This window comes from Kocuria sp. CPCC 205231, assembly GCF_040980965.1.
Classification (GTDB): domain Bacteria; phylum Actinomycetota; class Actinomycetes; order Actinomycetales; family Micrococcaceae; genus Kocuria; species Kocuria rosea.
This window is the reverse complement of the sequence record NZ_JAVKPP010000002.1, coordinates 112,578-227,386: the sequence shown is the minus strand read 5'-3', so window position 1 is coordinate 227,386 and position 114,809 is coordinate 112,578. Positions and strand designations below refer to the sequence as shown.

At 73.4% G+C, this 114,809-nt stretch carries 100 protein-coding genes and 1 tRNA gene (2 of these 101 cut by a window edge); 61 read left to right on the top strand and 40 right to left on the bottom strand.

The window, feature by feature from the left end:
* From RF640_RS02700 to RF640_RS02690, 3 genes are all read left to right on the top strand, one after another.
* A protein-coding gene (locus RF640_RS02700; protein ID WP_035923584.1) for an SDR family NAD(P)-dependent oxidoreductase crosses the window boundary here: on the top strand, nt 1-187 show its 3' end. Its footprint begins 566 nt before the window's first position; the window shows 187 of its 753 coding nt (coding positions 567-753); its start codon lies beyond the left edge, outside the window; its stop codon occupies nt 185-187.
* Nucleotides 188-249: 62 nt separating this feature from the next.
* A complete protein-coding gene (locus RF640_RS02695) occupies nt 250-570 on the top strand; it encodes a hypothetical protein (protein ID WP_035923581.1) in 321 nt (106 codons plus the stop codon).
* A gap of 59 nt (nt 571-629) precedes the next feature.
* On the top strand, nt 630-1,730 hold the full coding sequence (locus tag RF640_RS02690) for an NADH:flavin oxidoreductase (RefSeq protein ID WP_095650180.1): 1,101 nt from the start codon (nt 630-632) through the stop codon (nt 1,728-1,730).
* Nucleotides 1,731-1,796: 66 nt separating this feature from the next.
* Here RF640_RS02690 and RF640_RS02685 read toward each other — a convergent pair whose 3' ends face one another.
* From RF640_RS02685 to RF640_RS02665, 5 genes are all read right to left on the bottom strand, one after another.
* Nucleotides 1,797-2,762 (bottom strand): biotin-dependent carboxyltransferase family protein, encoded by a 966-nt coding sequence (locus RF640_RS02685; RefSeq protein ID WP_035923576.1) that lies wholly within the window; start codon nt 2,760-2,762, stop codon nt 1,797-1,799.
* Nucleotides 2,746-3,654: an allophanate hydrolase subunit 1 gene (locus RF640_RS02680; RefSeq protein WP_368826438.1), complete on the bottom strand. Its 909-nt coding sequence runs from the start codon at nt 3,652-3,654 to the stop codon at nt 2,746-2,748. The genes RF640_RS02685 and RF640_RS02680 overlap by 17 nt, the downstream gene beginning before the upstream one ends.
* Nucleotides 3,651-5,075, bottom strand: a complete 1,425-nt coding sequence (locus RF640_RS02675) for an acetyl/propionyl/methylcrotonyl-CoA carboxylase subunit alpha (RefSeq protein ID WP_368826436.1) — start codon at nt 5,073-5,075, stop codon at nt 3,651-3,653. The genes RF640_RS02680 and RF640_RS02675 overlap by 4 nt, the downstream gene beginning before the upstream one ends.
* Before the next feature lie 3 nt (nt 5,076-5,078).
* Nucleotides 5,079-5,318: an acetyl-CoA carboxylase gene (locus RF640_RS02670; RefSeq protein ID WP_017834473.1), complete on the bottom strand. Its 240-nt coding sequence runs from the start codon at nt 5,316-5,318 to the stop codon at nt 5,079-5,081.
* A gap of 105 nt (nt 5,319-5,423) precedes the next feature.
* The gene (locus tag RF640_RS02665; protein ID WP_368826434.1) at nt 5,424-6,179 is read right to left on the bottom strand and encodes a 5-oxoprolinase subunit PxpA; all 756 of its coding nucleotides are present in this window, start codon (nt 6,177-6,179) and stop codon (nt 5,424-5,426) included.
* Between the two features lie 280 nt (nt 6,180-6,459).
* On the opposite strand from RF640_RS02665, the gene RF640_RS02660 reads away from it, so the two are divergent.
* From RF640_RS02660 to RF640_RS02635, 6 genes are all read left to right on the top strand, one after another.
* Nucleotides 6,460-6,666: a cold-shock protein gene (locus RF640_RS02660; RefSeq protein ID WP_035923571.1), complete on the top strand. Its 207-nt coding sequence runs from the start codon at nt 6,460-6,462 to the stop codon at nt 6,664-6,666.
* A 187-nt stretch (nt 6,667-6,853) separates the two neighbouring features.
* Nucleotides 6,854-7,765 carry a phosphotransferase gene (locus RF640_RS02655; protein WP_052132678.1) on the top strand — a complete coding sequence of 304 codons (912 nt, stop codon included), beginning with the start codon at nt 6,854-6,856 and terminating at the stop codon, nt 7,763-7,765.
* Nucleotides 7,766-7,833: 68 nt separating this feature from the next.
* Entirely contained in the window at nt 7,834-8,634 is an 801-nt protein-coding gene (nagB, locus tag RF640_RS02650) for a glucosamine-6-phosphate deaminase (RefSeq protein WP_052132706.1), read from the top strand.
* 176 nt (nt 8,635-8,810) lie between these two features.
* On the top strand, nt 8,811-9,335 hold the full coding sequence (locus RF640_RS02645) for an excalibur calcium-binding domain-containing protein (protein ID WP_147284819.1): 525 nt from the start codon (nt 8,811-8,813) through the stop codon (nt 9,333-9,335).
* A gap of 28 nt (nt 9,336-9,363) precedes the next feature.
* Nucleotides 9,364-10,050, top strand: coding sequence for a class F sortase (locus RF640_RS02640; RefSeq protein ID WP_115163395.1), 687 nt, complete (start codon nt 9,364-9,366; stop codon nt 10,048-10,050).
* 203 nt (nt 10,051-10,253) lie between these two features.
* Complete coding sequence (locus RF640_RS02635) at nt 10,254-10,823, top strand: hypothetical protein (RefSeq protein WP_052132676.1); 570 nt, start codon at nt 10,254-10,256, stop codon at nt 10,821-10,823.
* Between the two features lie 100 nt (nt 10,824-10,923).
* Here the strand turns inward: RF640_RS02635 and RF640_RS02630 are convergent, their stop codons facing one another.
* Both RF640_RS02630 and RF640_RS02625 read right to left on the bottom strand, forming a co-directional pair.
* Nucleotides 10,924-12,129: an MFS transporter gene (locus RF640_RS02630; RefSeq protein ID WP_368826430.1), complete on the bottom strand. Its 1,206-nt coding sequence runs from the start codon at nt 12,127-12,129 to the stop codon at nt 10,924-10,926.
* 131 nt (nt 12,130-12,260) lie between these two features.
* Nucleotides 12,261-13,763, bottom strand: a complete 1,503-nt coding sequence (locus tag RF640_RS02625; protein ID WP_035923564.1) for a GntP family permease — start codon at nt 13,761-13,763, stop codon at nt 12,261-12,263.
* Between the two features lie 188 nt (nt 13,764-13,951).
* Between RF640_RS02625 and RF640_RS02620 the strand changes: the two genes are divergently transcribed.
* Together RF640_RS02620 and RF640_RS02615 are read left to right on the top strand one after the other, a co-directional pair.
* Nucleotides 13,952-14,713 (top strand): FadR/GntR family transcriptional regulator, encoded by a 762-nt coding sequence (locus tag RF640_RS02620; protein WP_035923562.1) that lies wholly within the window; start codon nt 13,952-13,954, stop codon nt 14,711-14,713.
* A 1-nt stretch (nt 14,714) separates the two neighbouring features.
* Nucleotides 14,715-15,491, top strand: coding sequence for an SDR family NAD(P)-dependent oxidoreductase (locus RF640_RS02615; RefSeq protein ID WP_035923560.1), 777 nt, complete (start codon nt 14,715-14,717; stop codon nt 15,489-15,491).
* A 68-nt stretch (nt 15,492-15,559) separates the two neighbouring features.
* On the opposite strand, the gene RF640_RS02610 is transcribed toward RF640_RS02615, so the two are convergent.
* The 3 genes from RF640_RS02610 to RF640_RS02600 form a co-directional block, all read right to left on the bottom strand.
* The gene (locus RF640_RS02610) at nt 15,560-16,975 is read right to left on the bottom strand and encodes a S9 family peptidase (RefSeq protein WP_035923558.1); all 1,416 of its coding nucleotides are present in this window, start codon (nt 16,973-16,975) and stop codon (nt 15,560-15,562) included.
* Nucleotides 16,976-17,088: 113 nt separating this feature from the next.
* Nucleotides 17,089-17,565, bottom strand: coding sequence for a MarR family winged helix-turn-helix transcriptional regulator (locus RF640_RS02605; RefSeq protein ID WP_035923555.1), 477 nt, complete (start codon nt 17,563-17,565; stop codon nt 17,089-17,091).
* 112 nt (nt 17,566-17,677) lie between these two features.
* Entirely contained in the window at nt 17,678-18,661 is a 984-nt protein-coding gene (locus RF640_RS02600) for an aldo/keto reductase (RefSeq protein ID WP_095650194.1), read from the bottom strand.
* Between the two features lie 190 nt (nt 18,662-18,851).
* On the opposite strand from RF640_RS02600, the gene RF640_RS02595 reads away from it, so the two are divergent.
* From RF640_RS02595 to RF640_RS02560, 8 genes are all read left to right on the top strand, one after another.
* Entirely contained in the window at nt 18,852-19,892 is a 1,041-nt protein-coding gene (locus tag RF640_RS02595) for a LacI family DNA-binding transcriptional regulator (RefSeq protein ID WP_109221456.1), read from the top strand.
* Between the two features lie 171 nt (nt 19,893-20,063).
* Nucleotides 20,064-21,752, top strand: coding sequence for a ribulokinase (gene araB, locus RF640_RS02590; RefSeq protein WP_109221455.1), 1,689 nt, complete (start codon nt 20,064-20,066; stop codon nt 21,750-21,752).
* Nucleotides 21,749-22,501 carry an L-ribulose-5-phosphate 4-epimerase gene (locus tag RF640_RS02585; protein WP_109221454.1) on the top strand — a complete coding sequence of 251 codons (753 nt, stop codon included), beginning with the start codon at nt 21,749-21,751 and terminating at the stop codon, nt 22,499-22,501. Before araB ends, RF640_RS02585 begins: the two co-directional genes overlap by 4 nt.
* A complete protein-coding gene (araA, locus tag RF640_RS02580) occupies nt 22,476-23,990 on the top strand; it encodes an L-arabinose isomerase (protein WP_109221453.1) in 1,515 nt (504 codons plus the stop codon). The genes RF640_RS02585 and araA overlap by 26 nt, the downstream gene beginning before the upstream one ends.
* Before the next feature lie 137 nt (nt 23,991-24,127).
* On the top strand, nt 24,128-25,246 hold the full coding sequence (gene chvE, locus RF640_RS02575; RefSeq protein ID WP_017833605.1) for a multiple monosaccharide ABC transporter substrate-binding protein: 1,119 nt from the start codon (nt 24,128-24,130) through the stop codon (nt 25,244-25,246).
* Nucleotides 25,247-25,328: 82 nt separating this feature from the next.
* Nucleotides 25,329-26,858: a multiple monosaccharide ABC transporter ATP-binding protein gene (mmsA, locus tag RF640_RS02570; protein WP_017833604.1), complete on the top strand. Its 1,530-nt coding sequence runs from the start codon at nt 25,329-25,331 to the stop codon at nt 26,856-26,858.
* 93 nt (nt 26,859-26,951) lie between these two features.
* Nucleotides 26,952-28,115, top strand: coding sequence for a multiple monosaccharide ABC transporter permease (gene mmsB / locus RF640_RS02565; RefSeq protein ID WP_095650319.1), 1,164 nt, complete (start codon nt 26,952-26,954; stop codon nt 28,113-28,115).
* Nucleotides 28,112-29,158 carry an aldose epimerase family protein gene (locus tag RF640_RS02560; protein ID WP_368826424.1) on the top strand — a complete coding sequence of 349 codons (1,047 nt, stop codon included), beginning with the start codon at nt 28,112-28,114 and terminating at the stop codon, nt 29,156-29,158. The genes mmsB and RF640_RS02560 overlap by 4 nt, the downstream gene beginning before the upstream one ends.
* Nucleotides 29,159-29,430: 272 nt before the next feature.
* Here RF640_RS02560 and RF640_RS02555 read toward each other — a convergent pair whose 3' ends face one another.
* The gene (locus RF640_RS02555; protein WP_052132675.1) at nt 29,431-30,018 is read right to left on the bottom strand and encodes a formate/nitrite transporter family protein; all 588 of its coding nucleotides are present in this window, start codon (nt 30,016-30,018) and stop codon (nt 29,431-29,433) included.
* Nucleotides 30,019-30,394: 376 nt separating this feature from the next.
* Between RF640_RS02555 and RF640_RS02550 the strand changes: the two genes are divergently transcribed.
* The gene (locus RF640_RS02550; protein ID WP_035923536.1) at nt 30,395-30,907 is read left to right on the top strand and encodes a hypothetical protein; all 513 of its coding nucleotides are present in this window, start codon (nt 30,395-30,397) and stop codon (nt 30,905-30,907) included.
* 68 nt (nt 30,908-30,975) lie between these two features.
* Here the strand turns inward: RF640_RS02550 and RF640_RS02545 are convergent, their stop codons facing one another.
* Entirely contained in the window at nt 30,976-31,842 is an 867-nt protein-coding gene (locus RF640_RS02545; RefSeq protein WP_095650201.1) for an alpha/beta fold hydrolase, read from the bottom strand.
* 134 nt (nt 31,843-31,976) lie between these two features.
* Here RF640_RS02545 and rocD point away from each other — a divergent pair, with 134 nt between their 5' ends.
* Nucleotides 31,977-33,242: an ornithine--oxo-acid transaminase gene (gene rocD / locus RF640_RS02540; protein WP_172604314.1), complete on the top strand. Its 1,266-nt coding sequence runs from the start codon at nt 31,977-31,979 to the stop codon at nt 33,240-33,242.
* 6 nt (nt 33,243-33,248) lie between these two features.
* Here rocD and RF640_RS02535 read toward each other — a convergent pair whose 3' ends face one another.
* Both RF640_RS02535 and RF640_RS02530 read right to left on the bottom strand, forming a co-directional pair.
* Complete coding sequence (locus tag RF640_RS02535; RefSeq protein ID WP_109221451.1) at nt 33,249-33,770, bottom strand: glutathione peroxidase; 522 nt, start codon at nt 33,768-33,770, stop codon at nt 33,249-33,251.
* Between the two features lie 93 nt (nt 33,771-33,863).
* A complete protein-coding gene (locus RF640_RS02530) occupies nt 33,864-34,586 on the bottom strand; it encodes a GntR family transcriptional regulator (protein ID WP_035923531.1) in 723 nt (240 codons plus the stop codon).
* A gap of 148 nt (nt 34,587-34,734) precedes the next feature.
* On the opposite strand from RF640_RS02530, the gene RF640_RS02525 reads away from it, so the two are divergent.
* The 11 genes from RF640_RS02525 (at nt 34,735) to RF640_RS02475 (ending at nt 46,700) form a co-directional block, all read left to right on the top strand.
* Nucleotides 34,735-36,072 carry an ABC transporter substrate-binding protein gene (locus RF640_RS02525; RefSeq protein ID WP_165440219.1) on the top strand — a complete coding sequence of 446 codons (1,338 nt, stop codon included), beginning with the start codon at nt 34,735-34,737 and terminating at the stop codon, nt 36,070-36,072.
* 54 nt (nt 36,073-36,126) lie between these two features.
* On the top strand, nt 36,127-37,104 hold the full coding sequence (locus RF640_RS02520; RefSeq protein ID WP_109221449.1) for a carbohydrate ABC transporter permease: 978 nt from the start codon (nt 36,127-36,129) through the stop codon (nt 37,102-37,104).
* A 1-nt stretch (nt 37,105) separates the two neighbouring features.
* Entirely contained in the window at nt 37,106-37,963 is an 858-nt protein-coding gene (locus RF640_RS02515; RefSeq protein WP_109221448.1) for a carbohydrate ABC transporter permease, read from the top strand.
* A gap of 52 nt (nt 37,964-38,015) precedes the next feature.
* Nucleotides 38,016-38,804, top strand: a complete 789-nt coding sequence (nagB, locus tag RF640_RS02510) for a glucosamine-6-phosphate deaminase (protein ID WP_109221447.1) — start codon at nt 38,016-38,018, stop codon at nt 38,802-38,804.
* Nucleotides 38,801-39,787: a family 43 glycosylhydrolase gene (locus RF640_RS02505; protein WP_109221446.1), complete on the top strand. Its 987-nt coding sequence runs from the start codon at nt 38,801-38,803 to the stop codon at nt 39,785-39,787. The genes nagB (RF640_RS02510) and RF640_RS02505 overlap by 4 nt, the downstream gene beginning before the upstream one ends.
* A gap of 5 nt (nt 39,788-39,792) precedes the next feature.
* On the top strand, nt 39,793-41,022 hold the full coding sequence (nagA, locus tag RF640_RS02500; protein ID WP_109221445.1) for an N-acetylglucosamine-6-phosphate deacetylase: 1,230 nt from the start codon (nt 39,793-39,795) through the stop codon (nt 41,020-41,022).
* Between the two features lie 179 nt (nt 41,023-41,201).
* Entirely contained in the window at nt 41,202-41,987 is a 786-nt protein-coding gene (locus tag RF640_RS02495) for a VOC family protein (protein WP_109221444.1), read from the top strand.
* A 134-nt stretch (nt 41,988-42,121) separates the two neighbouring features.
* Nucleotides 42,122-43,828 carry a carbon starvation protein A gene (locus tag RF640_RS02490; protein ID WP_017833570.1) on the top strand — a complete coding sequence of 569 codons (1,707 nt, stop codon included), beginning with the start codon at nt 42,122-42,124 and terminating at the stop codon, nt 43,826-43,828.
* Between the two features lie 4 nt (nt 43,829-43,832).
* A complete protein-coding gene (locus RF640_RS02485) occupies nt 43,833-44,108 on the top strand; it encodes a cory-CC-star protein (protein ID WP_017833569.1) in 276 nt (91 codons plus the stop codon).
* A complete protein-coding gene (locus tag RF640_RS02480; protein ID WP_109221443.1) occupies nt 44,099-45,124 on the top strand; it encodes an ArsA family ATPase in 1,026 nt (341 codons plus the stop codon). Before RF640_RS02485 ends, RF640_RS02480 begins: the two co-directional genes overlap by 10 nt.
* 13 nt (nt 45,125-45,137) lie before the next feature.
* Nucleotides 45,138-46,700: a molybdopterin-dependent oxidoreductase gene (locus RF640_RS02475; RefSeq protein WP_109221442.1), complete on the top strand. Its 1,563-nt coding sequence runs from the start codon at nt 45,138-45,140 to the stop codon at nt 46,698-46,700.
* A 38-nt stretch (nt 46,701-46,738) separates the two neighbouring features.
* Here the strand turns inward: RF640_RS02475 and RF640_RS02470 are convergent, their stop codons facing one another.
* Together RF640_RS02470 and RF640_RS02465 are read right to left on the bottom strand one after the other, a co-directional pair.
* The gene (locus tag RF640_RS02470; RefSeq protein ID WP_242630415.1) at nt 46,739-47,803 is read right to left on the bottom strand and encodes a LacI family DNA-binding transcriptional regulator; all 1,065 of its coding nucleotides are present in this window, start codon (nt 47,801-47,803) and stop codon (nt 46,739-46,741) included.
* On the bottom strand, nt 47,764-49,491 hold the full coding sequence (locus tag RF640_RS02465; protein ID WP_109221440.1) for a glycoside hydrolase family 13 protein: 1,728 nt from the start codon (nt 49,489-49,491) through the stop codon (nt 47,764-47,766). The genes RF640_RS02470 and RF640_RS02465 overlap by 40 nt, the downstream gene beginning before the upstream one ends.
* 234 nt (nt 49,492-49,725) lie before the next feature.
* Here RF640_RS02465 and RF640_RS02460 point away from each other — a divergent pair, with 234 nt between their 5' ends.
* The 4 genes from RF640_RS02460 (at nt 49,726) to RF640_RS02445 (ending at nt 54,731) form a co-directional block, all read left to right on the top strand.
* Nucleotides 49,726-50,955 (top strand): maltose ABC transporter substrate-binding protein, encoded by a 1,230-nt coding sequence (locus RF640_RS02460; protein WP_109221439.1) that lies wholly within the window; start codon nt 49,726-49,728, stop codon nt 50,953-50,955.
* On the top strand, nt 50,955-52,586 hold the full coding sequence (locus tag RF640_RS02455; RefSeq protein WP_017833563.1) for an ABC transporter permease subunit: 1,632 nt from the start codon (nt 50,955-50,957) through the stop codon (nt 52,584-52,586). Before RF640_RS02460 ends, RF640_RS02455 begins: the two co-directional genes overlap by 1 nt.
* Nucleotide 52,587: 1 nt before the next feature.
* Complete coding sequence (locus RF640_RS02450; protein ID WP_251355583.1) at nt 52,588-53,610, top strand: sugar ABC transporter permease; 1,023 nt, start codon at nt 52,588-52,590, stop codon at nt 53,608-53,610.
* 104 nt (nt 53,611-53,714) lie between these two features.
* Complete coding sequence (locus RF640_RS02445; protein WP_017833561.1) at nt 53,715-54,731, top strand: magnesium and cobalt transport protein CorA; 1,017 nt, start codon at nt 53,715-53,717, stop codon at nt 54,729-54,731.
* Between the two features lie 67 nt (nt 54,732-54,798).
* Here RF640_RS02445 and RF640_RS02440 read toward each other — a convergent pair whose 3' ends face one another.
* Together RF640_RS02440 and RF640_RS02435 are read right to left on the bottom strand one after the other, a co-directional pair.
* A complete protein-coding gene (locus tag RF640_RS02440; RefSeq protein WP_126346655.1) occupies nt 54,799-55,608 on the bottom strand; it encodes an ABC transporter permease in 810 nt (269 codons plus the stop codon).
* Nucleotides 55,605-56,654: an ABC transporter ATP-binding protein gene (locus tag RF640_RS02435; RefSeq protein ID WP_197723053.1), complete on the bottom strand. Its 1,050-nt coding sequence runs from the start codon at nt 56,652-56,654 to the stop codon at nt 55,605-55,607. Before RF640_RS02435 ends, RF640_RS02440 begins: the two co-directional genes overlap by 4 nt.
* A 62-nt stretch (nt 56,655-56,716) precedes the next feature.
* On the opposite strand from RF640_RS02435, the gene RF640_RS02430 reads away from it, so the two are divergent.
* The 3 genes from RF640_RS02430 (at nt 56,717) to RF640_RS02420 (ending at nt 61,053) form a co-directional block, all read left to right on the top strand.
* Entirely contained in the window at nt 56,717-57,733 is a 1,017-nt protein-coding gene (locus tag RF640_RS02430) for a YafY family protein (protein ID WP_181821144.1), read from the top strand.
* A 10-nt stretch (nt 57,734-57,743) separates the two neighbouring features.
* Complete coding sequence (locus RF640_RS02425) at nt 57,744-59,057, top strand: MFS transporter (protein ID WP_368826416.1); 1,314 nt, start codon at nt 57,744-57,746, stop codon at nt 59,055-59,057.
* Between the two features lie 361 nt (nt 59,058-59,418).
* Nucleotides 59,419-61,053 carry an ATP-binding cassette domain-containing protein gene (locus tag RF640_RS02420; RefSeq protein ID WP_109221437.1) on the top strand — a complete coding sequence of 545 codons (1,635 nt, stop codon included), beginning with the start codon at nt 59,419-59,421 and terminating at the stop codon, nt 61,051-61,053.
* A gap of 139 nt (nt 61,054-61,192) precedes the next feature.
* On the opposite strand, the gene RF640_RS02415 is transcribed toward RF640_RS02420, so the two are convergent.
* Nucleotides 61,193-61,441, bottom strand: coding sequence for a hypothetical protein (locus RF640_RS02415; RefSeq protein WP_126346653.1), 249 nt, complete (start codon nt 61,439-61,441; stop codon nt 61,193-61,195).
* A gap of 64 nt (nt 61,442-61,505) precedes the next feature.
* On the opposite strand from RF640_RS02415, the gene RF640_RS02410 reads away from it, so the two are divergent.
* Both RF640_RS02410 and RF640_RS02405 read left to right on the top strand, forming a co-directional pair.
* Nucleotides 61,506-61,976, top strand: a complete 471-nt coding sequence (locus RF640_RS02410; protein ID WP_249033708.1) for a hypothetical protein — start codon at nt 61,506-61,508, stop codon at nt 61,974-61,976.
* A 197-nt stretch (nt 61,977-62,173) separates the two neighbouring features.
* The gene (locus RF640_RS02405) at nt 62,174-63,289 is read left to right on the top strand and encodes an NAD(P)-dependent alcohol dehydrogenase (protein ID WP_017833554.1); all 1,116 of its coding nucleotides are present in this window, start codon (nt 62,174-62,176) and stop codon (nt 63,287-63,289) included.
* 49 nt (nt 63,290-63,338) lie between these two features.
* Here the strand turns inward: RF640_RS02405 and RF640_RS02400 are convergent, their stop codons facing one another.
* A complete protein-coding gene (locus RF640_RS02400; RefSeq protein WP_035923498.1) occupies nt 63,339-64,013 on the bottom strand; it encodes an SDR family oxidoreductase in 675 nt (224 codons plus the stop codon).
* Between the two features lie 220 nt (nt 64,014-64,233).
* Between RF640_RS02400 and RF640_RS02395 the strand changes: the two genes are divergently transcribed.
* Nucleotides 64,234-65,094 carry a hypothetical protein gene (locus tag RF640_RS02395; RefSeq protein ID WP_136340976.1) on the top strand — a complete coding sequence of 287 codons (861 nt, stop codon included), beginning with the start codon at nt 64,234-64,236 and terminating at the stop codon, nt 65,092-65,094.
* 64 nt (nt 65,095-65,158) lie between these two features.
* Here the strand turns inward: RF640_RS02395 and RF640_RS02390 are convergent, their stop codons facing one another.
* The 4 genes from RF640_RS02390 to RF640_RS02375 form a co-directional block, all read right to left on the bottom strand.
* A complete protein-coding gene (locus RF640_RS02390) occupies nt 65,159-66,004 on the bottom strand; it encodes an IclR family transcriptional regulator (RefSeq protein WP_136340977.1) in 846 nt (281 codons plus the stop codon).
* Nucleotides 66,005-66,140: 136 nt separating this feature from the next.
* Nucleotides 66,141-68,090, bottom strand: a complete 1,950-nt coding sequence (locus RF640_RS02385; RefSeq protein ID WP_109221433.1) for a BCCT family transporter — start codon at nt 68,088-68,090, stop codon at nt 66,141-66,143.
* Nucleotides 68,080-69,279 carry an aromatic ring-hydroxylating dioxygenase subunit alpha gene (locus RF640_RS02380; RefSeq protein ID WP_035923494.1) on the bottom strand — a complete coding sequence of 400 codons (1,200 nt, stop codon included), beginning with the start codon at nt 69,277-69,279 and terminating at the stop codon, nt 68,080-68,082. Before RF640_RS02380 ends, RF640_RS02385 begins: the two co-directional genes overlap by 11 nt.
* 77 nt (nt 69,280-69,356) lie before the next feature.
* Nucleotides 69,357-70,547, bottom strand: coding sequence for an NAD(P)/FAD-dependent oxidoreductase (locus tag RF640_RS02375; RefSeq protein ID WP_095650218.1), 1,191 nt, complete (start codon nt 70,545-70,547; stop codon nt 69,357-69,359).
* A gap of 351 nt (nt 70,548-70,898) precedes the next feature.
* Here RF640_RS02375 and RF640_RS02370 point away from each other — a divergent pair, with 351 nt between their 5' ends.
* From RF640_RS02370 to RF640_RS02355, 4 genes are all read left to right on the top strand, one after another.
* A complete protein-coding gene (locus RF640_RS02370; RefSeq protein ID WP_035923488.1) occupies nt 70,899-71,261 on the top strand; it encodes a bifunctional 3-phenylpropionate/cinnamic acid dioxygenase ferredoxin subunit in 363 nt (120 codons plus the stop codon).
* Nucleotides 71,262-71,309: 48 nt separating this feature from the next.
* Complete coding sequence (locus RF640_RS02365) at nt 71,310-73,778, top strand: FAD-dependent oxidoreductase (RefSeq protein WP_368826411.1); 2,469 nt, start codon at nt 71,310-71,312, stop codon at nt 73,776-73,778.
* Nucleotides 73,779-73,910: 132 nt separating this feature from the next.
* Complete coding sequence (locus RF640_RS02360) at nt 73,911-75,092, top strand: S-(hydroxymethyl)mycothiol dehydrogenase (protein ID WP_109221430.1); 1,182 nt, start codon at nt 73,911-73,913, stop codon at nt 75,090-75,092.
* Nucleotides 75,089-75,769, top strand: coding sequence for an MBL fold metallo-hydrolase (locus RF640_RS02355; RefSeq protein WP_109221429.1), 681 nt, complete (start codon nt 75,089-75,091; stop codon nt 75,767-75,769). The genes RF640_RS02360 and RF640_RS02355 overlap by 4 nt, the downstream gene beginning before the upstream one ends.
* A 112-nt stretch (nt 75,770-75,881) precedes the next feature.
* Here RF640_RS02355 and purU read toward each other — a convergent pair whose 3' ends face one another.
* Genes purU through glyA form a run of 7 tightly spaced genes read right to left on the bottom strand, consistent with a single transcriptional unit; the run spans nt 75,882 to nt 84,588 of the window.
* Nucleotides 75,882-76,769 (bottom strand): formyltetrahydrofolate deformylase, encoded by an 888-nt coding sequence (gene purU, locus RF640_RS02350; RefSeq protein WP_109221642.1) that lies wholly within the window; start codon nt 76,767-76,769, stop codon nt 75,882-75,884.
* Nucleotides 76,770-76,776: 7 nt separating this feature from the next.
* Complete coding sequence (locus tag RF640_RS02345) at nt 76,777-78,177, bottom strand: L-serine ammonia-lyase (RefSeq protein WP_368826409.1); 1,401 nt, start codon at nt 78,175-78,177, stop codon at nt 76,777-76,779.
* Nucleotides 78,177-78,857, bottom strand: coding sequence for a sarcosine oxidase subunit gamma (locus RF640_RS02340; RefSeq protein ID WP_368826407.1), 681 nt, complete (start codon nt 78,855-78,857; stop codon nt 78,177-78,179). Before RF640_RS02340 ends, RF640_RS02345 begins: the two co-directional genes overlap by 1 nt.
* The gene (locus RF640_RS02335) at nt 78,847-81,762 is read right to left on the bottom strand and encodes a sarcosine oxidase subunit alpha family protein (protein WP_368826405.1); all 2,916 of its coding nucleotides are present in this window, start codon (nt 81,760-81,762) and stop codon (nt 78,847-78,849) included. The genes RF640_RS02340 and RF640_RS02335 overlap by 11 nt, the downstream gene beginning before the upstream one ends.
* Nucleotides 81,759-82,046, bottom strand: coding sequence for a sarcosine oxidase subunit delta (locus RF640_RS02330; protein ID WP_017833539.1), 288 nt, complete (start codon nt 82,044-82,046; stop codon nt 81,759-81,761). Before RF640_RS02330 ends, RF640_RS02335 begins: the two co-directional genes overlap by 4 nt.
* Nucleotides 82,047-82,060: 14 nt before the next feature.
* The gene (locus RF640_RS02325) at nt 82,061-83,278 is read right to left on the bottom strand and encodes a sarcosine oxidase subunit beta family protein (RefSeq protein ID WP_109221426.1); all 1,218 of its coding nucleotides are present in this window, start codon (nt 83,276-83,278) and stop codon (nt 82,061-82,063) included.
* Complete coding sequence (gene glyA / locus RF640_RS02320; RefSeq protein ID WP_368826403.1) at nt 83,278-84,588, bottom strand: serine hydroxymethyltransferase; 1,311 nt, start codon at nt 84,586-84,588, stop codon at nt 83,278-83,280. The genes RF640_RS02325 and glyA overlap by 1 nt, the downstream gene beginning before the upstream one ends.
* A gap of 151 nt (nt 84,589-84,739) precedes the next feature.
* On the opposite strand from glyA, the gene RF640_RS02315 reads away from it, so the two are divergent.
* From RF640_RS02315 to RF640_RS02295, 5 genes are all read left to right on the top strand, one after another.
* Nucleotides 84,740-85,399 carry a GntR family transcriptional regulator gene (locus RF640_RS02315; protein ID WP_109268379.1) on the top strand — a complete coding sequence of 220 codons (660 nt, stop codon included), beginning with the start codon at nt 84,740-84,742 and terminating at the stop codon, nt 85,397-85,399.
* A 272-nt stretch (nt 85,400-85,671) separates the two neighbouring features.
* Nucleotides 85,672-86,931, top strand: a complete 1,260-nt coding sequence (locus RF640_RS02310) for a M24 family metallopeptidase (protein WP_109221423.1) — start codon at nt 85,672-85,674, stop codon at nt 86,929-86,931.
* Nucleotides 86,932-87,047: 116 nt separating this feature from the next.
* Complete coding sequence (locus RF640_RS02305; protein WP_109221422.1) at nt 87,048-87,824, top strand: creatininase; 777 nt, start codon at nt 87,048-87,050, stop codon at nt 87,822-87,824.
* Nucleotides 87,825-87,831: 7 nt separating this feature from the next.
* On the top strand, nt 87,832-89,577 hold the full coding sequence (locus tag RF640_RS02300) for a BCCT family transporter (protein WP_109221421.1): 1,746 nt from the start codon (nt 87,832-87,834) through the stop codon (nt 89,575-89,577).
* A 166-nt stretch (nt 89,578-89,743) separates the two neighbouring features.
* Nucleotides 89,744-90,574 carry an IclR family transcriptional regulator gene (locus RF640_RS02295; RefSeq protein ID WP_109221420.1) on the top strand — a complete coding sequence of 277 codons (831 nt, stop codon included), beginning with the start codon at nt 89,744-89,746 and terminating at the stop codon, nt 90,572-90,574.
* Nucleotides 90,575-90,586: 12 nt separating this feature from the next.
* Here RF640_RS02295 and RF640_RS02290 read toward each other — a convergent pair whose 3' ends face one another.
* Nucleotides 90,587-91,780: an acyl-CoA dehydrogenase family protein gene (locus RF640_RS02290; RefSeq protein WP_109221419.1), complete on the bottom strand. Its 1,194-nt coding sequence runs from the start codon at nt 91,778-91,780 to the stop codon at nt 90,587-90,589.
* Complete coding sequence (locus RF640_RS02285) at nt 91,777-92,451, bottom strand: TetR/AcrR family transcriptional regulator (RefSeq protein ID WP_109221418.1); 675 nt, start codon at nt 92,449-92,451, stop codon at nt 91,777-91,779. The genes RF640_RS02290 and RF640_RS02285 overlap by 4 nt, the downstream gene beginning before the upstream one ends.
* 124 nt (nt 92,452-92,575) lie before the next feature.
* Between RF640_RS02285 and RF640_RS02280 the strand changes: the two genes are divergently transcribed.
* From RF640_RS02280 to RF640_RS02250, 7 genes are all read left to right on the top strand, one after another.
* A complete protein-coding gene (locus RF640_RS02280) occupies nt 92,576-94,183 on the top strand; it encodes a carboxyl transferase domain-containing protein (RefSeq protein ID WP_136341671.1) in 1,608 nt (535 codons plus the stop codon).
* Nucleotides 94,180-96,333 (top strand): biotin carboxylase N-terminal domain-containing protein, encoded by a 2,154-nt coding sequence (locus tag RF640_RS02275; RefSeq protein WP_109221416.1) that lies wholly within the window; start codon nt 94,180-94,182, stop codon nt 96,331-96,333. Before RF640_RS02280 ends, RF640_RS02275 begins: the two co-directional genes overlap by 4 nt.
* Complete coding sequence (locus tag RF640_RS02270) at nt 96,330-97,490, top strand: acyl-CoA dehydrogenase family protein (RefSeq protein ID WP_035923460.1); 1,161 nt, start codon at nt 96,330-96,332, stop codon at nt 97,488-97,490. Before RF640_RS02275 ends, RF640_RS02270 begins: the two co-directional genes overlap by 4 nt.
* Nucleotides 97,491-97,500: 10 nt before the next feature.
* Complete coding sequence (locus RF640_RS02265) at nt 97,501-97,989, top strand: MaoC family dehydratase (protein WP_031282867.1); 489 nt, start codon at nt 97,501-97,503, stop codon at nt 97,987-97,989.
* A 59-nt stretch (nt 97,990-98,048) separates the two neighbouring features.
* Nucleotides 98,049-98,870: a CoA ester lyase gene (locus tag RF640_RS02260; protein ID WP_109221415.1), complete on the top strand. Its 822-nt coding sequence runs from the start codon at nt 98,049-98,051 to the stop codon at nt 98,868-98,870.
* Between the two features lie 83 nt (nt 98,871-98,953).
* Nucleotides 98,954-99,778 (top strand): electron transfer flavoprotein subunit beta, encoded by an 825-nt coding sequence (locus tag RF640_RS02255; RefSeq protein WP_368826397.1) that lies wholly within the window; start codon nt 98,954-98,956, stop codon nt 99,776-99,778.
* Nucleotides 99,779-99,845: 67 nt separating this feature from the next.
* Nucleotides 99,846-100,841, top strand: coding sequence for an electron transfer flavoprotein subunit alpha/FixB family protein (locus RF640_RS02250; protein WP_109221414.1), 996 nt, complete (start codon nt 99,846-99,848; stop codon nt 100,839-100,841).
* Between the two features lie 36 nt (nt 100,842-100,877).
* Here the strand turns inward: RF640_RS02250 and selB are convergent, their stop codons facing one another.
* The 3 genes from selB to RF640_RS02235 form a co-directional block, all read right to left on the bottom strand.
* Nucleotides 100,878-102,668 carry a selenocysteine-specific translation elongation factor gene (selB, locus tag RF640_RS02245; protein WP_211309898.1) on the bottom strand — a complete coding sequence of 597 codons (1,791 nt, stop codon included), beginning with the start codon at nt 102,666-102,668 and terminating at the stop codon, nt 100,878-100,880.
* Between the two features lie 2 nt (nt 102,669-102,670).
* A complete protein-coding gene (selA, locus tag RF640_RS02240) occupies nt 102,671-104,008 on the bottom strand; it encodes an L-seryl-tRNA(Sec) selenium transferase (protein ID WP_109221412.1) in 1,338 nt (445 codons plus the stop codon).
* Nucleotides 104,009-104,073: 65 nt separating this feature from the next.
* Nucleotides 104,074-104,168, bottom strand: a tRNA-Sec gene (locus RF640_RS02235).
* A gap of 41 nt (nt 104,169-104,209) precedes the next feature.
* On the opposite strand from RF640_RS02235, the gene selD reads away from it, so the two are divergent.
* A complete protein-coding gene (gene selD / locus RF640_RS02230) occupies nt 104,210-105,229 on the top strand; it encodes a selenide, water dikinase SelD (RefSeq protein ID WP_109221411.1) in 1,020 nt (339 codons plus the stop codon).
* A 27-nt stretch (nt 105,230-105,256) separates the two neighbouring features.
* On the opposite strand, the gene nrfD is transcribed toward selD, so the two are convergent.
* From nrfD to RF640_RS02210, 4 genes are all read right to left on the bottom strand, one after another.
* Nucleotides 105,257-106,348 carry an NrfD/PsrC family molybdoenzyme membrane anchor subunit gene (nrfD, locus tag RF640_RS02225; RefSeq protein ID WP_017833143.1) on the bottom strand — a complete coding sequence of 364 codons (1,092 nt, stop codon included), beginning with the start codon at nt 106,346-106,348 and terminating at the stop codon, nt 105,257-105,259.
* The gene (locus tag RF640_RS02220; protein ID WP_035923449.1) at nt 106,345-107,349 is read right to left on the bottom strand and encodes a 4Fe-4S dicluster domain-containing protein; all 1,005 of its coding nucleotides are present in this window, start codon (nt 107,347-107,349) and stop codon (nt 106,345-106,347) included. Before RF640_RS02220 ends, nrfD begins: the two co-directional genes overlap by 4 nt.
* Nucleotides 107,349-110,714: a formate dehydrogenase gene (gene fdh, locus RF640_RS02215; RefSeq protein ID WP_244296579.1), complete on the bottom strand. Its 3,366-nt coding sequence runs from the start codon at nt 110,712-110,714 to the stop codon at nt 107,349-107,351. The genes RF640_RS02220 and fdh overlap by 1 nt, the downstream gene beginning before the upstream one ends.
* 102 nt (nt 110,715-110,816) lie before the next feature.
* Nucleotides 110,817-112,058, bottom strand: coding sequence for a heparan-alpha-glucosaminide N-acetyltransferase domain-containing protein (locus RF640_RS02210; RefSeq protein WP_368826393.1), 1,242 nt, complete (start codon nt 112,056-112,058; stop codon nt 110,817-110,819).
* 429 nt (nt 112,059-112,487) lie between these two features.
* Between RF640_RS02210 and RF640_RS02205 the strand changes: the two genes are divergently transcribed.
* Together RF640_RS02205 and RF640_RS02200 are read left to right on the top strand one after the other, a co-directional pair.
* Nucleotides 112,488-112,946 carry a hypothetical protein gene (locus RF640_RS02205; protein ID WP_017833148.1) on the top strand — a complete coding sequence of 153 codons (459 nt, stop codon included), beginning with the start codon at nt 112,488-112,490 and terminating at the stop codon, nt 112,944-112,946.
* Between the two features lie 279 nt (nt 112,947-113,225).
* Nucleotides 113,226-114,809 carry the 5' portion of an ABC transporter substrate-binding protein gene (locus RF640_RS02200; RefSeq protein WP_043738875.1) on the top strand. Its footprint extends 48 nt past the window's final position, so only the first 1,584 of its 1,632 coding nucleotides appear in the window; the start codon lies at nt 113,226-113,228; its stop codon lies beyond the right edge, outside the window.

The window sequence follows — 114,809 nt, the reverse complement described above, 5'->3', positions numbered from 1 at the left end:
CGTGACACCGCTGATCGAGGGACTGTCCGAGGAGTGGAAGGCCGCCAAGCAGGCCGAGCTGCCCATCGGCCGCTTCGGCCAGGCCCACGAGGTGGCGCCCACCGCGCTGCTGCTGGCCTCCTCGCCCGGCGGCGACCTCTACACCGGCCAGACGCTGGGCCCCAACAGCGGCGACGTGATGCCGTAGCCGGCCCGGGAGGAGATGTCACGATGTGCGCAGGATGCCCCGGCGGGCGTGCGGTCTCGAAGGTGACCGCCTACATCAACCTCAACGGGATGAAGCAGGCCGTCCTCGCGGAGCTGCGGCGCAGCGTGGGGCGCCGCGCGAGGATAACCGTGCTCGGCGACCGGTGGGTGCTGGGCTCCCGGACGGGCGCCCAGCAGGTCTTCCCCGACGTCGAGACGCTGGCCGACGCCCTGGTCGACCAGCACCTGGTCGACCGGCGCGCCCTGCCGGACGACGGCGGCGCGGAGTTCGAGCGGATCCTCGCCGCCGGGACCCACAGCGCCCCGCCCATGGACGCGGGGCGGCTCGTGCGGGCGCTTCTCCTCAGCGCCGACACCGTGTGAGGCTGTCAGAGGCACCCACCGACCGAACAACCCCTGAACGACTGTCGAAGGAGATGCACATGCCGGATCTCGACCCCCTCTGGTCCCCCCTGCAGATCGGTCCCGCCGCACTGGAGAACCGCGTGGCGCTGGCTCCGATGACCCGGATCAGCGCCACGGAGGAGGGCCACGCCACCGAGCGCATGGTCTCCTACTACGAGGCCTTCGCCCGCGGCGGCTTCGGGCTGCTGATCACCGAGGGGATCTACCCCGACGCCGCCCACGGGCAGGGCTACCTGTACCAGCCCGGGATCGCCACCGACGACCAGGCCCGGGCGTGGGCCGAGGTGGTCGGCGCCGTCCACGCCGCCGGCGCGAAGATCTTCGCCCAGCTCATGCACGCGGGGTCCCAGGCCCAGGGCAACCGGTTCGTCGACTCCACGATCGGCCCCTCCGCGGTGGCCCCCAAGGGCGAGCAGCTGGGCTTCTACCGCGGTGAGGGCCCGTACCCCGTGCCCGCGGAGATCACGGCGGAGCAGATGGCGGAGGTCCGGCAGGCGTTCGTGGACGCCGCGCTGCGCGCCCGCGACGCCGGTTTCGACGGCGTCGAGATCCACGGCGCCAACGGGTACCTGCTCGACCAGTTCCTCACCGACTACCTCAACCTCCGGACCGACGAGTACGGCGGTTCGCCGGAGAACCGGGTGCGGTTCGCCGCCGAGGTCTGCCGGGCCGTGCGCGACGCCGTGGGGCCGGACCTGGCGGTGGGCATCCGCATCTCCCAGGCCAAGGTCAGCGACCACGACCACCGGTGGAGCGGCGGGCCCGACGAGGCGGAGGTGATCTTCTCGACCCTGGGCGCCACCGGGATCGACTTCGTCCACACCACCGAGTACCGGGCGACCGCCCCGGCGTTCGGCGACGAGGGGCCCTCGCTCGCGGCGCTGGCCAAGCAGCACTCGGGTCTGCCGGTGATCGCCAACGGGCACCTGGACGACCCGGAGACGGCCGTGTCCATGCTGGCGGACGGCACGGCCGACGTGGTCGCCCTGGGCAAGGCGGCGCTGGCCAACCGGGACTGGCCGCAGCGGGTGCGCGGGGGCCGGCCGCTCGCCGAGCTCGACGGCAGCCTGCTCGCGCCCCTGGCCGACGTCAAGGACTGGGAGCTGGAACTCTCCTGAGCGGACGCACCGCGGCGGGTGGTGCCGCACCGGCACCACCCGCCGCGGCCCGCGAGGCCCGGCTGCTCACAGCGCCCAGATCTCCTCCAGCCGCTCCGCCCGCTCGTGGCGCGCCTGCAGCGCCTCCTCCATGGACACCGCGCGGAACCGGGTGGCCGTGCCCGGGGCGGCACGGGCCAGCAGGTCCATGTCCGCGGAGATCACGGTGCCCACCATGGCGTAGCCCCCGCCCGAGACCGCGTCCCGGTGCAGCACGATCGGCTGGGTGCCGCCGGGGACCTGGATGGAGCCCACGGCGTAGCCGGCGTCCACGATGTTGGAGGGGTCCGAGCCCGCCCCGAACGGCTGCCGGCGCTGGATCCACTCCACGCCCGGGCCCTCGAAGCGCAGGCCCATCCGGTCCGCCACGGGAGTGAGCTTCCACTCCTCCTCGACCAGCCGGCGCCGGCCCTCGTCGGTGAGCAGGTGGTCGTAGAGGCCCCACATGATCCGCAGCTCCAGCGACCTCCCGAAGCCCGGTCGGAGGCGCTCCGGGATCTCCTCGACCTCGGGCAGCAGGCCGGTGGGCTCGCCCACCGGCACCACGTCCCCGGCCTCCAGCTTCCGGCCGTCCAGCCCGCCCAGCCGCCCGATCGCGTAGGTGGAGCGCGAGCCGAGCACCTCCGGCACGGAGATGCCGCCGCGGACGGCCAGGTAGAACCGGGCGCCGCCGCGGAGCACGCCGAACTTCACGGCGTCCCCCGCCGCCAGCTCGATCCGCCGCCACGACGGGCGCTCCTCGCCGTTGACCAGCACGGGCAGGTCCGCACCGGTCACAGCGATCGTCGTCGGGGCGTCCACGGTGAAGGCGGGGCCCGTGTAGGTGCACTCGAGCACGGCCTCCACGGCGGTGTTGCCGACCAGCTTGTTCGCCGCCTGCGCGGACTCCTGGTCCATGGCCCCGCCCTGCGGGATGCCCACGTGGTAGTACCCGATCCGTCCCTGGTCCTGGACGGTGGTCAGCAGTCCGGGCTGCTCAATCGTCAGCGCCATCGAGGGCCTCCAGAAGGGTGCGGTTGTAGCGGTCGGGATCGGCGAGCGCGGCTTCGACGTCGAGGGTCACGGGCGCCTGCTTGTACCGCCAGGTGCCGTCCTCGACCTGCTGCTGGATGGAGCGGTACTCGGCCTCGTCGACCGGCCGGAACTTCACGAGGTCCCCGGGCCGGAACAGGATGAGGAAGTCCCGGAAGTCGCGCAGGTGCTGCTCGGGGTCGTAGATGGGGGCGGCGGCGATGCCGAACATCTGGTAGCCGCCGGCGCCGCGCACCGAGTAGATGCACGCGAAGCACCCGCCGTGGCCCACGGTGAGCGGGGGAGTGTCGGTGCGGGGGCTGAGGTACTTGGGCACCTCGAGCTGCCGGTCCCTCGGCACGAGCTGGTACATGAACGGCAGCCCGGCCACGAAGCCCACCATGGACACCAGCCACGGGGACTCGTGGTGGCGGCGGATGAACTCGGCGGCGTCCGCGAGGCCGTTGACCTTCGCGGCGTAGTCGAGGTCGGTGCCGGAGGGGTCCTGATGGTAGCCCTCGCGGAAGCGGGCCACGACCTCGGCGGTGTAGGGGTCCTGGTACCAGACCGGGACCTCGATGATCCGGGTCTCGGCGGTGTACTGCGTGGACTCGCGGGCCTGCCCCTCGAGCTCCTGGGTGCGGCGCTTGAGGTCCTCGGCCCTGATGACGTCCGGGTCGAAGCGCACCAGCAGGGACGCGTTGGCGGGGCAGACGTCCACCACGCCGGGCAGGTCCAGGGCGGAGAGGCCGTGCGCCACGGTGGTGGCCAGGTAGTTGGCGGTGAGGTTCATGGCCTCGTCGAACTCCACGAACAGGAACTCGTCACCGCCCCACGTGTACCGGGCGGTGGGCAGGTACAGGGTCTCGGTCATGGTGCGCTCCCCTCACTGGGACTGTCGCCGGGCTTGTCGCCGGGCTCGTCGCTGGGTGTGCCGCCGGCCCGGCCGGTCAGCAGCTCGGTCTCGATCCAGGTGGTGTGGTGCGCCACGGCCGCGAACTCCGGGTCCAGCACGAGCCGCCGCAGCAGCGGCACCGTGGTCCTGATCCCCTCCACGTGCGTGGCGGCCAGGGCCGCGCCCATCCGCTGCACGGCCGTCTCCCGGTCCTCGGCGTGCACGACCAGCTTGGCCAGCAGCGAGTCGTAGTACGGGGCCACGGTGTCGCCGTTGCGCACGCCGGAGTCCACGCGGTACTCGGAGCCCTCCGGCCAGTCGAGGCGGCTGATCGTGCCCGGGCTCGGCATGAACCCCTTCTCCGGGTCCTCGGCGTTGATCCGGCACTCCACGGAGTGCCCGGCGAAGGAGATGTCCTCCTGCCGCAGCTCCGTGCGCCCGGTCGAGGCGATCGTGAGCTGCTCGGCGACCAGGTCCACGCCCGTGACGAACTCCGTGACCGGGTGCTCCACCTGCAGGCGGGTGTTCATCTCGATGAACGCCGCCTCGTGCCGGACGGGGTCGTAGAGGTACTCGACCGTGCCCACCCCGGTGTAGGAGCACAGCCGGGCCAGGTTCACGGCGGAGTCCCGGATGCGCTCGCGGACCTCGTCCGGCAGGTCCGGGGCGGGGGCCTCCTCCACGATCTTCTGGGAGCGGCGCTGCAGGGAGCAGTCGCGGTCGCCCAGGTGCAGGAAGGTCTGCCCGTCGCCGAGGACCTGGACCTCCACATGCCGGGCCCGCTCCACGAACCGCTCCAGGTACACCGTGGGGTCCCCGAAGCTCGCCCCGGCCTCGGACCGGGCGGTGTCGACGGTCCGCAGGAGGTCCTCCTCGGCGCGGACCAGGCGGATGCCGCGCCCGCCGCCACCGGCCGAGGCCTTGATGACGAGCGGGTAGCCGACCTCCCGGGCCAGCGCCAGGACGGCGTCGTCGTCGCCCTCCAGGGGCCCGTTGGACCCGGCGAGGACGGGCACCCCGGCCGCGATCGCGGCCTCCAGCGCCCGGGTCTTGTGGCCCATGAGGTCGATGACGTCGGGGGCGGGGCCCACCCACGTCAGCCCCGCTTCCTGGACGCGCCGGGCGAACGCGGCGTTCTCGGAGAGGAAGCCGTAGCCGGGGTGCACGGCGTCGCACCCGTGCTCCAGGGCCGCGGCCACGAGCGCCTCCGCGTTCAGGTAGGACTTCTGGGCCGGGGCGGGGCCCACCACGGCCACGGCGCCGGCGAGCTCCGCCGCCATGGAGTCCTGGTCCACCTCGCTCACGGCCAGCACGGTGCGCAGGCCCATCTGCTGCGCCGAGCGCAGGATCCGGACCGCGATCTCGCCCCGGTTGGCCACCAGGAGCGTGGAGATCGGCACGGCTCAGCTCTCCGCGACGACGGCGATGACGTCCCCCGGGTTGACCATGTCGCCGTCCTCCACCTCGAAGGCCTGGATCGTGCCGGCGGCGTCCGACTGGACCTCCGAGAACTGCTTCATCACCTCGATGAGACCGATGACCTGGCCGGCCTCGACCGGGTCGCCGTCCCGGACGAACGGGTCCTTGTCGGGGGAGGGGCGGCGGTAGAAGACACCGGGGAGCGGGGACTGGATCTCGGTCATGGTGCGGGTCCTTTCGGTCGGGTGGGGAGACGTGGGGTCGGCGGGCACCGGGTCGGGGAGCTCCGGGTCCGGGTCGGAAGGCCGGGACGACGGCGGCCGGGCGGGTCAGGTGCCCGTCGCCGCGTGGGCGTCGATCGCCGCGCGGACGGCGCGGGCCACCGCGGGCGCCCCCGGGGCGTCGGAGTGCACGCAGACCGACTCGAAGCGCATCGGCAGCTCCGTGCCGTCCTCGGCCCGCACGATCCCCTCGGCCAGGGCCTGCGCCACCCGGTCCGCGGCGGCGCGCGGGTCGGTGGTGTGGGGCGTGCGCTGGATGATCAGCCCGCCCTCGGCGTTGTAGTCGAGGTCCACGTAGAGCTCGGCCACGAACGGCACGCCGCGCTCGGCGCACACGGACTCGTGGGCGGTGCCGGCCATGCCGAGCACGGGCACGCGGTAGTCGGCGGCCACCGCCGCCACCGCCTCCATGAGCGCCGGGTCCTTGGCGACCATCCCGTAGAGCGAGCCGTGCGGCTTGAGGTGGTGCAGGTCCGCCCCGTGCTGGAGCAGGAAGCCGGTGAGGGCGCCCACCTGGTAGCGGACCAGGGACTCGACCTCCTCCGGGGTGAGCACCATGGCGCGGCGGCCGAAGCCCCACTGGTCGGGCAGGGAGGGGTGGGCGCCGATCGCGACGTCGTGGGCCACGGCGGCGGCCACGGTGGCGGACATGATGTCCGGGTCCCCGGCGTGGAAGCCACAGGCGACGTTGGCGAGGTCCACGACCTGCAGCAGCTCCGGGTCGTTGCCGAAGCGGTGCAGGCCGATCCCCTCGCCCATGTCCGAGTTGACGGTGGGCCGGGTGCGGGTCTCAGGTGTGGCCATGGTCACAGCCTATGGACGCGACGCGCCCGTGGGAACGGCCTCGGGGCGATCCCCCGGCGATCTCGGGGTGTCCGCGGGGGCAGTGGGGCCCGTCACTGTGCTTTTCCCCGAACACCTGTAGAGTCATCACCAGTTGTTGAAGTTTCGTTCTTGCAGTTCAAGCAGTTCGCCCGGACATCGGGCGCAGCAGTTTTTCTGAGAAGACGTTTTGGCAGGCATCGCAACGCCCGAGCACCCCGATCGCCGGGGACGCTCCGTTTCCCAGAAAGACAGGTTCCCCATGACTACTGGCACCGTGAAGTGGTTCAACGCCGACAAGGGCTTCGGCTTCATCACCCCCGAGGACGGCTCCAAGGACGTGTTCGCGCACTTCTCCGCGATCAACTCCGGCGGGTTCCGCTCCCTCGAGGAGAACCAGCGCGTCGAGTTCGAGACCCAGGACGGCCCCAAGGGCCCCCAGGCCGCGAACATCACCGTGCTTGCGTGATCACGCTCTGATCTCCTCGTGAGATCTCCGGCGCGGGGCTGAACGCCCCGGCGTCGACCTGACATCGCCACCCGGCTCCGGCCGGGTGGCGATGTCTTTCTCTGCCGGACCCCCGCACCGGGTCCCGGGTCCGGCAGCCCGGATCGGGGCGCGCCCGAGCCGACGCAGCCGGGAGGAGGGGCGGAGGATGCCCGAGGTCGAGGTGCAGCCGACGGCCGCCCAGGTGCGCCGCCTGCTGGAGGCGCAGCTGCCGCGGGAGCTCCGCGGACTCCTGGACCTGACGCCGACCCCGGTGGCGCAGGGCTGGGACAACGCACTGTTCCGGCTCGGCCCCGCCCACGCGGTGCGCCTGCCGGTGCGCCGCGCCGCCGTCCCGTGCCTCCTCCACGAGGTGCGGTGGACGGCCGTGGCCGGCGCACCGCTGGCCGCGCTGGGGATCGCCGTGCCCCGGCCGGTGTTCCGCGGCGGCCCCGGCGCCGGGTACCCGTGGCCCTGGGCGGTGGTCCGGTGGATCGAGGGCGAGGCCGTCGCGACCCTGCCGCTCGCCCGGCGCGGGCGGCTCGCGGAGGACCTGGCCCGGGCCCTGTCCTCGCTGCACCGGCCGGCACCCGGGGAGGCCCCGCGCAACCCCTACCGGGGCGTCCCGATCGACGCGCGGCTCCGCGCGGCGCCCCCGTCCTGGCCGGCCGCGGCCGCGCTGCTCGGGGCGCGGCGCACCGAGCGGCTCCGCGGCGTCGTCGACGACGGCCTGCGCGCCGCCCCGTGGTCACGGCCGGCGGTCTGGCTGCACGGGGACCCGCACCCCTGGAACCTCGTGCACCGGGACGGGCGGCTGGCCGGTCTCGTCGACTTCGGGGACGTCTGCGCCGGGGACCCCGCGTCCGACCTCGCCGGCGCGTGGCTGGCCTTCGACGCGGACCAGCGCTCCGGGTTCCGCGCCGTCGCGGACAGCACCGGCCGGTACGACGACGACGTGTGGCGCCGCGCCGCCGCCTGGGCCGCCCTGTACGTCGCGGCGCTGGCGGCGAGCCCCGGCGCCGGCCCGGACTTCGGTCCCGTGCTCCGGCACGCGGCCGCGCAGCTGGACCCCGGCTCCTGAACCCCGCTGGATCGCCTGCCACCGGTCCGAGGACAATGGGCCTCCCAGTGCACGAGGAGGGGCAGCTCATGGACATCGTCATCGTGCCGACCGCCGCGGACGTCGCCACGTACGCGGCCGACGTCGTCGCCGGCCGGATCGCCCAAGAGCCGGACACCGTGCTGGGGGTGGCCACCGGGTCGTCGCCGGTCGGGATCTACCGGGAGCTGGCCCGGCGCCGGGCCGAGGGATCGCTCGACCTCTCGCACCTCACGTGCTTCGCCCTCGACGAGTACGTCGGTCTCCCGCCGGAGCACCCGCGCAGCTACGCCGCGTACCTGGACCGGGAGGTCGTCCGGCCCTTCGGCCTGGCCCCGGAGCAGGTCCGGGTGCCCGACGCCTCCCGCGCCGATCTGGGCGGGGCCGCCGAGGAGTACGAGCGGGCGATCGCCGCGGCCGGCGGCATCGACCTCCAGGTCCTGGGGATCGGCACGAACGGCCACATCGGCTTCAACGAACCGATCTCGTCGCTGTCCTCCCGCACCCGCGTCGCGGCCCTGTCCGCGCAGACGCGCGCCGACAACGCCCGCTTCTTCGACCGGCCCGACGACGTCCCCACCCACTGCCTCACCCAGGGGCTGGGCACGATCCTCGAGGCACGCCAGGTGCTCCTGGTCGCGCAGGGGGAGCGGAAGGCGGCGGCCGTCGCCGCGGCCGTGGAGGGTCCGGTGGCCGCCCGGTGCCCGGCGTCGGTGCTGCAGTTCCACCCCCGGACCACGCTGGTCCTCGACGAAGCCGCCGCGAGCGGGCTGACGCTCGGGGACGGCCACAGCCCTGTCCCGGACCAGGGGGATGGGCGAGGATCGGACGGTTCCGCGCCCGCGTCATGAAACTCACAGAATGCACCGCGATGCAACCAGTCAGAGCGGAAATGGCAAATTTCCGCCGGAAACCGGGCCCGCCGCGCCGCGCGGACGCCGGCATCACTATCCGACCCGTGACGTTGCAGTGGTGAACCTCCTACGATGCGCTTGCACATCAGCACTCCCAGAAGCGAGGGAACACCATGAAGAACAGTGCAGCGGGCGTGGCGGCGGCGGCGATCGGGCTCGCGGTCCTGACGGCTGGACCGGCGACGGCCGCCCCGGGGGACGCGATGGTCTTCACCGACTGCGCCACGGCCGCCGGGTACGGCGTCCACAACATCCCGGTGGGCTCCGTCAGCTACAGCACGAGCCTCGTCGACGACGACGGCGACGGCGTCGTGTGCGAGAGCGCCGAGTGGCCCTACGACCCCACCCGCATCCCCGTGGAGAACGCATCGGGGGGCTGGAGCCACACCGTCATCGACTGGGTCCCCGGCGCCGGCCCCGGGCCGGACGCCCAGCCCGGCGAGGTGCCCGGGGAAGTGCCTGCCGAGGACCCGTACACCCAGGTGGACGAGGTGCCCGTGGGCGGCGCCGACACCGGTGCCGCCGTGGACGCCGGTTCCGGAGCCCCGGTCCTCGCCGGCGGTCTGGCCCTGGCGGCGGTGGCCTCGGCGGCGGCCGCCGCGGTGGCGGTGCGCCGGCGCGGTGCCGGCCGGGCCTAGGCCGGGCCGGGCGGAGGGACCGGTCCCCGTGCCGGATCCGACCGCCGACCGCCGCAGGGGCCGCCTGGTCCCTGCGGCGGTCGTCCTCCTGCTGCTCAGCGGCTGCGCGGGCGGGTCCCCCGCGCAGCCCGCCGCCCCGTCGTCGTCGGCGGTGTCCGCCGCGCCGGCGCGGACGCCGGCGCCGGGTGCGACGGCCGCGCCCACCACACCGGCTGCCGCACCGTCCGCCGCCCCGGCGCCCGAGGCGCTGCCGCCGGTGCTGCCGGAGTCCGCGCCCGTGGCGGTGCGGATCCCCGCGGTGGGGGCCTCGTCCGAGCTGCTGCACCTGGGCCTGCGCCCGGACGGGTCGCTGGAGGTGCCGCCGACCGGCCCCGGGGCCCCGGCCTCCTGGTACACGTCCTCGCCCACGCCGGGGGAGCGGGGGCCGGCCGTCCTGCTCGGCCACGTCAACGCGACCGACGGCGGGCCCGGTGTCTTCGCGGGGCTGCGCGGGCTGGCCCCCGGCGACACCGTGGAGATCACGCGGGCGGACGGCAGCACGGCGGTGTTCGTCGTCGACCGCGGGGAGCAGCACGCCAAGAACGCCTTTCCCACACGGGCCGTCTACGGCAACACGGCCGGGGCGGAGCTGCGCCTGATCACGTGCGACGGCTACGACCCCGCCACCGGCCTGTTCGACGACAACTACGTGGTCTACGCGACCCTCGCCACCTGACCCCTCCCTTCTCCCGCGAGATGGCAGCTGCCGGCGACCGGGGGCGCCGCCGTCGCCGACACCTGCGATCTCGCGGGCCCCAGGGCGCAGGGCCCGGGGCGGGGGACACGCCTCGTCCTGAAGACGGAGGTGCGATCGCACACCGCGGGGGAGGATGGGAGGGCGCATCCTGTGCCGTTGCCGTTCCACCGAAGGAGATCCTCATGAGCAACCCCTATCCCCAGCAGCCCGAGGGCGCCCGCGGCGGCCCGCCGCAGTACCAGGCCGGCGGCGACCAGTACGGAGCCCATCAGGGCGGGCACCCCGGCGCCGCGCCCCCCGAGGTCAAGCGGCTCCTGACCCTGACCCTCGTCTCCGCGGCCGTCTACCTCCTCAACGACATCGTGGGGATCATCGCCGCGACCACCGTGGACACCACCGAGATGTACCGGGAGATGGGCCTGTCCGCCGACCAGATCGCGGCGGCCGACCAGGCCTCGGGCATCGGGCAGATCACCGGCATCGTGATGCTGGTGATCGCCCTGGGCCTGTACGCCCTCGTCTACGTGTTCCTGAAGAAGGGCAAGAACTGGGCCCGCGTCCTGGGCATCGTCCTGTCCATCCTCAGCGTGGTCGGGACGCTGATCGGCCTCCTCGGCGCGATGGCCTACGGCGGGCTGGGGATCGTCCTGCTGGTCCTCGGGCTGGTGCTGGTCGTGGTGAACGTCCTGTGGCTGGTCACCGCGTTCAAGGCCCCGGTCAAGGAGTGGTTCGCCCCGCGCCGCATGGTCTGATCCGCTCCGGCGCCCCTCGGGCGCCCGGCAGTTCCCACCGGAACGCCGCCCGGCCGCCGCGGCCGGGCGGCGTTCCGCCGTGACGGGCGGCGCGGACCGCTCAGCGGCCCGGTCCGATGACGCGGTCCCGGCCGGCGAAGAGAGCCACGACGCACAGCACCGCCATGAGACCCGCCATGAGCAGCAGCGGCGGCTCCCACCGCCCTCCGGCGTCGTAGAGGGCGCCGAAGACGGCGGGGGCGATCGCGGCCAGCGCGTAGCCCACGGACTGGGCCATCCCGGACAGGGCCGCCGCCTGGCGGTGGTCGGTGGACCGGAGGCTGAACAGGGACAGCGCGACGACGATGAGACTGCCGCAGCCGATCGACCCGAGCACGATCCACAGCAGCGTCAGCTCCGGCGCGGCGGCCAGCCCCGCGAAGGTGACCAGGGCCAGGACGCTGCCCGCGAAGGCCACGGGCCGCTGGTCGCCCAGCCGGTGCATGAGCGCCCCGGTGCCCAGGCTGGCGCCCATCCCGATCAGCAGGAACAGCGCCATGTGCGTGCCCGCGGCGGTCGCCGAGACGCCGTGGCTGCGCTCGATGCTGGGCAGCCACGCCATGAGCACGTAGAACGCCACCGACTGCAGGCCCATGAACAGGGTGACCTGCCAGCCCAGCGCCGACCGCCAGGGGGACCGGTAGGGGCCCGGCTCCGCCGCGGGGACCGCAGGCCCGGAGCTCCCGGTCCGCAGCCCGGGCGAGAGCACCACCAGCGCCACGACGGCCGGCACCGCCCACACCGCCAGGGCCAGGCGCCAGCCCGCCGGCCCGGCGTGGGCGATCGGGACCACCAGCGCCGAGCCGGCCGCGGCCACCGCGCCCTGGATCGACGTGTACACGCCGGTCACCTGGCTCACGCGGAGCGGGAACTCCCGCTTCACCAGCGAAGGCAGCAGCACGTTGAGGAACGCGATGCCGATGCCGATCACCGCCGTGCCCACCCACACGGCGCCCTCCACCGGGGCGGAGCGGCCGGCGATCCCGGCCGCGAGCAGCAGCAGCGACAGCCACAGGGCCCGGTCCAGGCCCGTCCGGGCGGCCACCGCCGGGGCCACGGGGGAGAACAGGGCGAACATGGCCAGCGGCAGCCCGGTCAGCAGCCCGGCCTGGCCCGCCGAGATGCCGAGGTCGCGGCTGATCTCCTCGAGCAGCGGCCCCACGGTCACGAAGCCGACCCGCAGGTTGACCGCGATCAGCACCACGCCGAGGAAGCCGAAGCCGAGGCGGGCCCGCCGGCCCGTGGCCGATGACGCGTTGGTGAGCACGGCACACCCTTTCAGGACGCGGGAGGGAGGATCTCCGGACAGCGTAGACGGGGCGGCGTGCCCCGGCACGCCGCCCCGTCCCGACCGGTGCTGTCCGGTCCTGCCGGAGACCTGTCGTCGTCCTGCCGCGGTCAGCCCAGGATGAGGTTGAGGACGAACAGCAGCGGGATGGACCCGGCCCAGACGGCGGTGGTGATCCCGGACCAGCCCTTCAGCGCGTCCGTGCCCTCCAGCCCGGTGAAGCGGGTGACCACCCAGAAGTAAGAGTCGTTGAAGTAGCTGAACACCATGGAGCCCGCCGTGCAGGCCACGGCGGCGACGACGGGGTCGATGCCCAGGGTGGTCACCAGCGGCGCCGAGACGGAGGCCGCGGTGATCATGGCCACCGTGCCGGAGCCCTGGGCGATGCGCACGAGGGTGGCGATGAGGAACGGCACGAGGAACGCGGGCAGCGGGGTGGAGGCGATGGCCTCGGCCAGGGCGTCGCCCACGCCGGAGCTGCGGAGCACCTGGCCGAGCGCGCCGCCGGCGCCCGTGATGAGCAGGATCAGACCGGCCGAGGCCGCGGCCTCGGCGAACCAGCCGTGCGCCTTGTTCCGGGGCGTCCACCGGGGCAGGAGCACGTAGAGGGCCAGGACCATGCCGATGATCAGCGCGACCACCGGGTTGCCGATGAAGGCGAACGGGACCGCCCAGGCGGAGGGCTCGTACCCGTCGCCGCCCACGACCCCCTGGGCGTTCTGGTCGATCGCGCCGGTGACCGTGTTGAGGATGATCAGCAGCAGTGGGATGACCAGCGGCAGGGATCCGACGAACGCGCCGATCCGGTGCGGCTCGGCGCCGGCCGGCGGCTCGCCGAGGTCGTGGGACGGCTCCGCGGCGGGCGCCTGGGCCGCCTCGTCGTCGAGACCGTCCCGGGGGCCGTCCTCCAGGTCCGTGCTCCCGACACGGGAGCTGCCCCCGACGCCGGCCGTGGCAACGGTGCCGTAGACGGCCTCGCGCACGTGCTCCTCGATCTTGGGCTCGAGCTGGGGGCCGATCCACTTGGCGTAGAAGACCACGACGGGCAGCAGGAGCACGGTGAAGGCCAGGCCGACGAGGATGATCGCTCCGATGTCCGCGCCGAGGATGCCGGCCACGGCCAGGGGGCCCGGGGTGGGCGGCACGAGGTGGTGGGTGAGCGTCATGCCGCAGCCCAGCGCCAGGGCGAGGGTCACGTAGCCGGCGCGCTTCACCCGGGCGATGGACCGGGCGAGCGGGTTCATGATCACGTAGCCGGAGTCGCAGAACACGGGGATCGAGACCAGGGCGCCCACGCTGCCCATCGCCCATGGCTCGCGGCCGTGGCCGAAGACGCGGAGGAAGGCGAGGGCGAGCGCGTTGGCGGCCCCCGACACCTCGAGGATCTTGCCGATGCCCACGCCGAGGCCGATCACGATGCCGATCGAGGCCAGGGTGTTGCCGAAGCCGGTGGTGATGGCCGAGACGATGTCGAGCACCGGCTGGCCCGCGACCAGACCGGTGACGAGGGCGGCGATGAGCAGTGCCACGAACGCGTCCAGGCGCGTGCGCAGCACCAGGACGATGATGGTGGCGATGCCCAGCACGAGTGCCAGGAGTAGTTGCAGATCCACGGTGATCGGCTCCTCGGGGACGTGGGACGGCCGGGCTGCTGCCCGGGCGCGGGAATTGACGAGAGCGGCGCTCCATGTGAGGCTAGTCACACATATGACGTCTGACAAGAGGTAGGTACGCGCCGTGAACCCCGATCCCGACGTGCGCACCGCTCCCCCCGTAAGGGCCGCGGCGCGGCGGCGAGCCGATGGCTAGGAAGTCGCTGGTCGAGGCCGTCGCCGAGGACCTGCTCGAACGCATCCTCGAGGGCGAGGTGGGCGCGCACGAGGCTCTGCCCCCCGAGGCGGAGATCGCCCGGGAGTCCGACGTCAGCCGGCTCACCGTGCGCGAGGCCCTCAAGGCGCTCCAGGCGCAGAACATCGTCTACGTGCGGCGCGGCCTCGGGACCTACGTCAACCCCCCCGACGCGTGGACCGGCCTCGAGGCGATCCTGAAGGCCGCCTCCCGGGGGGCGACCTCCCACCAGGTGGCGCTGCGGCTGCTGGAGGTGCGGCGCATGGTGGAGACCGGCTCCGCGGAGCTGGCCGCCGTGCACGTCACCCCGGAGGACCTCGCCGCGATGGAGACCGCGGTCCGGGACCTCGAGCGCGCGCACGAGGCGCAGGACCTGGACGAGGTCACCCGCGCCGACATGGCCTTCCACGACGTGGTGCTCCGGGCCTCGGGCAATCCGTTCGTGCCCGTCCTGCTGGCCCAGCTCTCCCAGCTGCTCTACGCCGAGCGGCGGGCGACCTCCGCCTTCCCCGAGGTGCAGCGGCACGCCATCGAGCACCACCGGCTCGTCCTGGAGGCCATCGGCACCCGCGACCCCGAGACGGCGCGCAAGGCCATGGAGGCCCACATCGACCAGACCTACGCCGACTACGAGCACTACATCGGCGGCGGGACCGCACCCGGCGGTCCCGACCCGGCAACCGGACCCTTTTCCCACCGCACAGGAGACGACTGACATGACCGAGACCATCGCCTTCCCCGCCGAGCGCACCGCCGTGCTCACCGGCGCCGCCTCCCCGCGCGGCATCGGCCGCGCCACCGCCGACCTGCTCGCGAGCCAGGGCTGGAACGTCGCCGTCCTCGACATCGACGGCGAGGCCGCCGCGGAGGCCGCCCAGGACATCGCCGGACGGCACGGGGTGCAGGCCCTCGGGCTGCGCACGGACGTGTCCGACCAGGCCTCCGTGGACGAGTCCGTCGCACGGGTCGAGGCGGAGCTCCCGCCGATCGTGGCCCTCGTCAACCTCGCGGGCATCAGCTCGCCCACGGAGTTCATGCAGGAGACCCGGGAGGCGTGGGACCGGGTCTTCGCCATCAACATGACCGGCACGTTCATGATGACCCAGCGCGTGCTGGCCGGGATGATCGAGCGCAAGCTCGGCCGCGTGGTCAGCGTCTCCTCGATCTCCGCCCAGCGCGGCGGCGGGACCTACTCCAAGGTGGCCTACAGCGCGTCCAAGGCCGCGATCATCGGCTTCACCCGGGCCGTGGCGCGCGAGATGGGCGAGCACGGGATCACCGTGAACTGCATCGCCCCCGGTCCCGTGGACACCGACATCATGGGCGGCACGCTGAGCGACGAGCGCAAGGCGGACATGTCCAAGGACATCCTGGTGGGGCGTGTGGGCACCGTGCGGGACATGGCGGCCCTGCTCGCGTTCCTCGTGGGACAGGACGCCGGATTCATCACCGCGGCGACATACGACATCAACGGGGGGCTGCAGATCTCCTAGCCGCACCGCGGGAACCGGGCGGGAACCCCCTGGGGGTCCCGCCCGGTCCGCATCCTGCGGGGCCCGGCTCAGGGCGCGGCGTACCAGGTGCGGTCGCCGACGAACTCGTCCGGGCGGTGGTCGACGAAGGCGGCGCCGTCGAGGCCGAGGGACTCGGCGCTGCGCTGGAGCGAGGAGGTCCTGGCGAGGGATCCCCAGCGGCCCGTCTCCAGGCGCTCGTCCATGGCCTCGACGGCGGCGACGTTCTCGGCGACGGTGAAGGCGCAGTGCCCCTCCCGGTCCACGAAGGCCTGACGGAACAGGGACTGTCCGCCGGCCCGCCGGACCGTCTCGGCGTACTCCTCCTGGTACTCGACCGGGGCCAGCAGGTCGACCAGCGTGTGGGTGGCCAGCACCGGGACCTGCAGCTCGCCGGTGGGCGTCGACGTCTGCAGCATCCACTCCAGGCCGTCCTCGTCCGGGGCGATGTCGGCACTGCGGCTCAGCGTCCCGAGGTCCGTGGCCAGGTCGAGGCCGGCGAGCCGGTACAGGTGCCGGACCTGGTGGCGCTGGTCGGAGGAGCGCAGCAGCCGGGCGTAGTCGACCCCGGCGGTCCAGCCGCTGTCGCCGCCGGCGGCCTCGACGATGGTGTGGCGGCGCTCGATGACGGTCGGCAGGGTCTGCAGCACCAGTTCGGCCTGGGCGGCCGCCAGTGCCTCGGGGTCCTCGGCGTCCACGCCGTCCAGCTCCGTGGGGGTGTGCAGCAGGGCCGCCACCAGGGCGATGCGGGCCCGGCCCTCGGCGGAGCCGCGGGCCTCGTCCAGGGCCTCGCGCAGCGCGGCGATCGTCGCGTCGGACTGGCCCGGGGCGGTGAAGCCGGTCAGCTGCAGGTCCTCGCCGGGGAGCAGCAGCTCGGCCGCGGCGTGGGCGGCATCCAACTGGTAGTTGTTCAGGGCCACGCCGCCGCCCACCAGCCCGCAGGTGCTGACGGCGCCGTCGATGTCGGCCCCCGGCACCTCCGCCATCAGGCTCGTGACGAGCCCGCCCATGGAGCGGCCCATGGCGATGACCCGGTCGGCCTCGCCGAAGCGCTGCTCGAAGGCCGCGAGGGTGTCCAGCTGGTCCTGGACGGCCGTCTCCAGGGCCCATCCGGTCGCGGCGTAGGACGACGACGCGACGGCGTAGCCCCGGCGGATCAGTTCTTGCGCGGTCGGGTCGAACCCGGCGTCCCAGGCGGGGTTGGCGGGCCCGGGGCGGAAGCCGTGGGCGAACAGGACCACCTTCCCGTTCCAGTCCGCCGGCACCTCCGCCCGCCAGGCGGCACCGTTGTCCAGGGTTCCGGTGGCCACGGTCGGGGCCGCCGAGGCGGCCGTGCCGGGGGAGGCAACGACGGAGGCGTCCGGGGCGGCCACGGCGGGGAGGATGCCGGCGGTGGTGGCGAGAGCGGTGGCCAGGGCGGCGACCGGGACGAGCGCGGTGCGACGGAACCGGGGGGAGCGGACCACGAGATACCTCCAGAAGTGAACAGTTCAGTTAGTGAACTGATCCTGCGCCCGCCGGCCGGGTGTGTCAAGGGTCACAGTCCATGGGAGGTGCCCAGTGCGCGTCCCTCCGGGCGTCAGAAGGCGACCTGTCGCAGCAGACGCGCCAGGTCCTCCCGGTCCTGGGGCCGGAGGTCCCCGAGCGACCTCTCGGCGGCGAGGTCCACCGCCGCCTTGGCGCTGGCGTAGAGCTCCCGCCCCGCACCGGTGGGGGCCACGATCTTGGAGCGGCGATCCCGGGGGTCGGCCTGCCGCTCCACCAGACCGCGCTGCTCCAGCTCGTCGAGGAGGGCCACGGTCTGGCTGGGCTTCATCCGCAGCAGCTCGCCGAGCTCCCGCTGTGTCGGCCCCGTGCCGCTGCAGGCCGCCGCCAGGAGGGAGTAGCTGCGGACCTTCAGCCCGAGCGGGGCAAGCCCCTGGTTGGCCGTCGACGAGCCCAGCGCCGCCGCCCGGGCCATGAGGAAGATCGGCTCCGAGGCCAGGTCGATCTCCGTCAGTCGTGCGAGACCGTCAGGTGCAGGGCCGGGGTGGTCCGCGGCGGGGCTGGGGGACATCGGGGCGGCTCGCTTTCACGGGTGGATCCGGACCATCCTACGAGCTGGAGCCGCCCCGGGCGGCACCGCCCCGGCACCTCCCCGGGCTCTTCCGGGGAGGTGCCGGAGGGGCTCACCAGCGGGGGTGGATGTCCGCCCGGAAGTACGCGTCGTAGATCCTGCGGACCCCGGCGTCGATCTCCCGGCCCAGGTCCCCGGTGTCCGCCGCCGAGGCGTTGCCGCGGACCTGCTCCACGCTGCGCGCCCCGGGGATCACGGTGCTGACGCCGTCCTGGGCGATGATCCACGCGATCGCGGCCTGCGCCGTGGTCACCCCGTCCGGGAGCAGCCCGGCGAACTCGCGGACGGCCTCGAGGCCGCGCTGGAAGTCCACCCCGGAGAACGTCTCGCCGACGTCGAAGGCCTCGCCGCCGCGGTTGTAGTTCCGGTGGTCGTCGGCCGCGAACCGGGTGTCCGCCGTGTACTTCCCGGACAGCAGCCCCGAGGCCAGCGGCACCCGGGCGATGATCCCCACCCCGGCCTCCTTCGCCGCCGGCAGCACGGCGTCCAGCGGCTTGAGGCGGAAGGCGTTGAGGATGATCTGGACGGTGGCGGTGCTCCCGCGGGCGATGGCCGCCAGCGCCTCGTCGGTGCGCTCCACGCTGACGCCGTAGTGGCGGATCGCGCCCTCCTGGACCAGGGTGTCCAGGGCGTCGTAGACCTCCTGGTCGCTGTAGACCGGCGTGGGCGGGCAGTGCAGCTGGACCAGGTCGAGGGTGTCGGTGCCCAGGTTCCGGCGCGAGCGGTCCACCCACTGCCGGAAGTTCGCGAGGGTGTAGTTCTCCGGGACCTGGTCCGCGCGGCGGCCCATCTTCGTGGCCACGGTGATGTCCAGGTCGGGGCGCTCGCGCAGGAACGCGCCGATGGTCTGCTCGCTGCGGCCGTCGCCGTAGACGTCGGCGGTGTCGAAGAACGTGACCCCCGACTCCACGGCGGCCTCCAGGACGGCGGTGGCCTCGGCGGGGTCGACGTCCCCCCAGTCCGCGCCCAGCTGCCACGTGCCCAGGCCCACGGTGGAGACCTTCCGTCCGGTCCTGCCGAGTGTGCGTTGCTCCATGCGTAGAATCCCGTTCCGCGATCGGTGGAGGGTCTCCCGGGTGCCCGGGGGACGGCGGCCCGGGTTCCGGGGGCGCCGGGGACCACCATGCGGTGCGACGTGTCCGCCGCGCAAGCACCGGGGGGAGGGAGATCCCTTCCGGGGACCCCTCCACTGGGTCCGTCCGGTGCCGTGCAGTACCGTTCTGGCCATGACCGTCGAGGGTGGTGCGAACTCCGCACGGCCTCCGCGCGCCCCCAACATCCGGGACGTGGCCCGCGCGGCCGGGGTCTCCCACCAGACGGTCTCCCGGGTGATCAACGGGCACCCCGCGCTGCGCGACTCGACCCGGCAGCGGGTGCTGCAGGCCATGGAGGAGCTGCGCTTCCGGCCCAACCGGGCCGCCCGCGCCCTGGTCACGAGCGAGTCGAGGACCATCGGCGCCCTCGTCTCCTCGGGCGCCGAGTACGGCCCGTCGGCCAGCCTCCGGGCGGTCGAGACGGCGGCCGACGAGGCCGGCTACGTCGTGGACACCGCCCACATCGACCACGCGGACCGCGCCTCGATCGAGTCGGCCCTGGACCGGATGGTCGGCCACGCGGTGGAGGGGCTGGTGATCCTCGCACCGCAGTCGCGCACGCTGGAGGTGATCGAGCAGCTGTCCATCCGGATCCCGTTCGTCACCGTGCACTCCCTGCACAGCGAGGACCACCGGATGTCGGTCGACCAGCTGGCCGGCGCCCGGTTGGCCACCCGCCACCTGCTGGAGCTGGGGCACCACCGCGTGGTCCACGTCCCCGGCCCCGAGGGGTGGGTCGAGACGGACGCCCGCCGCCAGGGCTACCGCGAGGAGATGACCGCCTGGGGGTTCGAGCCCGTGGTGGTCCCCGCCGGGGCGTGGACCGCGGACTCCGGCTACCGCGCGGGGCTCGGACTGCGCGGGCGCCGGGGGTTCAGCGCGGTCTTCTGCGGCAACGACCACATCGCGCTCGGTCTCGTCCACGCGTTCGCCGAGGCCGGGCTGGACGTGCCCGGGGACGTCAGCGTGGTGGGCTTCGACGACGTCCCGGAGGCCGCGCACTTCCTGCCGCCGCTGACCACGGTGCGCCAGGACTTCCCCGAGCTGGGCCGGCGCTGCATGGCCGTGCTGCTCGCGGAGCTGCGGGGGGAGCAGCCGGTCCGGCCGGGGGACGTGGAGCCCGTGCTCGTGGTCCGCGAGTCCACGGCCGCGCCCGCCTCCGACCAGGGCTGATGGAACCCCGGCCACGCCGTTACCAAACTGTTATCAAGTGATGTGCGACACGTGCTTCCACGCTGCGGTAGGTTGGCCCGAACATCAGATGTGACCGTTCACATTCCGAGGTGGGCCGGCCGGCGGCCGCCCCTTGCGGAACGTGCGGCTCGAACGACAACGAGGTCCTCCGTGAGCCAGCCCAGCCCAGATCCCACGTACGTCATCGGCGTCGACTACGGCACCCTGTCGGGGCGGGCCGTCGTCGTGCGGGTGCACGACGGCGCCGAGATGGGCTCCGCGGTGCACGAGTACGAGCACGGCGTGATGGACACCGTGCTCGCCGCCACGGGGGAGGCCCTGCCGCCCGAGTGGGCGCTCCAGGTCCCCGCCGACTACGTGGACGTCCTGCGGCACGCGGTGCCCGCCGCCGTCCGTGCCGCCGGCGTGGACCCGAGCGCCGTGGTGGGCGTGGGCACCGACTTCACCGCGTGCACCATGGTCCCCGTCCGGGCCGACGGCACGCCCCTCAACGAGCTGCCCGGCCTGGCGGGCCGCCCGCACGCCTACGTGAAGCTGTGGCGCCACCACGCCGCGCAGGGCCAGGCGGACCGCATCAACGATCTCGCGGCCCGGCGCGGAGAGCGCTGGCTGGCCCGCTACGGCGGTCTCATCTCGAGCGAGTGGGAGTTCGCCAAGGGCCTGCAGCTGCTCGAGGAGGACCCCGAGCTGTACCACCTGATGGACCACTGGGTGGAGGCCGCCGACTGGATCGTCTGGCAGCTGACGGGCAGCTACGTGCGCAACGCGTGCTCCGCCGGGTACAAGGGCATCCTGCAGGACGGCGAGTACCCCGACCGCGAGTTCCTCGGCGCCCTGAACCCCGGGTTCGCCGGCTTCGCGCAGGACAAGGTCGACCACCCGATCGGGGCCCTCGGCACGGCCGCGGGCACTCTCAGCGCGCAGGCCGCGGAGTGGACGGGCCTGCCCGCCGGCATCGCCGTGGCGGTGGGCAACGTCGACGCGCACGTGAGCGCCCCCGCCGCCCGGGCCACCGCGCCGGGTCAGATGGTGGCGATCATGGGCACCTCCACCTGCCACGTCATGAGCTCCGACACCCTGCGCGAGGTCCCCGGGATGTGCGGCGTGGTGGACGGCGGGATCATCGACGGGCTCTACGGCTACGAGGCCGGGCAGTCCGGGGTGGGCGACATCTTCGGCTGGTTCACGGCCCACTTCGTGCCGGGGCGGCTCCAGGAGGAGGCCGCCGAGCGCGGGCTGAGCGTGCACGAGCTGCTCACCGAGCAGGCGAGCCGCGAACCGGTGGGCGCGCACGGGCTCCTGGCCCTGGACTGGCAGTCCGGCAACCGGTCCGTGCTCGTGGACCACGAGCTCTCCGGGCTGCTCGTCGGCCTCACCCTGGCCACCCGCCCGCACGAGGTCTACCGCGCCCTGCTGGAGGCCACCGCTTTCGGGACCCGCACGATCGTGGAGGCCTTCGCCGCCTCCGGGATCCCCGTCACCGAGTTCGTGGCGGCCGGCGGGCTGATCAAGAACGCGTTCCTCATGCAGATCTACGCCGACGTGCTCGGCATGCCGATCTCGGTGATCGGCAGCGACCAGGGCCCGGCCCTGGGCTCCGCCATCCACGCGGCCGTGGCCGCCGGCGCCTACCCGGACGTCCGGACGGCCGCCGCGGCGATGGGCCGGCTCGAGCGCAACGCCTACACCCCGAACCCCGCGCACACCGAGGCCTACTCCGTCCTCTACGAGGACTACACCGCGCTGCACGACCACTTCGGCCGCGGCGGCAGCGACGTCATGCGCCGGCTCAAGGCGCTCCGGCGCAACGCCCGTTCCACCCAGGAGGTCTCCGCGTGAACGCCCTGACGCCCGAGCTCGAGGAGCGGATCGCCCACGTGCGGCGCGAGGTCGCGGACCTGCACGCCGAACTGGTCCGCTACGGGCTGGTGGTCTGGACGGCGGGCAACGTGTCCGGGCGGGTCCCCGGCACGGACCTCTTCGTGATCAAGCCCAGCGGGGTGAGCTACGACGACCTCGGCCCGGAGAACCAGATCCTGTGCGACCTGGACGGCCGGCCGGTCCCCGGCACCCCCGGCGCGGAGCGCTCGCCGTCCAGCGACACCGCCGCCCACGCCTACGTCTACCGGCACATGCCGGAGGTCGGGGGAGTGGTCCACACCCACTCGCCCTACGCCACGGCCTGGGCGGCCTGCGGCGAGGCCATCCCCTGCGTCCTGACGGCCATGGCGGACGAGTTCGGCGGGGAGATCCCCGTGGGGCCCTTCGCGATCATCGGCGACGACTCGATCGGCCGCGGCATCGTGGAGACCCTCTCCGGCCACCGCTCCCGCGCGGTCCTCATGCTCAGCCACGGACCGTTCACCATCGGCAAGGACGCCCGGGACGCCGTCAAGGCCGCGGCCATGCTCGAGGACGTGGCCCGCACCGTGCACCTCTCCCGCCAGCTGGGCGAGCCGCTGCCCATCGACCCCGCGCACGTCGACTCCCTGTTCGACCGCTACCAGAACGTCTACGGCCAGCAGCCCGCGCCCGTCCCCACCACCCCAGGAGCGCTCACCCGTGAATCCTCTGCCCACCGCCCTTGACCACTACGAGGTCTGGTTCCTCACCGGCAGCCAGGACCTCTACGGCGAGGACACCCTGCGCCAGGTGGCCGAGCAGTCCCGCGAGATCGTCCGCGTGCTGGGCGAGGCCGGGCTGCCCGTCGAGGTGGTCTGGAAGCCCACGCTCAAGGACGCGGCCTCGATCCGCCGCACGGCCCTCGAGCTCAACGCCGCGGACGGCGTGATCGGGGCGATCGCCTGGATGCACACCTTCAGCCCCGCCAAGATGTGGATCACCGGCCTCGACGCCCTGCGCAAGCCGCTGCTCCACCTGCACACCCAGATCAACGTCGAGCTGCCGTGGGGCGAGATCGACTTCGACTTCATGAACCTCAACCAGGCCGCGCACGGCGACCGCGAGTTCGGCTACATCCAGACCCGGCTCGACGTCCCGCGCAAGACCGTGGTGGGCCACGTCTCGACCCCCGGCGTCACCGCGCAGATCGCCTCCTGGCAGCGCGCGTGCGCCGGCCGCGCGGCGGTCCAGGGGCTCAGGGTGGCTCGGTTCGGCGACAACATGCGCAACGTCGCCGTGACCGAGGGTGACAAGACGGAGGCCGAGCTGCAGTTCGGGGTCTCCGTGAACACCTGGGGCGTCAACGACCTCGTGGCCGTGGTGGACGCCCAGTCCGAGGGCCGCGTGGACGAGCTCGTCGCCGAGTACGAGGAGCTCTACGACGTGGCCCCCGAGCTGCGCCGCGGCGGGGAGCGCCACGAGTCCCTGCGCTACGGGGCCCGGCAGGAGCTCGGGATGCTCCAGTTCCTGGAGGAGGGCGGCTTCGGCGCCTTCACCACGAACTTCGAGGACCTCGGCGGGCTGCGCCAGCTGCCGGGCCTCGCCGTGCAGCGGCTCATGGCCCGCGGCTACGGGTTCGGGGCGGAGGGCGACTGGAAGACGGCCCTGCTGGTGCGGGCGGCCAAGGTCATGGGCGCCGGGCTGCCCGGGGGCGCGTCCCTCATGGAGGACTACACGTACCACCTGGTGCCGGGGGAGGAGAAGATCCTCGGCGCCCACATGCTGGAGGTCTGCCCGAGCCTCACCACGGCGCGCCCCTCCCTCGAGGTGCACCCGCTGGGCATCGGCGGACGGGAGGACCCCGTGCGCCTGGTCTTCGACACCGACGCCGGCCCCGGCGTGGTCGTGGCGATGTCCGACATGCGGGACCGGTTCCGGCTCACCGCCAACACCGTGGACGTCGTGCCCCCGGACGCCCCGCTCCCGAACCTGCCGGTGGCCCGGGCCGTCTGGCGGCCGCACCCCGACCTCGCGACCTCGGCCGCGGCCTGGCTCACCGCCGGCGCCGCCCACCACACGGTCCTCAGCACCGCGGTGGGCGCCGACGTGATCCGGGACTTCGCCGACATGACCCGGACCGAGCTGCTCGTCATCGACGACACCACCACCCTGCGGGAGTTCCAGCGCGAGGTGCGGTGGAACGCGGCCTACTACCGGCTCGCCCAGAAGCTCTGAGCGGGACGACCGGGACGACCGGGACGACCATGATGACCAGGACCCCTGACGACCACCACGAGATCTCACCAGCACCGACCTCGATCGAACACTCCCACCACCGGGCAGTGCGGCCCGGACCGACGAAAGGCACGACCATGACCCCGAAGATCGACCTGAAGAAGACCCTCACCGGGGTGACCGCCCTGACCCTCGCCCTGGGCCTCACGGCCTGCGGCGGCAACCGCGGCGGCGGCGCGGAGGCGGGCTCCAACGAGGGCGCCAAGATCGGCGTGGCGATGCCCACGCAGCAGTCCGAGCGCTGGATCGCCGACGGCGAGAACGTCAAGGCGCAGCTCGAGGAGCTCGGCTACGAGGTGGACCTCCAGTACGCCAACGACGACATCCCCACCCAGATCTCCCAGATCGAGAACATGATCAACGGCGGGGCCAAGGCCCTGGTGATCGCCTCGATCGACGGCACCACGCTGACCAGCGTGCTCGACACGGCCGAGACCCAGGAGATCCCCGTGATCGCCTACGACCGCCTCATCAACGAGTCGGACACCGTGGACTACTACACCACCTTCGACAACTACGAGGTGGGCGTGCAGCAGGGCACGTCGCTGCTCACGGGCCTCGGGGTCCTCGACGAGAACGGTGAGCCCACCGGCGAGAAGGGCCCCTTCAACGTGGAGCTCTTCGCCGGCAGCCCCGACGACAACAACGCGACCTTCTTCTGGGACGGCGCGATGGACACCCTCAAGCCCTACCTGGACGACGGCACGCTCAACGTTCCCAGCGGCCAGACGGAGTTCGAGCAGGCCGCCATCCTGCGCTGGCTGCCGGACACCGCCCAGGACCGGATGGAGGACCTCATCACGGTGGGCGGCGGCGACCAGCTCGACGGCGTGCTCTCCCCGTACGACGGCCTCTCGATCGGCATCATCTCCGCGCTGCGCTCCGGCGGCTACTCCCAGGACGAGCTGCCCGTGGTGACCGGCCAGGACGCCGAGGTCGGATCCGTGAAGTCCATCGTCAACGACGAGCAGTACTCCACGATCTTCAAGGACGTCCGCGAGCTCGGCGAGCGCGCGGTGCTCATGGTGGACTCCCTGATGCAGGGCGAGGAGCCCGAGGTCAACGACGAGGAGACCTACGACAACGGCGTGAAGGTGGTCCCCGCCTACCTGCTCGAGTCGCAGATCGTCACGAAGGACAACTACCAGGAGGTCCTCGTGGACAGCGGCTACTACGAGGCGTCCGAGCTCGAGTGATCGCGACCGGCCGGGCGGCCCTGCGCCGGCCGGCCGGTCCGTCCCGTCCACCCACCCACCAGCTCGAGACGAGGAGGCCCGCATGAGCGAGCACGTTCTGGAGATGCGCCGGATCAGCAAGTCCTTCCCCGGCGTCAAGGCGCTGCAGGACGTCACCCTGGCCGTCGCCCGCGGCGAGGTCCACGCGATCTGCGGGGAGAACGGCGCCGGCAAGTCCACCCTCATGAAGGTCCTGTCCGGCGTGTACCCGCACGGCACCTACGAGGGGGACATCGTCCTGGAGGGCGAGACCGTCTCCTTCCGGGACATCAAGGACAGCGAGCGCAGCGGGGTGGTCATCATCCACCAGGAGCTGGCCCTGTCCCCGTTCCTGTCCGTCGCGGAGAACATCTTCCTCGGCAACGAGCGCGCCACCCGCGGGTTCATCAACTGGAACGAGACCAACGCCAGGGCCGCCGACCTGCTCCGGCGCGTGGGCCTCGACGTGAACCCCAGCGTCCCGGCCGGGGACATCGGGGTGGGCAAGCAGCAGCTCGTGGAGATCGCGAAGGCGCTCTCCAAGGACGTGAAGCTGCTCATCCTCGACGAGCCCACGGCCGCCCTCAACGACGAGGACTCCGCGCACCTGCTGGGCCTGGTCCGCGGGCTGCGCGAGGACGGGATCACCTGCATCATCATCAGCCACAAGCTCAACGAGATCCGGGCGATCGCCGACTCCGTGACGATCCTGCGCGACGGGCAGACCATCGAGACCCTCAGCCTGCACGACGGGTCGGTCACCGAGGACCGGATCATCAAGGGCATGGTGGGCCGCGAGCTGACGAACCGGTACCCCGAGCGGGTTCCCGACATCGGCGCGGAGGTGCTCCGCGTCGAGGACTGGACCGTGCACCACCCCCGGGAGCACTCGCGGGTGGTGGTGGACAACGCGCACCTGTCCGTGCGGGCGGGCGAGATCGTGGGCATCGCCGGGCTGATGGGCGCCGGGCGCACGGAGCTGGCCATGAGCATCTTCGGGCGCAGCTACGGGTCCAACATCACCGGGCGGATGTACAAGAACGGCGAGGAGATCACGGCGCGGACGGTCAGCGAGGCGATCCGGCACGGCATCGCCTACGCCACGGAGGACCGCAAGCGCTACGGGCTCAACCTCATCGACGACATCAAGCGGAACATCTCCTCGGCGGCGCTGGGCAAGCTCACGTCCGCGGGCTGGGTCGACGGCGGGCGCGAGACGCTCGTGGCGCAGGACTACCGCACCAGCATGAACATCAAGGCGCCCTCGGTGTCCTCGATCACCGGCAAGCTCTCCGGCGGCAACCAGCAGAAGGTCGTCCTGTCCAAGTGGATGTTCGCCGACCCCGACGTGCTCATCCTCGACGAGCCCACCCGGGGCATCGACGTGGGGGCGAAGTACGAGATCTACACGATCATCAACAGGCTGGCCGCACAGGGGAAGGCGGTGCTGGTCATCTCCTCCGAACTGCCGGAGCTGCTGGGGATCTGCGACCGGATCTACACGCTCGCCGAGGGCCGGATCACCGCCGAGGTGCCCATCGCCGAGGCCACCCCCGAACGACTCATGCAGCACATGACCAAGGAAAAGGACTGACCCATGGCTTCCACCCTCGTCGACGAGGACCGGGCTCTCGACAGCCGGGGCCCGCAGAAGGCCTCCACCGTGGCCGGCGCCGGCCGGTTCCTCATGAGCCGGCTCCGCCAGATCGGCATCTTCCTGGCCCTGCTGGTGATCGTGACGCTGTTCCAGGCCCTGACCGGCGGCGCGCTGCTGCAGCCGGACAACGTCTACAACATCATCGTCCAGAACAGCTACATCCTGCTGCTGGCGATCGGCATGGTCATGATCATCGTGGCCGGGCACATCGACCTGTCGGTCGGCTCGGTGGCCGCGTTCGTGGGCGCCATGTCCGGGATCATGATCCGGGACTGGAGCCTGCCGTGGTGGGTGGCCCTCCTCGCCGCCCTCGCGGTCGGCGCGCTCGTGGGCGCCTGGCAGGGCTTCTGGGTGGCCTACATCGGGATCCCCGCCTTCATCGTGACCCTCGCCGGCATGCTGGTCTTCCGCGGGCTGACGCAGATCGTGCTCGAGAACCAGCGGATCACCGGCTTCCCGCCGGAGTACCGCCAGCTCGGCGGAGGCTCCCTCTTCCCGGGGCTGTTCCCGCCGGCGACCAACATCCTGGACTGGACCACGGTGGGCATCGGCCTGATCGCCACGGCCATGCTCGTGCTGAGCCAGCTCCGGGGCCGGGCCAACCGCGCGAAGCTCCACCTCGAGGACGAGCCGCGCGCCTGGTTCCTCACGCGGCTGGTCTTCGGCGTCGTCGTCATCCTCGCGCTCACCTTCCTGCTGGCCAGCTCGCGCGGCGGGACGCCGATCGTGCTCGTGGTCCTCGGCGTGCTGGTGGTCGCCTACAGCGCCGTCATGAACCGGACGGTGTTCGGCCGCCACGTGTACGCCCGCGGCGGCAACCTCCAGGCAGCCCAGCTGTCCGGTGTGAACACCAAGCGCGTCGACTTCCTGCTCTTCGTCAACATGGGCGTGCTGGCCGCGCTGGCCGGGCTGGTGTTCACCGGCCGGCTCAACTCCGCCGGGCCGGGCGCCGGAAACCTGTTCGAGCTGGACGCGATCGCCGCGGCCTTCATCGGCGGCGCCGCCGTGACCGGTGGCGTGGGCACCATCATCGGTGCCATCACCGGCGGTCTGATCATGGGCGTGCTCAACAACGGCATGTCCCTCATGGGCGTGGGCATCGACTACCAGCAGTTCATCAAGGGTCTGGTGCTCCTGCTGGCGGTCGGGTTCGACGTGTTCAACAAGCGCCGCGCCTCGAACGCGCTCAAATGACCGCGCCCGCCCCGCGGTTCTTCGGGACGCTGCCCGACGGTCGGGAGGTCACCGCGCACACCCTCGCTACCCCGGGCGGGCTGAGCCTGCGCGTGGTCGACCTCGGCGCCGCGGTCCAGGCCCTGCACCTGCCCGGCCCGGCCGGGGGCCCCGGCACCAACGTGGTGCTGGGCCACCCGGACGCCGCCGGCTGCGCGGCACCCCCGGAGGCCTTCCTGGGGGCGGTGGTCGGCCGCTGCGCCAACCGGATCGCCGGGGCCCGCTTCGACCTCGACGGGACCACCGTGGAACTGGCGGCCAACGAGGGCGGCAACACCCTGCACGGCGGCCCCGACGGATTCCACCGCCGCACCTGGCGGACGGTCTCCGCGAGCCGCGACGTCCTGGTGCTGGAGCTGGTCAGCCCGGACGGTGACCAGGGCTTTCCCGGCGAAGTGGTCCTCCGGGCCCGGTACGCCGTCACGGACGACGTCCTCGCTCTGGACCTGGAGGCCCGCACCGACGCCCCGACCGTGGTCGGGCCCGCGAGCCACGTCTACCTCAACCTCGCCGGGGAGGGGTCGGGGACGGTCGACGACCACACGCTCACCGTCGAGGCCGACCGGTACCTGCCGGTCGGCCGGGACGGGGTGCCGCTGGACGGCCTGGCCGCCGTGCGCGGGACGCCGCTGGACCTCACCGCCCCCGCCCGGCTCGGGGACCGGGTGCGGGCGGAGCACCCGCAGATCGCGGCCGTGGGCGGGATCGACCACTCCTTCCACCTGCGCGGCACCGGGATGCGCGCCGCCGCCCGGCTGGAGCACCCGGCGAGCGGGCGGTCCGTGGAGCTGTGGACCGACCAGCCGGCCCTGCAGGTGTACACGGGCAACGCCCTGGACGGCACCATCACCGGCACCGGCGGGCGCGCCTATCCGCGGGGAGCGGGGATCGCCCTGGAGCCCCAGTACCACCCGGACTCGCCGAACCGGCCGGAGCTCTCCGATCCGGTGCTGCGCCCGGGGCAGACCTACCGCTCCCGCACCGAGTGGCGCTTCCGGTACTAGCGGCCGCCGGCCTTGTTCTCGCGCCGCTTCGCCATGATGCGGCCGAAGACCGCGGTGCCGACCATGAACAGGATCCTTCGCATGCTGGTGCTCCTTCTTCTCGATGGGGTGCTGCTCGAATGACGTGCCCGGCCCACGCTACGCGGTCTCCCCGCAAAAGGTAAGTGAGCTGAAGAGTTTTCGGCCGAGAGCGAGCGCGCCGGGGATCCCGCGTCAGCGGGTGCGGGGGCGGTACCCGGCGTCGTCGTTGACGTACGCGTAGTAGAAGCCGATCAGGACCCCGCCGCCCAGGAAGTTGCCCAGGAGGGCGATCCCCACGTTGGCGCCCGCGGCCCCCACGTCGAGTCCGTCCACCCGGTGGCGCCGCTGGTGACGAACTCGAGCTTGTGCGCCACGGCGGCCTCCATCTCCGCGTGCGCGGGCCCGTCCGTGATGGTGCTGAAGCGCAGCACCACGGCCACGAGCAGCCTGCCCAGGAAGTTGCCCAAATAGCACAGCCCGAGCAGCCGCACCGCCTTGAACCACGAGGTGCGGCGGTAGTAGGCGCCGATGGAGACGATCATCATGTTGGACGTCAGGAGCTCGGACTTCGAGTAGTAGATGAAGACCAGCGCCCAGCCGAAGGTCACGGCGCCCAGCAGGCGCCCCAGGGGGCGCAGCGTCGCGTCCCCGGCGGGCACGGCGTCGAACGCGGCGAAGTTCGCGGCGAACAGGACACCGATGATCATTCCGGCCATCCCGGCGCGCTGCAGGTAGCGCCGCGCCAGCTCGCCGGACATGGTCGTCTTGGTCTCCAGCGCCGCGAGGACGGTGCTGATGAACTGCTCGCCCGGGAACAGCTGCTGCGGGTCGGAGGTCATGCTCGGCGCCCGTCTCCAGAGGTGGCCGTGGACCCCGGCGGCGTCCAGGAGCCGCCCGGTGGGACCATCCTGGGCACGGGCCCGTACCTCCTGTTCGGCGGGACCAGCACCCTCGGTGCTCTCCGACAACGCCCGGGTGCTGTGCATGGGGCGGCGGGTCAGCGGTCTCGAGCATGCCGGGGCCGGCCCGGCACCGTGGACGCCGGTGTCCCGGGCCGGTGTACTCCCGGGGGAGGAGGCCGGAAGTCCATCCCGGGGTGGACTCGGTGGACGGGACCGACTGCCACGCTGGATGCATGCCGGGTGCTCGACGGGACGGTCGGACCGCCTCGGGGCGAAGCGGCAGAGGCCACATCCTCAGAAGGAGGGAACCGTCATGTCCCACAGCACGATGCGATTCCGGAACGCTCGGCACGTCACCGCCGTCTCCCTGATCGCTGCAATCATGGCCGCCCTGGCCATCGTTTTCGTCGGCACCACGGTGAGTGCGGCACCGGCCCAGGCCCTGTGCGTCGGCCCTGACACCATCTCGGGCACCTGGCGCAACACCGACCCGAACACCAGGTCCGTCACCCGGGTGGACGTGAACTGGGGCTGCGCGGACCAGGTGCTGTGCCCCGTCGGCGGCAGCTGCGTCACTCCCGGCGGCTCCGTCAGGGTGTACGGCAAGTGCCACCCGACCGACTGCGACTGGGGGACGCGGACGATCTACGTGGAGAAGGACGGCTGGCGGAAGGCCACCTACCACCACAGCTGGGCGACCAAGCACGTGTGGCTCAGGCCCTACACGTTCTCCGGGCGCGAGTACCTGAGGGTATGGGTGTACACCGACTTCACCCAAGCCGACGGGAGGACGGACTACGCGAGCGACCAGTGGATGCAGAAGTAGGTCCCCGGCGCGGTGACCGGGAGGCGCGGCCGTGGCCGCGCCTCCCGATCACCGCGTCACGGCCGCGACTACGTCCGCGCAGCACGCAGGTGCGCCAGGACGTCCGCCGCCACCTCCTCCGGCCGCTCCTCGGCGAGGAAGTGGCCCGCGTCCAGGGCCCGGCCCGTGGCCCGCGGGAACTGCCGCCGCCACAGCGCGAGCGGGTCCTCCCGCGCCCCGACCCGCCCCCGCGCACCCCACAGGACGAGGGCGGGCAGGTCCCGCTGCTCGTGCTCGTCCGCCTCGTCGATCTCCCGGTCCGGGCCGGCGGCCGCGCGGTAGTCGCGGCACCAGGCGTCGACCACGGCGGGATCCCGCGCCGCGTCCTCGTAGGCGGCGAGCGCCGCCGGGTCGAACGGGACCTGCGTGCCGCTGAGCCCCTGGAGCGTCCGGCGCACGAAGTACACGGGGTCGTGGCCGATCAGGGTCTGCGGCAGGCCCTCGCCCTGGGCGAGGAAGGCCCAGTGGTAGTACTGCAGGGCCATCCACGCGTCCATCGACCGCCACACCTCCAGGGTGGGCAGGATGTCCAGCAGGGCCACGGACGCCACCGCGCCGGGGGCGTCGAGCGCCATCCGGTGGGCGGTCCGGGCGCCGCGGTCGTGCCCGACGACGGAGAACCGCTCGTGGCCCAGCGCCCGCATGAGCTGCACCTGGTCGGCGGCCATCGCCCGGAAGGTGTGGTCCTCGCTGCTCGTGCGCGAGCCGCCGTAGCCGCGCAGGTCGGCGGCGACCACGGTGAACTCCTCGGCCAGCACGGGGGCGAGGTGGTGCCACATGGCGTGGGTCTGCGGGAAGCCGTGCAGCAGGAGCACGGGCGGGCCGTCGCCGCGCGTGCGGGCGTGGATCGTGCCGTCGGCCACGGGGACGTCGTGGGCGGTGAAGTCGGGGAACACGGTTCCTCCTGCAGGTCGGGGACGGGCCGCGCGGCGCGGGGCCGGGACTGTAATGCGGGCCCGGCGGCGTTGTACGTGATGGGCTGGACCGCACACGCTCCAGACAACACCAGCGAGGAACCGGGAGAAACCCCATGAACCACGCCCCGACGCAGTTCGTCGACCCCGCGGCCGGCACCGCTCACGGCACGAGCACGCGGGAACTCGTGGAGACCGCCGAGCGGTACACCGCGCGCACGTACTCCCCGCTGGACGTGGTGGCGGCCCGGGCCCAGGGCACCACCGTCACGGACGTGGAGGGCCGGGAGTACCTCGACTTCCTCGCCGGCTACTCGGCGCTGAACTTCGGCCACGGCCACCCGGCGGTCCTCGAGGCGGCCCGGACCCAGCTGGAGCGCGTGACGCTGACCAGCCGGGCCGTCCACAACGACCAGCTCGGCCCCTTCGCCCGGGAGCTGTGCGAGCTGCTCGGCCAGGACATGATGCTGCCGATGAACACCGGCGCCGAGGCCGTGGAGTCGGCGATCAAGGTCGCCCGCAAGTGGGGCTACGAGCGCAAGGGGGTGGCCCCGGGCCGGGCGCAGATCGTGGTGGCGGCGGGGAACTTCCACGGCCGCACCACCACGGTCATCAGCTTCTCCGACGACGACGAGGCGCACCGCAACTACGGCCCCTACACGCCGGGCTTCGTGACCGTCCCGTTCGGGGACCTCGCAGCCCTCGAGGCGGCCGTCACCGAGGACACCGTCGCGGTGCTGCTGGAGCCCATCCAGGGCGAGGCCGGGGTGATCGTGCCGCCGCCGGGGTACCTGCAGGGCGTGCGGCGGTGCACGGCCGAGCGCGGCGTCCTGCTCGTCGCGGACGAGATCCAGTCCGGGCTGGGCCGCACCGGCCGGACGCTGGCGTGCGAGCACGAGGACGTGGAGGCGGACCTCTACCTGCTGGGCAAGGCCCTGGGCGGGGGAGTCCTGCCGGTGTCCGCGGTGGTGGGCCGGGCGGACGTGCTCTCGGTGCTGCGGCCCGGCCAGCACGGCAGCACGTTCGGCGGGAACCCGCTGGCCGGCGCCGTCGGCCGCGCCGTCGTCGCCCTCCTCGCCACCGGGGAGCCCCAGGAGCGGGCGCGGGTCATGGGGGAGAAGCTGCACGCCGGCCTGGCGGAGCTGGCGCCGCTGGGCCTGACCGAGGTGCGCGGGCGCGGGCTGTGGGCCGGGATCGACATCGATCCGCGGCTCGGCACCGGCCGGGAGTGCTGCGAGCGGCTGGTGGCCCACGGGATCCTCGCCAAGGACACCCACGGCTCCACCATCCGGCTGAGCCCGCCGCTGGTGATCACCGACCGGGAGCTGGAGCGGGGCCTGACCGCGCTCGCGGACGTGCTGCGGGAGATGGCCGGCCGCTGATCCGCCTCAGCCCGTCCCGGCGGACTCCGTCCCGGCGGGCGCCTCCCCGTGGGCCAGCGCCGACTCGATGCTGCCGGCGAGCTGCGCCGGCGAGGTCTTCGGGGCGAAGCGGCGGATCACCCGCCCGTCCCGGCCCACGAGGAACTTGGTGAAGTTCCACTTGACGGCGTCGCCCATGATCCCGCCCCGCTCCCCGCGCAGCCACGACCACAGGGGGTGGGCGCCGGGGCCGTTGACGTCGACCTTCTCGAACATCGGGAACGTCACGCCGTAGTTGCGGCTGCAGAAGTCGGCGATCTCCTCCTCGCTGCCCGGCTCCTGGTGCCCGAACTGGTTGCAGGGGAAGCCCAGGACCACGAGCCCGTCCTGCCGGAAGTCCCGCCACAGCTGCTCGAGGCCCTCGTACTGCGGTGTGAACCCGCACTCGCTCGCGGTGTTGACCACGAGCACCACCTTCCCGGCGTACTCGGACAGCGGCTGCTCGCGCCCGTCCAGGGTGGTGGCGGTGAAGTCGTGCAGCGTGGTCATGGGAGCCTCCGGAGCGGTCGGGGACGGCGGTCTGCTCCCATTCTGCCGCCGACGCGCCGCCCGCGCCCGCGAGAGCGCCCGCGATCCCGCGGGTCAGTGCTGCGGCCCCTTCATCCGGGCCAGGAAGCGGAACCTGTCCCCGCGGAACACCGAGCGGGTCCACTCCACGGGGGAGTCGTCAGCCGTGAACCCGAGCCGGTGGATCAGCAGCAGGGGAGCCCCCATCTCGATGCCCAGGAGCCGGACGTCGTCCGGGCCGGCGAGCCGGGTCTCCACGGTGTCCTCGGCCGCCACGATGTCGATGCCGTAGTCCTGGCGCAGCGCGGTGTACAGGGAGCCGGTCCGGTCCAGGTGCGCCGCCAGGCCGGGCAGCGCTCCGGCGAGCAGGGCGACCTCGTGGGCCAGCGGCTCGCCGTTGATGAGCCGGATCCGCTCCACCCGCGCGAGCTCGGCGCCGACGGGCACGCGCAGCCGGGCCGCTGCGTCGTCGTCGGCGGCCGTGCGGCTCACGTCGAGGACCGTGGAGGAGCTCACGAGGCCCTGGGCGTCGGCGTCGTCGCTGAACGAGGTGAGCTGGCGGACGTAGGTGAACCGCGGCGGGGCCACGAAGGTCCCCCGGCCCTGGGCCCGGCCCAGCACCCCTTCCGCCACGAGCTCGCCGATGGCCTGGCGGACCGTGGTCCGGGAGGTGGCGTACTGCTCGGCGAGCGCCCGCTCCGTGGGGATGAGCGCGCCGGGGGTCGCGTCCCGCACGAGCGCCCGGAGCTGCTCCTTGAGCAGGTAGTACTTCGGGACGGCCCGCGGCTCCGCGCTCATGGGGCCAGCATATCGACCGCGCCGCCCGGTCCTGCGGGCACCGTTTCCCGAGGTGTGAGCATTGACACACAAATTGGTCTAGTCCAAGCTGGCGGAACGACAGCTGTGACGATCGCGAACACTGCGGCCGAGAGAAGGGGAACTGCTCATGAGTGCACGAACGAGGCGCCGGTCCCGGGCCGTGGTGCTGGGGACCGGCCTGTCGATGGCCGTGGTGCTGGCCGCCTGCGGCGGCGGTGGGGAGAGCGCGAGCGGCAGCGGGGAGGGCGACGGCGTGATCGAGGTCTGGGCCCACAGCGGCCAGGCGGCCGAGGCCGAGGCGCTCGAGGCCCTCGTCGCCGAGTACAACGACTCGCAGGAGGACGTCAGCGTCGAGCTGACCCTCATCCCCGAGCCGGACTACACCAGCACCGTCCAGGCGACCGCCGCGGAGGACCTGCCCGACGTGATGGAGATGGACGCCCCGACGATGGCGTCCTTCGTCTACGACCGCAAGCTCGTGCCCCTCGACGACGTGGTGTCGCAGGAGACCCTCGAGAACCGGATCGAGGGCGTGCGGGAGAGCGGCACGTACCAGGACCAGACCTACGCCGTCGGCATGTTCGACGTCGGGCTCGGGCTGTGGGGCAACCAGCAGCTCCTCGACGCCGCGGGCGTGGAGGCCCCGGCCACCGCCGACGAGGCGTGGACGGCGGAGGAGTTCGAGCAGAACCTGCAGAAGCTGGCGGAGGTCAGCCCGTCGGGCAACGCGATCGACCTGGGCGAGGCCAACGGCTTCGCCGCCGAGTGGGGAACCTTCACCACCTCCCCGGTCCTGTGGTCCAACGGCGGCACGCTGATCCGGGACGGCGCGGCGGAGGGTGTGCTCAACAGCGCCGAGAACGTGGAGGCCCTCGAGGAGTGGGCCTCGTGGAAGGAGCACACGGACCCGAACACCAGCGGCACCGCCTTCCCCGACGGGGACGTCGCCCTGACCTGGACGGGCAACTGGATGTACCCCACCTTCAGCGAAGCCCTCGGCGAGGACCTGGTCCTGATGCCCCTGCCCGACCTCGGCAACGGCACCAAGGCGGGCCACGGCTCCTGGCAGTGGGGCGTGACGCCGGCGGCCGGCGGCGACCAGGCCGCGGCCGGTGCCTTCCTCGACTTCCTGCACTCCGACGAGAGCATCGCCACGATGGTCGAGGCCAACGCGGCGGTGCCCGGCACCACGAGCGCCCTCGAGGGCAGCGAGCTCTACGGCGAGGGCGGGCCGCTGGGGCTGTTCGCGTCCAACCTGGCCTCGGCCTGCAGCTCGGAGGAGGTCACCCCGGAGTGCATCGCGGTGGCGCGGCCCATCACCCCGGGCTACCCCACGGTCACGAGCTCCTACGGCAGCGCCCTCGCGGCGATCTGGGGCGGGGCGGACCCGCAGGAGGAGCTCGACAGCGCGGCGCGGGCCATCGACGCCGACTTCGAGGACAACAACGGCTACCAGGACGAGTGACCGCCGCGGCGGGGCCGCCCAGCGGCCCCGCCGCGCACCTGCGAGGAGTGCACCATGACCACCACACCGGGCCTCGCGGCCCCCGCGTCCGCCCCGGCGGACGTGCTAGAGGCTCCACCGCCCCGCAGGGGGCTCCGGCGGGACGGGCTCGCCGGGGTCCTCATGGCGGGTCCCGCCGTGCTGCTGCTCGTCCTGTTCGTCGCGGTCCCGTTCGTCGCGGCCATCGGCTTCTCCTTCCACAACGTCCGGCTCGGCGACCCGCGCGATCCCGCCTTCATGGGGCTGACCCAGTACGCCCGGATCTTCACCGACCCCGACGTGTCCAGCCGGTTCCTCAGCGCGCTGCTCCACAACCTGGTCTTCGCGGCCGTGGTGGTCCCGGTGCAGACCGCCCTCGCGCTCGCGCTGGCCCTGCTCGTGCAGAAGACCGTCCGGGGGGTCGGGATCTTCCGGTCCGTCTTCTTCCTCCCCGTCGTCTTCCCCATCGCCCTGGTGGCCCTCATCTGGCGGCTGATCCTCGCCCGCGGGGACGACGGCCTCCTCAACTCCCTGCTCGGGTTCTTCTCGGGCGGTGCCTTCGGGGCCCAGGACTGGCTGGGCTCCGAGCTCACGGCGCTGGCCTCGGTCATCGTCCTGTCGATCTGGCAGGGCGTCGGCTTCCAGATGGTGATCCTGCTGGCGGCCCTGCAGCAGGTGCCCGCCGACCTCTACGAGGCGGCCCGCCTGGACCGGGCCGGTGCGTGGCAGCGCTTCGTGCACGTCACCCTGCCCGGGATCAACACCACCCTCGTCTTCGTGGCGCTCTACACGATGATCCTGTCGCTGCGCGTGTTCGACCAGATCTACGTGCTGGCCCGCTCCGGCGGGGGGCTCAACGAGGACGCCACCCGCACCGTGATGTACGAGGCGGTGACGTCGGCGTTCGACGAGAACAACATCGGGCGCGCGAGCGCCATCTCCGTGGTGTTCTTCGTGATCGTGGTGGTCCTGTCCCTCGTCCAGCGCCGCGCCACCCGCGAACGGGAGGACTGACATGACGCAGACCGCCGCCCCCGCCGCCCGCCGCCGCAGGACGGACGTGCCCCGCTACGCGGTGCTCGTCGTCACGAGCCTCCTGTTCTTCGCCCCGGTCGCCTACATGGTGGCGGCCTCGCTGGCCCCCGCCTCCCGCACGCTCGCCGGCTTCGAGGTCTTCGACCCGCGCGAGTGGGGCCTGCACAACTACACCGGCGTGGCCTCGAGCCTGTCCTCGGACAGCACCGGCCACCTGTGGCGGTTCTTCTTCGTGTCCGTCACCGTCACGGTCTGCGTGGTGGGGCTCGGGCTGGTCGTGAACTCGATGGCGGCCTTCGCCCTGTCGCGGCTGACCTGGCGGGGCAGGAACCTGGTGCTCCTGGGCGTCCTGCTGCTGCTCATCGTCCCGTTCGAGGCCGTGGCCGTGCCCATGTTCTACCTCTACAACGACGCCCGGAACACCCTGTGGATCCAGATCGTCCCCTTCATCGGCAACGCCCTGTCGATCTTCCTCTTCTACTCGTTCTTCTCCGGCATCCCCCGCAGCATCGACGAGGCCGCGCGGATGGACGGCGCCGGGCCGCTGCGGGTGTTCTGGCAGATCATCGCGCCCATGAGCAAACCCGCGTACGCGTCGGTGGCGGTGCTGACCTTCCTGACCCAGTGGGGGGCGTTCCTGTGGCCGGTGCTGATGATCTCCGAGCCGAACCTGCGCCCCCTGCCCCTCCAGATCAGCGTCTTCGCGGGCCAGCTCCCCCCGGCGTGGGGCGAGGTCATGGCCTTCGGGGTGCTCCTGGTGGTGCCCGTGATCGTCGTGTTCCTCGTCTTCCAGCGCTGGTTCATCGAAGGCGTGGCGAGCTCCGCCGTCAAGGGCTGAGCCGGACCGCCCCGGCACCGCCCACCTCCACCCGTCGTCCGGAAGGACCCCCATGCAAGTGCTCGTCCTGCCCACGGCCGGCGACGTCGACGCGCGCGCGGCGGACCTCGTCGCCGAGCAGGTCTCGCGCCGGCCGGACACCGTGCTGGGCGTGGCCACGGGCTCGTCCCCCCTGGGGGCCTACCGGGAGCTCGCCCGCCGCCAGGCCCACGGTCTGCTGGACCTCGCGCGGCTCCGCTGCTTCGCCCTCGACGAGTACGTCGGGCTGCCCTCCGGGCACCCGGCCGGCTACGCCGCCGTCCTGGAGCGCGAGCTCGCCCGGCCCTTCGGTCTGCCCCCTTCCCGGGTGCAGGTCCCGGACGGCTCCCGGGGCGACCTCGGAGCGGCCTGCCGCGACTACGAGGAGGCCGTCGCCCGCGCCGGCGGCATCGACCTCCAGATCCTGGGCATCGGCGCCAACGGCCACATCGGCTTCAACGAACCGGGGTCCTCGCTGTCCTCCCGCACCCGGGTCAAGGCGCTGTCCGCGCGGACCCGTGCCGACAACGCCCGGTTCTTCGAGGCCCCCGACCACGTCCCCACCCACTGCGTGACCCAGGGGCTGGGCACGATACTCGACGCCCGCCGGGTGCTGCTCGTCGCCCAGGGCGAGCGCAAGGCCGCCGCGGTGGCCGCAGCCGTGGAGGGGCCCGTGTCCGCGATGTGCCCGGCGTCCGTCCTGCAGTTCCACCGGGCGGTCACGGTCGTGGTGGACGAGGCGGCGGCGAGCCGGCTCGTCCTGACCGACTACTACCGGTTCGTGGCCGAGGCCGAGCACCGGCTGCCCCGGGAGGAGGGATGACGTTCCGCCTCGCGGACCACTGGGTCTGGGACAGCTGGCTGGCCGACGACGGACAGGACTACCACCTGTTCTTCCTGCGGGCCAGCCGCGCCCTGCGGGACCCCGACCGGCGTCACCGCCGGGCCTCGATCGGGCACGCCGTCTCGGCCGACCTGGAGAACTGGACCCTCCTGCCGGACGCCCTCGTGGCCGGCGACGAACCGTCGTGGGACGACATGGCGACCTGGACGGGCAGCACCGTCCAGGGCCACGACGGCCGCTGGCACCTCTTCTACACCGGTGTCAGCCGCGCCGAGGACGGGCTGCGGCAGCGCATCGGATCGGCCGTCTCGCACGACCTGATCAGCTGGGAGCGCACCGGTGCGGGCCCGCTCGAGGCGGACCCCCGCTGGTACGAGAAGCTCGGGGAGGGCACCTGGCCGGACGAGGCGTGGCGGGACCCCTTCGTCTTCTACGACGACGACAGCCGGCAGTGGCAGATGCTCGTGACGGCACGGGCCGCCACGGGGGACCCGGACGCCCGCGGCGTGGTCGGCCACGCCGTGAGCGACGACCTGGAGCACTGGACGGTCCGCCCCCCGCTGACCGCGCCCGCCGGCTTCGGGGAGATGGAGGTCGTCCAGTCCCAGGTCGTGGACGGGACCGCAGTGCTCATCTTCTCCTGCCTCCCGCGGCTGGCGCCCGGCATCCCGTTCGCGGAGACGAGCACCGGGACCTGGATCGCCCCCGGCGCCGGCCGGCTCGGGCCGTGGGAGCTCGAACGGAGCTCCAGCTTCTTCGTGCCCGGCGTCTACGCCGCCCAGCTGGTCCGCAGGCGCGACGGCCAGTGGGTCGTCTTCGGCTTCCAGAACGGGGTGGACGGCAGCTTCGTCGGCGAGATCGCGAGCCCGGTGCCCCTGGCGGACCTGCTGACGGAGGGCCGGCTCTTCCCCGACGACGACCGGGCACCCCGCCCCGTTCCCCGCACGAGCAGCAGGAGGTGAGCCCCGTGACCACCGAGGACTCCCCGCGCAGGACGGTCCTCTCGGGCCGCGTGCACACGGGGCGCACCGAGCACCCGGACGGTCTCGTGGTCGTCGAGGGCGATCGTATTCTCCACGCCGGCCCGCGGTCCGGCCACCCCGGCGGCGACCCGGGGGAGCACCACGTCTTGGGCCCCGGACAGACGGTGCTGCCGGGGCTCGTGGACGTGCACTGCCACGGTGGTTTCGGCGCGGACTTCTCCTCCTCGGAGGAGGAGGAGATCCGCGCCACCCTGGAGCACTTCCACCGCCAGGGCACCACGACGCTCGTGGCCAGCCTGGTCACGGCCTCACGGGAGGACCTGCTGGGCGCCGTGCCGCTGCTGGCGGCGCTCACCGGGGAGGGGCTGATCGCCGGGATCCACCTCGAGGGCCCGTTCCTGTCCACGGCCCGGTGCGGGGCGCAGGACCCCGCGTGGATGCTGGAACCGGACCTCGGGCTGGCCGCCGACCTCGTCGCCGCCGCGGCGGGGACGCTCCGGACGATGACCTTCGCCCCGGAGCTGCCCGGTTCCCGGGACCTGGCCGAGCTGCTCGTCGCCCACGGCGTGGTCCCCTCCCTCGGGCACACCGACGCGGACACCGCGACCGTCGACGACGCGCTGCGCCACCTGCAGGGCCTGCTCCGCGATGCCCCCGGGGACGGCCCGCCCCGCTCGCCCACGGTGACGCACCTGTTCAACGCCATGCCCGCCATCCACCACCGGTCGCCCGGGCCGGTGCCGGCCTGTCTGCGCGCCGCGGCGCAGGGCCGGGCCGTCGTCGAGCTCATCGCGGACGGCACCCACCTGGACCCCGGCATCGTGCGGTGGGCGTTCGAGCTGGCCGGCGCGGACAGCGTCGCGCTGGTCACCGACGGGATGGCCGCGACCGGGCTGACGGACGGCACCTACACGCTCGGTGCGGCGGAGGTGCGGGTGCAGGACGGGGTGGCCTCCCTGGTCTCCAACGGCTCGATCGCCGGAGGCACGGCCACGATGCTGGAGGTCCTGCGCCGGACGGTCGCGGCGGGTGTCCCCCTCGGGGACGCGCTGCGCTCGGCCACCGTGGTCCCGGCCCGCGTCCTGGGCCTGGCCGGGGAGGCCGGGAGCCTGACGGCGGGCGCGCTCGCGGACCTCCTGGTCGTGGGGGAGGACCTCCGGCTGGAGGCCGTCATGCGCCGGGGCGAGTGGATCTCCGGGGACCCACCCCGCTGAGTCGGCCCCGGCGGCGCCGAGGTCGCAGCCGACGGCCACGCAGCCGGGCGCGGTGGCCGTCGGCTGCGACCTCGCGGGGCAGGGGCGGGGCGCGGGCGCAGGTGGGTAACGATCCCCCGGGCGGCTCCTGTGGGCCCCGGGGGAGCGGCGTACCCTGGCCGTGTCGGAAGGAGCCCGTCATGACACAGCGCAACGAAGCGTGGCCCGCCGGAACCCCCTGCTGGGCCGATCTGACCGCGTCCGATCCGGTCCGCACGCAGGACTTCTACCGTGCGGTGCTCGGCTGGGAGTACAGCGAGCCGCGGCCGGAGCACGGCGGGTACCGCAACGCCCTGGTCGGCGGGAGGCCCGTGGCCGGGCTCTCCCCGGCGGCCCCGGACCTGACGGGCGTCCCGCACGTGTGGCAGGTCTACCTTGCCTCGGACCGGATCGACCTCTGCGCCGAGCGGGTCCTCGCCGCCGGCGGCACCCAGCTGATGGAGCCGGTGGAGGTGGGCGGGGCCGGCCGGATGGGCGTCTGGCAGGATCCCACCGGGGCGTCCTTCGGGATGTGGCAGGCCGGGGAGCACATCGGCTTCGCCGTGCTCGACGTGCCCGGCAGCGTCGCCTGGTGCGACCTCATGACCCCCGACCACCACACCGCCCGCGACTTCTACGCGCACGTCTTCGGCTACCACTACGAGGACATCGGCGAGGACGGCGTCGCCTACGCCACGTTCACGGTGCCGCACGGGGACCGCCCGGCCGGCGGCATCGGCGGGACCGACCCCGCGGCGGAGAACGCTCCCGCGGTCTGGTCGGTCTGCTTCCAGGTCGACGACGTCGACGCGGCCGTCCAGCGGGTGCGCGACGCCGGCGGAGCGGTCATGGAGGACCCCTTCGACTTCGCCTACGGGCGGCTGGCGGTCGTGGCCGGCCCGGACCGGGAGTCCTTCGCGATCATGACCCCGGGGGAGCCGATGTAGGTCGTCGGCGCGCCCCGCTCCGCCCCCTGCGGGACCGTGGCGGAGCGTGCGCGGGCGGTCCGTGATCCCGGTCACCCGGCGGTAGCATGGTGATCCAGCGGACATCCACCCACCTCCCCAGAGATCGGAGCGACATGAACTCCATCGTCCTCGCCGTGGTCGGTGTGGCCATGATGATCCTCGGGTACATCCTGTACTCGAAGTTCGTGGCCCGCCGGATCTACCAGCTCCAGGACTCCTTCGTCACCCCCGCCCACGAGCTCAGCGACGGCGTGGACTACGTCCCCACCAACAAGTACGTGCTGTGGGGCCACCACTTCACCTCCGTGGCCGGTGCGGCGCCCATCGTGGGCCCCGCCATCGCCGTCATCTGGGGCTGGGTGCCCGCCTTCCTCTGGGTGACCCTCGGCACCGTCTTCTTCGCCGGCGTGCACGACCTCGGCGCCCTGTGGGCGTCCAACCGGCACCGTGGCAAGTCCATCGGCTCGCTCTCCGGGCAGTACATCGGCCACCGCGGCCGCAACCTGTTCCTGGTCGTGATCTTCCTCGTGCTGCTCATGGTCAACGCCGCGTTCGCCGTCGTGATCTCCAACCTGCTGGTCGGCACCCCCACCTCGGTCATCCCCACGTGGGGCGCCATCGTGGTCGCGCTGCTCATCGGCCAGGCGGTCTACCGCTACAAGTGGAACCTCGCCGTCGTGTCCGTGGTCGGCGTCGTGGCGCTCTACGCCCTCATCCTGCTCGGCGACCGCTTCCCGGTGGTCCTGCCGGAGACGGTCCTGGGCCTGCCGGCCAACGCGTTCTGGATCGTGGTGCTCTTCGTCTACGCGGGCATCGCGTCCGTGCTGCCCGTGTGGATGCTGCTGCAGCCGCGCGACTACATCAACGGCCTCCAGCTGTTCATCGCCCTGGGCATCCTCTACGGCGCCGTCCTGATCTCCGCCCCGACCGTGGTGGCGCCCGCGTTCAACACCTCCGTGCCCGAGGGCACGCCGAGCATCGTGCCGCTGCTGTTCGTGACCATCGCCTGCGGCGCGATCTCCGGGTTCCACGGGATCGTGGCCTCGGGCACGTCCTCCAAGCAGCTGGACAAGGAGACGGACGCCCGCTTCGTCGGCTACTTCGGCGCCGTGGGCGAGGGCCTGCTGGCACTCGGCGCGATCATCGCGACCACCGCCGGGTTCCGCACCCTCGCCGACTGGGAGGCCGTGTACAGCGCGTTCGGCCAGGGCGGCGTGGCCGCGTTCGTCCAGGGCGGCGCCTCGGTCGTCAACTCCGGGCTGGGCATCCCGCCGTCGCTGAGCGCGACCATCCTCGCCACGATGGCCGTGCTCTTCGCGGCCACCACGATGGACACCGGCATCCGCCTGCAGCGCTTCGTGGTGCAGGAGGCCGGGCACATCATGGGCGTCAGCATCGGCAAGGTGGTCTCCACCCTCATCGTCCTCGCGGTGGCCATGGGGCTGACCTTCAGCGCCGGCGCGGACGGCTCCGGCGGCATGCTGATCTGGCCGCTGTTCGGCACCTCCAACCAGCTGCTGGCCGGTCTGACGCTGTCGATGATCGCGGTGATCCTGCTGCGCAAGGGCCGCCCGGTCCTGCCCGTGCTGGTGCCGCTGGTGTTCCTGCTGGTGATGTCCGTCTACGCGCTGATCGTGCAGCTGGGGCAGTTCTGGGCCGCCGAGAACTGGTTCCTGCTCGTGCTCGACGTGATCATCCTGATCGCGGCCCTGTGGGTCATCGTGGAGTCCGTGGCCGCCATGAACGCGGCCCGGAAGAGCCCGCCCGAGCTGGACGAGGAGACCGTCAGCACCTCGGCCGGGGAGAACCGCTCCCTGTGAGCCGGTGAGGGCCCTCGACCGGCTGCGCTCCGTGCAGGCCCGCCTCGGTGCGGGCCTGCACGAGTTCTACGTGGCGCCCTACCGTCGCACCTTCGCCCGCGCCCAGCGCGACGAGGAGGACCTGTTCATGATGCTGGTCCTCTCCGAGGCCCTGGGCGTGCCCAACCCCGTCAGCTACTACACCGTGGAGCTGCTGCCCGTGGTCTACGACCGGTTCCACGACTGGCACCGGCGGATGGGCATGGAGCGCTCGCCCCTGGAGCACATCTCATGCTGCTAGAGCTCGCCGCCGCCCGCCGGGTCCTGTTCGTGGGCGGCAAGGGCGGCGTCGGCAAGACCGCCGTCGCCTCCGCCACCGCCCTCGCCCAGGCCCGCGCCGGCCGCCGGGTGCTCGTCGTCTCGACCGACCCCGCCCACAACCTCGGGCACCTGTGGGAGCGCCCGGTGGGTGACCGGATCACCCCGCTGGCCCGCGATCTCGGCGGCGGCGCCCTCGACGGCATCGAGGTGGACCCGGTCGCCACGACCGACGCCCACCTCGCCGCCGTGGGCGCCACCATCCGCCGGCTGATGCCCGAGCACCTCGCCGCCGAGGTCGACAAGCACATGGAGCTCGCCCGGGACTCGCCCGGCACCCACGAATCGGCGGTGCTCGAGCGGATCGCGGAGCTCGTGGACACGGACCTGGACGACTACGACCTCATCGTCTTCGACACCGCACCCTCCGGGCACACCGCCCGGCTCATGGCCCTGCCCGAGATCATGTCCGCCTGGACCGAGGGGCTGCTGCGGCGCCGCGGGAGGGCGGAGAAGTTCGGGGCTGCCCTGCGCGGCCTCGAGGACCGGGACGCCGCGAGCGAGAGCATCGTGGGCACCGGCCGGCCCCGGGACCCCCGCGAGGAGCGGGACCTCGAGATCCGGCGGATCCTGCTGCGCCGCCGCGAGCGCTTCGAGGCCCTGCGCGAGGTGCTGGTGGACGCCGAGCGCTGCAGCTTCGTCATCGTCCTCGCGGCCGAACGGCTGCCCGTCCTCGAGACCGCGGAGCTGCACGAGCAGCTGGTCCGCGCCGGCGTGCACGTGGGGGCCCTCGTGGTCAACAAGCGCTCCCCGGCGGACGCCGGGGACTTCCTCGCCGAGCGCCGCGCGCTGGAGGAGGTGCACGTCGCCACCCTGCGCGGCGCCCTCCCGGGCGTCCCGCTGCTGCAGGTCCCCCTGCTGCCGGGGGACGTCGTGGGCCAGGAGGCGCTCGAGCGGTTCGGGGACGCGCTCGCCCAGGCTGATCTCAGGGCCACGTGACACGCTGACGCGCATGACCTCCACCGCGGACCGCCCGGACACCGGGCGACGACGACGGGCCCCCGCCGACCTCGGGCCGTGGATCCTCGCCGGGGTCGCCGCGACCGCCCTCGCCGTGGGCCTGGCCGAGCTGCTCGCCTGGGTGACCGGGCCGGTCGGCGCGCCCCTCACGGCGGTGGGCGGGGTGATCGTGGACGCGGTCCCGGCCCCGGTCAAGGACGCCGCGATCGCCCTGTTCGGCACCGCGGACAAGCTCGTGCTGCTGCTCGTCATGGCCGCCGGCCTCGTGGCGGTCGGCACGGGCATCGGGGCGGCGCAGCGCGCCAACCCGCCCATGGGCACGGTGCTGCTCGGCGTGCTGGGGCTCCTCGGGCTGCTGGCCGTGCTGACGCGGGCGGGGCCCACCGTGGCGGACACGGTCCCCGTCGTCGTCGGCACGGGGGCGGGGGCGCTCTTCCTGACGGTGCTCACCCGCCGCGCCGCTCCGTCCGGCCGGTCCGGGGACGCCCTCGACCGCCGCGGCTTCGTCCGGCTCTCCGCGGCCGCCGCGGTGCTGGGCGCCGCCGCCGGCGTCGCGGGACGCTGGGCGTCCGCGGCCGCGTCCCGGGCGCCCGCCGCCCGGGACCTGTTGCGCATCCCCGCCCCGGCCGTGCGGGACCCGGTCCCCGCCGGGGCCGACCTCGGCGTGGCGGAGGTGGAGCCCTGGCTCACGCCCGCCGACGACTTCTACCGCATCGACACGGCCCTGTCCGTGCCGCGCATCGACGTGGACGCGTGGGAGCTGCGGATCCACGGCATGGTGGAGCGCGAGCTGACCCTGCGCTTCGACGACCTCACGGCCCGGCCGCTCGTCGAGCGGATCGTGACGCTGGCGTGCGTGTCCAACCCCGTGGGCGGCGACCTCGTGGGCAACGCGGTCTGGACCGGCGTGCCGATCCGGGACCTGCTCGCCGAGGCCGGGCCCTCCGCCGAGGCGGACATGGTGCTCTCGACCTCCGAGGACGGGTTCACGGCGAGCACCCCGCTCGAGGCCCTGACCGACCCCGGCCGGGACTCCCTGCTCGCGGTGACCATGAACGGGGAGCCGCTGCCGTTCGAGCACGGCTACCCCGTGCGGATGGTCGTGCCGGGGCTCTACGGCTACGTCTCGGCGACCAAGTGGGTCGTGGACCTCGAGGTCACCCGCTTCGACCGGGCGGAGGCGTACTGGACCTCGCGCGGCTGGACGGCCCGGGGGCCGATCAAGATGTCCTCCCGCATCGAGGTGCCGGCCGAGGGCGGGCGCACGGAGCCGGGGCCCGCGGTCCTCGCCGGCACGGCGTGGGCCCAGCACACCGGGATCGCCGCCGTCCAGGTCAGCGTGGACGAGGGGCCGTGGCAGGACGCCGAGCTCGGCTCCGTGGGCACGGACGACACCTGGCGGCAGTGGGTGCTGCGCACCGACCTCCCGGGCGGCCGGCACACCGCGCGGGTGCGGGCCGTCGACCGGGACGGGACCGTCCAGACCGCCGAGCAGGCTCCGCCCGCCCCGGACGGCGCCTCCGGGTGGCACGAGCGGACCTTCACCGTGGCCTGACCGGCCCGTCCTGCGCTCCCTCCGCGCCGACCGCCGGGTCAGGGGCGGTGGTCGGAGGCCGGGGCCGGGCCGGTGGAGGAGCGGGCGACGAAGTGGGCCGGGAAGAGCTCGTTCGACGGTTCGCGGCTCCCTCCGGCCAGGTGCTCGAGGAGCCGCTCCACAGCGCGGGTGCCCTGCTGCCGGGCGTGCTGGTCCAGGGTCGTCAGGCCGAAGGCCTCCCCGATGGGGTGGGCGTCGACGCCGATGACGGACAGGTCCCCGGGCACGGTGAGCCCGAGGTCCCGCGCCGCCAGGATCGTCCCGGCCGCCATCTCGTCGGACGAGGCGAAGATGGCGGTCGGGCGGTCGGCGGGGTCCGCCAGGAGATTCTTGGCCTGCTGGTACGCGTCGGTGAACGTGTAGTCCGCGACGAGCGACCACGCGGGTTCCACGGCCAGCCCGGCGTCCGCCATCGCCTGCTCCCAGCCGTCCCGGCGGTCGCTGGACATGGGGAAGTAGCGCCTGCCCTCCTCGGCCCCGCCGAGGTGCGCGATCCGCCGGTGGCCCAGCCCGATGAGGTGCTGCGTCGCGCGGCGCCCGACGTCGAGGTCGTCGATGCTGATGGTGGGCGCCCCCACCAGCGGGCCCCCGACCCCGACGAGGGGGATGCCGGCGGCGAACATCTGCTCCGTCTCCGCCGGGTCCAGGTGCAGGGACACCGCCACGGCCGCGTCCAGGCGCTTGCGCAGCAGGAAGTCGGTCAGCACGGTCTCCCGGTAGCGGTCCCCCTCGAAGTTGTAGAGGGTCAGGTCGTACCTGGCCTCCATGAGCGCGCCGGCCACTCCTTCGAGGACGGTGGAGAAGTACCACCGGTCGACGTGGGGGAGGACCACCCCGATGTTGCGGCTCCGGCCGCTCGCCAGGCTCGAGGCGTGGTAGGAAACGACGAAGCCCAGCTCCTGCGCCGCCTCGCGGACCCGGGCCCGGGCGCGGGGCGAGACGTGCCCCTTGCCGCTGAGCGCGCGGGAGACGGTCGCGGTGGACACGCCCGCCCGCGCGGCGACGTCCTGGAGCCGGGGTGGGTTCATCGTCCGGTCGTGCCGGGGTCCTCCGTCTGCAGCCATGCGCACTCCTCCGGGTCCAGGATATGCGGCGCGGAGGCCGGGGACCCGCTGCGGAGCAGGACCGGCAGGTCCGGCAGCTCGACCGGGGCGGAGCCCGTGTTCAGCAGCACCAGGACGCCGTTGTTGACGAGCCCGAGACAGTCCGGGCCCGTGAGGTCCTCCGCCCACGCGAGCGAGCCCGAGCCGAGCCCGTGCTCGCGCCGCAGCGCCAGCGCGGAGCGGTAGAGGGACAGCGTGGACGCCGGGTCGTGGCGCTGCGCCTCGCGCGAGAGCTCCGCCCAGCCCGGGGGCTGCGGGAGCCAGGCCTCGCCCGTGGCGCTGTAGCCCAGGGACGCCCCGGTGCTGGTCCAGGGCAGCGGCACCCGGCAGCCGTCACGGCCGAGCCGGCTCCCGCCGGTCCGATGGTAGGTCGGGTCCTGGCGGACGTCGTGGGGGAGGGTCGTGTGGTCCGGCAGGCCCAGCTCCTCCCCCTGGTACAGGTACACGCCGCCCGGCAGGCCGAGCATGAGCAGGGACGCGGCACGTGCCCGCCGCGTGCCCAGCACGTGGTCCGGCTGCTCGTCCTCGGGCCCGCGGCCGTCGCCCGGCCGCGGGGAGTCCGCGGTCAGCGCCAGGCGGGTCGGGTGCCGCACGACGTCGTGGTTGGACAGCACCCAGGTGGTGGGGGCCCCGACCGCGTCGAACGCCTCGAGGGAGGAGGTGATGATCCGGCGCAGCTCCGCGGCGTCCCACGGCGCCGCCAGGTAGGAGAAGTTGAACGTCTGGTGCATCTGGTCGGGGCGCACCCAGTCGGCCAGGCGGTCCAGCGGGTCCACGCTCGCCTCGGCGCAGAGGATCCGCTCGCCGTCGTACTCCGCGAGCACCTCGCGCCAGCGCCGGTAGATGTCGTGGATCTGCGGCTGCCCGAACATCGGGGCGTCGGTGAACGGGTAGCCCGGGATGCTCCCCCCGTCGGCCCGCCCGTCCCAGTCCGGGAGGCCCTCCGCCTTGATGAGCGCGTGCGCCACGTCCACCCGGAAGCCGGCGACGCCGCGGTCGAGCCAGAAGCGCAGCACCCGCTCGAACTCCTGGCGGACCAGCTCGTTGTCCCAGTTGAAGTCGGGCTGCGACGAGTCGAACAGGTGGAGGTACCACTGGCCGGGCTGCCCGTCGGACTCGGTCACCCGGGTCCAGGCCGGGCCCCCGAAGTGGGACTGCCAGTTGTTGGGGGGCAGCTGCCCGGACGCGCCGCGGCCGTCCCGGAAGACGAACAGGTCGCGCTCCGGGGCGCCGGGACCCGCCGCGAGGGCCTGCCGGAACAGGACGTGCTCCTGCGAGCAGTGGTTGGGCACGAGGTCGATGATCACCCGGATCGACAGGGCGTCCGCGGCCGAGACCAGCGCGTCGAAGTCCGCGAGGGTGCCGAAGGAGGGGTCGACGTCGCAGTAGTCGCTCACGTCGTAGCCGCCGTCCAGCTGCGGGGAGGGGTAGAAGGGGGAGAGCCAGATCGCGTCGATGTCCAGCTCCGCCAGCTGTCCCAGCTCGGCGGTGATGCCGGCGAGGTCGCCGACGCCGTCCCCGTCGAGGTCCCGGAACGAGCGGGGATACACCTGGTAGATCACCGAGGAACGCCACCACTTCGGCTCCTGGTCGCGGTCGTGGACGGGTGTGAGGCGCAGGGACTGCAGCGCACCGTAGGTCGTGGACATGCGGTCCATCGTAGAGCGGATCCCCACGGACTGGAAGCGCTATCACATCGAGTGCCTTGGCAAGGCGGGTGCTGTATCGGATGTGGACAGCCGTGGTGGTAGCGCTTACAGTAGTGAGCCAGCTCACCTCCCGGGTGAAGCCCCCGGCGGCAGCAGCCCCCCGACCCGCACCACCCCCGCAGACCGACGGCCGTCGCGACCGCGCGACCACGGAAGACATCGAGGAACCCCACCATGAAACACCTCCACCGGGCGGCCTGCGCCGTCGGTGCCGTGCTCCTGCTCGCGGGGTGCTCGTCGGCGCCCACGGCCGGGGTCGCCGGCCTGGCCGGCGGGCCGGGCAGCATCAAGATCCAGGCGGGGTCCGACGAGATCCCCGCCCTCCAGCAGATCGCCGAGGAATTCACCGCCGACACCGGGGTGGAGGTGGAGTTCGTCCAGCGGGAGATCAACGCGCAGGCGATCTCCAACTTCATCTCCCAGTCGCCCACGGGGCAGGCCCCCGACATCATCGTCTCGCCGCACGACAACCTCGGGCAGCTGGCGTCCAACGGCGTCGTCGTCCCCGTGGAGATGGGGGACCGGGCGGAGGACTTCACCGAGAACGCCCGGGAGGCCGTCGTCTACAACGGGGTGAGCTATGGGGTGCCGTACGCGATCGAGAACGTGGCGATGCTGCGCAACAACGAGCTCGCCGCCCAGGACCCCGCCACGTTCGACGAGCTGCGGGCGATCGGTCACCGGCTCATGGAGGAGCGGGGCATCGAGTACCCCTTCACGGTGAGCCAGTCGCCCGAGGCCGGCGACCCGTACCATCTCTACGCCCTGCAGACCTCGTTCGGGGCCGAGGTGTTCGAGCGCACCGCGGAGGGGGAGTACACCGGCAACCTCACCATGGGGGGCGAGGACGGCAACGAGTTCGCCCGCTACCTGCAGGAGCTCGGAGCCTCCGGGGACCTGCGCACCTCCATGACCCCGGACATCGCCAAGGAGTCCTTCCTCAACGGCGAGTCCGCCTTCCACCTGGGCGGCCCGTGGGAGCTGACCGACGTCGAGGCCGCCGGGATGGACGTGAGCGTCCTGCCCGTGCCCCCGGCCGGGGACGAGGAGGCCCGCCCGTTCGTGGGCGTCCAGGCGTTCTTCGTCAACGCCAACGCGCAGAACCCGATGGCGGCCCAGGACTTCGCCGCCAACTACCTCACGCGCCCCGAGGCGCAGACGGCCATGTACGAGAGCACGGGCCGGCCCCCCGCCAGCCAGGTGGCCGTCGACCGCATGCAGGGCGACCCGCTGCGCTCCGCCTACGCGGAGATCGCCGAGACGGGTCTGCCCATGCCGGCCATCCCCGAGATGGGCGCGGTGTGGAGCTTCTGGGGCACGACGGAGAACGCCGTCGTGGACGGCCGCGGGGACCCCGTGGAGCTGTGGAACCGCATGATCGACAATATCGAAGGACAGATCTGATGAGCACGCGCACCCCCATCCGGGGCGGGACCGCCGCCCCCGGAGCGACCGGCGGGGGCGCCGGCCTCGGCGCCCCCCTCGAGCTCCAGCACGCCCATTCCCGCGGATTCGGCGTGGGCTTCGTGGTCAAACTGGTCCTGATGGCGCTGATCAACGCGTTCGGCCTCTTCGGCATCCTGGCGGCCTGGGCCGCCGGCAGCTGGGGCATCCTGGCCTTCCTCGTCGTCGCCCTGATCGCAGCCGATCTCGTGTACTTCCTGCCGACCAGGAAGCTGCTGCCCGCGAAGTACCTGTTCCCCGGGCTGATCTTCCTGCTGGTGTTCCAGATCTTCGTGCTGATCTACACCGCCGCCACGGCGTTCACGAACTACGGCGACGGCCACAACGCCACGAAGGACGCGGCGATCACGCAGCTCACCACCACGTACGAGCAGCGGATCGAGGGCTCCGGGGCCTACCCGGTCACGGTGCTCGAGGGCGCCGACGGCCTGGCCCTGGCCACGGTGCGCGACGGCCAAGTGCTCGTGGGCACCACCGGCGAGCCGCTCGCGCCGCTCGAGGGGGCGACCGCCGCCGACGGGCGCGTCGCCGAGGCGCCCGGCTACGAGATCCTCGACTACGGGGGCGTCGTGGCGGCCGCCGGCGAGCTGGCGGACCTGCGGGTGCCCGTGGGCGAGCAGGAGGCCGAGGGCGTGCTGCGCACCGACGACGGCCGGACGGCCTACGCCTACGAGCCCACGCTCGTGCACGACGAGGCGGCCGACGCCATGGTCGCCGACGACGGCACCGTGTACGCGAACAACGGCGAGGGCGCGTTCGTCAGCGCCGACGGCGAGGCCCTGCGACCGGGCTGGCGGGTCTTCGTGGGCCTGGACAACTTCGGGGCGATCTTCGACCCGGAGGTCCTGGGCGGCCCGTTCGTCTCCGTGACCCTGTGGACCTTCGCCTTCGCGATCCTCTCGGTGGCGCTGACCTTCTTCCTGGGGCTGCTCCTGGCGATCCTGTTCAACGACGAGAAGCTGAGGTTCCGCAACGTCTACCGGGCCGTCATCTTCCTGCCGTACGCCTTCCCCGCCTTCCTGTCCATCCTGATCTGGGCCGGTCTGCTCAACGCGGACTTCGGCTTCGTCAACCAGGTCCTGCTGGGCGGCGCCGGGGTGCCCTGGCTCGAGAACCCCTGGCTGGCCAAGCTCTCGCTGCTGCTGGTCAACCTCTGGCTGGGCTTCCCGTACATGTTCCTCGTGACCACCGGCGCCCTGCAGGCCATTCCCGGCGAGCTCTACGAGTCGGCCGAGATGGACGGTGCGGGGCCGGTGCGCCAGTTCGGGGCGATCACCCTGCCCATGCTCATGGTGGCCGTGGGCCCGCTGCTCATCGCGTCCTTCGCCATGAACTTCAACAACTTCAACGTGATCTACCTGCTCACCGGCGGCGGTCCCCAGGACCTGGAGTCCACCACCGGGGTGGGCGCCACGGACATCCTCATCTCGTTCGTCTACAAGATCGCGTTCGCCGGCGGCACCAACGACTACGGTCTGGCCTCCGCCCTGTCCATCCTCATCTTCATCATGGTGGCCGTCATCTCCGCGCTGACGTTCCGCCGCAGCAAGGCTCTCGAGGAGATCAGCTGACATGCCCACTCCCACCGCACCCACCCCGGGCGACCGCCCCGGCCCCGACGGCACGGACCGCGCCCCCTGGGCCGCCGCCGCGGCCGCGCCGTCCGCCGGAACCCCGACCACCCTCCAGCCGACGGACACGCTGCGGCCCCCGGGCGCCGCGCCCGGGGCTCCCCGGCCCCGCCGGCGCCGTCGCTCCGCCGGCGGCGGGTGGAAGCACCTCGCCGCGATCGCCGCGTGCGTCTTCGCCCTCTTCCCGCTGGTCTACGCCTTCTCGGCCTCGCTGTCCGCCTCGGGCTCCCTGCTCGGGTCCAACCAGCTGTTCTCGGACGTGACGGGCGCCAACTACACGAACCTGCTCAACGACCCGCAGAACCCCTACCTGACCTGGTTCGGGAACTCGCTGTTCGTCTCGGTCACCACGGCCGTGGGCACCGTGCTCATGGGTGCGGCCGCCGCCTACGCGTTCTCCCGGTTCCGCTTCCGCTCCCGCAAGGGCGGGCTGCTGGCCCTGCTGGTCATCCAGATGTTCCCCCAGCTGCTGGCGTTCGTGGCGATCTTCCTGCTGCTGTTCGCGATCTCCGGGGTCTACCCGTTCATGGGCCTGAACTCCCGGCTGGGCCTCGTCGCCGTCTACCTGGGCGGGGCGCTGGGCGCCAACACGTTCCTGATGTACGGCTTCTTCAACACCATCCCCAAGGACCTCGACGAGGCCGCGGAGATCGACGGCGCCTCGCACGCCCAGATCTACTGGACGATGATCCTGCCGCTGGTGACCCCCATCCTCGTGGTGGTCGGGATGCTGTCCTTCATCGCGTCCTTCTCGGACTTCCTGCTGGCCCAGATCGTGCTCCAGGACCCGGACAAGTACACGCTGGCCGTGGGGCTGTACCAGTTCGTCTCCGTGCAGTTCGGGGAGAACTGGGGCGTCTTCACCGCCGGGGCGATCCTGGCGGCGATCCCGGTGGTCGCGCTGTTCCTGTTCCTCCAGCGCTACATCGTCTCCGGGCTCACCGGCGGCGCCGTGAAGGGCTGACCGCCCGCCCGGCACCTGCACCGGACCCACCGGTCCGGCCCTGGGCGCGGGTCCTGTCATGATGGGGCGGGACGGGCGACGGGCAGAACGGGAGGTGGCACGCGGTGACGCTGGTGGACAACGTGGTGTACGTGGAGGGCCGGCGCACGTCGACCCCGGAGGACCTCGACGAGACCTACGCGGCGCTGCGCGGGCGCGGCGGGATGGCCTGGATCGGTCTCTACCGCCCGGAGCCGGCCGAGGTGCAGTCCGTGGCCGCGGAGTTCCGGCTGCACGACCTCGCGGTGGAGGACGCCCTGAAGGGCCACCAGCGCGCCAAGCTGGAGCGCTTCGGGGACACCCTCTTCGTGGTGCTGCGCCCGGCCCGCTACCTGGACGACGTGGAGAAGGTCGAGTTCGGGGAGCTGCACGTGTTCGTGGGCCGCGACTTCGTGGTCACGGTCCGCCACGCCGAGTCGCCCGACCTGGCCGCGGTCCGGCGCCGGCTGGAGGCCGCGCCGGAGCTGCTGGGCACGGGCCCGCAGGCGGTGCTGTACGGGATCCTGGACGAAGTGGTCGACGGCTACGCCCCCGTGGTCGCGGGACTCGAGAACGACATCGACGAGATCGAGGACGAGATCTTCGGCGCGGACCGGGACGTCTCCCGCCGCGTCTACGAGCTCTCCCGGGAGGTCATCGAGTTCCAGCGCGCCGTCCACCCGCTGGTGGCCATGCTGGAGGCCCTGCAGCACGGGGCGGAGAAGTACGGGCTCGACCTCGAGCTGCAGCAGCGGCTGCGGGACGTGCAGGACCACGCCATCCGGGTGGCCGAGCGCGCGGACGCGTTCCGGGTGCTCCTGCAGAACGCCCTCACGGTGCACGCGACCCTGGTGGGCCAGCGGCAGAACGACGAGATGCAGCGGCTCACCGAGTCGGCCCTGGCGCAGAGCGAGGAGGTCAAGCGGATCTCCTCCTGGGCCGCGATCCTCTTCGCCCCGACCCTCGTGGGCACGGTGTACGGGATGAACTTCGAGCACATGCCCGAGCTCGCGTGGACGCTGGGCTACCCGCTCGCGCTGCTGGCCATGCTGGGCATGGGGGTGGCCCTCTACGGGGTGTTCAAGTGGAAGCGGTGGCTCTGAGCGTCACCGGGCGACCTCCGCGGCGACCCTCCCGGCGACCTTCCCGGCGACCTTCCCGGTGGGCCCCTCAGATGCTGTTGCGCATCGCCCGGATCCCCACGGTCAGGCCCAGGGCGGCCAGTACGACCGCGGCGAGGGCTCCGGCGGCCACGGCCGGATCGCCGAACTGGCCGTTGAACAGGGCCCGCTCGGCGTCGACCATGTAGGTGAGCGGGTTGAACCGCGAGAGCACCTGCATCCACCCCGGACCGGCCTCGAGCGGCAGGAGCATCCCGGAGAGCAGCATGAGCGGGAACAGCAGACCCTGCTGCACGGTCCAGAACATCCAGTCCCGGTTCCGGGAGACGATGGCGAGGGCGTAGCTCAGCGCCCCGAGCCCCACCCCGAAGACCGCGAGGATCGCCAGGCCCACCACCATGCCGGGCAGGGACGGGCGGAAGCCGAAGAACGCGGCCACCCCGGAGAGCACCAGGGCCTGCAGGACCAGCGGCACCATCTCCTTGCACGCGCGCCCCACCATGAGCGCGGAGCGGGTCACCGGCGCCACGAGCATCCGCTCGTGCGCCCCGGACTGGATCTCGAACAGCAGGTTCGAGCCGGTCATCGCGGTGCCGAACAGCGCGATCATCACCACGATGCCCGGCACGAACCACTGGAACGCCTGGTCGAGGGGCAGCCCGGTCATCCCGCCCAGGAGCGGGCCGAAGAAGGCCAGGAACATCAGCGGCTGCATGAGCGAGAACACCAGGCTGAAGGGGTCCCGGACCACGGGCCGGAGCTCGCGGACGAAGACGCTGACGGAGTCGTGGACGATCCCGGCCGGGCGGGCCCGGTCGGTGCCGCCGGGGGACTCGCGGGTGGTCGGAACGGCGGTCATCGGGGTGCTCCCACGCTCGTGGCCTCGGCGGCCGGGTCGGTCTCGGACGCGTCGGTCCGCTCCTCGCGCAGGCTCCGGCCGGTGAGCCGGAGGAAGACGTCGTCGAGGGTCGGGCGGGTCAGCTCGGCGGTCCGCACGGCGTGGCCGGCCCGGTCGAGCTCGCGCAGCAAGGCGGGCAGCACGCGCTCGCCGTGCTCGACCGCGACGACCACGCGGGTGCCCTCCCCGGCGGGGACCGCCTCCGGCTCGGCGCCGCCGGCCCCCGCCGCGGCGGCCGCGCGCCGGACGGCCGCCGCGGCGGCGGGCGGGTCGGCGTCCAGGGTGAGGGCGATCCGGTCGCCGGCCAGGTCCGTCTTGAGCCGGGACGCGGTGTCGTCGGCGATGATCCGTCCCCGGTCCACGACCATGACCCGCTCGGCGAACTGGTCGGCCTCGTCGAGGTAGTGGGTGGTGAGGAACAGCGTGGTCCCGTAGCGGCGGCGCAGGTCGAGGATGTGCTCCCACAGGTGCGCGCGGGACTGGGGGTCCAGTCCGGTCGTGGGCTCGTCGAGGAAGAGCAGCTGGGGGCCGGGGATCAGTCCCAGGGCGATGTCCACGCGGCGGCGCTGGCCGCCGGAGAGCTTCATCGTGGGCCGGCGGACGAGGTCGCCGAGGCCGAGGGCCTCCACGAGCTCGTCCACGCGGCGCCGCGTCTCCGCCCGGCTCAGCCCGTACAGGGCGCCCTGGCTGAGCAGCTCGTCGCGGACCCGCTGGTACTGTCCGGCCCCGTTCTTCTGCCCGATGTAGCCGATGCGGGCGCGCACCTCGGCCGGCTGCCGGGCGACGTCGAACCCGCACACGGTGGCGGTGCCGCCGGTGGGCCGCAGCAGCGTGGTGAGCATGCGCAGCGAGGTCGACTTGCCCGCGCCGTTGGGCCCGAGGAACGCGGTCAGCGTGCCGGGCACCACGTCCATGGTCAGGTCGGCCACCGCCTCGACGGTCCGGCCGCCGGGCCCGCGGAAGCTCTTGCTCAGCCCGCGGGCGCTGATGATGGGTGGGGTGCTCATGGGTCCACGGTAGAGCGCATTCAGGCCACCAGCTGTCCGCAGGGGGGCGTAGATTGCGGGTCATGTCCGATCCGACGTCGCGGGTGCTCCGGCTGCTGTCCCTGCTGCAGACCCACCGCTACTGGTCCGGGCCCGAGCTCGCCGAGCGGCTGACGGTCTCCGAGCGGACGCTGCGCCGGGACATCGACCGGCTGCGCGAGCTCGGCTACGAGGTCACGGCCCGCCCCGGCACGGCGGGCGGGTACCAGCTCGCCGGCGGCACCAGCATCCCGCCGCTGCTGCTCGACGACGACGAGGCCGTGGCCATCGCCGTGGGGCTGCGCACCGCCGCGGTGCACGGCGTCGGCGACGGCGAGCAGACGTCGCTGAGCGCCCTGGCCAAGGTCCAGCAGGTGCTGCCGCGGCACCTGCGCCGCCGGGTCGCCGCGCTGCAGGCGCACACCGTCCCGGTGGCCCGCACGGACGCGCACGTGGCCACCGAGGTCCTCGCCCAGCTCGCCCTGGCCTGCCGCGACCACGAGCGGGTGCGCTTCCGCTACGTCGATCGGCAGGGCCGGGAGAGCGCCCGGCTGGTCGAGCCGCACTCCCTGGTCCCGCGGGACCGGTGGTGGTACCTCGTGGCCTGGGACGCCGACCGCGCCGACTGGCGCACGTTCCGCATCGACCGGCTGCGGAGGCTGGCGGGCACCGCCGTGCGCGTCGCGCCGCGGGAGCTGCCCGCCGCGGACGCCGCCGAGTTCGTCCTGGCCGCCCACGGCGCGGCCGCCGCGCGGCACGAGCTGACGGTGCGGATGACCGTGGGCCTGGACCGGGTCCGGGAGCACTTCGGGCCGTGGGCGGCCACGGCGGTGCAGGGTCCCGGGGACACCGTCGACTGGACCGTCACCGGCGGCTCCGTCCCGGAGCTGCTGATGGCGCTGCCCTGGATCCCGGCGGACGTGCCGTGGCGGCTGCTGTGCTCGGACGAGGTGGCCGAGGCCGTGCGGGGGTTCCGGGACCGCCTCGGCGACGCCCTGGACGGCCCGTCGCCCCCTGACTCCAGCGGGCCGGGGGCGGAGGCGGGGGAACCCAGCCCTTAGAGTCGTGGACGTGACCGTCCAGACCACCGCCCTCGACCCCGCGCGGGTCCGGCGCGCCCGGATCGCGGTGTCCGCGTTCTTCCTCACCAACGGCGCCCTCTACGCCAACCTGCTGCCGCGCCTGCCGGAGGTCAAGGACGCGTTCGGGCTCTCCAACACCCTCTACGGCCTGCTGGTCGTGGCGTTCCCGCTCGGGGCGATCCTCGTGGGCGCCCTCCCCGCCCGGGCGATCCGCCGCTTCGGCTCCGGCCGGGTGGCGGCCCTGGGCACCGTCCTGCTCTCCGTGTGCCTCGCGGCCGCCGGGGCCGGGGCGGGCCTGGGCGCTGGCACGGGGCTGGGCGCGGGGGTGTTCCTCGCGGCGATGTTCCTGGGCGGCGCCCTGGACGCCCACGTGGACACCGCCCAGAACGCCCAGGGGATGGAGGTCCAGCGCGCCCGCGGCCGCTCGATCATCAACTCCCTGCACGCCCTGTGGAGCCTGGGCGCCGTGGTCGGCGGGCTCATGGGCACCGCGGCGCTCGCCCTCGGCGTGCCCCTGGGGTGGCACCTGCCGGCGAGCGGGCTCGTGTGGAGCGCGGTCGCCCTCGTGGCGCTGCGCGCCGCGCTGAGCCCGGCCGAGGGGCAGGAGCTGCGCACGGTCAGCTCGGACGACCCGCCGCCGGAGGATCCGCTTCCGGATGGCACGACGACGACGGGCCTGGGCACCACCGGCTCCCGGCCGGACCCCGGCTCCGGGCCCGCCGGGACGGGGCGGCGGTCGGCGGGGCGCATCGTCGTCGTCAGCCTCCTGCCCGTGGCCGTGATCGCGATGGCCGGGGTGATGGTCGAGGACGCCGGGCAGAACTGGTCGGCCGTGTACCTGAACGCCGAGCTGGGCGCCCCGCTGGCCACCGCGGGGCTCGGGCTCGTGGCGCTCATGGCGGCGCAGTTCGTGGGCCGGATGCTCGGCGACCCCATGACCGACCGCTGGGGCCGGGCCGCGGTGGTCCGCGGCGGGGCCGCCCTGAGCGCGACCGGGATGCTGCTCGTGGTCCTCGCCCCGGCGCCGGGCCCGGCCGTCGCGGGCTTCGCGCTGGCCGGCTTCGGCTGCGCCACGCTCGTGCCCGCGGCCTTCCACGCCGCCGACGACATCCCCGGGCTGCGGACCGGGACGGGCCTGGCCCTGGTCAGCTGGCTGATGCGGATCAGCTTCCTCGGCCTGTCCCCGGCCGTCGGGGTGCTCTCCGACGCCGTGGGGCTGCGGGGGGCGCTGCTCGTGGTCCCGGTCTTCGCGCTCGTCGCGGCCCTGATGGCCGGCGTCCTCCGGGAGCGCCGGACCCCCTGACCTGGGGCCCGCTGCTCTCCCGGCCGCCCCGCCCGCCGAGTCCCCACCTCGCAGCCACCCACTCTGCCGAGCCCCCACGTTGTGCGCCGGGTCCCCAACAAAGTCCTGGGGATCCGGCGAGCGATGGGGGACTCGGCGCTCGGGGTGAGCTGGGGGTTGGGGCTCAGCGGAGCGGACCGGGGCTCTCCCGAGCCGGCGGTCCCGGGCTATCCTGGAGCGACCATGTTCCACCACTTCTTCCTCTGACGGGTTCCGGATCCCGCCGCGCGTCCGCCGCGGCGGTCCGTCGTCCTGCCCACCCGTCCCCTCGTCAGGAGCCCCAGCCGTCCGGCCGCGCGCGGCTCCGCACCCCGGAGGAAGCATGTCCGCCGTTCCCGTCCACCGTCCCGCCGTGCCCGCGGGCGAGCACGCCCAGCTGACCGCCACCGGGATCCGCCTGGTCCGCGGCTCCCGCACCGTCCTGGACGGGCTCGACCTCACGATCACCCCCGCCACCCGCCTCGGCGTGGTGGGGGAGAACGGCCGCGGCAAGACCTCGTTGCTGGAGGTGCTCTCGGGCGCCCTCCTCCCGGACGCCGGCACCGTCCGCCGCACCGGCACGCTCGCCGTGGTCGACCAGGAGCTGCCCGTGCCGCCCGAGGGCACCGTGGGGGACCTCCTGGACCTCGAGCTCACCGCCGAGCACACCGCGGTGGCGCAGGTCGAGGCCGCAGCCCGCGCCCTCGCCGCGGACCGGCCGGGCGCCCCGGAGCAGTACGCACAGGCGCTGGCGGTCGCCCAGGCCCTCGACGCCTGGGACGCCGACCGGCGGGTGGACCTCGCCCTGCAGGCCCTGCACGCCGTGACCGACCGCTCCCGGGTGCTCGGCACCCTCTCGGTGGGCCAGCGCTACCGGGTGCGCCTGGCCTGCCTGCTCGGCACCGTCCACGACCTCCTGCTGCTGGACGAGCCCACCAACCACCTCGACGCCGCGGGGCTGGCCCACCTGGGGGCGGCGCTGCGCGAGTTCCGCGGCGGCGTGGTCCTGGTCAGCCACGACCGGCGGCTGCTGGGCCAGGTCGTGGACACCGTCCTGGACCTGGACCCCAGCCGGGACGGCCGCCCGCGGTGGTACGGGGGCGGGGTGGCGGGCTGGCGCGCCGGCCGGACCGCCGAGCGCTCGCGGTGGATCCACGACCACCGGGAGCAGCAGGCCGAGCACGCCCGGCTGGCCGGGAACCTCCAGCGCGCCCGCTCCCGCCTGGTCGACGGATGGCGCCCGGACAAGGGCACCGGCAAGCACACCCGCGCCACCCGCGCCCCGGGGCTCGTCCGCTCGGTGCACCGCCGGCAGGAGGACCTCGAGCGGCACCGCGTGGACGTCCCCGAGCCCCCGCTGGAGCTGTCGGTGCCGGAGCTGCCGGCGCTGCCCGGTGTCGAGCTGGTGCGCGCCGAGGGCGTCGCGGTCACGGGCCGGCTGCTCCGGCCCGTCGACGTGCTGCTGGAGTCCGGGGACCGGCTGGTCGTCGCAGGCCCCAACGGGGCGGGCAAGTCCACCCTGCTGCAGGTGCTCGCCGGTGCGCTGGCTCCCGACGTGGGGCGGCGCACCGCAGCCCCCGGGGCGCGGATCGGCCACCTGCTGCAGGACGGGGTCCGGCACGGGGCGCGCTCGGCCCAGGAGGTCTACGAGCAGGAGCTCGTCCGGCTCGTGCTCGCGGACCGGCTGGCCGAGCACGAGGTGGCCCCCCTGGAGTCCCTGGGACTGCTGGCGGCGCGGGACCGCGGACGCCCCGTGGCGGAGCTGTCGGCCGGGCAGCGGCGGCGCCTCGAGCTGGCCGTGGTGCTGGCGTCCCGGCCGCACGTGCTGCTGCTGGACGAACCGACCAACCACCTCTCGATCGCCCTCGTGGACGAGCTCACCGAGGCCCTCGCCGCCACGGCCGCGGCCGTGGTGCTGACCACCCACGACCGGCAGCTCCTGCGAGACACGAAGGGCTGGCCGCGGCTGACGCTCTGACGGCCCCGCCGTGGGCGGGGGCAGGACGGGCCGGCCCCGGACCGCGGAGCAGAGGGTCGGTCGGACGTCGTCACAGAGAGGCGCGGAGGCGTCACACCTCTTGCTCCCGCATACCCCCTGGGGTATGTTGTGATCGGCGTCACCGCAGACCGTCGAGCCGAGCGACCCCGCCGGGCCGCTCCTCCCAGGATGGAGAACGGATCATGCACCAGAGACTGATCGTCCCGGCCGCCGCGGTGCTCCTCGTGACGGCCGTCAGCGCCTGCGGTCCGCAGGCTTCCCCGCCGACCGGGGACGGCACCGTCCCGACGTCGAGCCCGTCGAGCCCGTCGAGCTCGGCGACGACGAGCCCCGCGTCGCCGGGCCCGACCACGACGGGCCTGACCACGACGGGCCCGACGACGCAGCCCGGAACGGCGCCCGCCCCGGGCGCTGCCGGGGCGGTCCCCTCGGTGTCGATTCCTCCGGCCGCGGCCGACCCCCTGGCCGCGGCCGCGTGGGAGGCCCTGATGTCCCCCGAGGGCGAGTACGCCGCCTCGGCGCAGTACCGGGCGGTCGTGGACGAGTTCGGACCCGTCGAGCCGTACGCGAGCATCCAGGCCGCCGAGGAGCAGCACGTCGACGCCCTGACCCGCCAGCTGGAGCGGCTCGGTGTCACGGTCCCGCCGAACCCCTACACCGGGCGGATTTCCGCGCCCACCGACCTCGAGGCCGCCGCCACCGCCTGGGCGGCCTGGGAGACCGACAACATCGCGCTCTACGACCGGCTGCTGGAGGAGGTCCGCGGGGACGAACCCCTGACCCGCGTCTTCACCAACCTGCGCAGCGCCTCCCAGGAGATCCACCTGCCGACGTTCGAGGCCGCGGCGGCCAACGGGGGCCGGCTCACCCCGGAGCAGATGCGGGACCTGGGCCACGGCTGACCCGTCGCTCCTCCTGCAGGAGGAGTGCGCCGCGGCCGCCCGCGGGCCGTCCGCCGCCTCCCGCGCGGATCGGCTCCGGGCGGACTCGTCATGTCCGGTCGGGACTGACCTCCCCCGGAGACCGTGCCCGCCCCTAGACTGCCGAGCAGGGGGCGCGTGAGCCGCGTCACCGCACCGGGAGTGCCGAGGAGGACACCATGAGGATCCGCGCCGCCGTCGTCGAGGGGATCGGGGCCCCGTTCGAGCTGGAGGACGTCGAGCTCGCCGAGCCCGGCCGCGGGGAGGTGCTGGTCCGGATCGTCGCGACCGGGGTCTGCCACACCGACGCCATCACCCGTGCGGGTGACATGCCGCTGCCGCTGCCGGGGATCCTGGGCCACGAGGGCGCGGGGATCGTGGAACGGGTCGGCGAGGGCGTCGGCGCCGTCGTGCCCGGCGACCGGGTCGTCATCGGGTGGCCCTCGTGCGGAGCGTGCCGCAACTGCCTGGACGGGCAGCCCCGCTACTGCGCCCGGACCGGGGAGGCTCTCGTCTCGGGCCGCCGCTTCCGGGGCGAGGACGCAGGGACCTCGGCCTACACGCGGGCGGACGGCTCGGAGGTCTCCGGGCACTTCTTCGGCCAGTCGTCCTTCGCCACCCACTCGATCGTCCTCGCCGACGCCCTCGTGAAGGCGCCCGACGACGTGCCGCTCGAGCTGCTCGGACCCCTGGCCTGCGGGCTGGGCACGGGCGCCGGCGCGGTGCTCAACGAGGCCCGCCCGGAGCCGGGCTCGTCCCTGGTGGTCTTCGGCGTCGGGGCCGTGGGGCTGGCCGCGATCATGGCCGCCCGCTGCACCGCCGCCACCACGGTCGTCGCCGTGGACCTGCACGACTCCCGGCTCGAGCTGGCCACCCGCTACGGGGCCACCCACGTCATCAACTCCCGGGACACGGACGTGGTCGCGGAGGTCGCCCGGATCACGGGCGGCTCCGCCGACTACGCGTTCGAGTGCACCGGGGTGGTCCCCGTCGTGGAGCAGGCCGCGGACTGCGTGGGCATGCTGGGCACGCTCGTGCTCATCGGCGGCGCGCCCGCCCAGGCGCGCTTCAGCCTCGACCACATGCACGCGCTGTGGGGCAAGCGGATCGTCGGGGTCCTGGGCGGCGGCAGCCGCAGCGGAAAGTTCATCCCCGCCCTGATCGACCTCCACCGGCAGGGGCGGTTCCCCTTCGACGAGCTGGTGCGCTTCTACGAGCTCGACGAGATCGAGCAGGCCCTCGCCGACAGCGGGTCCGGCGACGTGGTCAAGCCCGTCATCCGCATGCCCCGGTGAGACGGCGCCCCCACCGCCGCGGCGGCTCCGGCGGGCACGGGCACCCGGTTCAGTCGATCCGCAGCTCGTGGACGCCGCGCTCGAGGCCGCGCTCCACCGCGGCGATGACGTCGTCCACGTTGTGCCCCGGCGGCAGCCGGGGCGGCAGGCCGGTGAGCGCCCGGTCCACGAGCCCGGTGTCCATGTGCGGCAGCCGGGCGTCCATCACCGCGATCCGACGACGGCGCAGCTCCCGCCGCAGCGACCCCAGCCACGAGGCCATGGCCGCCTTGCTGGCGGCGTAGCCGGCCATCCCGGCCAGCGGCAGCTCCGCGACCACCCCGGTGAGGACCGCGACCGCGCCGCCGTCCGCGACGTGGGGCAGGGCCGCCCGGATGACGGCCATGGGGCCGAGGGCGTTGACCTCGAACAGCTCCTCCACGACGGCCTCGTCCTCGTCGGCCGCCGGGCCGAACGCGGCGACCCCGGTGGCGATCACCACGGCGTCGAGCCCGCCGAGCTCCTCGGCCGCACGGCGCACCACCTCCGCCGCCTCGTCGTGGTCCACGAGGTCGAGGGCGTGGGCCGCGCGCAGGCCGAGGCCGCGCCGCAGCTCCTCCGCCGCAGAGGCGGAGCGGCCCGTCACCACGATGTCGGTGGTGCGCTCGCTCAGCCGTTCGCACAGCCGCCGCCCGAGGACGCCGGTCGCCCCCACCACCAGGATCCTCGCGCCGTTCAGGTCCATGGCCCCACTCCTGTCCCCGGTGCGACCCCGGAGCGGGCCGTGCCCCGAGCGTACCCACGCTCTCCGACAGCGCCCAGGAATTTGCGATCCCACAACGATCGCCGGGCGCCCGCCGCCCGCCGTTGCCGACCGCGAACCGGGCGGCGTAGCCTGCAGTCCTCGGAGCCGGGCCGGGCGCACGCCCGGGGCGCTGGTGCTCCGCGATCGGGGGGCCGTCCACATGTCACCGACCACGTCACGATCGACCCGGGCGCTGGGCGCGGCCGCCGCGGCCCTGCTCCTCCTGGCCTCCTGCGGCACCCCGTCCGGAGGGGACCCCTCCGCCGAGGGCACGAGCCCGGCCGCGTCGCCGGCCGCCACGGCGGCGGAGTCCCCGACGGCCACGGAACCAGCCACAGAACCAGCCACGGAGAGCCCGTCGCCGACCGCCGAGAACCCGACGGCCGGTCCGACGGAGGCCCCGACCAGCACGCCCACCGCGAGCCCGACGGCGAGTCCGACTGGGGCTCCCGCGGAGCTCGTGACCTACTCCGGCACGGCCGCGGACGCCGCCTTCGCCTTCGAGCTGCCCGCGACGTGGAGCGTGGACGGGGACTTCTCGGACGTCGGCGGCACGGTGACGGTGCTCGGGCCGGACGGTGCTCCCGTGGGCCACCTGTCGGTGCTCATCGCCTGGGGCGCCGAGTGCGGCCCCGACTGCTCGATGCCGCCGGTGGCCCACCTCGGGGACGTCCCGGGGAGCGTGCCCCTGTCCAGCAGCGGGGAGTTCGTGGTGCGCTCCGTGGCCATGGACCTGACGTCCGCCCCGGAGCTGCGCAACGCGTACGGCTGGCCGGACGCCGTGCGGCTCGTGACCTCGCTGACCGATGCGGAGGCCCCTCCGCCCACCACGATGCTGCCGCACGTCCTGTACGGCCTGGGGCTGGTCGAGACCGGGGTGGTCGCGCCCAACGGCATCACCTACCGGACGGTGATCTTCAGCTCGGTCCACGACTTCCCCACGCTCGAGGCCGCCCGGGAGTACGCCGGATCGGAGCAGCACCGGCAGGTCGAGGCGATGATCGCCTCCTTCCGCGCCTGAGCGCCCCGAGGGACCGCAGCCCGGAGGAGGGCTCCGCGCCCCCGGGGGCGCGGCACGGGACCTCCTACGCGGAGCCGTCGAGGGGGACGTAGCCCATGCGCCGGCTGACCCGCAGGCCGGCCTCCTTGAGGTCCTCGACCAGATCGGCCATGTGCTGCTCCGTGAACCGGAACGCGGGTCCCGAGACGCTGATCGAGGCGATGACCGTGCCGAGATGGTCCCGCACGGGCACGGCGACGGAGTTCAGCCCGATCTCGAACTCCTCGCACACGGTGGCGTAGCCGCGGGCGACCACGTCGATCAGCTGGCGCTCCAGCTGCTCCTTCGACGTGATGGTGCGCGCGGTGAGGGCCGGCATGCCCTCGGTGCGCAGGATGTGGGCCCTCTCGTCGGACGGCAGTCCCGCCAGCAGCACCTTCCCGCTGGCGGTGGCGTGCAGGGGGGTCAGGCTCCCGATCCAGTCGTGGGTCGCGACCGAGGAGGGGCCCATCTCCTGGTCCACGTTGACGGCGTGGCCCTCCCGGAGGACCGCCAGGTTGACCGTCTCGGAGTGGGTCCGGGCCAGGCCGCGGACCTCGTCGCGCGCCTCGGCGACCACGCTCAGCCGGCCGGGGATCGCGTGCGCCAGTCGCAGGATGCCGAACCCGAGCTGGTACCTGCTGCCGTCGCTCGGGTGGTGCACCAGGCCCCGGAGCTCCAGGGCGCCGAGCAGCCTCGAGGCGGTGGACTTGTGCACGCCCAGCTCCGCGGCCACCTCGGTCACGGTCGAACCGCCGGTCCGGGCGAGGAGCTCGAGCACCGTGATGGCCCGGTCCACGGACTGGACGCCCCCCGGGGTGACCCCGTCCGTGCTGGGCTGCTCCTTGGCGGCATCGAGGGCGGTCGGGGGTCTGGGGCCGGGGGAGGACATGACTCCATGGTAGTCAATCGTCATTGTCGCGCTCCGTCCGGTCCGTCCGCTCCACCCCGGCTCGCCGGGGTGGAGCGGGCGGGGCGCGCGGTAACGTGCCGTGCGGGCCGGGCGCGTCCCGGACCGTCCCGCGGTGTCATGGGCGGGCCGCCTTCTTCTTCCGGACCTGGCCGTTCTCCCGGCCCTTCTCCCGGGCGTAGATCGGCTGCCCCGCGGCCGTGGCGTCCACGGCCTGGATCTGGTCCGTGGGCGGATCCGTGCTCTCCTGGGTGACCAGGGTGAACTTCTGGTGCCCGTACTCGTCCACGGCGGTGCGGATGGCGCGGCGCACCACGGAGTCGGACAGCCGCTGGCGCAACCACATCGGGTCCGCGCGCAGGTCGCGGGTCAGGGCGACGCACAGGGCGAACATCACGAGGACGAACGGCAGCGCGGCGACGATGGTCAGCCGCTGCAGGCCACCCAGCGCCTCCGCGGGGGTGTCCCCGCCGGCCAGGAGCATGACGGCGGCGACCCCGCCCATCAGCACGCCCCAGAAGATCACGACGGGCTTCGACGGCTCGAGACTGCCCCGGGAGCTGAGGGAGCCCATCACGATGGAGGCCGAGTCGGCGCCCGTGACGAAGAAGATGGCGGTGAGCACCATGGCCAGCACCGCCAGGCCGATGGTCAGCGCCTGCGGAGTGCCCAGACTGTTGAACATGTCGTAGATCGCGCCGTCGAAGGAGATGGTGGGGACGCCGTCGACGACCGTGGCGATCCCGTCGCCGGTGTCCGGGGTCGCGTTCGCCTCCCGCTGGATGTGGATGGCGCTGCCGCCGAAGACGGCGAACCACAGCAGGGACACCAGGGAGGGCACCAGCAGCACGCCGGTGACGAACTGGCGGATGGTGCGACCGCGGCTGATGCGGGCGATGAACATGCCCACGAACGGTGTCCAGGAGATCCACCAGGCCCAGTAGAAGATCGTCCAGCTGGACAGCCACGCGCGCATGTCCTCGCCGCCGGAGGCCTCGGTGCGGGCGGCCATCTCCGGCAGCTGCTGGAGGTAGGAGCCGATCGCGTTGGGGATGAGGTTGAGGATGAACAGGGTGGGCCCCACGACGAAGACGATGAGGGCCATGACCACCGCGAGCACCATGTTGGTGTTGGCCAGGAACTGGATGCCGCGCTCGATGCCCGACACCGCCGAGGCCACGAAGCAGAAGGTGAGCACCGCGATGATCAGCACGAGCATCGGGGTGGCCACCTCGCCCACCACGCCGTTGAACTGCAGGCCGCTGCCGATCTGGAGCGCGCCCAGCCCGAGCGAGGCCGCGGAGCCGAAGAGCGTGGCGAAGATGGCCAGGATGTTGATGATCTTGCCGCCGGCGCCGTCGACCGCCCGCCGCCCGAACAGGGACACGAACGCCTCGGAGAGCAGGTTCTTGCGGCCCAGCCGGAAGGTGCCGTAGGCGATGGCGATGCCGAGCACCGCGTACATGGCCCAGGGGTGCAGCGTCCAGTGGAACAGCGACGTGGCCATGGCCGTCTCGACGGCTTCGGCCGTGCCGGCGTCGACCGTGGCCGGCGGCGGGGAGATGTAGTAGTAGAGGGGCTCGGCGACGCCGTAGAACATCAGGCCGATGCCCATGCCGCAGGCGAACATCATGGAGATCCACGAGACGGTCCTGAACTCGGGCCGTTCGCCGTCCTTGCCCAGCGGGATGTTGCCGAACCGGCCCAGGGCCAGCCACAGGACGTAGGCGACGAACAGGGAGGACAGCAGCACGAAGATCCACCCGGTGTTCTCCAGGACCCACCCGAGCGCCGCGGTCGAGACGGTGGACAGGTTCTCCGTGCCGACGAAGCCCCAGACCACGAAGGCGACGACCAGGGCGCCGGTCACACCGAAGATCACCTTGTCCAGGCCCCGGGGCTCTCCCTGGAGCGCGCTGCGCCGTTCCTGGACCCCCTCCCTGAGCTCGCCGAGGATCTGGGTCTCCTCGGCCTCCGCCTCGTGGAGGTGCGTCGTGTCGTCGACGGGACAGGCCGGCGGGGCCTCCGCGTCCGACGACGGAACCAGTGGTGGATTCTCAGTGCTCATCGTGATCCCCTCCCGGGAACAGGTGCTGCGGCCCGGTCCCGGAGGACCGGGGTGGCGCCGTCCCGACGACGTCGCCGACCTTGTCGGTGATCCAGTCGTGGAAGGCGCCGATGTGGTGCTCGGAGGGGACGAGGACCCCGCCCTTGGCGTAGATCTTGGAGTTCATGGCGGGCTGGCAGCGTTCGCAGGCGTCGAAGTCCTGCTGGTTGACGCGGTGGAAGAGCTCCACGGAGGTGGAGACGTCCTTGCCGGAGTCCACGACCGAGGGGAGGTAGAGCCAGTCGCACTCCACGACGGTGTGGTCCGGAGCCAGCGGGAACATGCGGTGGATGATGACGTGGTCGGGGACGAGGTTGACGAACACGGTGGGCTTGACGGTGATGGCGTAGTAGCGGCGGTCGTGGTCGTCGTCGACGCCGGGGAGCTTGTCGAGGCCCTCGGAGCCGTCGATGGTGAAGCCGCGCACGTCGTCGCCGAACTCGGCGCCGTGTCCGACGAAGTACTGGGCGGCGAGGCCGTCGGCGAACTCGGGCAGCACCTCCGTGAGCTCGGGGTGGATGGTGGCGCAGTGGTAGCACTCCATGAAGTTCTCGATGATGAGCTTCCAGTTGGCCTTCACGTCGTAGGTGATCCGCCGGCCCAGGGAGAGATTGGCGATGTCGTAGCCCTCGATGGCCTGGGTGTCCCCGAGGCGCTCCTGGATGTCGCCCATGACGTCCTCCTCGAAGGACGGAGGGGTCTCGGCCAGGCAGACCCAGACGTAGCCGAGGTACTCGCGGACCGGGATGGTGACCAGGCCGTACTCCTGGCGGTCGATGTCGGGCATCTTGGTGAGGTTGGGGGCGGCGATGAGCTTGCCGTCGAAGTCGTAGGTCCAGGCGTGGTACGGGCACTGGAAGGAGCGCGCGGCTTCGCCGGCGTCCTCCATGCACAGCTTCACCCCGCGGTGGCGGCAGATGTTGTAGAACGCCCGGATGCCGTGCTTCCGGTTGCGGGTGATGATGATGGACTCCCGCCCGACCTGGACGGTGCGGAAGGCTCCGGGCTTGTCCAGGTCGGCGGCGCGCACGGCGCAGAACCACATCTGCTCGAAGATGCGCTCCTGCTCGGCGCGGAAGACTGCCTCGTCCACGTAGGTGGAGCCGGGCAGGGTGGAGATCAGGGACTCCGAGACAACGTTGATCGACAACACGAACTCCTGGGTTCGGACAGTGCGCAGAGCGCGGGGTGGGAGAGGGAGGAGGAGTGGCAGGGCTGCGTGGGCGGTCAGGCCGCGAGCGACTGGACCGCGGCGACGGCGAGCTTCTCGAGGGTCTTGCGCCAGCGGCAGAAGAGCCTCGTCTGGTTCCAGGCGAGCACGGCGACCGGCTCGTCCCCGGCGTAGTAGACGGCGAGCAGGGAGTCCTGGTCCGGGCCGCCGTGCTCGTAGGCCACGCGGTCGGCGCGGGAGGCGTCGCCGGCGAACTGCAGGCGGGTGCCGTACTGGTCGGACCAGAAGTAGGGGGGCTTGACGGCGGGCAGCCCGGCCGGGTCGGCGCCCAGCAGGGCGCCCACGGCCACCGCCGGGCGCTCGGCGGCCCCGGTCCAGTGCTCCACCCGGTGGTGGCGGCCGGTGCCCGGCTCCCACCACGCGGCGCAGTCGCCCACGGCGACGACCCCGGGGATGCTGGTGGCCCCGACGGCGTCGCACAGCACGCCGTTGCCCAGCTCGATCCCGGAGCCCTCCAGCCAGGCGGTGTTCGGCGCCGCGCCGATGCCCACGACCACCACGTCGGCGGGCAGCACCCGGCCGCCGGCCAGGCGCACCGCGCTGACCGACCCGCCGGTGAACTCGAACTCCTCGATGTCGACGCCGCAGATCAGCTCCACGCCGGCGCGTTCGTGCAGCCCGGCGACCACCCCGCCCAGCTCGGTGCCCAGCGGGCCGCACAGGGGGGTGGGGGACTTCTCCAGCACCGTGACGTCCAGACCGAGGGCGTGGGCGGTGGAGGCGACCTCCGCGCCGATGAAGCCGGCGCCCACGACCACGAGCCGCCGCCCGGCAGCCAGCAGCCCGCGGAGCCTCTGCGCGTCGGCGACGGTGCGCAGGCTCACCACGTTCGCGCTCCCGGCGAGCTGCGGCAGCGACCGGGGCGAGGCCCCGGTGGCGATCACCAGGCCGTCGGCGCGCACCGACCGCCCGTCCTCCAGGTGCACCAGGCGGGTGGTCGCGTCGAAGGACACCGCCCGGGTCCCGAGGATCCACTCGGCCTCCAGGGCCTCGTCGTCGGTCTCCAGGGCCAGGTCCTCGAGCTCGATCCGGCCGGCGAGGAAGTCCTTGGACAGCGGTGGGCGGTCGTAGGGGCGCTGGGGATCATCACCGATGATCACCAGTCGTCCGGCGAACCCGAGGTTCCGGGCGGCCCGGGCGGCGGACAGGCCCGCCAGCGACGCTCCGACAATGACGAGGGACTCCATGAGGGACCCCTTTCAGATCTTCGTCCTGAATGACCCGGAGCAAGGGCGGGGAGGTCCGAGGTCCGGACGTCCTGTGCGCTTCGTGCAACACGGCTCACAATGTGAGAATCAGCGTGAACCTCGTCACCGGCCCCGTCAAGGGGTCCGGCGAATTCGACCCGGGGAATTTACATTGCGTCCCCGTGCGGCCCGGCGCGGGTTCCGGGTGGGCCCCGGCTCTTGACAGGGTTCGGTGGAAGTCCTCACGATGTTGCACATTGCAACACTTGTTGCTCATCGTGAGGCAGTGCGGTCGAGGTGGCAACGCTCGGCACAGCAGGCCCGAGCCACCTCAGGAAAGGATCCGCTCCGATGCACCAGGCCTGCCCCCTCAAGGACCTCGCCCCCGGTGACGCCCTGCGCCTCGACACCGTCCCGCCCATCGCCGTCTTCCACACGGAGGAGGGCGAGCTGTTCGCCATCGACGACACCTGCACCCACCAGGACGCCTCGCTCGCCGACGGCTGGGTGGAGGGGTGCGAGGTGGAGTGCCCGCTGCACGCGTCCAAGTTCGACCTGCGCACCGGCGCGGTGGACGCCCCTCCGGCCAAGCTGCCGGTGCGGGCCCACGAGGTGAGCGTCGTGGACGGCATCATCATGGTCGAGGAGTCGTCCGAGGCACCGAACCTGCCGCCCGGTCTCACCGTCAACGGCCACGAGTCCCGGCCGAGCTGAACCCGGCCGAGCCCCCGCACGACATCCGCAGGTCAGGAGAACCGCCCCATGAGCACCACCCCTCGCGTCGTCATCATCGGAGCCGGCATCGTCGGCACGAACCTCGCCGACGAGCTCGTCCAGCGCGGCTGGACGGACGTCACCGTCCTCGAGCAGGGTCCGCTGCCCCTTCCCGGGGGCTCGACGTCGCACGCGCCCGGACTCGTCTACCAGACGAACCCGTCACGGACGATGACCCACTTCGCGCGGTACACCGTCGAGAAGCTCGTCTCCCTGGGCTGCTTCAACCAGGTCGGCGGTCTCGAGGTGGCCACCACGCCGGCGCGGCTGGAGGAGCTCAAGCGCAAGGTGGGCTACGCGGCCTCCTGGGGGATCGAGGGCCGGCTGCTCACCCCCGAGGAGGTGCTCGCGCAGCATCCCCTGGTCAACCCCGAGATGGTCCTGGGCGGCTACCACGTGCCGACGGACGGGCTCGCCCTGGCGGCCAAGGCGGTGCAGGTGCTCATCGACCGCACCGCCCGCGCCGGCGTGACCTACTGCGCGGAGACGACCGTCACCGGCATCGAGCGGGCCAACGGCCGCGTGACCGGCGTGACCACGTCCGACGGAACCGTGCCGGCGGACATCGTCGTCTCCTGCGCAGGATTCTGGGGGCCCGCGATCGGCGAGATGGCCGGCATGCCGTGCCCCCTCCAGCCGCTGGCCCACCAGTACGTCTTCACCTCCGCGGTCCCGGAGCTGGTCGGCAAGCACGACGCCCCGAACGGCGCGACCCTGCCGATCCTCCGGCACCAGGACGCGGACCTCTACTACCGGGAGTGGGGGGACCGGATCGGCATCGGCTCCTACGCCCACCGCCCGATCCCGGTGGATCTGACCGACCTGCCGCAGTACGCGCCCCGCGACATCGCCCACGACCGGATGCCCTCCCGCCTGGACTTCACGCCCGAGGACTTCGCCGAGCAGTGGGCCGAGAGCCGGCGCTTCCTCCCGAGCCTGCGCGGCAGCGAGGTGGCCGAGGGCTTCAACGGGATCTTCTCCTTCACCCCGGACGGGGGCCCGCTCATCGGCGAGTCCCCGGACCTCGCCGGCTTCTGGGTGGCGGAGGCCGTGTGGGTCACCCACTCCTCGGGCGTGGCCAAGGCCGTGGCCGAGCTGCTGGTGGACGGCACCTCGGAGACGGACCTGCACGGCTGCGAGGCCACCCGGTTCGACGACGTGCAGCTCTCCCCGGAGTACGTCGAGGAGACGGGCAAGCAGAACTTCGTGGAGATCTACGACGTCCTCCACCCCCTCCAGCCCCGGGAGTCGCCGCGCAACCTGCGGGTCAGCCCCTTCTATCCCCGGGAGCTGGAGCTCGGCGCGTTCTTCCTGGAGAGCCACGGGTGGGAGCGCCCGCACTGGTACGAGTCCAACGCCGCGCTCCTGGAGCAGCTGCCCGAGGAGTGGCGCGAGCCGGAGCGCGAGCCGTGGGCGGCCCGGTTCCACTCGCCGATCGCGGCGGTCGAGGCCTGGAAGACCCGCACCGCCGTGGCGATGTACGACATGACCCCGCTCAAGCGCGTGACCGTCGAAGGTCCCGGGGCCGCCGCTCTGCTGCAGCGGCTCAGCACCGGCAACGTCCTGCGCAAGCCGGGCGCCGTGACGTACTGCCTCCTGCTGGACGAGAAGGCCGGGATCCGCAGCGACATCACCGTGGCCCGGCTCGGCGAGAACCTGTTCCAGGCCGGCATCAACAGCAGCGTGGACGTGGCGTACCTGTCCGCCGAGGCCACCCGGCAGAGCGCCGCGGACCCCACCGCCTGGGCCCTGGTCCGGGACACCACCGCCGAGACCTGCTGCATCGGGCTGTGGGGGCCGAAGGCCCGGGAGGTCATGGCGAAGGTCTCCCGCGACGACCTGTCCAACGACGGCCTGAAGTACTTCCGCACCAAGCAGATCCGGGTGGGCGGCCTGCGGGTCACCGCGATGCGCCTCTCCTACGTGGGCGAGCTCGGTTGGGAGCTGTACACCACCGCCGACCAGGGACTGCGGCTGTGGGACCTGCTGCACGAGGCGGGCCAGGAGTTCGGCATCGTCCCCGCGGGGCGCGCCGCCTTCAACAGCCTGCGCGTGGAGAAGGGCTACCGGTCCTGGGGCACCGACATGACCACGGAGCACACCCCGGTGGAGGCGGGACTGGACTTCGCCGTCAAGAAGGACAAGGGCGAGTTCGTGGGGTCGGCGGCCGTGGCCTCCGACGGCCAGGTGCGGCGCCGGCTGCGCTGCCTGACGGTCGACGACGGCCGCTCCGTGGTCATGGGCAAGGAGCCCGTGTACGTGGACGGCGCCGCCGCCGGCTACGTCACCAGCGCCGTCTTCGGCCACACCGTGGGACGCCCGGTCGCCTACGCCTGGCTCCCGCCGGAGCTCTCCGAGGGGGACGGCGTCGAGATCGAGTACCTCGGCGAGCGCGTCCCCGCCACGGTCAGCGCCGAGCCGCTCGTGGACCCCGGCATGGAGCGCATCCGCGGCTGAGGCCCTGCCGCCGCGGCCGGGGCGTGCGCCGCTCCGGCCGCGGCTCTTCGTTCCGACCTCGGGACTTCCCAGTACGACTTCTGCGAGCGAGCACCGTTCCCGGTGCCGACGACGACGAAAGGCAGTTCCAGCATGCACAAGGTCAAGGGCGTGGTGTCCAAGGGCAAGAACCAGCCCGTGAGTGTGGAGACCATCCTGGTCCCGGACCCGGGGCCGGGCGAGGCACTGGTGGACGTGCTCACCTGCGGGGTGTGCCAGACCGACCACCACTACGTCGAGGGCGGGGTGGGCGACGACTACCCGTTCCTGCTGGGCCACGAGTCCTCGGGCGTGGTGTCGGCGATCGGGGAAGGGGTCACCGAGGTCGCCGTGGGCGACCACGTGATCCTGAACTGGCGGGCGGTGTGCGGGCAGTGCCGGGCCTGCCGCAGGGGCGAGCCCTGGTACTGCTTCGCCACCCACAACGCCACCCAGAGGATGACGCTCGAGGACGGCACCCCGCTGACCCCGGCCCTGGGCATCGGGTCGTTCGCCGAGAAGACCCTCGTCGCCGCCGGACAGTGCACCAGGATCGAGGCCGACCTCGAACCGCACCAGTACGCGGCCGTCGGGCTGCTCGGGTGCGGGGTGATGGCCGGCATCGGCGCGGTGCTCAACACCGGCGCCGTGAAGCGCGGGGAGTCCGTGGCCGTGATCGGCTGCGGTGGGGTCGGGGCGGCCGCGGTCGCCGGTGCCGCCCTGGCCGGGGCCACCACGATCGTGGCCGTGGACCTCGACGACGAGAAGCTGGCCACCGCGGAGCATTTCGGCGCCACTCACGTGGTCAACTCGAAGGAGCAGGACCCCGTGGCGGCGATCCGGGCGCTCACGGGCGGCAACGGCGCCGACCTGGTGATCGACGCCGTGGGCATCGCCCCCACCTTCAAGCAGGCGTTCGAGGCCCGTGACCTGGCCGGCCGGATGGTGCTGGTCGGGGTGCCCGCCCCCGGCACCACGTGGGAGATCCCGCTGGACGAGGTCTTCGGCCGCGGCGGGTCCATCAAGTCCGCCTGGTACGGCGACACCCTGCCGAACCGGGACTTCCCGATGCTGGTGGACCAGTACCGGCTCGGCCGGCTGGACCTCGACGGGTTCGTCACCGAGCGCATCGGCCTGGACGACGTCGAGGAGGCCTTCGCGAAGATGAAGGCCGGCACCGTCCTGCGCTCCGTCGTGGAGCTGGACCGCTCCGCGACCGGTGCGGAGGAGCGTGACGCCGAGCAGACGGGCGACGCTCAGCCCGGCGTGGCCGCCCCGGCCGGAGCGGCCCGATGACCGCGCGGCAGGATGTGGGGCAGCGCACGGACGCCACGGGCCGGGTCCGGGTGGAGCACCTGGTGACCTCGGGGACGTTCTCCCTGGACGGGGGCACCTGGGAGGTCGAGAACAACGTGTGGATCGTGGGCGACGACGAGCAGTGCGCGGTCATCGACCCGGCCCACGCCCCGCAGCAGGTCGTGGACGCCGTCGGCGGCCGGGCAGTGGCGGCCATCCTGCTCACCCACGGCCACGACGACCACATCCGCGCCGTCGTCGAGGTCGCCGAGCAGCTGCGGGCACCGGTGCACCTGCACCCGGACGACACGATGCTCTGGGAGCAGGTCCACCCCGCCCGCCGCTTCGACCGCATCATCCGCGACGGTGACGTCTACTCGGTGGGCGGGGTGCGCCTCACCGCGCTGCACACCCCGGGCCACTCGCCGGGCTCGGTGTGCTTCTGGGCACCGGACCTGGGCGAGGGCGGAGTGCTGTTCTCCGGGGACACCCTCTTCCAGGGCGGTCCCGGCGCCACCGGCCGGTCCTGGTCGGACTTCCCCACGATCGTCGACTCCATCCGCGAGCGGCTGCTCACCCTGCCGGGGACCACGGAGGTGCTCACCGGCCACGGGGACACCACCACGATCGGCGCGGAGGCCCCCCACCTGCAGGAGTGGATCGACCGCGGCCACTGAGCCGGCAGGAGGCCGGCCCGGGTGACGTTCCGGAGCACGCACGACGTCCCGGAGCACCCACGACGGAGCGCCGCCCCCGGGGATCCCGGGGGCGGCGCTCCGTCGTGCGTGCTCAGCGCAGGACGACCGTGCGGTTGCCGTGCAGGATGACCCGGCCCTCGCAGTGCCACTTCACGGCGTTGGACAGGGCCTTGCACTCGGTGTCCCGCCCCGCGGCCACGAGGTCCTCCGGGCCGTAGGTGTGGTCCACGTCCACGAGCTGCTGCGCGATGATCGGGCCCTCGTCCAGCTCGGCGTTGACGTAGTGCGCTGTGGCGCCCACGGTCTTCACCCCGCGCTCGTAGGCCTGGTGGTACGGCTTGGCGCCCTTGAAGGACGGCAGGAACGAGTGGTGGATGTTGATCACCCGTCCCTCCATCCGGGTGGCCAGCGAGTCGCTGAGCACCTGCATGTAGCGGGCCAGGACCACGAGGTCCACCTCGAAGCGGTCCACGAGCTCCAGCAGCCGGGCCTCGGCCTCGGGCTTGGTGTCCCGGGTGACGGGCACGTGGAAGAACGGGATGCCGTGCCACTCGACGAGGCGCTGGTGGTCGCGGTGGTTGGAGACCACCGCGACGATGTCCACGGGCAGGTCCCCGGTCCGGGCGCGGAAGAGCAGGTCGTTGAGGCAGTGGCCGAACTTGGAGACCATCACCAGCACCCGCCGCTTCGCCCCGTGCTCGCTGAGCTCCCAGCGCATGTCGAAGCGCTCGGCCACCGGGGCCAGGTCCGCGCGGAGGGCCTCGGGGTCGAGGCCCTCCTCCGTGGCCGAGGCGACGTGCACGCGCATGAAGAAGTGGCCGAGCCTCCGGTCGTCGAACTGGGTGAGCTCGACGATGTTGCACCCCTGGGCCAGGAGCACCCCGCTGACGGCGTGCACGATCCCCGGTTTCTCCGGGCAGTCGAGGGTCAGCACCAGCTCCGTCGCGGGAGGGGCTGCGGACGCGGCCTGCGGCTGCAGGAGCTGCTCAGCATTCGATGACGTTGACGGCCAGTCCACCACGGGAGGTCTCCTTGTACTTGATCTTCATGTCGTTGCCGGTCTCGCGCATGGTCTTGATGACCTGGTCGAGCGAGACCTTGTGCTCGCCGTCGCCGTGCAGGGACAGGCGCGCGGCGTTGACGGCCTTGGTGGCCCCGATGGCGTTGCGCTCGATGCACGGGATCTGCACGAGCCCGCCCACCGGGTCGCAGGTCAGCCCGAGGTTGTGCTCCATGCCGACCTCGGCGGCGTTCTCGACCTGCTCCGGGGTGCCGCCGAGCACCGCGCACAGGCCGGCGGCGGCCATGGAGCAGGCCGAGCCCACCTCGCCCTGGCAGCCCATCTCCGCGCCGGAGATGGAGGCGTTCTCCTTGATGAGGATGCCGACGGCGGCCGCGGTGAGCAGGAACTCCACCACCCCGTCCTCGTCCGCCCCGGCGAGGAAGCGGTCGTAGTAGTGCAGCACCGCGGGGATGATGCCCGCCGCGCCGTTGGTCGGGGCGGTCACGATCCGCCCGCCGGAGGCGTTCTCCTCGTTGACGGCCAGGGCGTAGAGGTTGATCCACTCCATGGCGTGCAGGGCGTCGGAGACCGGTCCGCCCGTGGCCGTCGCGGCGGCCTCGGCCTCCCGCAGCCGGGCCCGCAGGCCCGGGGCCCGGCGGCGGACCTTCAGCCCGCCGGGCAGCGTGGCCTCCGTGCGGGTGCACCCGTTCTCCACGCACTGCTGCATCACGGACCAGATGTGCAGCAGCGCCGCCCGGGTGTCCTCCGCCGGACGCCAGGAGAGCTCGTTGGCGGCCATCACCTCGGCGATGCTCATGCCCTCGCGGCGGCAGACCTCGAGCAGCTGGTCACCCGAGGTGAACGGGTACGGCACCTCGGTGGTGTCCTGGACGACGCGGTCCGCCCCGGATGCGTCACCGTCCACCACGAACCCGCCGCCCACCGAGTAGTAGGTCCGCTCCCGCACCGGCTCGCCGTCCGCCCCGTACGCGAGGAACGTCATGCCGTTGGGGTGCGCGGGCAGCGACCTGCGCCGGTGCATGACGACGTCCTCGGCGCGGTCGAAGGGAACCGGGTGGGTCCCCGCCAGGCACAGCTGCCGGCGCTCCGTGCTCGTGCGCACCCAGGCGTCGGCGGTGTCGGTGTCCACGGTCTCCGGGTCCGCGCCCTGCAGGCCCAGGATCACGGCCTTGTCCGAACCGTGACCGTGCCCGGTTGCGCCCAGGGAGCCGAACAGCTCGGCCCGGACCCCGGCGACCTCCTCGAGGAGGCCGTCGCCGGCCAGCCCCTCCGCGAACAGCCGGGCGGCCCGCATGGGGCCCACCGTGTGGGACGAGGAGGGGCCGATGCCGACGGAGAACAGGTCCAGGACGGACAGGGCCATCAGGGCACCTCGGGAGAGGCGAACTCCGTCATGCCGTCCAGCAGCCACCGGGCGGTGTACTCGGCGAAGGAGGCCCGCGGCATGATCCGCCACGTCAGCTCCTCCGTGCGCCACAGCAGCACCTGCACCGGGCCCAGGGTCGTGGCCACGGCGGTGCCGACCGCGAAGGCCCGCGGGTGCAGGTCCAGATGGCAGCTCTTCTCGAGCACGGCGCGGGCCGACGGGCCGGACAGCTCGAGGGTGGTGCGGTTGGCGGACAGGTCCACGGCCTGCCCGGGCTCGGTGCCCAGGGCCCGGGCCAGCCCGGCGGCGGTGCCGGCGTCGTCGGTGCCCGCCGCCCGGAGGTCGCTCCCCGCGGGGTCGATCTCCGCGGGCCCTGCTCCCTCGGGGCCGACGAGCAGGAACTCGTCGGGCCCGATCCACAGGATCGCCGTGGTTCCGGCGGTGCCGGTGACCCGGCCGTGGCCGGTCGGCAGGGGCATCCCTGCCGCGGCGGCGACCGCCTCGGCGGCCGGAGTGCCGGGCGCCACCCGGATCCCGACCATGGTCAGGAAGGGGATCTCGCGCAGGGCCACGCCGCGCTCACCGGCCACGGTGGCCGCCCGGATCGTCTCGTCCAGGTGGGCCAGCGGGCTGCGGCGCAGCCGGGTGGCGTCCGTCAGTACTTGTTCAGCCGTCACGGCGGGCTCCTTCGGGGTCGTAGAGGACGGGTTCTGCGATGACGACGTCCACGAGCCGGCCGTCGAGCGGGGCCTGGAGCGTCTCACCGATGCGGTTGCGGCCGTTCTCGACCAGGGCGAGCCCGAAGGTCCGGTCCAGGGCGGCGCTGCGGTAGCTGGAGGTGACGTGACCGACCATCGGCACGGGGGCGACCTCCGGCGTGATCGGCGTGCCGTGCTCGACCAGCTGGGCGCCCTCCGGCAGCCGGAACGTGCGGTCCACCGGCAGGACTGCGACCAGCTGCTTGCGGTCGGGGCTCGTGGCGGACGGGCGGTCGTAGGAGCGCCTGCCGATGAAGTCCTTGGTCTTGGACACCACCCAGTCCATCCCCAGGTCCTGCGGGGTGACGGTGCCGTCGGTGTCCTGGCCCACGATGGGGAAGGCCTTCTCCGCGCGCAGCACGTGCATGGTCTCGGTGCCGTAGGGCGTGATGCCGAACTCGGCGCCGGCCTCCGCCACGGACTCCCAGACCGACAGGCCGTACCAGGAGGAGACGTTGATCTCGAAGGCCAGCTCCCCGGAGAAGGAGATCCGGCAGATCCGTGCGGGCACCCCGGAGGCCAGGACGGTCTCGCGGAAGGCCATGAACGGGAACGCCTCGTTGGACAGGTCCAGCTCGGGGGCGAGCTTCTCGACGACGGCCCGGGACTTCGGGCCCACGACGGCGACGGTGGTGTACTGCTCCGTCACCGAGGTGAAGGTGACGTCGAGCTCCGGCCACTCGGTCTGGGACCACTCCTCGAGCCAGTCCAGGACCTTGGCCGCGCCACCCGTGGTGGTGGTCATGAAGTACCGGTCCTCGTCCAGGCGCAGGGTCACGCCGTCGTCGAAGACCATCCCGTCGGGGGTGCACATGACCCCGTACCGGCCCATGCCGGGCTTGAGCTTCTTGAAGGCGTTGGTGTAGACGCGGTTGAGGAACTCCCCGGCGTCCTTGCCCCGGATCTCGATCTTGCCCAGGGTGGTGGCGTCCATGAACCCCACGGACCCGCGCACGGCCGCGCACTCGCGCAGCACCGCCGTGTCCATGTCCTCTCCGGCCTGCGGGTAGTACCAGGGCCGCTTCCACTGACCGACGTCCTCGAAGAGGGCCCCGTGGGCCACGTGCCAGGGGTGGACCGAGGTCAGCCGCGCCGGGTCGAACAGGTGGCCGAGCCGCCGTCCGGCCAGGGCCGTGAAGGCCACCGGGGTGTAGGGGGCGCGGTAGGTGGTGGTGCCGATCCCGCCGACGTCGGTGCTGTTCAGCGCCGCGGCGATGACGCCGATGGCGTTGACCCCGGACGTCTTGCCCTGGTCGTTGGCGGTGGAGATGGAGGTGTAGCGCTTGACGTGCTCCACGGACCGCATGCCGGCGCCGGTGGAGCGCAGCACATCGGCCACGGTCTGGTCGCGCTGGAAGTCCACGAAGTGGCGGGTCCAGTCGTCGGACGCGCCCTCGGGCCCCGGCACCAGCCACAGCGGGCGGACGGGCGAGGACTCGACGCTCTCCGCGTGCGGGGTCTCGGGCTGGGTCTCGAAGCCGGCCCGGCCGGCGGCCTCGGCCCCGGCGAGGGCACCCTCGGTGAGGCACCACGCCAGGTCGGTGGTGCCGTTGACCGAGCCCGCGGTGTGCTGGTCCCGCACCGGGGCGCCCGGCACGAACGCCGCGAGGCGCTCGTCCCAGGTCAGCTTCCCCTGCCGCTGGCTGTGCAGGTGGACCACCGGGGTCCACCCGCCCGAGACGGCGAGCAGATCCGTGTCCACGGTCGTGGTGGGACCGGCAGGGGTGCCTGCCCCGTCGAGACCGCTGATCGTCACGGCGCTGATCCGCCCGTGCTCGCCGCCGCCGGCGGTGTCCACCACGGCGCTGCCGGTGAACAGGCGCACCCCGGTGCTCGAGGCGATGTCGGCGGCCCGGCCGTGGAGCTCCGGGCGGGAGTCGACCACGGCCGCGACGCGGACCCCGGCGGCGGCGAGATCGGCCACGAGGTCGTAGGCGGAGTCGTTCGTGGTGGCCACGACCACCGACGTGCCGGCGGCGACGGCATAGCGGTTGAGGTAGGTGCGCACCGATCCGGCGAGCATGATGCCGGGGCGGTCGTTGTTGGCGAAGACGACCGGCCGCTCGTGGGCGCCGGTGGCGAGCACGATCTGCTGCGCCCGCACGTGCCAGATCCGCTCCCGGGACACGCCGGGACCCGGGGCCTCGGCGAGGTGGCCGGTGCGCCGCTGGACGGCGACGACGTAGTTGGCGTCGTAGTTGCCGAACGCCGTGGTGCGGTGCAGGACCGTGACCTCGGGCTCGGCCTCGAGCGCGGCGAGGGTGCGGGCGACCCAGTCGCGGGCGGGCAGGCCGTCGACGACGTCGTCGCGGCCCGACAGCAGGGAGCCTCCGGCCTCCGGCTGCTCGTCCATGAGGATGACCCGGGCCCCTGACTTCGCGGCCTCGCGGGCCGCGGCCAGACCGGCGGGTCCGGCGCCGACGACGAGGACGTCGGTGTGCACGTGCTTGTGGTCGTAGACGGCCTCGTCCTTGCGGGGGTCGAGCTGTCCGAGCCCGCGCAGGTAGGACGCCTGCAGCCCGTCGGTCAGCTCGACGGTGGTGGCCGGGAGCATGGACTCGTCGACATCGGCGCCGGTTCGCGCGGCGACCTTGACCAGCGCGTTGGGCTCCTCCACGCCGGCGGACATGATCCCGCGCGGACGGCCCAGGTACATCGAGTCGCCGCAGTGGATGCGCCCGGCGGCGAGCAGGGCCGAGGCCAGGGTGTCGCCGGCGTACCCGGTGTGCTCCTGCCCGTCGACGGTGAAGCGCACCGGCGTGGTGCGGTCGATGCTGCCGGGCGCACTCTGCTGCGCCGGCAGGCGGTGGGTCTGCGCGCTCACTTGACGCCTCCGATCTCGGGCTTGGGCTCGTCGATCCTGTAGACGGCCTTGATGTCGTAGGTCACGGTGTCGCGGACGACGTTGAACCAGCGGCGGCAGCCGACGGCGTGGGCCCACCGTTCCGCGATCAGACCCTTGGGGTTGTTGCGGTAGAAGAGGTACTCCGCCCACTCCTTGTCGGAGAGCCGGCTGGGGTCCTCGGGGTAGGGCACGTGCGCCTCCCCGCCGTACTGGTACTCGGTCTCGTCGCGCGGCCCGCAGTTGGGGCACTCGATCAGCAGCATGGTGTTCCGGCCTCCTAGTGGGCCACGGCGGCGGCGCCGTGCTCGTCGATGAGGACCCCGGTCTCGAACCGCTCCAGGGCGAAGGGCTCGTTGAGGGGGTGGGGCTCGTCGTGGGCGATGGTGTGGGCGAAGGAGTAGCCGGCGCCGGGGGTTCCCTTGAACCCGCCGGTCCCCCAGCCGCAGTTGACGTACATCTGGTCCACGGGCGTCTTGGAGACGATCGGGGAGGCGTCCAGGGTGACGTCGACGATGCCGCCCCACGTGCGCAGGACGTGGGCGCGGGCGAAGATCGGGAAGAGCTCCACCGCTGCCGCCATCTGCTCCTCGATGACGTGGAAGGCGCCGCGCTGGCCGTAGCCGTTGTAGGCATCCACGCCGGCGCCCATGACCAGCTCGCCCTTGTGGGCCTGGGAGACGTAGACGTGCACGTGGTTGGACATCACCACGGTCGGGTGCACGGGCTCGTGCAGCTCCGAGACCAGGGCCTGCAGCGGGTGGGACTGGATCGGCAGCCGGAACCCGGCGAGCTCCGCCAGGACCGAGGAGTGCCCGGCCCCGCAGAGTCCGACCTTGCCGGCGTTGATCCGCCCGCGGGACGTCTCCACGGCCACCACCCGGTCGCCGTCCTTGACGAAGCCGGTGACCTCGCAGTTCTGGATGATGTCCACGCCCATCTCGTCGCACTTGCGGGCGAAGGCCCAGGCCACGTGGTCGTGCTTGGCGATGCCCGCGCGCGGCTGGTAGGTCGCCCCCATCACCGGGTAGCGGATGTCGTCCCCGATGTTGATGATCGGGCACAGCTCCTTGACCTGCTCCGGGCTGATCCACTCCGCGTCGATGCCGTTGAGCTTGTTCGCGTTGACCCGGCGCATCGACTCGCGGACGTCCCCCAGGGTGTGCGCCAGGTTCATCACGCCGCGCTGGGAGAACAGGAAGTCGTACTCCAGCTCCTCGGGCAGGATCTCCCAGAGCTTCAGGGAGTGCTCGTACATCGCCGCGGACTCGTCCCACAGGTAGTTGGAGCGGATGATCGTGGTGTTGCGGGCCATGTTCCCGCCGGCCAGCCAGCCCCGCTCCAGCACGGCGATGTTGGTCATGCCGTGGTTCTTGGCCAGGTAGTAGGCGGTCGCCAGCCCGTGTCCGCCGCCGCCGACGATCACGGCGTCGTAGGAGGACTTCGGGTCCGGGTTGCGCCACAGGAAGTCCGGGTGCTCCGGCAGCAGGTCGGCCATCAGAAGGCTCCGTTCAGGGCGGGGGCGGACAGGTTCGGGTAGAGCGGGAACCGCTCGGCCAGGGCGGTCACGCGATCGCGCAGCTGCTCGACGAGCTCGTCGGTCAGCTCCTGGATCAGCGCCTGGGCGATGATGTCGGCCACCTCCGTGAACTCCTCGGCCCCGAAGCCGCGGGTGGCCAGGGCCGGGGTGCCGATCCGCAGACCGGAGGAGACCATCGGCGGGCGGGGGTCGAAGGGCACGGCGTTGCGGTTGACCGTGATCCCGATGCGGTGCAGCCGGTCCTCGCCCTGCTGTCCGTCGAGCTCGGAGTTCCGCAGGTCCACCAGCACCAGGTGCACGTCGGTGCCGCCGCTGACCAGGTTGATCCCGGTGGCCATGACGTCCGGGGACAGCAGCCGGGTGGCCAGGATCTTCGCGCCCTCCAGGGTGCGCACCTGGCGGTCGGTGAACTCCTCGGCCGCGGCGTGCTTGAAGGCCACGGCCTTGGCGGCGATCACGTGCTCCAGGGGGCCGCCCTGCTGACCGGGGAAGACCGCGGAGTTGATCTTCTTCGCGTGCTCCTGCTTGCACAGGATCACCCCGCCGCGCGGGCCGCCGAGCGTCTTGTGCGTCGTGGAGGTCACCACGTCGGCGTGGGGCACCGGGTTGGGGTGCAGCCCGGCGGCGACGAGCCCGGCGAAGTGCGCCATGTCGACCATCAGGTACGCCCCGACCTCGTCGGCGATCGCGCGGAACGCGGCGAAGTCCAGCTGCCTCGTGTAGGCGGACCAGCCGGCGATGATGAGCTGCGGGCGGTGCTCGCGGGCGAGCCGGGCGACCTCGTCCATGTCGACCCGGTGGTCGTCCTCGGAGACCCCGTAGGCGGCGACCTGGTAGAGCTTGCCGGAGAAGTTGAGCTTCATCCCGTGCGTCAGGTGCCCGCCGTGGGCGAGGTCCAGACCCAGGATGGTGTCGCCGGGCTGGAGCAGCGCGGACATGGCCGCGGCGTTGGCCTGCGCCCCGGAGTGCGGCTGGACGTTGGCGTGCTCGGCGCCGAACAGGGCCTTGAGGCGGTCGATCGCCAGCTGCTCGATCACGTCCACGTGCTCGCAGCCGCCGTAGTAGCGCCGGCCGGGGTAGCCCTCGGCGTACTTGTTCGTGAGCACCGAGCCCTGGGCCTCCATGACCGCCGCGGGCGCGAAGTTCTCGGAGGCGATCATCTCCAGCGTGGACTGCTGGCGCCGCAGCTCGGCGTGGACGGCCGCGGCGACCTCGGGGTCGCTCTCGGCCAGCGGCTGGTACAGGGAGTGGTCCTCGTGCACGGTCATGTGCCCTCCTGGGAAGTCTTCTGTGTGCAACTGATATATCAGTTGTTCAGGCCTAGTATGTGACGAGGGGCACGGCGGGTCAAGCATGACGTCCCGTCCCGTCGTCATCCGGCGCTCGGGCCCCGTCACACACGCCGCAGGAAGGGCCCGCATGCTGCAGCACACCGACGAGACCGCGGCGGGCGGCCGGTCCCTGGCCGACCAGGCCTTCCTCCGGCTGCAGGACCGGTTGATCCTGCTCGACATCCCGCCCGGCAGCCCGCTCAACGAGGCCCGCCTGAGCGAGGACCTGGGCGTGGGTCGCACTCCGCTGCGCGAGGCGCTCAAACGGCTGGAGTCGGAGCACCTCGTGGTGACCTATCCGCGCCGGGGGACGTTCGCGACCACGGTGGACATCACGGCCCTGTCCGAGATCTCCCAGGTGCGCGAGGTGCTGGAGCCGCTGGCGGCCCGTCTGGCCGCCGCGCGGCGCGGGGGCGCCGCCCGCGAACGGCTGGAGCGGCTGCGGGAGCAGCTCGAGGAGCCGGCCGCCGAGGACCGCGAGGACACCCTCCGCTGGGACGTGGCCATCCACCGGGCCGTGTACGCCGCCGCCGGCAACGCGCACCTGGAGACGACCCTGACGCGCTACGGCAACCTCGCCACCCGCATCTGGTGCGTGGCCGCCGACCGGATCCCGCAGCTGCAGGAGCACATCTCCGTGCACGCGGCCCTGCTCACCGCGGTGCTGGAGGGCAGGGGCGACGAGGCCGCCACGATCATGCTCGAGCACATCCGCGACTTCGAGGAGCAGGTGCGGCGGGTCCTCTGAGCGGCCAATTGTTGCGCTGATCACAACTTCGATGCGTCGCCGCCGCACCACGGGCGGCTGAATGTCTCCCTGTGTGACCGGGTTTAACCTCGCAGTAACACGAATTAACGCCACGGCCATTGACGGTGAGCTGGATCACTCCCTACATTGAGGCAACGCTGTTGCATTGAAAGCAACGCACTTGCGCCAAGAGGCACTCCTCTTCCCCGGCTCCCAGGCCGTTCGGCACGGATCCGTTCCGTGCCACCAGGAGCACCCACGAAAGGACGACCATGACCACCTCGCCCATCACCGCCCCCGCTGCCTCCGTCGCCGAGCTCGAGCGTCTGAAGACCCTGCACAACGGGCAGAAGGAGCAGCTGACCTTCTCCGACGCCGAGTTCGAGCGCCGTCTCACCGGCCTGCGGGCGATCATGGCGGAGCAGCAGCTCGACGCCGTCATCCTCACCAGCTACCACGGCATCAAGTACTACTCGGACTTCCTCTACACCACGTTCGGGCGCAACTACGCCCTGGTCGTCACCGCCGACGACTCCGTGACGGTCACCGCCAACATCGACGCCGGCATGCCGTGGCGCACCAGCTACGGCGACAACATCGTCTACACCGACTGGCGGCGCGACAACTTCTACTACGGCCTCCAGGAGGCCCTGCGCCGGCGCGGTGTGCAGGCCCGGCGGATCGGCGTCGAGGACGACGCCCTGCCGCTGCTGACCCGCCGGCGCATCCAGGCCGCGTTCGAGGGCGCGGAGCTCACCGACGTCTCCCAGGACGCCATGCGCCAGCGCATGATCAAGTCCGCCGAGGAGATCGAGGTCATCAAGCACGGCGCCCGCATCGGCGACCTCGGCGGCGAGGCCATCCGCGCGGCGATCCGCGAGGGCATCACCGAGTACGAGGTCGCACTGGCCGGCACCGAGGCGATGGTCCACGAGATCGCCCGCACCTTCCCGCACCGGGAGGTCCGCGACACGTGGGTGTGGTTCCAGTCCGGGATCAACACCGACGGCGCCCACAACTGGGCCACCACCCGGAAGCTGCAGCGCGGAGACATCCTGTCCCTGAACTGCTTCCCGATGACGTCGGGCTACTACACCGCCCTGGAGCGCACCCTGTTCCTCGGCGAGCCGGACGCCCGCTCGCGCGAGCTGTGGGAGATCAACGTCCAGGTGCACGAGCGCGGCCTGGAGCTGATCAAGCCCGGGGCGGTGTGCAAGGACATCGCCGCGGAGCTCAACGAGATCTTCATCTCCCACGGCCTGCTCGCCAACCGCACCTTCGGCTACGGCCACTCCTTCGGCGTGCTCAGCCACTACTACGGCCGCGAGGCCGGCCTGGAGCTGCGCGAGGACATCGACACCGTGCTGGAGCCGGGCATGGTCGTGTCCATGGAGCCGATGATCACGGTCCCGGAAGGCGAGCCGGGCGCCGGGGGCTACCGCGAGCACGACATCCTCGTCGTCGGCGAGGACGGCGCGGAGAACATCACCAAGTTCCCGTACGGCCCCGAGCACAACATCATCTCCGCCTAGGCACGGAACGACGACGGCGGCGGCGCCCCGGTGCGCCGCCGCCGTCCTCCCCGGCAGCTCCTCTGCCGCAGCCGCACCCCGCGGCACCGCCACATCCACTGCACGGAAGGACCACGGTGGTCACCACCCGTTCGCTCGAAGACCTCGACGCCCACAGCTACCAGGAGTACGTGGCCACCGGTCAGGGGCTGGTGCTCATCCCCACCGGGGCCACGGAGCAGCACGGGCCGCACATGCCGCTGGGCGTGGACGCCATGCTCTCCCGCGCCGTCTCCCTGGCTGCGGCGGAGGACCTCGACGCCCTCGTGGCGCCGGCCTTCTGCTACGGCTACAAGTCCCAGCCCCGCTCCGGGGGCGGCAACCACCGCGCCGGCACCACCAGTCTCTCGGCCCAGGCCCTCATCACGCAGACGAAGGACGTGGTCCTGGAGTTCTTCCGCCACGGCGTCCGCCGGATCGCGGTGGTCAACGGCCACTTCGAGAACTACCAGTTCCTCTACGAAGGACTCGACCTCGCGGTGCGCGAGGCCCGGGCCGGCGGCCTCGACGACAGCCGGGCCCTGCTGCTCTCGTACTGGGACTTCGTCGACGAGCAGACCCTGGCGGCCGTCTTCCCCGACGGCTTCCTCGGCTGGGACATCGAGCACGGAGGCGTCCTCGAGACCTCGCTGATGCTCCACCTGCACCCCGAGAAGGTCGACATGTCCCGGGCCCCCGACCATCCCCCCGCTGACCTGGCCCCCTACGACGTTTTCCCCGAGGACCCCGCTCGCACCCCGAGCTCCGGGTGCCTCTCCTCTCCAGCAGGCGCGACCGCCCAGCGCGGCGAACTGCTGCTCTCCACCGTCCGCACCGGCATCGTCCGGGCGGTCACCAGCGAGTTCGGGAAGTGAGAAACACATGAAGAAGTCACACGCCTCCGCGGCGGCCGCCACCGAGGCCGTGACCGTGCCGCGGTTCCGGGGGCGGCACCTGCCCGCCCTGGACAGGCTCGTCATCACGGTCCTCCCGCCCCTGCTCATCATCGCTGTGCTGGTGGTGGTGACCATGGACCCGGGCGGCGCCGCCGAGGCCATCTCCACGGCGCGCACCTTCGTGACCGGGAACTTCACGTGGCTGTTCATCCTGTACTCGCTCGTGGCGGTCGCCGTGTGCGTGTGGCTGGTCGTCAGCCGCGTCGGCTCGATCCGCCTCGGCGGCCCGGACGCCCGCCCGGAGCACGGCAAGTTCGCCTGGTACTCGATGCTCTTCGCCTGCGGACAGGGCATCGGCCTCATCTTCTGGTCGGTCGCCGAGCCCATCCTGCTCCGGGACGACAACCCCGTCGTGCCCGCGGGACAGGACGGCGCGGCCGAGGGCGCCATGGTGTGGTCCTACTTCCACTGGGGCCTGACGGCCTGGGCCATGTACTGCGTGGTGGCCGTCTGCCTCGCCTACTCCCACCACAACCTCGGCAAGACCCTCACCTTCCGCGAGGCCACGGTCGACATCCTGCCGAAGTGGTCGCAGCGCGGGGCCGGCGTGGTCGTGGAGCTGCTGGCCATCATCGCCACCGTCCTGGGCCTGGCCACGTCCTTCGGCTTCGCCGCCATGCAGTTCAGCTCGGGGCTCGCGTCCTTCACCGGGATCTCGCCGAGCTCGGGCGTCTGGCTGCTGGTGATCCTGGGCCTGGGCGGACTCACCGCCGTCTCCGCGTTCTTCGGCATCAACAAGGGCATGAAGCGGATCAGCGAGCTCAACTCGGTGCTGAGCATCGTGCTGCTCGTGGCCGTGTTCGTCTTCGGCCCCACGATCTTCCTCATCTCCAACATCACCCAGACCTTCGGCTCCTTCTTCGCCAACTTCCTCCCGATGAGCTTCTGGACCGACGCGGGGACCGCGGGCCAGGACATCGCCACCTGGCAGGACAGCTGGAACGGCTGGTGGACCGTGTTCATCTGGTGCTGGGTCATCGCCTTCAGCCCGTTCGTCGCCGGCTTCATCGCCCGCATCTCCCGGGGGCGCACCATCCGGGAGTTCGTCATCGGTGTCACGGTGGTCCCGTCCCTGATCGTGATGGCGTGGATCGGCGTGATCGGCTCGGCGGCGCTGCACTACGACGACCGCAGCGACCGCGGCATCTCCGCGGCGGTCGCGGCGGACACGTCCAGCGGGCTGTTCGTCATGCTGGAGTCCGTGCCCGTCGTCGGCTCGCTGCTGCTCGTGGTGGCCACCGTGCTCGTCGCCACCTACTACGTCACCTCCCTGGACTCCGGCGCCCACGCCCTGGCCGAGTTCGTCTCCGCGCCCCGCCGGGCCGGGCCCCTCTTCCGCGTGGTGCTCGTCGCCAGCATCGCCGCCGTGGCGGTCACGCTGCTCACGCTCGGCGGCACCGCGGTGGTCGACACGGTGCAGACCGGCACCATCATCGGGGCCTTCCCGTTCTCCTTCGTCATCCTGTTGATGATCGCGAACCTGGTCCGGCGGCTGCTCACCCGCACCCCGGAGACCGAGCGCCTGGAGCGCGAGGTCAACGACCCCTCGCCGGACGCGTCCGGCGGCGGCGACGCCACGGTGGTGGAGCGGGCGGTCCCGCAGCCCCCGGCCCGGCCCGCCGCGGCGCCCGCCGGGCGGGCACCGGTCCCGGACGCGCTCGCGCGGCCGTGATCCCCGCTCACGACCAGTGGCCCTGACGGCGGCCGCGGTGTGCTGACCGTCCCCCGGCAGAGCACCTGCGCACGGTGCCCGGGAGGCGGGGCCGCGACACACGGCCCCGCCTCCCGGGCACCGTGCGCAGGCGGACCCGCCCCCGTGCAGGAGAATGGAGAGTCCTATGACTGAATCACCGGCCAACGCCTCCTCGAGCGAAGCCCGCGCGGCGTCCGTCGTCTCCCACGCCCTGCGGGTGCTGCGGTGCTTCTCCGTGGCCGAACCGACGCTCGGGGTGACCGAGATCGCGGCGCGCGTGGGCCTGCACAAGAGCACCGTCTCCCGGCTCCTGGCCACTCTGGAGCGGGAGGACGTGGTGGAGCGCGACCCGCAGACGCGGCGCTACCGCCTGGGGCTCGGCCTGATCTCCGTGGCCGGGCCGCTGCTCGCGGAGCTGGACGAGCGGCGGGTGGCGTACCCCGTGCTGCTCGAGCTGACCGAGCAGACCCAGGAGACCAGCGCGCTGCTGGTCTGGAACGGCGACCAGGCCGTGTGCGTGGAGCAGATCCCCAGCCCGCGGCAGATCAAGCACACCACCCCGCTGGGCACCCGGTACGACACGGCCCTGAGCGCCTCGGTGCAGATCTTCCTCGCCGAGCAGCCGCCGGAGCGGGTCCGGGCGCTGCTGCTGTCCGGGATCGTCGAGCTGCCCGATCCCACCGAGGCGAGCATCGAGCTCTACCTGGAGTCCCTGCGGCAGGTCGCCGTGGACGGGGTGGCCGTCAACTACGGCAAGACCTCCGTGGAGGAGGTCGGGGTCGCCGCCGCCGTCCGCGACCACCGGGACCAGCTGGTCGCGGCCGTCATGGTCGCCGCGCCCCGCTACCGGGTCACGCCGGAACAGGCCGGGCTGCTCGCGGCCGCCGCCGTGGCGGCGGCCCGGGAGGTGTCCCAGCGGCTCGGCGCGGCACCGGCGGCCCGCCGGACCGGGCGGGCGTCCCTCGAGGTGCACTGACCGGGGCGCGCCTCACGCCCCGTCGGCCACGGCCCGCCCGATCGTCTCCCGCAGGATCTCGCTGGTGCCCCCGAAGATCGTGAGCAGCCGGGACGCGAGGTAGGCCTGCGCCACCGGGTAGTCGAGGATGTACCCGTAGCCGCCGTGCAGCTGGAGGCACCGGTCCGTCACGGACCTCGCCCGCTCCCCGGCCCAGTACTTGGCCTTGGACGCCCCCACCACGTCGAGGGTCCCCGCGTTGAACGCGTGCACCGCCCGCTGCACGTAGGCCTCGAGGACCTCCACCTCGACCGTCAGCTCCGCGAGCTCGAACCGGGTGTGCTGGAAGTCCAGCACCCGGGAGCCGAAGGCCGTGCGCTCGCGGGTGTACCGGACGGTGTCCTCCAGGGTCGAGCGCGCGACGGCGCTCGCGGCCACGGCGACCGCCAGCCGCCCCTGCGGCAGCACCTGCTGGATCTGCCGCAGCCCGCCGCCCTCGGCGCCGACCAGGTTCGCCGCCGGGACCCGGACGTCCTCGAAGAACAGCTCGGCGGTGTCCGAGGCCCTGACCCCCATCTTGTCGAGCTGCTTGCCGGTCTCGTATCCGGGGGAGTCCGCCTTGTGCACCAGGAACAGGCTGAGGGCGTCCTCCCCGGCGCGCGCGGTCCCCCCGTCCGTGCGCGCCAGGACCAGGGCGGCGTCCCCGCTGATCCCGTTGCCGATGAACGTCTTCTGACCGGTGAGCACCCACTCCTCGCCGTCGCGCACGGCCCGGGTGCGCACCCCGCGCAGGTCGGAGCCCGCGCCCGGCTCGGTCCAGGCCGCGGACGTGACGAGCTCCCCCGTGAGCATGCGCGGCAGCCACCGCCGCTTCTGCTCGTCGGTGCCGTGGGCGAGCAGGTGGGGCAGCACCCAGTCGTCGTGCAGGTGCAGGGCCAGGGCCACGCCGAGGGCGCCCTGCCGGACCAGCTCCTCGTCGAGCACGGCGCGGAACCGGTAGTCCGTCAGGCCCATGCCGCCGAACTCCTCCGGCACGGCGAGGCCGAGCAGGCCCGCCTCCCCGGCGGCCGTCCACAGGCGGCGGGGCATCAGGTGCTGGGCGTCCCACGCGGCGTAGTGCGGGGCCACCTCGCGGGTCGTGAACTCCCGGGCCACCTCGCGGAACTCCTCGTGCTCCTCCTCGTAGAACGCCGGGGGGAAGGGCCGGCCGGCCGGGGTCTCGTTCACGGGGTGCCTCCTGTGCTGGCGGGGGTCGGGTCGAACGCGGTGCGCAGAGCGGCCCAGGTCATCTCCTCGAGGGCGGCCCGGGCCGCGTCGAGCCGCTCCGCGTCCTGCGGGGCGCGCAGCCGGTGGGCCCTCCGCAGGGAGTGGGGGGTCGAGTTGATGAGCCCGAAGGCGGCCTGGGCGCGCAGGGTGAGCTCCGCGACGTCGCGCGCCGGGGCCAGCTCCTGCAGGGCGTCCACCCACAGCGTCACGTAGCCGCGCTGCAGGACGCGGACCGCGCGGCGGTCCTCCTCGGTCAGGTTCGGCAGCTCCCGGTCCTGCACCACGATCACGGCGGGACGGTGCAGCGCGAACTCCACCTGGAAGGAGATCAGCGCCCGCAGCCGCCGGGCCGGATCGGGGGAGCGGGCCACCGCCTCGCGGCCCCGGTCGAGCAGGTCGTGGCTGACCTCGAGCAGGATCGCGCCCAGGACCGCCTGCTTGCTCGGGAAGTGCCGGTAGACCGCGGGCCCGCTGACCCCGGCGGCGGCGCCGATGTCGTCGATCGAGACGCCGGCGAAGCCGCGCTCGGCGAAGAGCGTCGCGGAGGCGGCCAGGAGGTCCTGGCGCCGCTGGGCCTTGGCCTGCCCGCGCACGGTGGTGGGCGGGCCCGGGCTGTCCTGGGTCTGGGTCACGGGTCCTGCTCTCGGGGTCGGATTCCTGGACATTCTAGTGAGCCACCACTAACCTGAACCCCAAGTTAGTCGGGATTAACCGAAATGGCATCCCCGGACGGCCGGCCCGGAGCGGAGGGAACCCATGCGCGTGCTCAGCACCCAGGTCGATCCGGGCGGCGCGGAGTTCGCCGCCAACGCGACCGCCCAGCAGGGGCTCGCCGAGGAGCTGGCCCGGCGCCTGGAGCGGGCGGCGCAGGGCGGGCCGGAGGCCTCCCGGCAGCGGCACGTGGCGCGCGGCAAGCTGCTGCCGCGCGAGCGGGTGGAGCACCTGCTGGACGAGGGCAGCCCGTTCCTGGAGCTCGGCGCCCTGGCCGCGGAGGGCATGTACGACGACGAGTGCCCGGGGGCCGGTCTGATCGCCGGGATCGGCCTGGTCCACGGCCGGCAGGTGATGGTCGTGTGCAACGACGCCACGGTCAAGGGCGGCACCTACTACCCCGTGACGGTCAAGAAGCACCTGCGCGCCCAGGAGATCGCCCTGGAGAACCGGCTGCCCTGCGTCTACCTCGTCGACTCGGGCGGGGCGTACCTGCCGCTGCAGGACGAGGTCTTCCCGGACCGGGAGCACTTCGGGCGGATCTTCTTCAACCAGGCCCACCTCTCGGCGGCCGGCGTCGCGCAGATCGCGGCCGTGCTCGGCTCCTGCACCGCGGGCGGGGCCTACGTCCCGGCGATGAGCGACGAGACCGTGATCGTGCGCGAGCAGGGCACCATCTTCCTGGGCGGCCCGCCGCTGGTGAAGGCCGCGACCGGCGAGGAGGTCACCGCCGAGGAGCTCGGCGGCGGAGAGCTGCACGCCCGGACGTCCGGGGTGGTCGACCACCTCGCCGAGAACGACGCCCACGCCCTGCAGATCGTCCGGGACATCGTGGCGACCCTGCCGCCGCCGGGCCCGCGGGCCTGGCCGGTGAGGGAGCCCGCGCCCCCGGCCGTGGCCGAGGACGAGCTCCCCGGGGCGGTGCCGGTCGACCCCAACTCCGGCTACGACGTGCACGAGGTCATCGCCCGGCTCGTGGACGGCAGCCGCTTCGCCGAGTTCAAGGCCGAGTACGGCACCACGCTGGTCACCGGCTTCGCCCACGTCCACGGCCACCCGGTGGGCATCGTGGCCAACAACGGGGTGCTCTTCGCGGAGTCGGCGCTGAAGGGCGCCCACTTCGTCGAGCTGTGCGACCAGCGCGGGATCCCCCTGCTGTTCCTGCAGAACATCACCGGCTTCATGGTGGGCCGCGACTACGAGGCCGGCGGCATCGCCAAGCACGGCGCCAAGATGGTCACGGCCGTGGCCACCACCCGGGTGCCCAAGCTCACCGTGGTGATCGGCGGCTCCTTCGGGGCCGGCAACTACTCCATGTGCGGGCGGGCCTACTCCCCGCGCTTCCTGTTCCTCTGGCCCCAGGCGCGGATCTCGGTGATGGGCGGGGCCCAGGCCGCCTCGGTGCTGGCCACCGTGAAGGCCGACCAGCTGGCCGCCCGCGGGCAGGAGTGGGACCCGGCCGAGCGCGAGGCGTTCATGGCGCCCGTCCGGGCCCGGTACGAGGCCCAGGGCAGCCCCTGGTACTCCACCGCCCGGCTCTGGGACGACGGCGTGATCGCCCCCACCGACACCCGGGAGGTGCTCGGGCTGGCCCTCGAGGTCTGCTCCCGGACCCCGCTGCCCGAGCCGGCCTTCGGCCTCTTCAGGATGTGATCCCCGTGACCGCCGGCACGCCGCCGCGCCGCTTCGACGTCGTCCTCGTGGCCAACCGCGGGGAGATCGCCCGCCGGGTCCTGCGCACGCTCCGGGCGCTGGGGATCCGCTCGGTCGCGGTCTACAGCGAGGCCGACCGGGACGCGGTGCACGTGCGGGAGGCCGACACAGCCGTGTGCGTGGGCCCGGCGGCCCCGGCCGAGAGCTATCTGCGCATCGACGCCGTGATCGGGGCGGCGCGGGCCACCGGCGCGCAGGCGATCCACCCCGGCTACGGGTTCCTGTCCGAGAACGCCGCCTTCGCCCGGGCGTGCGCGGACGCGGGGATCGTGTTCATCGGCCCCGGCGTGGAGGCCCTCGAGACGATGGGCGACAAGATCCGCGCCAAGCGGCACGTGTCCGCCGCCGGGGTGCCCACGGTCCCCGGGGTCTCCGAGCCCGGTCTCGACGACGACGCCCTGGCGGCCGCGGCCGCCGGGATGACGTACCCGATCCTGATCAAGCCCTCTGCCGGGGGCGGCGGCAAGGGCATGCACGTGGTGGCGGCCCCGGGCGAGCTGCCGGAGGCCCTGGCCACGGCCCGCCGGGTGGCCGCGGCGGCCTTCGGCGACGACACCCTGCTCCTCGAGCAGCTCGTCGAGTCCCCCCGGCACATCGAGGTGCAGGTCCTCGCCGACGCCCACGGGGCCGTGGTCCACCTCGGGGAGCGGGAGTGCTCCCTGCAGCGGCGGCACCAGAAGGTCATCGAGGAGGCGCCCTCGCCGCTGCTGGACCCCGCCACCCGGGAGCGGATCGGGCAGGCCGCCTGCCGGGTGGCCCGCTCCGTGGGCTACACCGGTGCGGGCACCGTGGAGTTCCTGGTGCCCGCCGCGCAGCCCGGCACCTTCTACTTCATGGAGATGAACACCCGCCTGCAGGTGGAGCACCCCGTCACCGAGCTGGTCACCGGCACGGACCTCGTGGCGCAGCAGATCCGCGTCGCCGCGGGGGAGCCGCTGGACCTGGTGCAGGAGGACGTGGTGCTCACCGGCCACGCGGTCGAGGCCCGGCTCTACGCCGAGGACCCCGCCCGCGGCTTCCTGCCCACCGCCGGCACCGTGCTGGCCCTGGAGGAGGCCTCCGGCCCGGGGATCCGCGTGGACTCCGCGCTGGCACCGGGGCTGACCGTGGTCTCGGACTACGACCCGCTGCTCGCCAAGGTCGTCGCCTGGGGCGCCGACCGGGCCCAGGCCCTCGACCGGCTCGACCTGGCCCTGGCGGACACCGTGGTGCTCGGGGTGGGCACCAACACCGAGTACCTGCGCGCCCTGCTGGCCGATCCCGGGGTGCGCGCCGGGGTCATGGACACGACCCTCATCGAGCGGTGCCTGCCGGAGCTGGAGTTCACGGCACCCGACGAGAGCCACTTCGCCGCCGCGGCCGCCCACCTCGCCCGGCACCGGCCCGCCGACCCGCGCCCCGCCGGGGACACGGGCCCCTGGTCCCGCCCGGACGGCTGGCGGGCCGCCGGCCGCGCCCGGCCCGCGGTGGTGCTGGCCCACGGGCTCGAGGAGCCCCGGCGGACCGCCGTGGACCCCGCCGTGCGCCTGACCCCGCTGCCGGGCCGCCCGGCCGCGCACCTGCTCGAGAGCGGCGGGACGGCCCGGGTGGTCCACGTGGCCGCGGGCGCGGACAGCGTCTGGGTGGGCGAGGGCGGCTGCGCCTACGAGCTCCGGGTGCTGACCCGCGAGGCCCGGCTCGAGCGGTCGCTGGCCGCCCTCGAGCGCACGGCCGGGCCCGCCGCCCCGGAGCTGCACTCGCCCATGCCCGGCACCGTGGTCGCCGTCCCGGCCGCCACCGGGGACCGGGTCGCCGAGGGGCAGACCGTGGTGGTGGTCGAGGCCATGAAGATGGAGCACCGCCTGACCGCCCCCACCGCCGGCACCGCCGAGCTCTCCGTGCGGGCCGGTGACCGCGTGGTACTGCACCAGCTGCTCGCCCGCGTGGTCCCCGACGTCGTCCCCGAGGGCGTGCCCGCACCGGTCCCCGGGGACGCCCGCGACGACGTGCCGGACGGCGCTCCCGCCGGGACGCCCGGCGGCGCCCCGGAGGACCCCGGCACCCGCCCGCAGACCGACCCCCGTCCGACCGACCAGGAGCGCACCCCATGAACTTCGAGCTCGACGAGGAGTACCAGGACCTCTCCGACACCGTCCGCGACTTCGCCGACGAGGTGATCGCCCCGGTCTCCGCGCGGTACGACGCCGCGCACGAGTTCCCCTACGACATCGTGGCGCAGATGGGGGAGATGGGCCTGTTCGGCCTGCCCTTCCCCGAGGAGTACGGGGGGATGGGCGGGGACTACTTCGCCCTGTGCCTGGCGCTGGAGCAGATCGCCCGCGTCGACCAGTCCGTGGCCATCACCCTCGAGGCCGGGGTGTCGCTGGGCGCCATGCCCATCCACCGCTTCGGCACCGAGGAGCAGAAGCAGCGGTGGCTCCCCGACCTCGCCGCGGGCCGGGCGCTCGCCGGGTTCGGGCTCACCGAGCCGGAGGCCGGCTCGGACGCCGGCGGGACCCGCACCACTGCGAAGCGGGAGGACGGGCAGTGGGTGATCGACGGCGCCAAGGAGTTCATCACCAACTCCGGCACGGCGATCACCCGCCTGGTGAACGTCACCGCGGTCACCGGCACCACGGAGCTGCCGGACGGGCGGGTGCGCAAGGAGATCTCCACGATCATCGTCCCCACGGACACCCCCGGCTTCCGCGCCGAGCAGGCCTACGACAAGGTCGGCTGGAACGCCTCGGACACCCACCCGCTGTCCCTCCAGGACGTCCGCGTCCCCGAGGAGAACCTGCTGGGGGAGGAGGGCCGCGGCTACGCCAACTTCCTGTCCATCCTCGACGAGGGCCGCATCGCCATCGCGGCCCTGGCCACGGGCGCGGCCCAGGGCTGCGTCGAGGAGTCCGTGCGCTACGCGCGCGAGCGGCAGTCCTTCGGCCGCCCCATCGGGGACAACCAGGCCGTCTCCTTCAAGATCGCCCGGATGCAGGCCCGCGCCCACACCGCCCGGCTGGCCTACTACGACGCCGCGTCCCGGATGCTCGCCGGGCGGCCGTTCAAGACGCAGGCCGCGATCGCCAAGCTCGTGGCCGGGGAGGCCGCGATGGACAACGCCCGGGACGCCACCCAGGTCTTCGGCGGCTACGGGTTCATCAACGAGTTCCGGGTGGCCCGCCACTACCGGGACGCCAAGATCCTCGAGGTCGGCGAGGGCACCACCGAGGTGCAGCTCATGCTCATCGCCCGCGAGCTCGGACTCTGAGGGGGCCGCCGTGACCGAGGAGCGCCGGGTGGTCCGCCAGCGCGGGCTGTGGTTCGAGGAGTTCGAGGTCGGCACCGTCTACGAGCACGCCCCGGGCCGGACCGTGACCGAGGCGGACAACGTGCTGTTCACGACCCTCACCATGAACACCCAGTCCCTGCACCTGGACGCCGCGTGGTCCGGGCGCCAGCCCTTCGGCCGGCGGCTCGTGAACTCCATGTTCACCCTCTCGACCATCGTGGGGGCGTCCGTGGCCCAGCTGACCCAGGGCACCATCGTGGCGAACCTGGGCTTCGAGGAGGTCGCCTTCCCGCACCCGCTCTTCCACGGGGACACCCTGTACTCGTCCTCCGAGGTCCTCGGCGCCCGCCCCTCGGCCTCCCGGCCCGGGCAGGGCATCGTCCGCGTGAAGCACGTGGGCCGCAACCAGGAGGGCGTCGTGGTGGCCGAGTGCACCCGCTCGGTGCTCGTGTGGTCCCGCGATGCCGCCCCGCAGTGACAGCGCACCGTGAAGCCCCACCGCGACACCCCGCCGCGACCCCCGGCCAAGGAGCCCCGATGACCGACCCGTTCACCCTCGGACCCGCCCTGCTGTTCTGCCCGGCCGACCGCCCCGAGCGCTACGCCAAGGCGGCCGAGCGCGCCGACGCCGTGATCCTGGACCTCGAGGACGCCGTGGCGCCCTCCGCCAAGCCCGCCGCCCGGGACGCCCTCGTGGCCACGCCCCTGGACCCCGCCCGCACGGTCGTGCGGATCAACGCCGAGGACACCGAGGACTTCGCCCACGACCTCGTCGCCCTGCGGCACACCGGGTACACCACCGTGATGCTGCCCAAGACCGCCTCCGCGGAACGGCTCGCCGTCGCCGCCGAGCTGGGCCTGCACCGCGTCGTCGCGCTGTGCGAGACCGCGGAGGGCGTGGTCAACGCGGCCGAGATCGCCCGGTCCCCCAACGTGGTCGCGCTGATGTGGGGCGCCGAGGACCTCGTGGCCTCGCTCGGCGGCAGCTCGTCCCGGCGCCGGGACGGCGCCTACCGGGACGTGGCCCGCCACGCCCGCTCCGCCGTCCTGCTCGCGGCCGGCGCCGCCGGCCGGCCCGCGATCGACGCGGTGCACGTCGACCTCGCCGACCACGACGGGCTGCGCGAGGAGGCCCTCGACGCGGCGGCCTCCGGCTTCGCGGCCACCGCCTGCCTCCACCCCGGGCAGGTCGGGACCGTCCGCGCCGCCTACCGGCCCGGTGCCGAGGAGGTCGCTGCCGCCCGGGAGCTGCTCGCCGCCGCCCGCCGCACCCCCGGCGTCTTCGCGTTCCGCGGGCGGATGGTCGACGCACCCCTGATCCGCCACGCCGAGCGCCTCGTGCGCCGCGCGGACGCCTGAGACCCCGTCCGTCCGCGCGGACCGCCCGTCACCACCCCGTCACCGCCCCGTCCCGTCCATCCCCGTCCCGCCCGGAGGAGACCATGAGCCTGCCCCTGACGATCGTCGTCCCCGTCAAGCACGTCCCCGACGCCGCGGGGGACCGCGTCCTCGCCGGGAGCCCGCCCCTGCTCGAGCGCGCGTCCGGGATCCTCTCCGAGCTCGACGAGTACGCCCTCGAGGCCGCCGTGCAGATCGTGGAGACGCACGGGGGCGCGGCGGCCGGGCACCGCGTGCTCGCCCTCACCCTGGGACCCGCGGGTGCGACGGGCGCGCTCAAGCGCGCCCTCCAGCTGGGCGCCGACGCCGGGTTCCACGTGCTCGACGACGCCCTCGCCGGCTCCGACGCCTGGGTCACCGCCCGGGTGCTCGCCGCGGCGGTGCAGCGGATCGCCGCGGCGGAGGACCGGGCCGTGGACCTCGTGCTCACCGGCATGGCCTCCACCGACGGCGAGACGTCCCTGGTCCCCGGTCAGCTCGCCGAGCGGCTCGGCCTCGCCCACGTCGGCTTCGCGAGCTCCCTGGCGCTGGCCGAGGACGGCGCCTCGCTCACGGCCGTCCGGCACACCGAGACCGAGGCCCTCCGGGTCGCCGCGGACCTGCCGGCGCTCGTGGCCGTGACGGACCAGGTCAACACCCCGCGCTACCCCACCTTCAAGGCGATCATGGCGGCCAAGAAGAAGCCCGTGCAGACGTGGTCCGTCGCCGACCTCGGCCTGGACACCGGGGACGTGGGCCTCGCCGGCTCGCTCACCGAGGTGCTCGACGCCGTGCCGCGCCCGCCCCGGACCGCGGGGGAGGTCGTGGTCGACGACGGCGAGGGCGGCATCCGCCTCGCCGAGTTCCTCGTGGCCCGGAGGCTCGTCTGAGCACCCGGCCGCACCCCGCCGGACCCCCATCGCAGACGCCCGCCCGCCGGGCAGGAGGAGGACGACCATGACCACGACCACGACCGTCGCACTGGTGGTGCTGGGCACCACGGACCGGCTGCGCCGCGCCGACCGGGAGCTGCTCGTGCTCGCCGGCACGCTGGGCGAGACCCACGTCGTCGTGCCGGACGCGCCCGGCGACGCCCTGCTCGGCGAGCTCGTCGCCCACGCGGTGGGCACCGTGCACGCCCCGGAGGGCGGGCCCGGCGACCGGCTCACCACGCCGGCGGTCGCGCTGGCGGAGGCCGCCGCCCGGGAGACCGGCGCCGGGGTGCTGCTGCTCGCCGCCACCCCCGAGGCCAAGGACGTCGCCGCGCGCCTGGGCGTGCGGCTCGGGGCCGGGGTGGTCACCGACGTGGTCGCCCTCGACGCCGACCTCGTCGCCACCAAGTCCGTCCTCGCCGGGGGATGGACCACCCGGTGCCGGGCCACGAGCCCGGTGCTGATCGCGACCGTCCGCCCCAACTCGGTCGAGATCCCCGCCGACCTCGCGGCCGGCGCCGCCGCGGGCGCCCCCGGCGCGGGGTCTGCCGGGGTGCAGCGCCCGCGGGTGCGCACGCACGCGCTCGAGGACGCCGTGCCCGCGGCCCGGGTGGTGGGCCGGTCCGCGCTGCCGGCCTCCGGGCGCCCGGCGCTGGGCGAGGCGCGCGTGGTCGTGGCCGGCGGCCGCGGCACGGGCGGGGACTTCGGGCCGCTCGAGGCGCTCGCCGATGTCCTCGGCGGCGCGATCGGGGCCTCCCGCGCGGCGGTGGACGCCGGGTGGATCGGCCCCGAGGCGCAGGTGGGCCAGACCGGGCGCACCGTCTCCCCGCAGCTCTACGTCTCGTGCGGAATCTCCGGGGCCGTCCAGCAGCGCGCCGGGATGCAGACGGCGGGCACGATCGTGGCCGTGAACAAGGACGAGCAGGCGCCGGTCTTCGAGATCGCCGACCTCGGCATCGTGGGCGACCTGCAGAAGGTGCTGCCCCAGGCGGTCGAGCACCTCAGGGCGCTGCGCGGATAGGAACCGGCCGGCGGAGCCCCGTCCCGGGCCGCGAGCTCAGCGCACCACGGTCCGGTGGCCGGCGTCCAGCCGCCGGGTCCAGCCGCGGGCGTCGAGGTGCTCGAGCAGCGGGATCGCGACGCGCCGGGAGGTGCCGAGCGCCTGGCGGGCCTGGCTCGTGGTGAAGGGCTGCGGCAGCCGGGCGAGCTCGCGCATCGCCAGGGCGGGGGCGGTGGGGAGCAGCACGACGCCGTCCCCCAGCCGGAGCAGCCGGCCGGTGCGCTCGGCCGCGGCGAGCTCGCGGGCGCCGAGCCGCAGCGCCGTCAGCTCGTCGGCCTCCGGGCTCCGGAAGGGCTCGGCCCCGAGCCGCCGCTCCAGCTCGAGCACCGCGGTCTCGTGGGCGCCGAGGCCGCCGCGGTGGTGCGGGGACCGGATGTGCCCGCCGTCCTGCTCCAGGCCGGCGCCGCGGACCACGGGGTCGACCAGCGCGGCGTCGGGCAGCGCGAGCAGGTCGCGGGCGGCGCCCCGCGAGAGACCCGCGGCCAGGGGATCCCGGGCGTGCAGCTCCTCCACGGCGGTGCGCAGCCGCTGCGTCCAGGACTCGAGCACGGGGGCGTGCACCCACCAGCCGCCGAGTGCGCGCACGTCGCCGGGCGGGGCGGCGTCCGCGGTGGTCACCAGCCCGAGGCGGTGCAGGTGCTGCGCCTGGACCGCGCCGCGGCGGGCCACCTCCGCGCCGACGTCCCCGCGCAGGTCCGTGCCGGCGAGCCGGACGGCCCGGCGCGCCCGGTCGCCGCGCCGCCGCAGCGCGGGCGGGTCGGCGTCGAGGACCTGGGCGCCGCCGAGCACCGAGCGGCTGCCGGGGTCGCGGAGCACCAGGCGGTCCCCGAGGACCAGGGGCAGGGGCCGGTCCAGGACCAGCCGGGCGTGGTCGTCGTCGAACGGGCTCAGCCGGGCGGGCACCGCCGCGGTGCCGGCGTGGACCACGAGGTGCTCGGCCGTGTCCGTGAGGGCGGGGCCGGTGGCCCGGCGGACGTCGAGGACGTCGGTGAGCGGCCACGTGCCGGGGGTGACCAGGGCGTCGCCGCGGCGCACGTCGGAGGCGGAGACCCCCCGCAGGTTGAGCGCCACGCGGGTGCACGGCTCCAGCGCGGTGTGCGGCTCGTTCCGGCTGTGCATGCCCCGGACCACGACCGGCACGGCCCCGCCGTGGCCGAGCAGGTGCAGCCGGTCGCCCTGCCGGAGCGATCCCGCGGCCAGCGTGCCGGTCACCACCGTCCCGGAGCCGGTGATCGTGAAGGACCGGTCCACCCACAGCCGCAGCCGCCCCTGGGCGGGGGCGGGCGCCCGCGCCAGGACGTCGTCGAGGACGGCGCGCAGCTCGTCGAGGCCCGTGCCCTCGAGGGCCGAGACGGTGACCGCGGGCGCGTCGTGCAGACCGGTCCCGGCCAGCTCCGCGCGGACCTGGGCGAGGACCTCGCCGGTGCGCCCGGGGGCCCGGTCGGCGCGGGTGAGCACCACCACGCCGTGCTCGATGCCGAGGGCCGCGACGGCGTCGCGGTGGTCGCCGGACTGGGCCTGCCAGCCCTCGTCGACGGCGACCACGAAGCAGACCACGGGAGCCGGGCCGAGACCGGCGAGCATGTTGCCGAGGAAGCGCTCGTGGCCCGGGACGTCCACGAAGGCCACGTCGCGCCCGGACGGCAGCGCGGTCCAGGCGTAGCCCAGGTCGATGGTCAGCCCGCGGCGGCGCTCCTCCTCCCACCGGTCGGGCTCCATCCCGGTGAGGGCCCGCACCAGGGTGCTCTTGCCGTGGTCGACGTGCCCGGCCGTGGCGACGACGTGCACGCTCACCGAGCCCCTCCCGGGCCGCCGTCCGCCCCGGCCAGGGCGGTCAGGGCCGCCTGCACCGCCGCGCGCAGGCGCTCGTCCTCGGACTCGGGCACGCAGCGCAGATCGACCAGGCACGCCCGGTCGTGGACCCGGGGGAGCACGGCCGGGCGGCCGGTGCGCAGCAGCGGGGCCGCCGCCTCGGGCAGCCGCACCGCCCACCCCGGCAGCGGAACGCCGGGCGCGCCGCCGCCGCCGACACGGCCGTCGTGGGCGACCACGGGTGCGCCGACGGCCGCGCCGAGCCGTTCGGCCCGGTCGCGGAGCCGGTCCGGGTCCGCGTGCAGCGCGGTCGTGACCGGGGCGGGCCCCCCGGTGAGCGTGGCCTCCAGGGCCGCGAGCGCGAGCTTGTCGGCGCGGACCGCCCGGGCGAGGGGGTGGGCGGCCAGCCGGGCGACGGCTTCCGAGCCGCCGAGCAGCAGCCCGGCCTGCGGGCCGCCGAGCAGCTTGTCGCCGCTCGCGATGACGAGGTCGGCACCGCCCTCGAGGGCCGAGGCGGCGTCGGGCTCGGACGGCAGCTGCGGGTCCGGGACGAGGAGCCCGCTGCCGAGGTCCGCCACGAGGGGCAGGCCGTGGGCCCGGGCCAGCGGCCGCAGCTCGTCGACCTCGACGGCCGAGGTGAACCCCTCCAGCCGGAAGTTGCTCGGGTGCACCTTGAGCAGGCAGCCGGTCTCCGGGCCGATCGCCTCGGCGTAGTCGCGCAGGTGGGTCCGGTTGGTCGTGCCCACCTCGCGCAGCCGGGCGCCGGTCGACTCGATCAGCTCCGGCAGCCGGAAGCCGGCCCCGATCTCGACGAGCTCGCCGCGGCTGATCACCACCTCGCGGCCGGCGGCCAGGGCCGTGGTGGCCAGCACGAGGGCGGCCGCGCCGTTGTTGACGACCAGGGCGTCCTCGGCGGGTGGGCAGGCGGCGAGCAGGGCCGCCCGGGCGGCGGCGCCGCGGCGGGAGCGGGTGCCGCTCACCAGGTCGAGCTCCACGTCGACGTACCCGCCGGCCGTCACCAGCGCGTCGAGCGCCGCCGCGGACAGCGGGGCGCGGCCGAGGTTGGTGTGCACCACCACGCCGGTGGCGTTGAGCACCGGCGTCAGGCTCGAGGCGGAGCGGGCCCCGAGCGCGGCGAGGACCGCCGGCTCGACCTCGCCGGGGGCGATCTCGCCGCGCCGCGCCCGGTCCTGGGTCTCTCGCACCAGCGCGCGGACGACGTCCTCGCTCAGCCGCTCGAGCGCCCGGCGGACGGGCGGCAGGGCCAGGAGCTGGTCGGTGCGCGGGATCAGGCGGCGCGGGTCGTCCAGGGCCACAGTCCCTCCTCGTCGGGCGGCACGCGGTGCGGGTGGTCGGTGCGCGGGTGGGCGGCGCAGGGGGTTGGCGGAGGCGGACGGGAATCGAACCCGCCAGGCCGAGGTGCTCGGCCTCACCGGTTTTGAAGACCGGGGGGCCCACCAGGACCCGGACGCCTCCGTCACCCAACCTAGCACCGCCGTCACCAGTAGGCTGACGACATGGAACAGACCCGGACGCCGACCCCGCCCCTGCCAGCGCCCGGGACGGTCCGCCTGACCGGCTTCGCCCACGGCGGCGGATGCGCGTGCAAGATCCCGCCCGGCGAGCTCGAGGACGCGGTCCGGGGCCTCACCGGCCAGGCGGGGGACGGCGTGCTGGTCGGTCTCGACGACGGCGACGACGCCGCGGCCGTCCTGGTGCGCGAGGACCTCGCGGTGCTGTCCACCGCCGACTTCTTCACCCCGGTGGTCGACGACGCCTACGACTGGGGCCGGATCGCCGCCGCGAACGCGCTCTCGGACGTCTACGCCATGGGCGGGCGCCCGGTCATGGCCATCAACCTCGTGGGCTGGCCCCGCGACGTGCTGCCCATGGAGCTGATGACCGAGGTGCTCCGCGGCGGCCTGGCGGTCGCCTCCGAGGCGGGGTGCCCGGTGATCGGGGGGCACTCCATCGACGACCCGGAGCCGAAGTACGGCATGGCCGTGACCGGTGTGGCCCACCCGGACCGGCTGCTGCGCAACGACGCCGCCGCACCGGGGCTGCCCCTGACCCTCACCAAGCCCATCGGCGTGGGACTGCTCAACAACCGGCACAAGGCGACCGGCGAGGTCTTCGCCGAGGCGCTCGCCACGATGACCCGGCTCAACCGGGACGCGGCCGACGCGGCGCTGGCGGCCGGGGCCCGGGCGGCCACGGACGTCACCGGCTTCGGCCTGCTCGGGCACCTGCACAAGATGTGCCGTGCCTCCGGGGTGGGCGCGGTGCTCGACCGGAGCGCCGTGCCCCTCGTGGAGGGCGCGGCCGAGGCGCTGCGGGACGGCTACGTCTCCGGCGGGACCCGCCGCAACCTGGACTGGGTGCGCCCGCACCTGCGGGCGGGGACCGGTGTCACCGAGGACGACCTGCTCCTGCTGGCCGACGCGCAGACCTCGGGCGGCCTGCTCGTGGTCGGCGAGGTGCCGGGCTACCCCGTGGTGGGCCACACCGTGGCCGGGTCCGGACTCCACGTGCGCTGAGCCCCGCCGGGGCACGGCGCCGGGCGCTCAGCCGACGGTCGTGATCGAGTCGTCGGTGATCCCTGCGGCGCGCCGGGCGGCCAGCCGGGCCTTCTGCGGCTCGATCGTGTAGCGGGGGTCCACGGCCGAGTGCAGACCGGCCTCCATCACGCCGAACCGGGTGAGCGCCGAGGACGCCAGCAGCGCCAGCCCCGAGACCGCGGCGACGGCCCGGTGCCGCCCGCCCAGCAGCGTGCCGAGACCGCCGGCGACCGCCAGCCGCTCGCTCCACGCCAGCATGGTCCCGGCCTGGCCGTGGTGCAGCGGCTCGGCCGCCACCGGGTCCATCCGGCGCTCCATCAGCTTCGTGGCGATCAGCTCACCGGCCACGCCCAGCAGGGCCAGCCGCCTGGCGGGGCCGGCCTCGCCGACCGAGGTCGTGACCATGGCCAGGCCGCCCGAGGCGAGGCTCGCCGAGCTCACGAAGACGAACGCCAGGTCCTCGCGGGCGGCGTTCCAGGTGGGCGTCGCCGTGTCGGAGAGCAGCGCCGCGGTGTACGCGGCGAGCGGGCCCGCGAAGACCGCGGCCTCGACGCCGGCCGGGCCCTCCACGGCGCGCAGCACCGGGCGCAGCGGGCCCAGCGGAAGGCGGGAGCCGGTCATCCGGTCCACCTCGGACGCGACCGCGGTCCCCATGCCGGCCCCGAACGCGCTGAGGATCCACGTGCCCATGCTCATCGGCGAGGTCGGCTTGAACGTGCGCAGCATGTGCAGGAAGCGCTCCGGGCGGCCGAGGTCCGCGACCAGCGCCGCGCCGCCGAGACCGAGCGCGGTCACCGAGCCCAGCCGGGCGTTGCGGCGCAGCTCGGCCCGGCCCGTGAGCTGACCGCCGAGCGCCAGCAGCGCGGAGCCGCCGGCCACGCCGCCGAGGAACAGGTACGCGGCGACCTCGTGGCCCCAGGGCGCCGGCTTGACCACCGGGCGGCCGTAGTAGGAGCCGAACTCCGGCTCCGGGACCATCGGCATCTCCCGGGAGCCGTCGCCGCCGCCCTGCCCGGCGCCCCGGCGGCGCGGGCCGTCCCGCCGCCGGCGGCGCGGCGGCTCGGGCGGACGGTAGCCGTCGAACTCGGACAGGCTCACGAGCGGCCCCCCGCGAAGGCCAGGGCGGCGGCGGCGAGCATGCCCGCCGCGGCCAGTCCGGCCCGCTGGTACATCCGGGGCAGGTCCGCGGTCGGCACCCGCGGGTCGGGCGGGAGCCCGTAGACCTCCGGCTCGTCGAGCAGCAGGAACACCGAGCCGGTGCCGCCCACGCCGTCCAGCTCGTTCGCGCCGTAGAGCCGCGCCTCGGTGCGCCCCTGGGCGTGCAGCTCGGCGACCCGGTGCCGGGCCGTCTCGACCATGTCGTCGTGCTCGCCGTACTTGATGGACGTGGTGGGGCACGTCTGCGCGCACGCGGGCGTCTGGTCGTCCACCATGCGGTCGTAGCACAGGGTGCACTTCTGGGCGACGCCCACGTTCTTCACCGCAGGCTTGTCCGGCTTGCCCGGCTGCCCGTCCCGCTCCGTGCGCGGGGCGGCCGTGCCGTCGGTGCGCCGCTCGATCACGCCGAACGGGCAGCCGGCCACGCAGGTGCCGCACCCGTTGCACACGTCGTCCTGGACCACCACGGTGCCGTGCTCGGTGCGGAACAGCGCCCCGGTGGGGCACACGTCGAGGCACCCGGCGTGCGTGCAGTGCTTGCAGACGTCCGAGGACATCAGCCAGCGGAACTCCTCGGTGTTCGGCGGGGTGGTGTCCCCGGCGGCCGGCTGCGGGCGGGCCTCGGGCGGGCCGACGCGCGGCATGCCCAGGCTCACGAGCTTGCGCCCGGACTCGCGGGCCTCCTCGATCCGCTCGCTGTCCTGCTCGACGAACGCCACGTGCCGCCAGGTGCTGGCACCCAGGGCGCCGGTGTTGTCGTAGGAGGACTCGAGCAGCTCGAGGTCCCCGTCCTGGGGGTTCTGGTTCCACTCCTTGCAGGCCACCTCGCAGGCCTTGCACCCGATGCAGATCGAGGTGTCCGTGAAGAAGCCCTTCCGCGCGTGGGCGTGCTCCCAGTGCGCGTCGGCCGTGGGATCGGTCGGTCCGGCCAGCTGGCCCATCAGTGCTCCCTCATCGGGTCGGTGGTCGGGTCGGTGCCCGGATCGGTGCTCCGGTCGGTGCCGGGGACGTCGATCCGGGTGTTGCCGGTCTCCACGGTGGCGCCCGCGCGCTGCTGGTACTCCAGGACCAGGTCGAGCAGCTCGGGACCCCGCGGCCGGCGGCCCGGGCGGATGTGGCACGAGCCCACCTTGGAGTCCTGGATCTGCACGTTGGGCTCGAGGGTCAGGCCCAGCAGGTCGTTGGCGGAGTCGCCGCTGACCACGGCGTCGTCGCCCACGCCCCAGTGGTACGGGAGGCCGATCTGGTGCACGGTGTGCCCGCGCACCACGAGCGGGGTCATCCGCTCGGTGACGAGCACCCGCACCTCGATCGCCGCCCGGGGCGAGACGATCGTGGCCCAGCCGTACGGCTCCAGCCCGCACTCGGCGGCGAGCTCGGGGGAGACCTCGCAGAACATCTCCGGCTGCAGCTCCGAGAGGTACGGCAGCCACCGGCTCATGCCGCCGGCGGTGTGGTGCTCGGTGAGCCGGTACGTGGTGAACACGTAGGGGTACACGTCCGCCCCCGGCTCCCCGGCGCTCGGGGCGGTGAGGTTGTCCTGGCGGGCGAACAGCACCCGGGAGGGGTTGCGCTGCTGGGTGTACAGGGCGTTGGCGACCGGCGACTCCTGCGGCTCGTAGTGCGTGGGCAGCGGCCCGTCCAGCACGCCCTTGGGCGCGTACAGCCAGCCCTTGCCGTCGGCCTGCATGATGAACGGGTCGTCGCCGGCGAGCGCGGCCGCGCCCCCGGAGTCGGGGTCGGGGCGGGTGCCCGGGGCGAGGTGGAGCGGGAAGTCGGGCACGTCGTCCCCGACCCACTGGTCCTGCTCCTCGTCCCACCACACGAGCTTCTTGCGCTCGCTCCAGGGCCGGCCCTCCGGGTCCGCCGAGGCGCGGTTGTAGAGCAGCCGACGGTTGGCCGGCCACGCCCAGCCCCACTCGAGCGCGGCGGGGCCCTGTTCCCCGCCGGGTCTGCGGGCGGCGGCACGGTTGACGCCGTCGGCGTAGACCCCGGTGTAGATCCAGCAGCCGCCGGAGGTCGAGCCGTCCGCCCGCATCTCGGTGTACGAGGACAGCGGCTTCCCGGCGTCCGGGCCGGTGAGGTGCCGGCCGTTGATCTCGGCGAGCACCGCCTCGGGGTCCGGCTCGCCGTGCTCGTCGACGGGGTAGTCCCAGGTGAGGTCGAGCAGCGGGCGGTCGCGCTCGTCCCCGGACCCGGCCAGCCGCTCCCGGATCCGCCGGCCCAGCTCGAAGAAGAACTGCAGCTCGCTCTGGCACTCGCCCGGCGGGGCCACGGCCTGGTGGCGCCACTGCAGCAGCCGCTGGGTCTGGGTGAAGGTGCCCGACTTCTCCACGTGCGTGGCCGCGGGCAGGAAGAACACCTCGGTCTCGATGTCCTCGGTGCGGAGCTCGCCCGAGGCGATCTCCGGGCCGTCCTTCCACCAGGTCGCCGACTCGATGAGGTTGAGGTCCCGCACCACCAGCCACTTGAGGTGGGACATGGCCATCCGCTGCATCCGGCCGTTGGAGGAGCCCACCGCGGGGTTCTGGCCGAGCAGGAAGTAGCCCTCCACCTCGTCGTCGAGCATCTTCGTCAGCGTCTGGAAGGTGCCGTGCGCGCCGGTGAGGCGCGGGAGGTAGTCGTAGGCCCAGTCGTTGTCCGCGGTGGCGGCGTCCCCCCACCAGGCCTTGAGCAGGCTCGTCGTGTAGGCGTCGGCCTCGGCCCAGTAGCCCTTCTGCTTCTTCGACGCGATCGCGGCCAGGTAGTCGTCGAACGTGTCGTGGGTGCCGGCCACCGGCATGGGCAGGTAGCCGGGCAGCAGGTTGAACAGCGTGGGGATGTCGGTCGAGCCCTGGATGCTGGCGTGCCCGCGCAGGGCCATGATCCCGCCGCCGGGGCGGCCCATGTTGCCCAGCAGCAGCTGCAGGATGGACGCGGTGCGGATGTACTGCGCGCCCAGGCTGTGCTGGGTCCAGCCCACGGCGTAGGCGAAGCACGTGGTCCGCTCCCGCCCGGAGTTCTCCGTGATGGAGCGGGCCAGGTACGCGAAGTCCTCGGGGGAGACGCCGCACACCTCCTGCACCATCTCGGGGGTGTAGCGCGCGTAGTGCCGCTTGAGGATCTGGAACACCGTCCGGGGGTCCTGCAGGGTCTCGTCGCGCTGCATGCGGGCGTGCTCCATCGGGGCGCCGCCGCTGCCGAGCTGCTGGCCGGCGGCCTCGTCCACGGCCTCCGCCCCCTCCTCGGCGCCGTGGTCGGGGTCGCCCGCGGGTGCGTCCACCCGGCCGTCGTGGTCCCCGGCGCCGCCCTCGTTCTCGGCGTAGGCCCAGGTGGACATGTCGTACTGGCCGGTCTCCGGGTCGAACCCGGAGAACAGCCCGTCGAGGTCCTCGGCGTCGCGGTAGTCCTCGTTCACCAGCGTGGCGGCGTTGGTGTAGGCGCGCACGTACTCCTCGAACCACAGGTCGTGGGTGAGCACGTGGTTGACCAGGGCGCCGAGCAGGACGATGTCCGAGCCGGCCCGGATCGGGACGTGCTTGTCAGCGACCGCCGAGGTGCGGGTGAAGCGCGGGTCGACGTGGATGACCCGGGCGCCGCGCGCCTTGGCCTCCGTCACCCACTGGTAGCCCACGGGGTGGCACTCGGCCATGTTGGAGCCCTGGATGACGATGCAGTCGGCGTTGGCCATGTCCTGCAGGGACTGCGTGGCACCGCCACGTCCGAACGAGGCTCCCAGACCGGGAACCGTGGCGGAGTGTCAAATACGGGCCTGGTTCTCGATCTGGATCGCTCCCGCGGCGGTGAAGAGCTTCTTGATGAGGTAGTTCTCCTCGTTGTCCAGCGTGGCGCCGCCCAGGGCGGCGAAGCCCATCGTGCGGCGCAGCGGACGGCCCTGCTCGTCGGCGTCCTGCCAGCCGTTGCGGCGGGCCTCGAGGACGCGGTCGGCCACCATCTCGAGGGCGGTGCCGAGGTCCAGCCGCTGCCACTCGGTGGCCCGGGGCGCACGGTAGAGCACCTCGGTCTGCCGGCCGGGGGCGTTGACCAGCTGCTCGCTGGCCGCGCCCTTGGGGCACAGGCGTCCGCGGGAGATCGGCGAGTCCGGGTCGCCCTCGATCTGGACGACCTTCTCGTCCTTGACGTACACCCGCTGGCCGCAGCCGACCGCGCAGTACGGGCAGACGCTCTGCACGACCCGGTCCGCGGTGGTCGTGCGCGGGCTCGTCGTCCGGGTGCGCTCCGAGGTCACCGCCGGTCCGCGACCGAGCAGGTCGCCCGAACGGATCTGCCGGAGGACCGGCCACTCCAGGGGACTGAATCGTGACATGTCAGGAGCATAGCCCGCCGGTGTGTCAGGAGCCACACCGGCGGGCGGCGCGGACGCAGGCGCCGCCGGCGCGCGGAACCCGCTGGTCCCGTGGGGACTCCGCTAGGCCCGCGGGGACTCCGCCGTCCGGGAAGGGGTGCCCAGGACCAGGCGGCGGGTGCCCCGGACGGCGGCCGCGATCACCCGCTCGAGCGGTCCCTGAGCGAACGTCGCCTGCCAGAGCACGGCGAAGCCGGCGGCCACGGCCACGTGCACGGCGAACCAGAGCACGCGGTCCTCGTAGTGGAGCGTCGTGGCCAGGGCGAGCAGGTGGGCCGAGTACAGGGTCAGGGTGCGGGCCCCCATGGCGCCCAGGGTGGTCCACAGCCGGTTCGGGCGCGCGACGAGCAGGAAGAGCCCCAGCACGGCCAGGCCGGTGCCCAGGTCCATGAGCAGCGTCACCGGGGTGTTGCTGTGCGGTCCGGGGGTGAGCAGCCACCACCACGTGGAGGTGGGCAGGTCCGGGCTCGGGCCCCAGACGAGGATCTCGTCGACCTGGTCCTCGCTCAGCCACGGGGTGTGCCGCAGCAGCTGGTCGTAGCCGCCGGCCTGCAGGACCAGCACCCAGTAGACGAACCAGGCCCCGAGCGCCAGGACCACGCCGGCCACGGCGATCCGGACCCGCACCACGATCTCGTGCAGGTCGGTCCGGCCGAGGAGCAGACCGGCGCAGAGGTACGTCAGGTAGGGCACGGCCGGGTAGGTCCCGGTCAGCAGCACCTGGGCCAGGGTGGCGCCCGGGTCCGCGAGCGCGCTGCCGAGGGTGGGGTTGACGGCCCCGGCCTGGGGCAGGGCGGGGCCGAGGACGTGCACGAGCACGGGGCCCAGGACTGCGGCGAGCGCCGCGACGGCGGCCAGCGTGCGGCGCCGCAGGCCCAGCAGCGGGACGGCGAGCAGGAAGAACGCGCCGTAGTAGACGAGGATGCCCAGCGCGGGCGCCGGGGACGGCATGACCTGGTTGATCGCCAGCCCGGCGGCGGCGATGAGCAGGGCCCGCACCACCAGGCCGGCGCGGGTGGCCGTCAGCGCGCGGCCCCGGTGCGGGGCGCGCCCGCCCGAGGAGAACGCCAGGCTCAGCCCGGCCAGCAGGGCGAACAGCGCCGCGGCGCGCCCGCCGAACAGGGTCCACTGGAGGGTGGGCTCGAAGGTGTCGGGGTCGTGGGCGGGCAGGATGTGGACCGCGATCATGCCGATCAGCGCCAGGCCGCGGGCAGCGTCCACGGCGATGAGGCGGGGTCTGCGGGCGGGGGCCGCAACGGTCGTGCTGATGGTGCCGGTCGTGGGGGCTTCGGACGTTCGGCTCATGGGATCTCCGGGGGGCGGGGGCGCGCAGGGGATCGTGACCGCTGCCGGCGGGGACCGGTGCGGCCCGTGCGCGGGGGTGCGCAGGGGTGCGCGCGGACGGGGCGGCTCGCGGGGATCCGGGCGGCCGGCCGGTGGGACGTCCGGCCGGCCTCCGGGGGAGGGGCCGGTGCGGACGTCGGTGCGCCCGGGCGGGGGCCCGGTGCGGCGGCGGTCCCGAATCCCCCTCGGGCCGCCTCCGACCCTAGGAGCCGGATCCTCTCCTGTCCACTTGGCGCGTTTGCATTGTCCCAGGTCACAAGGTGTTTGTGACGTGTTCACCGACGCCCCTCTGGAAGTCCGCCGGGGTCGCTGGTTCCATGGGAGCAGGCCTCTCCGACCCGCGCCGGGCGCCGGGTGGAGGGCGTGGTCGCAGGTCCTGAGGAAGGTTCGATGATGAGCAGTGCACTGTCCCCCCGGCCGGCGTTCCGGTCGGTCGACCCCGTCCACGTCCCGCTGCTCCCGGAGCACCCCGACGACGCTGCCCCCGACCGCCAGGACGACGGCCTCGGTCTGCACCCCGCCGGGCTCCTCCAGCGGGTCTTCACCGCGGCGGGAGAGGTGGAGGCCGCGGAGTGGGCGCTCGACCACGTCCTCGACGCCGTGGCCTCCGGCGAGGAGGTGGGCATCGGTCTCGACGTCGCCCCCCTCGACGGCGCCCTCGAGTCGGCGCGCTGGGCACTGGACCGGGCGGTGGGCGCCCTGCGCGCCGAGATCCGCTGGGCGGCGCGGCACGGCGTCCCGCTCTGCCTCCTCGCCGAGGCCTCCGCGACGGAGCTGGACGAGGTGCGCTCCGTGCTGCGCTCCGCCGCTCTCGGGGCGGGGACAGGGGGACTGGCCGTCGCCGGCTGAGCCGACCTCCGCCCCGCGGGGGCTCGGAGCCCGGCCTTGTTGTTACGAATGGGTAACTGATACCGGCGGTTCCTGTTTCTCCTGGCGTGTCTGCTGTCGTCCCCCGAACGGACCACATAGATTTCTTCTGGGTGCGGCGGACGGTGATCTCCGTCACGTCGGACCCGGAGCCCCGTGCTCCACGACGCGAGCCCCGTGCTCGCCCCGGCGTGGCCCCGTCCCCCTCGGACTGCGAACCCAGCACTCCTGGCGGGCCCGTATCGACCCATGGAGGAAACGATGAGAACGAAGCGGATCGCGGGCACGTCAGTGGCGCTCTCCGGAGCCCTGCTGCTCACCGCGTGCGGCGGGGGAGACGGCGGGGGCACCGCCGCCGAGGGCGGCGGCGACGGCACCTTCAGCGTGTACATCGGGGAGCCCGAGAACCCGCTGCTGCCCGGCAACACCGGCGAGACGGAGGGCGGCCAGGTCGTCGACGCGCTCTGGACCGGCCTGGTCGAGTACGACCGGGAGTCCAACGAGGCCGTCTACACCGGCGTCGCGGAGTCGATCGAGTCCGAGGACCAGACGACGTGGACGGTCAGCCTCAAGGACGGCTGGACCTTCCACGACGGGTCCCCGGTGACCGCCCAGAGCTACGTGGACTCGTGGAACTACGTGGCCAACAGCGAGAACGCGCAGGGCAACTCCTACTTCTTCTCCAACGTCGAGGGCTACGACGCCCTCCAGGGCGAGGAGGGCGCGAGCCCCACCGCCACCGAGATGTCCGGCCTGCGCGTCGTCGACGAGCAGACCTTCGAGGTCACCCTCAGCGAGCCCTACGCGCAGTGGCCGACCACCGTCGGCTACACCGCGTTCTTCCCGATGCCGGAGGCGTTCTTCGAGGACCCCGAGGGCTTCGGCGAGCAGCCGATCGGCAACGGCCCGTTCAAGGCGGACGAGGCCTTCCAGGAGGGCCAGGGCATCACGCTCACCCGCTACGACGAGTTCGGCGGCGACGAGCCGGCCAAGGCCGCCGCCGTGGAGTTCCGCGTCTACACCGAGATCAACACCGCCTACAACGACCTCCAGGCCGGCTCGCTCGACGTGGTCGACCAGATCCCGCCGGACGCCATCGCCTCCGCCGAGGACCAGTTCGGCGAGCGGTTCAAGACCACCCCGCGCGGCGACATCACCGCGCTCGGCTTCCCGACCTACGACGAGCGCTTCGCCGACCCGGAGGTCCGCCGAGCCTTCTCCATGGCCATCGACCGGCAGGCGATCACCGACGCGATCTTCCAGGGCTCCCGCACCCCGGCCGCGTCCTTCGTCTCGCCCGTGATCGACGGCCACCGCGAGGACGCCTGCGACGCGTGCGAGCTGAACGTCGAGGAGGCCAACCGGATGCTCGACGAGGCGGGCTTCGACAAGTCCGAGCCCGTGGACCTGTGGTTCAACGCCGGCGCCGGCCACGAGGAGTGGATGCAGGCCGTCGGCAACCAGCTCCGCGAGAACCTGGGCGTCGAGTACCAGCTGCGCGGCGACCTCCAGTTCGCGGAGTACCTGCCCAAGCAGGACGAGAAGGGCATGACCGGCCCGTTCCGCTCCGGCTGGATCATGGACTACCCGGTCATGGAGAACATGCTCGGCCCGACGTACTCCACGGCGGCCCTGCCGCCGGCCGGCTCGAACGTGACGTTCTACTCGAACGAGGAGTTCGACGCCAAGCTGCAGGAGGGCAACGCCGCCGACTCGATCGACACGGCGATCCAGGCCTACCAGGAGGCCGAGGACCTGCTCGTGGCCGACATGCCGGCCACGCCGCTGTTCTTCGGGCTCGTGCAGTACGCACACTCGGAGAACGTGGAGGAGGTCTACGTCAAC

Coding starts and splice junctions, on each gene's coding strand:
- RF640_RS02505 (WP_109221446.1), top strand. CDS start 38,801: ATGACGTTCCGCCTCGCGGACCACTGGGTCTGGGACAGCTGGCTGGCC.
- RF640_RS02435 (WP_197723053.1), bottom strand. CDS start 56,654: ATGAGCACCCCACCCATCATCAGCGCCCGCGGGCTGAGCAAGAGCTTC.
- RF640_RS02645 (WP_147284819.1), top strand. CDS start 8,811: ATGAAGAACAGTGCAGCGGGCGTGGCGGCGGCGGCGATCGGGCTCGCG.
- RF640_RS02535 (WP_109221451.1), bottom strand. CDS start 33,770: ATGACCACGCTGCACGACTTCACCGCCACCACCCTGGACGGGCGCGAG.
- RF640_RS02280 (WP_136341671.1), top strand. CDS start 92,576: ATGCGCGTGCTCAGCACCCAGGTCGATCCGGGCGGCGCGGAGTTCGCC.
- RF640_RS02420 (WP_109221437.1), top strand. CDS start 59,419: ATGTCCGCCGTTCCCGTCCACCGTCCCGCCGTGCCCGCGGGCGAGCAC.
- RF640_RS02365 (WP_368826411.1), top strand. CDS start 71,310: ATGAGCACCACCCCTCGCGTCGTCATCATCGGAGCCGGCATCGTCGGC.
- RF640_RS02370 (WP_035923488.1), top strand. CDS start 70,899: ATGCACCAGGCCTGCCCCCTCAAGGACCTCGCCCCCGGTGACGCCCTG.
- RF640_RS02475 (WP_109221442.1), top strand. CDS start 45,138: ATGACCTCCACCGCGGACCGCCCGGACACCGGGCGACGACGACGGGCC.
- RF640_RS02400 (WP_035923498.1), bottom strand. CDS start 64,013: ATGGACCTGAACGGCGCGAGGATCCTGGTGGTGGGGGCGACCGGCGTC.
- chvE (WP_017833605.1), top strand. CDS start 24,128: ATGACCCCGAAGATCGACCTGAAGAAGACCCTCACCGGGGTGACCGCC.
- RF640_RS02685 (WP_035923576.1), bottom strand. CDS start 2,762: ATGGCGCTGACGATTGAGCAGCCCGGACTGCTGACCACCGTCCAGGAC.
- mmsA (WP_017833604.1), top strand. CDS start 25,329: ATGAGCGAGCACGTTCTGGAGATGCGCCGGATCAGCAAGTCCTTCCCC.
- RF640_RS02255 (WP_368826397.1), top strand. CDS start 98,954: ATGAGCCTGCCCCTGACGATCGTCGTCCCCGTCAAGCACGTCCCCGAC.
- RF640_RS02355 (WP_109221429.1), top strand. CDS start 75,089: ATGACCGCGCGGCAGGATGTGGGGCAGCGCACGGACGCCACGGGCCGG.
- RF640_RS02680 (WP_368826438.1), bottom strand. CDS start 3,654: ATGACCGAGACCCTGTACCTGCCCACCGCCCGGTACACGTGGGGCGGT.
- RF640_RS02360 (WP_109221430.1), top strand. CDS start 73,911: ATGCACAAGGTCAAGGGCGTGGTGTCCAAGGGCAAGAACCAGCCCGTG.
- mmsB (WP_095650319.1), top strand. CDS start 26,952: ATGAGCCGGCTCCGCCAGATCGGCATCTTCCTGGCCCTGCTGGTGATC.
- RF640_RS02515 (WP_109221448.1), top strand. CDS start 37,106: ATGACGCAGACCGCCGCCCCCGCCGCCCGCCGCCGCAGGACGGACGTG.
- RF640_RS02690 (WP_095650180.1), top strand. CDS start 630: ATGCCGGATCTCGACCCCCTCTGGTCCCCCCTGCAGATCGGTCCCGCC.
- RF640_RS02460 (WP_109221439.1), top strand. CDS start 49,726: ATGAAACACCTCCACCGGGCGGCCTGCGCCGTCGGTGCCGTGCTCCTG.
- RF640_RS02480 (WP_109221443.1), top strand. CDS start 44,099: ATGCTGCTAGAGCTCGCCGCCGCCCGCCGGGTCCTGTTCGTGGGCGGC.
- rocD (WP_172604314.1), top strand. CDS start 31,977: ATGAACCACGCCCCGACGCAGTTCGTCGACCCCGCGGCCGGCACCGCT.
- RF640_RS02440 (WP_126346655.1), bottom strand. CDS start 55,608: ATGACCGCCGTTCCGACCACCCGCGAGTCCCCCGGCGGCACCGACCGG.
- RF640_RS02605 (WP_035923555.1), bottom strand. CDS start 17,565: ATGTCCCCCAGCCCCGCCGCGGACCACCCCGGCCCTGCACCTGACGGT.
- RF640_RS02345 (WP_368826409.1), bottom strand. CDS start 78,177: ATGGCCCTGTCCGTCCTGGACCTGTTCTCCGTCGGCATCGGCCCCTCC.
- RF640_RS02555 (WP_052132675.1), bottom strand. CDS start 30,018: ATGACCTCCGACCCGCAGCAGCTGTTCCCGGGCGAGCAGTTCATCAGC.
- RF640_RS02325 (WP_109221426.1), bottom strand. CDS start 83,278: ATGGCCGACCTGCTGCCGGAGCACCCGGACTTCCTGTGGCGCAACCCG.
- RF640_RS02250 (WP_109221414.1), top strand. CDS start 99,846: ATGACCACGACCACGACCGTCGCACTGGTGGTGCTGGGCACCACGGAC.
- RF640_RS02595 (WP_109221456.1), top strand. CDS start 18,852: ATGACCGTCGAGGGTGGTGCGAACTCCGCACGGCCTCCGCGCGCCCCC.
- RF640_RS02310 (WP_109221423.1), top strand. CDS start 85,672: ATGACCACCTCGCCCATCACCGCCCCCGCTGCCTCCGTCGCCGAGCTC.
- RF640_RS02670 (WP_017834473.1), bottom strand. CDS start 5,318: ATGACCGAGATCCAGTCCCCGCTCCCCGGTGTCTTCTACCGCCGCCCC.
- glyA (WP_368826403.1), bottom strand. CDS start 84,588: ATGACCGTGCACGAGGACCACTCCCTGTACCAGCCGCTGGCCGAGAGC.
- RF640_RS02430 (WP_181821144.1), top strand. CDS start 56,717: ATGTCCGATCCGACGTCGCGGGTGCTCCGGCTGCTGTCCCTGCTGCAG.
- RF640_RS02530 (WP_035923531.1), bottom strand. CDS start 34,586: ATGAGCGCGGAGCCGCGGGCCGTCCCGAAGTACTACCTGCTCAAGGAG.
- RF640_RS02270 (WP_035923460.1), top strand. CDS start 96,330: ATGAACTTCGAGCTCGACGAGGAGTACCAGGACCTCTCCGACACCGTC.
- RF640_RS02315 (WP_109268379.1), top strand. CDS start 84,740: ATGCTGCAGCACACCGACGAGACCGCGGCGGGCGGCCGGTCCCTGGCC.
- RF640_RS02385 (WP_109221433.1), bottom strand. CDS start 68,090: ATGAGCACTGAGAATCCACCACTGGTTCCGTCGTCGGACGCGGAGGCC.
- nagB (WP_052132706.1), top strand. CDS start 7,834: ATGGACATCGTCATCGTGCCGACCGCCGCGGACGTCGCCACGTACGCG.
- RF640_RS02525 (WP_165440219.1), top strand. CDS start 34,735: ATGAGTGCACGAACGAGGCGCCGGTCCCGGGCCGTGGTGCTGGGGACC.
- nagB (WP_109221447.1), top strand. CDS start 38,016: ATGCAAGTGCTCGTCCTGCCCACGGCCGGCGACGTCGACGCGCGCGCG.
- RF640_RS02655 (WP_052132678.1), top strand. CDS start 6,854: ATGCCCGAGGTCGAGGTGCAGCCGACGGCCGCCCAGGTGCGCCGCCTG.
- RF640_RS02375 (WP_095650218.1), bottom strand. CDS start 70,547: ATGGAGTCCCTCGTCATTGTCGGAGCGTCGCTGGCGGGCCTGTCCGCC.
- RF640_RS02560 (WP_368826424.1), top strand. CDS start 28,112: ATGACCGCGCCCGCCCCGCGGTTCTTCGGGACGCTGCCCGACGGTCGG.
- RF640_RS02295 (WP_109221420.1), top strand. CDS start 89,744: ATGACTGAATCACCGGCCAACGCCTCCTCGAGCGAAGCCCGCGCGGCG.
- RF640_RS02455 (WP_017833563.1), top strand. CDS start 50,955: ATGAGCACGCGCACCCCCATCCGGGGCGGGACCGCCGCCCCCGGAGCG.
- RF640_RS02520 (WP_109221449.1), top strand. CDS start 36,127: ATGACCACCACACCGGGCCTCGCGGCCCCCGCGTCCGCCCCGGCGGAC.
- RF640_RS02635 (WP_052132676.1), top strand. CDS start 10,254: ATGAGCAACCCCTATCCCCAGCAGCCCGAGGGCGCCCGCGGCGGCCCG.
- RF640_RS02450 (WP_251355583.1), top strand. CDS start 52,588: ATGCCCACTCCCACCGCACCCACCCCGGGCGACCGCCCCGGCCCCGAC.
- RF640_RS02330 (WP_017833539.1), bottom strand. CDS start 82,046: ATGCTGCTGATCGAGTGCCCCAACTGCGGGCCGCGCGACGAGACCGAG.
- RF640_RS02465 (WP_109221440.1), bottom strand. CDS start 49,491: ATGTCCACGACCTACGGTGCGCTGCAGTCCCTGCGCCTCACACCCGTC.
- selD (WP_109221411.1), top strand. CDS start 104,210: ATGGAACAGACCCGGACGCCGACCCCGCCCCTGCCAGCGCCCGGGACG.
- RF640_RS02660 (WP_035923571.1), top strand. CDS start 6,460: ATGACTACTGGCACCGTGAAGTGGTTCAACGCCGACAAGGGCTTCGGC.
- RF640_RS02395 (WP_136340976.1), top strand. CDS start 64,234: ATGTCACCGACCACGTCACGATCGACCCGGGCGCTGGGCGCGGCCGCC.
- RF640_RS02405 (WP_017833554.1), top strand. CDS start 62,174: ATGAGGATCCGCGCCGCCGTCGTCGAGGGGATCGGGGCCCCGTTCGAG.
- RF640_RS02470 (WP_242630415.1), bottom strand. CDS start 47,803: ATGGCTGCAGACGGAGGACCCCGGCACGACCGGACGATGAACCCACCC.
- RF640_RS02615 (WP_035923560.1), top strand. CDS start 14,715: ATGACCGAGACCATCGCCTTCCCCGCCGAGCGCACCGCCGTGCTCACC.
- RF640_RS02665 (WP_368826434.1), bottom strand. CDS start 6,179: ATGGCCACACCTGAGACCCGCACCCGGCCCACCGTCAACTCGGACATG.
- RF640_RS02205 (WP_017833148.1), top strand. CDS start 112,488: ATGATGAGCAGTGCACTGTCCCCCCGGCCGGCGTTCCGGTCGGTCGAC.
- RF640_RS02490 (WP_017833570.1), top strand. CDS start 42,122: ATGAACTCCATCGTCCTCGCCGTGGTCGGTGTGGCCATGATGATCCTC.
- RF640_RS02495 (WP_109221444.1), top strand. CDS start 41,202: ATGACACAGCGCAACGAAGCGTGGCCCGCCGGAACCCCCTGCTGGGCC.
- RF640_RS02300 (WP_109221421.1), top strand. CDS start 87,832: ATGAAGAAGTCACACGCCTCCGCGGCGGCCGCCACCGAGGCCGTGACC.
- RF640_RS02260 (WP_109221415.1), top strand. CDS start 98,049: ATGACCGACCCGTTCACCCTCGGACCCGCCCTGCTGTTCTGCCCGGCC.
- RF640_RS02390 (WP_136340977.1), bottom strand. CDS start 66,004: ATGTCCTCCCCCGGCCCCAGACCCCCGACCGCCCTCGATGCCGCCAAG.
- RF640_RS02550 (WP_035923536.1), top strand. CDS start 30,395: ATGTCCCACAGCACGATGCGATTCCGGAACGCTCGGCACGTCACCGCC.
- RF640_RS02220 (WP_035923449.1), bottom strand. CDS start 107,349: ATGGGCCAGCTGGCCGGACCGACCGATCCCACGGCCGACGCGCACTGG.
- RF640_RS02600 (WP_095650194.1), bottom strand. CDS start 18,661: ATGGAGCAACGCACACTCGGCAGGACCGGACGGAAGGTCTCCACCGTG.
- RF640_RS02620 (WP_035923562.1), top strand. CDS start 13,952: ATGGCTAGGAAGTCGCTGGTCGAGGCCGTCGCCGAGGACCTGCTCGAA.
- RF640_RS02210 (WP_368826393.1), bottom strand. CDS start 112,058: ATGAGCCGAACGTCCGAAGCCCCCACGACCGGCACCATCAGCACGACC.